The sequence below is a fragment of the Steroidobacter sp. genome, assembly GCF_036402275.1.
Taxonomy (GTDB): domain Bacteria; phylum Pseudomonadota; class Gammaproteobacteria; order Steroidobacterales; family Steroidobacteraceae; genus Steroidobacter.
The window spans coordinates 1-115,343 of sequence record NZ_DASWTF010000037.1 but is presented as its reverse complement, the minus strand read 5'-3'; the positions used below and the strand labels follow the sequence as shown (position 1 = coordinate 115,343).

The window sequence follows — 115,343 nt, the reverse complement described above, 5'->3', positions numbered from 1 at the left end:
ACGACGTGTGTAACACTCGACGTGCGCTCAACGATCTGCCGCGCGAGGGCGGCGAGATCAGCGCTGACGACGATCACTTTGCAGGCGGACTGAGCCAGCATCGACGCGAGTTGCACAGCCGTCAGTCGCGGGTTGAGCGTGTGGCAGACCGCACCCATGCCCATGATCGCGTACCAGGTCTCGACATGCACTTGAGTATTCCAAGCGAGCGTCGCGACACGATCGCCCAGCACGATGCCGAAGTCCCGTAGCATCGCGGAAATGCGCAGACTGCGTGCCTTCAACTCGGCGTAGCTGACACGATCAGCCTTGCCGCCCTCGCGACCTGTGACCACCTGCGCGCGTGGATGCCACTTGGCGGCGTGCTCGAGAAACTTGTCGAGCGTCAGCGCGAACTCTTGCATGGAGCCGTCGATCATTTGCAACGCTCCGCAGCCGGCGGGAGCGGCGGGGACACGATGCCCACATTCCAGTTCCACGACTGCGCGCCGCTCTCGCGGCGTCGACATACCACCTGCTCGTTCAGTTCGAACATTCCAGGCAAGAGATGAGTGGCCGGGCGTGGCGCATCGGCAAATGCCATGTAAGCGCGCGTCGAGCCATACGGTTGCCATGCCGGCTGTCGATCGGCACTGGGCTGCCCGGTGCGCATGAAGCTCGTCCAATAACCCAGCATCGCCTCTGACATCGCCGACTCAGTTGCTGTCGCCGGATTCTTCGGCCAGCGCGGCGGCGTCCGGTCCATCGTGCCGAAGATGTAAGGCAACTCGGCGGCATGGAAACCATGCAGCCCCGCCTGATCCGCGGCTGGATAGCCATGATCGAAGTAATAAAGGAATGAGCCCTGTCCCAGCGCTGTTTGCCGACGCACGAGCCGCTCCGCCGTCCAGCCATACAATGCGTCACGAGGCGTCGCGAGGATGCTTGCCTCCAGATTGTTAGCCGGGTACTGCTTCAGAAAATCATCCGCAAGATCGGAGTAACGGCTGCGAATCGTTGCTTCGTACTTCGCGGCATCCGCTGGCACTGGCGGTGCGAGAAAGCGCAGCGAACGGATTTCACCGCTATTGAAGCCCGCAACGATGGGCACCGGCGCTTGCTCGCCTCGATCGAACACATCGACCAGCTGACGAGGCAGGACGCGCCCATCGATCGTGCCGAGCGGGAAATAGCCCACCTTGGCCGTGCCTTCCATCAGCTTTGCCGCATCGATGGCTCGCAGGCCTGCCAGGTCTGTCGCACCGAGCGCCGTCGCGATCTGGCTGCCGATGGCTTCAGCCGCCTGTTCGCCAAAGCGCGCTTGCTTCAGCTCCGGCGTCGAAATCATGTAAGCGCTCTGTGCGATGGCCTTGTGGAACAGTCCTCGCGCGGCCGGCGAAGCCATCAGATACATCACGCTGAGCGCGCCGGCGGACTCGCCCGCGATCGTCACATTCGAGGGATCGCCGCCGAAGGCTGCGATGTTCTTTTGCACCCAGCGCAGCGCCTCGATCTGGTCGAGCAACCCGTAGTTACCCGAGACTTTGTCCGGCGATTCGGCGCTCAGCAGAGGATGAGCAAGATAGCCGAGCGCACCCAGGCGGTAATTGATCGATACGACGACAACGCCACGTTCGGCCAGCTTCGCGCCGTCGTACATGGCCTCCGCGCTCGAACCCGTCGTCAGCGAGCCGCCATGGATCCAAACCATCACCGGCGCATCGCGAACGCCCTGCTTGGACCAAACATTGAGGAACAGGCAGTCCTCACTCATTTCCCCCAGCTCGGAGGCATAGATGCTGCCAGGTCGCGACTTCGGCTGCATGCAGGAGGCGCCGAACTTCGTCGCATCGCGCACACCGCTCCACGCGGGCACGGCAACTGGCGGTTTCCATCGCATAGGAGGCCGCGCATACGGCAACCCTTTATATACATCCACGGCACCGTGCGACTCTCCCTGGACAGCGCCGCTTGGCGCGCGAACGAGGGGATTTTGGGCTGCGGCAGGAAACGCAATCATAGCAGCGGCGGTCAGCGCCATCGCCCGCAGAACTGACGACATCAATGTTTATCTCCGATCGCGGCCGTTTCGTGCTCGAGCTTACGCGCCAGCACCAGAAACAGAATGACGGCGAGAATGTAAAAAGGCACGAGCGTGTAGAACGCCAACTGCAGCGAGTTGTTCGGATGCGCGACGCGCAGCAGATCGCTGACCGCGCCCAGGTAAGTGGGCCCGAGCCCCAGCCCGATGAGGTTCATCACCAGCAGCAACAACGCGCCTGACAGCACTCTTTCCTGCGGCAGCACTTCTTCCTGCACCAGCGCGACCGCGGGCGACAGATAGAAGTAGTTGAAAAAAGTGGGCCCCACCAGAAACAGCATCGCAAGCGGCCAGGTTGGGGCCCACACGAAACCGACGAAGAATGGAATCGCCAGCGACAGCCCGACCGCAGGCACCAGCGCATACGCCTTTTTGCCTTGCCGCGCGTACCGGTCGATCAAACGGCCGGACACATACATGCCGGCGCTGATTCCGATGCCGATCAGCAGCGCGTAATAAAGCGCGATCTCATTCAACGTCATGCCTTTCTCGCGCATCACAAAGAGCGTGGTGAAATTCAGCGAGGCATACGTGACGAACTGAGTGGCGCCACAGGCAAACGACACGAGCCGCAGCACGGGATGCGAGAAGAACATCAGGATCGTCGCTCGAAAGCCGGCTGACTTCATCGGCGTGGGCGCAGATGTCGGCACGAAATCGAGGCCGCCGCGAACCGGCTCTCGAACGAACAAATACACCATGGCCGCTGCGGCGATCCCGACCGCGCCAAGTACGACGAACGCACTCCGCCAGCTGTAGCTAGCCGCGATCGATGCGCCGAATGCGACGCCGAGCGCCTGCCCTAACGGTGGCCCGAGATTGAACAAACCGAGCGCCGTGCCGCGCGTGCCCGAAGGAAAATAGTCAGAAATGATGGCGTAGGACGGCGGCACACCGCCGGCCTCGCCCACTCCGACCGCCATGCGCGCCGCGACGAGCTGCGGATAGGTCGAAGAGAACCCGCAAGCGACCGTCGCCGCACTCCACAGCGCGCACGCAAACGACAGCACGCGCACTCGATTGGTCCGATCCGCCAGCCAGCCCACCGGGATGGAGATCAGGCAATAGAACAGCGCGAAATACAATCCGCTGATCAGCCCGAGCTGACCGTCGGTCACACCGAGATCGTCCTGGATCGGCTTGGCCAGGATCGACAGCAGCTGCCGATCCAGGAAGTTCAACACATACACGAAGCACAGCATGCCGAGCACGGTCCAGGCTCGTGCGTCGGGCCGCGCGGCTGCGGCGGTCGACAACAGTAGCTCCTAGAAGTCGTAGTTGAGACGCAGACCCACGGTGCGCGGTCGCATGGTGCCGAACCTGCTCGCCAGGAATGCCTCGGGATGGATGTATGTAATCGAATCGTCGTCGAACAGATTCTCGACATACGCGGTGACGGACAGCTGATCCAGGCTCGCGCCCAACGTGACATTCACATTGTTGTAGCTGTCCGTATAACCGTAAGTCGGCAGCACGCGATTCGGCGCACCCGGCACTCGAGGAAACGAGCTTGGGAACGAATCCACATGCTGGAAGGCAACCGCAAGCGAGCCGCGCGTGCTCGCGATGAAATCGAAGTCATATTGCGCGTACGCCGCACCCTGAAACTTCGGTGCGGCCAGGCGTGCATCGGGAACTGCGCCCGAGATCGCGGCCTCTTGAGGCGAAAGTTTCGTGACGTGGGCGCGATTGAACGACCCGCTCAAACCGAGATGGAGGTCAGCAATCGGTATAGCCGTGATTTCGAACTCGAAACCTTTGCTGCGCGCCTCGCCGATATTGGTGGCGAACTGCACCGAATCCGAAACGCGATTCGCCTGGACCTGGATGTCACTCCAGTCGATGACATACGCGGCGACGTTGGTCGTCAGCAGGCCATCGAGCCAGGTGCCCTTGGCGCCGATTTCGTAATTCTGGATTTTGTCGGTGTCCGCGCCGTTCGGAATGACCAGATCGGTTGGGTCTACGACGCTCGCCCGGCCCGCGAAGCCGTTGACGACGGGCGCGCGAAAACCGGTCGAGACCGTTGCGTAAGTGGTGAGCTCTGGAATCGGCTGGAACGATGCGCTGACCTTATAAGACGGTCGACGTCCTTCTGCCTTCACGCCGACCGCCGGCGCGAGTTGCGTGATCGGAAGCGGCCCGGAGACTCCGGCCAACGCGTACGCCAGATACGGGCTGGTATACCCGCCTTCGACGTAAGCGCGAGCATCGACGCTACCGTAGCGCATGCCGGTGGTGATCCAGAAGCGGTCGCTCACGTGATAAGTGAGCTCGCCGAAGCCCGCGATCTCGTGCGAAATAGCGTGGTTGTATTGCCGCTGGTAATACTCGTCCGGCAGGCCGGTGATGCCACGCGCGGCCAGGAACTCGGGCGACGAGCGATAGAAATAATCGACGTCGTGGCGACGATCGAGGTAAAAGCCGCCGATGATCCAGTCGAATTTGCCGTCCGGATCGGACGCGAGCCGCACCTCTTCGACGAACGTGTCCTGATAGCCATTTGCGTCCAGGCCGAAGGCAATCGCTCCATTGAACGTGCCGGCCAGGTCGACGTAGAACTTCTGATCGAACGTGGAGTAAGTCGACGAGCTGGTGAAGTGCGCGCCGGGGAATTGGTACTCGATGGTTGCGTTGTAATTCGTGAGCTTGCCCACGAACAGGTCCGGGCGATCCGAGACCCGCTTGTTACGGCCCAACGATGGGCTGGTGAGCGAAGAATCCTCGGGATTGCTGTCTTCGTGCGAAACCAGCAACCGCACCGACAAATCATCGTTCGGTTTCCACAGCAGGATGGCCCGGCCACCCCAATCGACCAAGGTATTCGCGTTCTTCTCGCCAGTGCCGACGTTCTCGAGGTAACCCTCTTCATTTCTATAGAACCCGACCATGCGCAGGCCGAGTTTGTCGTCGACCAGCGGCACGTTGACCATGGCGTTGTAACGCTGGCGCAGAGCGTCGCCATCCGTCAGTCCGGTGTCCACCATTGCCGAGGCGTCGTAGTTCGCGAGATCCGGGCTCTTGGTCAGAATGCGTAGCGCGCCCGACAGCGAGCCCGATCCGAACAGCGTGCCCTGCGGGCCGCGCAAGAATTCGATGCGCTCGACGTCGTAGAGATTGGGATCGAGCACCGTCGTGTTGCCGATGGTCGAGATGGGCAACTCGTCGATATATACGGCGACCGTGCTCTGCAAATTCGCGCCGTAGCCGTTGGTGGCGATACCGCGCGCGGTGAAATTGTTGAAGTTGGCGCTGGGCTTGTTGAGCACCACGCCCGGCGTTTCGCGCGCCAGCCCTTCATAGCCGACGATGCCCTTGGTCGTCAGATCTTCCTGGGAGAACGCACTGATGCTGAGAGGCACATCCTGCAGTCGTTCGCTGCGACGGGTCGCGGTAACGATGACTTCTTCTAATTGCGCGCCGTCGCCCGTCGATTGTGACATCGCCGCCATGGGCGCGACCAACACAGCGACCGCCGAGGCGGACGCAAGCACACCGGTCCTCATACCTTTCCCCCCTTGCTGAAGACGCCGGTCTTAGCGCCAGCGCGTGGCATCGATAATGCTCGCGGCCACCCCCGCCGTCAATACTCACTCACTCGCGTGTGAATATCTTTGCAAGGACTGACACAGCCCTGCCGGCGCGCGAGTTGCCGACTGCCTCCCACATCGAGGCTCGCTGCTGGGGTACATTGCGCGCCATCTGTTTGATTTCAGGACTGCCGCTTGAGCCGCAAGACCTATCTGACGACGCTGGCCATTGCCTATTCGGTGCTGTGGATCGTCTGCGCCATTGCCCCGCTCCACCGCTCCGACTGGCTGCTCGAAAACGTGCTGACGCTGATCGGCATCGCGGTCCTGGTGGGCACCTATCGCGTGTTCCCGTTGTCCCGCATCTCGTACACCGCGCTGTTCGTGTTCTTGTGCCTGCACACCATCGGCTCGCACTACACCTACGCTGAAGTCCCGTACGAAGAAGCCGCGCGACAGTGGCTCGGCATTTCCATCAACGAGATTTTCGGTTGGGAGCGCAATAACTACGATCGGCTGGTGCACTTCGGCTACGGCCTGCTGCTCGCCTACCCCATTCGAGAAGTCTTTCTGCGCATCGCCAGCGTGCGCGGCTTCTGGGGCTATTTCCTGCCGCTCGATCTCACCATGTCCACTTCGATGCTCTATGAGCTGATCGAATGGGGCGCGGCAGTCATGTTCGGCGGCGAGCTCGGCGCGGCGTTTCTCGGTTCGCAGGGCGATATCTGGGACGCGCAGAAAGACATGGCGCTCGCTTCTTTGGGCGCGTTGATCGCCATGACGGTGACCGCTTGCATCAACGTGAAGTATCAGCGAGATTTCGCACGCGAATGGGCCGACAGCTTCCGTGTTCACGGCCGCGAGCCGCTCGGTGAGGTTGCGCTGGCTCAGATGCGCGGCAAGCTCAAGCTGTGAGGCTATAATTGCCACCCTTCTCAGAGGGAGCTCCATGAACAAACCCATTGCTTCTATTTCATTCGCCGTTATCGCCGCCCTGTCACTCGCCGCGTGCTCGCGTGAGCCCGCCGCTCCTGCCGCCCCAAAGGCTGAACAGGAAACGCCCGCGCCGGTGCAGCCCAGCCAGACCAACGCTCAGAGCTTCAGCATCGGCCAGTTCACTGGCGTCGCGCTGCTCGACGGCGGCCTGGAATTCCCGAACGACAACAAGACTGTCGGCGTCGGCAAGACGCCCGAAGAGGTCGCGCAGGTGCTGAGCGCCAACGGCCTGCCCACGGACAAGATCAGCCTCACCATTCACCCCTTGCTGGTGAAGACCACGGACCGAGTGCTGTTGTTCGACACCGGCGCTGGCGCGAACTTTGGCCCGAGCGCGGGCGGTCTGATGAAGTCAATGGCTGAAGGCGGCATCGACGCCGGCAGCGTCACCGATATTTTCATTTCACATCCGCATGGCGATCATGTCGGCGGTCTCGTGAATGCCGAGGGCGCGCTCGTTTTCCCGAACGCGACGATTCACATCGCGAAGGCGGACTGGGCATTCCTGCAGGGTCTGACCGCCGAAACCGCTGCAAGCGTCGGCCTCGACAAATATGAGGCGGTGGTCGCGGCGATGTCGCCCAAGGTCGCTGCGTTCGAGCCCAACGCGGACCTGCTTCCTGGCGCAGTCAAAGCAGTCGAGATCCGTGGCCACACGCCCGGCCATTCCGGCTTCCTGATCAGCTCGGGCGATAGCTCGCTGCTGTATATCGGCGACTCCATGCATCACTTCGTGGTCTCGGTGCAGAAGCCTGACTGGACCATCGCGTTCGATCGCGATGCTCCGACCGCCGAGAAGAGCCGCATCGAATTGCTCGAGAAGAGCGCAGCCAGCGGCCAGCGCATCTACGCCGTGCATTTCCCGTATCCTGGCCTGGGCAAATTCGAAAAGCGCGCGGAAGGCTTCGTCTGGGTCGCCGAATAATTCAGTGGGTTCGATGAAGGCCGCCAGGAGCTCGATGTTGCTGGCGGCGTTTCCATATTGATTTTCCAGCAAGCCGGGGCTATACGCGAACGTACGCAACCAAAACACATGACCCCGCGTTACGCCGGGATGTTGTAACGCTGACATCCAAGGCGCCCACATGCTGCAGCTGGCCAGAGGTAGCGGAGTCGTTTGTTTCGTTCTGCTCGGCGCCTGTGGCGGTAACGCTCCGCCCGCGCCTCCACCGCCAGAAGTCGAGGTCTTCGTCGCGAAGGCCCAATCTCTCGAAAATATTACCGAGGTGCCAGGTCGCGTGCAGGCCGTGCGCACCGCTCAGGTGCGTGCGCGAGTCGACGGCATCGTGGAGCGACGTCTTTACAACGAAGGCAGCGACGTCAAAGCCGGTCAGACCCTGTTCCTGATCGACCCGCGCGAACTACGCGCCAGCGCCAGCGCCGTGGAAGCAGCACTCACTCGTGCGTTGGCCACGGCGGCCAACGCCAAACAGGATGTCGAACGTTACAAAGGTCTGGTACAGGAACAGGCGATCAGTCAGCAGGAATTCGATGCCGCGATGGCTCGGCTACGCACCGCCGAGGCCGATGTCGCGCAGACACAGGCGCAACTGGAGAGCGCCAAACTAAACCTGAGTTATACCACCGTCACCGCGCCGATCGCGGGTCGCGCCGGTCGCGCACAGGTTACCGAAGGCGCACTGGTCAGCGCATCGGCGGCGACTTTGCTCACGACCATCGAGCAGCTCGATCCGATCTTTGTGAATTTTTCGCAGTCGAGCGCGTACTTATTATCGATCCGCCGTGAGATGGCGGCGGGCACGCTCAAAGTCCCCGAGCTTGGCAAAGTGGCAGTCACGCTCTTGCTGGAAGACGGCACGCCCTACACTCACCCCGGTCATCTCGACTTCCTTGATCTGTCGATCGACCAGGCGACTGGCACGGCGGCCATCCGTGCGGAGTTCCCGAATCCGGAACGCATTCTCTTGCCCGGACAGTTCGTACGTGCGCGGATCGAAGTGGGTGTTCGGCCGCACGGCTTCTCGATTCCTCAGCGTGCCGTACAACTCACGCCCTCGGGAGCAAACGTACTAGTCGTAGATGAAGGTGACACAGTCGCCGCGCGGCCGATCAAACTCGGCACGCAGCAAGGCGATCAATGGGTAGTGCTCGAAGGGCTCGAGAGCGGCGATCGCGTCATCGTCGACGGGCTCCAGAAAGTTCAGCCGGGTGCGCGTGTTCGCATCGCCGCCCCGGCGAACCAGCCGCCCGACAAGTCCGCGCAGCCGACGGAGCGCTGAGGAGTGTCGCCGCGCTTCTTCATCGACCGGCCGATTTTCTCCTGGGTGATCGCGCTTGGGATCCTGCTCGCCGGCATGCTGGCGCTGCGCTCGCTACCCATCGAGCAATACCCCGACATCGCGCCGCCTTCGCTCACTATCGGCGTGACGTATCCCGGCGCCGACGCCGCAACCCTGGAAACAAACGTCACGCAGGTGATCGAGCAGGAGCTCAACGGCGTCGAAGGCTTTCTCTATATGTCTTCGTCCAGCCAGTCGAATGGCAGCGCCTCGATCACGGTGACGTTCTCTTCGGGCACGGACATCGATGTGGCGCAGATGAATGTTCAGAACCGCCTGCGCGCGGTGGAGCAACGGCTGCCCGAGGAAGTGCGTCGTCAAGGCATTCTGGTCCGCGAGGCGTCGTCCAGCTTTCTGATGATCGTGGCGCTCACGTCCAAGAGCGGTGAGACGAATTCGCTCGAGCTGGGCAACTTCGCCGCCACGCGCGTCATCGACGAGCTTCGTCGCGTGCCCGGCGTCGGTGACATTCGCTCGTTTTCGTCCGAGTACGCGATGCGCGTCTGGCTCGATCCGGACCGTCTTACAACGTACAGCTTATCGGCAGCCGAAGTGCTCGCGGCCGTGCAGGAACAAAACACGCAGTCTCCTGGCGGACAGCTCGGCGATCGCCCGCTTGCGCACGCGTCAGAGTTGAATGCGCCGATTCTCACTCAGAATCGGTTCACCACGGCGGAGCAATTCGCTTCCATCATCCTGCGTGCGAACCCGGATGGATCCGCGGTACGCCTCGGCGACGTGGCCCGCGTCGAACTTGGCGCGCAAAGCTATGGGTCCGATCTGGAGCTCGATGGCAAGCCGGCTGCCGGCATGGGCATTCAACTCTCGACTGGCGCCAATGCCCTCGCGACTGCGGAGGGCGTCAAGGCGCGTCTGACGCAGCTTCAACGCAACTTTCCCCAGGACATCAGCTGGGCTGTGCCCTATGACACGACGCCGTTCATCAGCATCTCAGTGGACGAAGTCGTAAAGACGCTGGTCGAGGCGATGGCGCTGGTGTTCCTGGTCATGTTTCTGTTTCTGCAGAACTGGCGCGCGACTTTGATTCCGACCATCGTCGTGCCCATCGCGCTGGCAGGCGCGTGCCTGGGTCTGTGGGTGCTCGGCTTCTCCATCAATGTGCTGACGTTGTTCGGCATGGTGCTGGCGATCGGCATCCTGGTCGATGACGCCATCGTCGTGGTCGAGAACGTCGAACGCATCATGACGGAGGAAGGCTTGCCGCCGTACGAAGCGACGGTCAAGGCCATGACGCAAATCACCTCGGCGATCATCGGCATCACGCTGGTGCTGGTTGCAGTGTTCGTGCCCATGGCGTTTTTTCCTGGCTCCACGGGTGGCATCTATCGCCAGTTCTCGCTCACGCTCGCACTTTCCATCGCGTTCTCAGCCCTGCTCGCCCTCACGCTTACGCCAGCGCTTTGCGCCACTTTGCTCAAGCCGGAGGATGCGCACGGCGGGGAGCAGCATGGGCACGCGAAGAGCCGCGTCGGCAAATGGTTCGAGCGCTTTTTCGACGGATTCAATCATTGGTTCGGCCGAGTGACCGACCGTTATCAAGGCCGGGTGGGCCAGATCCTCGGCCGGCCGCTCCAATTTCTCGCCGTGTTTCTGTTGATGGTGGGACTGACGCTCATCCTGTTCATGCGACTGCCGGGAAGCTTCTTGCCCGCGGAGGATCAGGGTTCGGTCATCACCGTCGTGCAAGCGCCGCCCGGCGCGACGATCACCCGCACCAACGAGGCCATCGATCAGGTTCGCGCGTTCTATCGCGCGCAGCCACAGACACGCAGTATCGTGTTCATTCGCGGCTTCAGCTTCTTCGGGCAGGGCCAGTCGAATGCGATGTCGTTTGTTTCTTTGAAACCGTGGGAAGACCGTCCCGGCGAAGCGAACAACGCGCTGACTCTGGTCGGCAAGGCCAACACGGCGTTGTCGCAAGTGAAACAGGCGATGATCTTCACGTTGAATCCGCCGTCGATCCCGTCGCTCGGCGTCGCAGCGGGATTCACGTTCAAACTGCAGGACCGCGCCGGGCTTGGGCGGGAAGCGTTGCTCAATGCACGCAATCAGATGCTGGTCGCCGCGAGTCAGAGCCCCCTGCTCTCTGCGGTTCGTCCCGAAGGGCAAGCGGACTCGCCGCAGCTGCGAGTCCTCATCGACAGGATCAAAGCGCGGGCGCTGGGACTTTCCATTGCCGACGTGAACGCCACGCTCGCGATTTCGTTTGCTAGCGCGTACGCGAATGACTTCAGCCGCGAAGGACGCATTCTGCGCGTGTTGTTGCAAGCCGATGCGCTCTATCGCATGACGCCGGAGGATATTCTGGCGCTGCGAGTGAGAAACGCGCAGGGAGAGATGGTTCCATTCGGCGCGTTCACGACCACCGAGTGGACCGCCGGCCCGCCACAGATGGAGCGTTACAACGGCTATCCTGCCATGACGATCTCGGGCTCGCCCGCGCCGGGCCGCTCCACCGGCGAGGCCATGAATGAAATGGCGCGCCTCGCCGAACAGTTGCCGGACGGGCTCGATTTCGAATGGACCGGCATCTCGTACGAGGAACAACAGGCCGGCGGACAGGTGGGCGCGCTGCTCGGCTTGTCGCTCATCGTCGTGTTTTTGTTACTGGCGGCGTTGTATGAGAGCTGGTCGGTGCCATTGTCAGTGCTGCTGATCGTGCCACTCGGCGTGTTGGGAGCCGTGCTGTTCACCATGCTGCGCGGCCTGCCGGCGGATGTTTATTTCAACGTCGGGCTGATCGCGATCATCGGTCTGGCGGCGAAGAACGCCATTCTGATCGTCGAGTTCGCGCTGGAAGAAGAAGCTCATGGCAAGACGCCGCTGGACGCGACCATGAATGCGGTCAAGCTGCGGTTGCGGCCCATCGTCATGACTTCGCTCGCGTTCATTCTTGGCATGGTGCCGCTGGTGCTGTCGAGCGGCGCTGGGGCCGCCAGCCGTATCGCGGTCGGCACGGGCGTGATGGGCGGCATGATTGCCGCAACCATCCTCGGCGTGTTCTTCATTCCTCTCTTATATATGAGCGTGCGGCGGTGGATCGCGCGCAGCCCGCGCCGGCCGCCGGCTGCGACGAGAGATATTCCGGAGTCCGCCAATGGGTAGGGTCTCCACTGCCTTTGTGGTCGTCGCCATGAGCTTGCAGCTCGGTGCTTGTCTGGCGCCTCGTCATGTGCGTCCGGAGTTGCCGACGCCGGACCGTTACTCCGAAGGCTATGTGGAGGATTCGGCCGCTGGGGTGCAGCCCACCACGCTTGGGTGGCGGGATTTCTTCGTGGACCCACGGCTCGAGGCTTTGATCTCCACCGCGCTGGCGAACAATCGAGATCTGGTGATCGCGGTGGCGCAGATTGAAGAGGCGCGAGGGCTGTATCGGATTCAGCGCTCGGAGCGGCTGCCTACTATTGTCGTCAGTGCCGACGGGACGCGCACGGGGCTCGGGCCCGAGAGTGCGGCGAGCCAGGGTATCAGCGCGGCGCCTGGCAGCAGCGTGACTTTCGATCGATATTCGGTCGGGGCAGGCGTCGCTTCGTTCGAGCTGGATTTCTGGGGGCGGGTCCGCAATCTTTCTAATGCGGCGCGCGCCGAGTATCTCGCGACTGTCGAGGCCACGAGGTCATTTCAGCTCTCGTTGATTCGCGATGTGGCGTTGGCCTATTTCGCTTTGCTTGAGGCTGAAGAGCGGCTCGATCTGGCGGAAGCGACGGTCGAGAGTCGTCGTGAAGGGCTGCGCATCGCGAAGAAGCGATTGGATGCGGGCGTGACTTCGGCGCTCGATTTTCGCCAGGCCGAGACTTTGCTGACTCAAGCGGAGACCGAATTGGCGGCGTTGCGGTTTACCAAGGCACAGAACGAGAACTTGCTAACGACGTTGGTTGGGCGCGTGATTGCCGAGCCTCTGCCCGCGCCGCTGGCCTTGGCGGAGCAAGCGCGTTTAGAAACATTGGCGGCGGGGCTGCCTTCCGATCTGCTCTCGAATCGCCCCGACATCCTCGGGGCCGAACTTCGCCTGCGCGCCGCGCGTGCGAATGTCGGCGCTGCTCGTGCGGCGTTTTTTCCTTCGATCACGCTGACTGGCAGTTACGGATACTCGTCGACTGAGCTCGATGACCTGGTCGGCAACGATCGTCGCAGCTGGTCCTACGGCCCCACCATCAGCCTGCCCCTATTCGACTTCGGCGCCCGCCGCGGCAACCTCACCGTCGCCGAGGCCCGCGAGAACATCGCCATCGCCGACTACGAACGCACCGTCCAGGTCAGCTTCCAGGAAGTCTCCGACGCCCTCGCCGGCCGCCGCTTCCTCTCCGAACAAGTCCACGCCCAGGAACGCGCCACCGCCGCCCAACGCACCCTCGCCGAGCTCGCCCACCGCCGCTACAACGAAGGCGTCGTCAGCTACATCGAAGTCCTCGACGCCGAACGCAACCTCTTCGCCGCCGAACAAGCCCTCCTCCAGATCCGCCGCTCCGAAGTCTCCAACCTGGTCTCCCTCTACATCGCCCTCGGCGGCGGCCAGATCGAGTCCCGGTAAAGGCCCAGCTGCAAACCTGACTCTGATGCTGGCATAGTCCGGGCATGGCCATCCGAATCACCGTTCGAGACGTTCCCGAGCGAGTCCGAGCTCAGCTCGTCGCGCGGGCAGCGCTCCAAGGCAAATCCCTGCAAGAATATCTACGCGGCGAGTTGGAAAGAATTGCCTCTCGCCCCTCCGTGGACTCCTGGCTACAACAGGTGCGCAGAAGAAAACGCGCTGCCGATTCGCGGATATCGGCTGCAGAAATCCTCAAGCACAGGGATGCCGCCCGATGACTGCCGCGGCAAGCTCGCCGATGACAATCACCAAGTGCGCGTTTCTAACTCCATGAACCATCCAATCCGACTCGGTATTCTCGGCGCTGCGCGCATCGCTGCGGGGTTTGTGGCGGGGGCGAGGTTGTCGCAGCGGGTGGAAGTGGTGGCGGTGGGGAGTCGGGATGCCGCGAAGGCCGCGGAGTTTGCGAGGGCGCATGGGATTGAGAGAGCGCTGAGTTACGAGGAGTTGCTGGGCGCGATGGATATCGACGCGGTTTACATTCCCTTGCCGAACAGCCTGCACGCACCTTGGTCGATTGCAGCCTTGAGAGCTGGCAAGCATGTGCTATGTGAGAAGCCGCTGGCGCTGTCGGAGGCGGAAGCGCTGGAGATGTTCGAGGCGGCGGATGCGGCGAGTGTGGTGCTGCTCGAAGGGTATCCTTATTTGTATCAGCCGATGATGCAGCAGATCGAACGGCTGATCGCCGAGGGCGCCATCGGCGAGATACAAACCATCACGGCAGCCTGCGGATTTACTCTCAACAACCCCAACGACATCCGGCTCGATCCCTCCCTCGGAGGCGGCGCCCTGTTAGATTCCGGTTGCTACCCAGTGAGTTTCATTCGGCAACTCATCGGCAACCGCCCCACCCGCGTGTCGGCAGTCGCCCGTTGGCGCAACGACGTCGATGAAACATTGGCCGCCACGCTCGAATTTGCAAGCGGCGCCATAGCCCAAGTCACCTGCAGTTTCGCCACCGGACTGCACCGCTCCGCCCTCATCGCCGGCAGCGGGGGCATCATAGAAACCGAATTTCAGAACCACACCATCCGTTCGCAAACCCCGAGCTTCCGGCTGCGACGGGGCAGCGACTGGCGCAACCCAACCGAAACCATTCCAGTACCTCGTGAAGACGGCTTCCGCCTGGAGCTCGACGCGTTCGTCGATATGATCGAACATGGCGACAGCGCTGCGCGTCGCGCGGCCAGCATCGACAACGCCTGGACCCTGGCCGAGATTCTCAACATCGCAAGAGGCGTAGCGACCGCCTGAACCCGGATATGTACGCTAATGTATCTGGCGGCCCGTTTCCGTAACAACGCTACAATCAGCCCGGCTTCTGACATCCACCGAATACAAACCTCCCCAAAACTCCTCCCAACGCCGATCCAGGGCGCGTTTCAGGAGGTCCTTCGATGTTCAAGCAGATTGTCGCCGTCTCCCTCTGCCTGTTGGCTTCCGGCTGCAACCACGACGTTGGCGCGGAGCCTGTACCGCCAGCCAGCCATGGCGCCGCCCCGCTTGCGCCGGAGTTCAAAGGCATCACAGGTTGGATCAACAGCAAGCCGCTGACGATGCAGCAGCTGCGCGGCTCGGTGGTGCTGGTGGAGTTCTGGACCCAGGAATGCATCAACTGCATCCGGGTCACGCCGCACGTCAACGAGTGGCATCGCCGCTATCACGACCGGGGCCTGGTGATCGTCGGCGTGCACACGCCGGAGTATGACCACGAGAAGCTCCCGGGCAGCGTGCAAAAAGCGGTGAAGCGCTTCAACATCGAGTATCCCGTCGCGCTCGACGACGAGTACCAGACCTGGAGCGCTTACGACAATCAATTCTGGCCCGCGCAGTACCTGATCGATGCCGAGGGCCGGATCGTGTATCGGCACTACGGCGAAGGCAACTACGCCGAAACGGAAGCGAAGATCAAGCAACTCCTGGCCGCTCGCTGAAATCGTTGCGAGCATGTGTCGGTGCGCCGCCGGCTGAAAACGGCGGCGACATCGACTACGGTGATCGATTACAATGGCCGCCTCTGGACGCAAGTCCAGAGCTCTATGCGCGAATAAACAACCTCATTTCCACGCTTTATTTTCCTGTCCAAGCGGACGCGCGTGCGCGCGCGTTAGAGGTTGCTTATGTCTCCAATCGTCGTAGTACGCGACGTCGCGTATGAGCTCGCCAATGGTCGCGAGCTGTTCAAGAACCTGAGTTTTCCCCTGAGCGCCGTGCGTTCCGCGCTGGTCGGGCCCAATGGCGTCGGCAAGACCACTCTTGCCCGACTGATCGCCGGTGAGCTCGAGCCGACCCACGGCAGCATTCAACGTCACGGTCCCGTCAAAGTATTCGCTCAGCGCCAGCAGCCCCAGGCCATCACGGTTGCCGAGTTCCTCGCCGATCGTCATGAGTGGTCGCTCACACGCGAGCGTCTGCTCGCGAACATCGATCGTCAGGCGCTATGCACGCAGCTGAGCGGCGGCCAATGGACCCGCGTGCGACTTGCACAAGCGCTGGAAGACGGCTTTCTGATTCTCGATGAGCCCACCAACGACCTGGATCGCGACGGCCGCGAGGCGGTGAGGCAGTTTCTACAGGCCCACACCGGCGGTGTGCTGCTGATTTCTCACGACCGCGAATGTCTGGAGCTCTGTGACGACATTCTGGAGCTCTCCAACACCGGCCTGATGAAGTTCGGGGGCAACTGGCACGACTACGTCATCGAGAAGGAACGAGAGCGGACGCGACTCACCTCCGCGCTCGATCAAGCCAAGCGCGAACGCGACGCCGCCATCGAACATCGATTCGAACAACGCGAGCGGCAGGAGAAGCGCAATCGTCGCGGCGTCAAAGCCGCCGCGCGTGGCGACATTCCGAGGATCGTTGCCGGCGGCCGCAAACGCCAGGCGCAAGTGACCAGCGGCAAGCGCGACACGGCCCTGGTCAATCGAGCCGAAGCAGCGGTTCACAAGGCGCGCGAGGCATTGAGTCAGGTCAAAGTCGATCCCGTGATGTACGCCGACTTGCTCGGCCACGAGTTGCCCGCGCAGAAGCTGGTCGCCGAAGCCGATGGCTTCAACATTCGTTTCAACGACTGGATCTTCGCCACCGATGTCGACTTCGCCTGGCGCGGCAATGTGAGAATCGCGCTGAAGGGCGCGAACGGCTCCGGCAAGTCGACGTTACTCAAAGCATTGATGGGCACGCTCTTCGAAACGCGCGGCCACTTGAACCGCGGCAATTTAGTGACGCTTTATCTCGACCAGCGCGGCAGCGTGCTCGACGAAGACGCGAGCGTCCTTGACAACATTCGCGCGGTATCCGCCGACAACGAGAGCGGCATTCGCAACGACCTCGCCCGCTTCCTGTTCGCGGGAGACGCCGTCTTTCAGAAAGTCCGCGACCTGAGCGGCGGCGAGCGAGTCCGCGCCGCCTTGGCGCGCGGCCTGCTGGGCACGCAAAAGCCCGAGCTCATGCTCCTCGACGAGCCCACCAATAATCTCGACCTAGCCAACATCGAGTTCCTGGAAAATGTGGTGGCGCAATTCCACGGCGCGCTGATCGTCGTCTCCCACGACCAGCGCTTCCTGGACAACTGTGGCATCGATGCGGAGTTCGTCTTGTAACGGGCAGCTCAGGCTGCCCGACGTGCGCCAGCGACGCAGCCGACCACACCGACGGCGGTCGCGACCAGGGGCCAGGCGACGCGTTCGTGAAGCAGCGCCGCCGACAATCCGATACCCAGCAGCGGCTGTAATAGCTGTATCTGACCGACGCGGGACGCGCCGCCGATGGCCAGCGCGCGATACCAAAAGAAGAACCCGATCAGCATGGACCACAAGGCCACGTAGCCAAGGCCGAGCCAAGCCGAGGAACGCGCACTCGGCCACTGAGCCGGCCAGGTGAACAAAGCGAGCGCGAGCATGACGGGGGCGGCGACGACCAGCGCCCAGCAAATGACCTGCCAGCCTCCGAGCCGACGAGACAACACCGCGCCTTCCGCATAACCGAGCCCACAGACCACGATGGCCACCACCATCAAGGAGTCACCGACCAGAGCTCCCTCATTGCCGCCATTACTCAAAGCATAGACCGCAAGCAGCGCCGAGCCGGCAGCGGCGAACACCCAGAACGCGGGATGCGGACGCTCTCCTCCACGCGCCACCGCCCACATCGCGGTCGACAGCGGCAACAGTCCGGTGAACAACAAGCCCCGAGCCGCGCTGATCTCAGTGAGCGCAATCGCGCTGAGCAAGGGATACCCAACGACCACCGCAGCCGCCACCACGATCAGCGAACGCAGCTCGGACCGCTCCGGCCGCTCGTTTGCGAAAAAGGCCAGCGCGAGAACGGCGCCAAGCGCCGCCAGCAACGCGCGAGCCGCGGTCAGAAACATGGGCTCGAAGCCGGTGATGGCGGCCCGCGTTGCCGGCAAAGAACCGCTGAAAATCACCACCGCGATGAGGCCCAGTGTGAGCCCTTGATCTCGACTGTTCATGGCCGCGATCTTGTTGGAAGCGGCGGACAATGGCCAAGGACAGTCCAGTACGATATAAGCAAACTGTCATGGTCGAATCAGCCGAACAGTCCGAGCCCACCCTGGTGGGCCAGGTCATGCGGGTCATCCAGACGAGGATCGACCGCCGCCAGTACACGCCCGGATCTCGCATACCTTCAGTGCGCGCCATGGCGGAAACCATGAACGTTTCCAAATCCACGGTGGTGGAAGCTTATGGCCGGCTGGCGGCCGAAGGCGTCGTGCAGCCCAGGCTCGGTTCGGGTTTTTATGTGGCCGCCCCGCTCGCGCCGCTGGATCTGGCGGAGCTCAGTGCGGACACCGATCCCACCGTGGATCCGCTCTGGATGATGCGCCAGGCATTGCGAGCCGACGAAACCAGCGCTCGGCCCGGTTGCGGCTGGCTGCCTGAAAGCTGGATGCCGCACGAGACGATGCGCAAAGCTTTGCGAGCCGCCGCGCGGGACGGCAGCGGAGCGACTCTCTTTGAATATGCACCGACCCAGGGTGCGGACACGCTGCGCTCCTTGATCACGAGAAGGCTGTGGGAACAGGGCGTCGAAGCCACGCCCGAGCAGGTCATGCTGACGGACTCCTGCTCGCAGGCCATCGATCTGGTGTGCCGCTTCCTGCTCGAGCCCGGCGACACCGTCGTCGTCGACGATCCTTGTTACTTCAACTTCATGGCGCTGCTGCGAGCTCACCGCGCCAACGTGGTCAGCGTCCCCTTCACGCCGACCGGCCCCGATCTCGCGGCATTTGCCACCGTGCTGGAGACCCACAAGCCGCGCATCTACATCACCAACTCCGCCGTGCAGAATCCAACCGGTGCGAGCTTGAGCGCCACTGTCGCGCACCGTCTGTTGAAACTCACCGCGCCCCACGGACTGGTCATTGTCGAAGACGACATCTTCGGCGACTTCGAAGAACAACCGGCGCCGCGACTGGCCGCCTTCGACGGGCTGGATCGGGTGATTCGCGTCAGCAGCTTTTCCAAGACGCTGTCGGCCTCCGTCCGCTACGGCTACATCGCAGGCCGCGCCGATTGGATACGAGGGCTCGCGGATCTGCGCATGGTCACAGGCATGGGAATGAGCGCGCTCAACGCGGAGTTGTTGTCCTCCATGCTGGTCGACGGTTCATATCGACGGCACCTGGAGCGCGTGCGCGATCGCCTCGCCCGCCAGCGTCAGACCGTCAAGCTGAAGTTGGCCAAACTGGGCATCATCCCGTGGATCGAACCGACTGGCGGAATGTTTCTATGGTGCCGGCTGCCCGATGGATGTGACGCGGCCGAAGTGGCGCGCAGGGCCTTGGTGGAAAACGTCGTGCTGGCGCCAGGAAACGCCTTCAGCGCGAGCGGCGCGGCCACGAGTTATATGAGATTCAACGTGGCGCAGATGGACGGCGAGCGCGTCTACCAGGTGCTGGCGCGCGCGATGGAGAGTGGCCGGCCAGCGACGCATCTACGAACTGTGCGTCGCTGACCGGCCGATCAATCAGTTCACACGGACCATGGCCATACGTTCGGCCGGCGTGAGCTCCGATTCCAGCACGACCAGGAAGCCGGTCTCGTTCTTGATCATCGCGCTCTGTCCGCTGCGCAGCTTCTGATCGATCTTATCGGGCGTGATGTTCCACATCGCGCCGGTGGCCGGATCCACCGCCAGCATGCCGATCAGGCCGCCGATCAGCAGATTGCCCCAGTACCAGCCCGACATTTTCGGCGTCAGCTGCACTTCGGTGGTCTTGTAGCCGGCCAGTTCCAGCCGCAGCGTGTAGCTCTGGCCCGAGAAATAACCTTGCTTGGGATCGAGCTTCACCGTGCAGGGCGTCTTTTCCACCGCCACCACGTCCATCACGCCGCCGCCGCTCTTACGAATGGAAGCCGTGGCTCCCGGAGGCTGCGTGGCGATGGAAATCGACCGGTCGCCGCCGTGGACGATGGACGCGCATCCTCCCGAGAACAAGCTTGCGCCAACGATGCCCGCTGCCAGCGCGCAGCGAACTGCCTTCGACTCTCTCATGAAATGTCTCCGCCGAGTGTTAACGTCGTATGTTTTCGATCCGTCTCTTCGGCAGCCTGGCCAGTTCCCATCCCTGCCTGCAGCCACCCATGTAATTGCAGATGTTTATAGTGGCGGCCGGCACGCTAGCACCGAGCTCGGGCTCAAACTGTGCGGCGTTTGGCGGCTTCGGCACGAGCCAGCTTCAGGCTGACATAAAACGTCGCTCCCTGACCCGGCGTGGAGTCCGCCCACACCTCGCCGCCCATGCGTTGCACGGCCTTGCGGACCAGCGCCAGGCCGATGCCCGTGCCTTCGTAACCGGCGGCGTGCAGGCGATTGAAGATCTCGAAGATCTTGTCGCGATAGGCCGGGTCGAAGCCGATGCCGTTATCTCGGACCTTCAGCACGTAGCGCCCGGAGTCGAGGCAGGAATCGAACACGATGCGCGGGCGCTGGGCGCCTTTGGAGAACTTCAGCGCATTCTCGAGCAGATTGGTGAGCACGATGCGCAGGCCTTCGCTGTCCGCCAGCACCGGCGTGCGATCCAGATCCACCTGGACCTCCGCGCCCGCCTCCTCGATCGCGTCGGTCATGGTGTCGATCAGCTCCTCGACGAACTCCCGGCAGTCGATCGGCCCGAACCGTTGTTCGCGATGCTCCACCCTGGAATAGTCGAGCAGGTCGTCGATGAGCGCGGACATGCGCATCGCGCCCTGACGCGCCCTCTCGATATAACCGCGCTCCACATCGCTCAATCGCCCGCCCGCGCTTTGTTCCAGTAGCGCGCAGAAGCCGTTGATGGCGCGCAACGGCGCCTTCAAATCGTGCGCCACCGCGTACGCAAAATTTCGTGACTCGCGATAAGCGTCGGACAGCTCGCGCGTACGCTCGCCGACGTGGCCTTCGAGCGTGTCGACGAGCTCGCGATAGCGATGTTCGCTTTCACGCAGGGATTGTTCCAACTCCTTGAAGGGCGTGATGTCGACGATCGAGCCCAGCATTTTCCCCGGTCGGCCGGTGGCCTCGAGCGCGACGCAGCCCCGCGCGAGAAACCAGCGATATTCGCCATCCCGATGCCGCAACCGGTGCTCGACGGAGAACTCTCCCTCCGGCTTGCGCAAGAATCTCTCCAGGTTCCCTATGACCTCCGAGTACTCCTCCGGATGCAGCCGGTTGCTCCATTCTTCGAACCGCTCCGGCAACTCGTGCTCTTCATAGCCGAGCTGACGCTTGTACTCGCGGGAGAAGCGCACCTGGTTCGATGGAATATCCCACTCCCAAAGCCCCACGCCTCCGGCGCGCGCCGTCATTTCGACGTCGCGTTCCAATTCACGTCGCTGGGTATCCACGCCGGTGAGACGTTCCCGTGCACGGGTCAGCGCCTGCTCCGAACTATCGAGCGCCGCTCGCAGCTGCTGCCCTTGCCAGTACAACCAGGCTTCTCTCGAGGCCAGGATCGCCGAAAAAATCACGAGCACGAGCGTTCGCAGCTGGATGGTGCGGGTAGTGAGCTCTTCGGCGAGCAAGGCGGCGGACATGGCCACGCACAGCAGAAGAAACGACGGCACGATCGCCTCCACCCAGCCCTGGCTCTGGCGCATCGGAATGGAATCCTCGCGACCGCGCGAGTCGATCCTGACCTGCGCCTCGGCCGCCAGCTGATGAAGCGCGAAGGCCAGCACCCAACCGATGTTGAAATAACTGAACGCGCCATACTCGTTGACCATGATGCCGCGCGTGTACATGAGCCCGGTGACCGTCTGCACCGCGAGCGACAACGTCAGCAGCGAGTACGACGCCAGCCGGTCGCCCCAGCGATAGGACCACAGGAAATAAATCGCCACGATGAAGGCCAGTGTGATGGTCGTGTTCTCGGTCACGACGATCAGCGAGTCCATGATCGAATGGCGCATTTCGCCCAACGGCCGCGTGAAGGTGGCGATCAGCACGCCGGTGAGCGCGCACAGAATCAGGCCGAGGTTGGCGACGCGCAGCCACGTCATGCGCCGCTCCTCCTGAGTCGCGCGCAACGCGAACAGGCCGAGGATCATGAGCGGACCGAACAGCATGTAGCCGATGTCTGCGTAGCTTGGAAACGGCACCCGAATGCCGAGATACAGCTCGTAGACGTTCCACACCACCTGACCTGCGGTCCACGCGATGCAGGCCAGCGCGAATATCAACCACGCCGCACGGTCCCGTCCTTGCAGTGACAGGGCTGCGCGCATGCTGCTGATCGCCGCCAGCGCGGCGGCGATCATCCATGCGATGTCATTGACGAAGGTCGCTGTCTGGTAGCTGACCAGGTTGGTGTAAACGATCAACGTGTACAGCAGGAGCGCAGCAGCCCACGCTTTCACGAGCGGCTTGGGACCCATTGAGCTGCTGTCGTGTCGTCGGCGTTCGCTCGGCGCGTCTCCCGTGTCGCCAGGGGAGTTGGGCTCGACCGCTACCATCGCTGCCAGATCTGCTACTTGTAATGTCTTTCCACCTAGTCGTGGCGCTATACGGCGGTTCCCTCGCTAGTCGCTGTTCCTTCGCAGTGGGACGAATCGCACGGGCGCCACTACTTTCGTCGTGACTTTGCCCGTGGTGTCTTTCTCCAACACGCGCAGCTGCTGAGTAGCCGCGATTGGCCCGACCGGCACCACCATGCGTCCGCCCGATTTCAGTTGATCGATCAGCGGTTGCGGGACGTGATCGGGCGCCGCCGTGATCATGATGATGTCGAAGGGTGCGTGCTCCGGCCAGCCGGCGTAGCCGTCGCCGGCTCGAACCGTGACGTTGCGGTAACCGAGCTGGTCGAGCGCTTGTTTGGCCCGTTGCGCCAGGGCCGGCTCGATCTCGATCGTATAAACGTGCCGCACGAGCTCGGCGAGCACCGCGGCCTGATAGCCCGAGCCAGTACCTATTTCGAGGACGCGGTCGGATGAATCGGCTTCCGCCAGCTCGGTCATGAGCGCGACGATGTACGGCTGCGAAATGGTTTGACCTTCACCGATCGGCAACGGCGTGTCCCGATAGGCGTTGCGCCTTTCGGCGGCGGGGACGAATTCGTGTCGGGGCACCTTACGCATCGCGGACAGCACGCGCTCATCACGAACGCCTCGGTCAGCGATCTGTCGCATCACCATGTCGACGCGCGCTGCCGTGTACTCGGAAGCAGCGCCCGCGGCACTGGATTCGTGCGCACAAAACAAACAGAACACGATCGCTCCGCAGATCATGTAAGGAGATATCGGCATGACCCTCTCCCGAGGGCGGCATCGGGACGTTGCGGGCTGCTCCGCCCTTGCCTTAGCAACGCGGGACCCCGCCGGATAGGTTCGTAAAGCGGCCCGACATTCGTTGTTCATTGTACTTTTTACAGATACACTTTCGAGCGCGTGCAGTGTCTGCTTACTACATAAACTGGCCTGGGGAGAGCCTCCCCACCCTCGATATCGTGAGGCAAATTTTGAATCCCGCCCGTGACAGCGCGCCGACGCTGCGCGTGCTGATGTTTCCCAAGCACGGCGATAATCCTTATCTGCGCAGCCTGGCGGAACGTCTCGAACGTCGCGGCGTCCAGGTAGAGGATTTCAGTTTCCGACGGGCGCTCGGGCAGCGTTACGACGTCTTCCACATCCATTGGCCCGACCTGCATCTGCACGCCCGCTCCACGTTGCGCACTGTCGTGAAGCACGCGCGGCTCGCGCTGATGTTTGCCCTGCTTCGCTGGCGCAAGACGCGCATCGTATGGACCATACATAACCTCAAGCCGCACGAACGCCATCGACGGGTCGGCGAGCTGTTGTTCCCAATCTGGTTTCCTCGCCTGTGTACCCACGTCATCGCGCTCACCTCGCACGGATTGGAGTCGGCGCGGGCGATGTATCCGGCCTTACGAACCAAAACGGCAGCGGTGATTCCGCACGGACATTATCGCGATGCCTATGGCCAGCCCCTGGGGCGCACCCATTGCCGTGACCAGCTGGGGATCGGACATCGATTTACGTTCGTATTTTTCGGCAACATCCGCCCTTATAAAAATGTGCCGCGCCTGATCGAGGCGTTTCGCGCCCTGCCCTCCCGCGACGTGCAGCTCGTCATCGCTGGCCAGCCGGGCCACATGATGAATATCGAGGAGCTGAAACAACTCGCCGCGGGCGACGACCGCATCCATCTGCGGCTGCAATTCGTGTCCGAGGATCAGGTGCCGCTCTATATCGGTGCGTCCGACGTGGTGGCCCTGCCGTTCGAAAACATTCTCAATTCGGGTAGCGTGTTTCTCGCCCTATCGTTCAACCGCGCGGTGCTGGCGCCACGGCTCGGCTCGCTCCCGGAGATCCAAAGTCACGTCGGCGCCCGTTGGGTGAACCTCTACGACGGTCCGCTGACGACCGAGCATCTGGCGCGAGTGTTGAGCGCCGGAGACGGTGGCGAACACGAAACCGTCGATCTGAGCTATTACGACTGGGATTCGATCGGGCAGCAAACCCTGGACTGCTATCTCACTCGCACCTCGAGGCCGGAGCCCTTGCCCAGCCCGCTGCCCGATACGCCCTGAAAACGGTCGAGCTAGCGCTCGACTCGCAGCCGATTGTGTACCGTCGTCACTCCGCCGCACGACTCGACGACATCTTCAACTCGCCATTTGGTTTGCCGGTCGCGCACGCTGCCGGTCAACGTGACCTCGCCATTGCGCACCTCGACGGAGATCTCGCTGGCGTCGATGTGCGCGTCCTCGGTCAGTCGATCGCAAACCTGTTCGGTCAGGCGCTGATCGGTGCGTGTGTAACCTTTCGGCCCCCGCCCACGAAAGCTTTGTAGATCCGCCCAGCTTTGCCGCCCTTCTCGCAACTCGCCAAACGAGCGCACCTTGCCATAGATGCGGTTGTCGGGATGACGCTCTGGAGCAAAGCGGCCTACAGGATAGCCGGGACGTAACGCGCTCGGCGGCAGCGGCTCCTGCTCGCGACTGTATCCACCGCTGCCGAAATCGCGACGTGAATACTCGTCGCCGGGCCCGTAATAAGCGTCACTGTATTCACTCGTTTCCTGCGGTCGGTACTCTCCTACTTCGACGCCGCGCTCGCCCGCGCGTCCGCCGCGTCCCTTATCGAATACAACATTGCGTGGCATGTCGTTCCTCCTCGATGGCAGTAGCAGATATCAGGCCAACGCGGCGCGGCCGCCGAGGTTTCGCGAGTTCGGGAAACTCTAGTTGCACGCTGTTCGTTGCGGAATCACATTGGTAATCAACCAATACTCACGGGGAGAATTGCCATGCGCTTCATCGGTTTGCTGGCGAGTTTGCTGCTCGTTCTCATTGGAGCTCAGCCGGCGCACGCGATCACCGGGCGGTTCGTGAAGGACTTCGAGCATCCGTTCGTCGGCCTGGCAGTGTTTTACGATGACGAAGGCGAGTTCATCGGGCGTTGTTCGGGCTCGCTGCTCTCGCCCACTTTGTTTCTGACCGCCGGACATTGCATCGAAGGCGCGGACAGCGCGCGCGTCTACTTCCAGCAGGACGCCGGCGCTCACTTCGATCCGGTGACCGAGCTGGATCCGGTCACGGGTTATCCGGAAACCTGCCTCACTCAACCCTGCACCACCTCCAGCGAGTTGATCAGCTACGGCTATCCGGCCGGCTTCCCGAACACTCGCGACGCCGCGCTGCTGATCCTGGACGACCCCATCATATTGAGTGAGTACGGCGTGCTCGCCGCGGCGGGCTCGCTGGATGAGCTCGCGACTCGTCGCGGCCGCCAGGCCATCACTTTCACGGTCAGCGGGTACGGATTGAGCTACATCAACCCGGCCAAAACCGAGTCGTTCCGCGAACGTTTGATGGCGACCTCGCAACTGGTCAATCTGCGCAGCGCCCTGACGGGCGGCTTCAACCTGCAGACGACCAACAACGTGGGCATCGGGGGCGGCACCTGCTTCGGCGACTCCGGCGGCCCGGTGTTCTATGGCGGCACCAGCTCCAACATCATCGTCGGCGTCACTTCCTTCGGCCTGTCCAGCCAGGTCTGCGCCGGCGTCGATTTCGCCTATCGCACCGACCAGGAAGAGCTGATCGAGTTCATTCTCGCCAATGTGCCCGCAGGCGAGTCGGTGACCATCGTCGAGATTTAACTGCGTTCGCAGGCTCCTGACCCGCCGCCCAGGTCGGAACCGACCTGGGCGGTTTCTCATTGCATTGCCATCAGTCCCCGTTCCAGGGCTTCATGGCTCGAGCTTCGCGCACCCTCGCCAATATCCCTGGCGCGCGTCGGACCGCGATGCCCGGCTTCATCGCGCCGTGTCTTGCAACGCTGGCGGACGAAGTTCCATCTCGCGGGCAGTGGTGTCACGAAATCAAGTTCGACGGGTATCGTGTGCAGGCTCATCTCGCGCACGATCGCTGGAAGCTGTTCACACGCCGGGGCTACGACTGGACCGCGCGCTTCGCGGGAATATCTCAGGCACTGCGAGCCATCGGCAGTAAGTCCGCTATTCTGGATGGCGAAGTGATCGTGCAGGCGCCGACGGGCCGCTCTGATTTTCGCCTGCTGCAAGCCGATCTCGCCTCCGGCCGCGCGGACCGGCTCGCCTACTGCGCCTTCGACTTGTTATATCTGGACGGCTACGACCTGCGCGACGCCGCTCTGAAACATCGGCGCAAGCTGCTGCAAGAGCTGCTCGGCAAGCAGCAGCCCCGCCTGTTGTTCAGCGACGCCATCGAATCCAACCCCGACGAGCTGTTACAACTCGTGTGCCGGATGGAGCTGGAAGGCATCGTCAGCAAACAGCTCGACGCGCCCTATCGATCGAAACGCCAGACGACCTGGCTCAAGATCAAATGTCACAACAGCGACGCGTTCCCAATCGTCGCGTTCGTGGAGAAACTCGGCGCGCGGCCGCGCCGGATCGCTTCGTTGTATCTCGGACGGTACGAGCAGGACCGGCTGCTCTATGCCGGTAAGGCGCAGACGGGATTCACCATGCAGGAAATGGTGGATCTGCGTGAGCAGCTCGATCCATACATCAGCGCCAGGTCGCCGCTCTCCGTCGCCGTCAAGAAACCCAAAGCCACCTGGGTAGAACCCGAGCTGCAAGCCGAGATCGAGTTCAGCACGTACACGACGGACGGGCTGTTGCGGGCGCCTGTCTACAAGGGGCTCCGCGACGATCTTGCAGGCACTCAAACTGCGCGCGCACCGAAGCGGGCCATCGCGCGAAGCTCTCAAAAGCAACGCACTGTCCCGCGCGAGAACATACTGCAGTTACTTCCTGATGCCGTGGCTCCCGACGTTGCGGAGCTCACTGAATACTGGACTCGCGTCCACAAGCGCGCGTTGCGCTATCTCGCGCATCGGCCCCTCAAGCTGGTTCGACGCGTAGGCGGGAAAATTTTTTATCACAAGGGCCCGCTCCCTCCCATTCCTGAAGCCGTGCATCAGTTGAAGATCCGCAAGCGCGAAGCCGGCGAAGGCACTCGCGTGTGGGTCGACGACCTGGCCGGCCTGATCGGCCTGGTGGAAATGGACGTGGTCGAAGTGCATCCGTGGAATGCGCAAGTCGACGACATCGAGCACGCCGACGTCATGGTGTTCGATCTCGATCCCGGCCCCGGCGTCGCGTGGAGCTTCGTGGTGGACTCCGCTTTCACACTGCGCGAGCTGCTCGAACAACACGGCTACGAGGACAGCTGGCCCAAGCTGACCGGCGGCAAAGGCATGCATGTGATGACGCCCCTGCACAGTCGCATGACGCACGACGCAGCTCACAAGCAGAGCCGACGTTTGTCGGAATTGCTGATCAGCACCGACCCCGCTCGCTACACCATCACTGCCTCACCGACTGCCCGCAAAGGAAGGCTGTTCGTGGACTATCTGCGCAACGGTCGCGGCACCACCGCAGTGGGTACATTCTCCCCGCGCGCGAAACCCGGATTTCCCATTGCCGCGCCGGTCAGTTGGGCGGATGTGGAGCGCGGCATGCGCCCTGACGAATTCACGACGAGCAAGCCACCGCGCGGACGTTAGAACAAACGTCGCGAGTCTTGTACGAAATCCGCTGAATGTAGTTTCGGCACGGTCGTTCGCTACGAGAGGCGGGAACAGGCGACGCGGTACCTTCGTTTTCCTACAGCCCCCGCCCGCGAGGAAATCCATGCCAAAAGCTCCATCCAAGTCTGCCGCTCCCGCTACTCTCGGCCCGTGGTGGCTCATGGACGGCGACGAAGAATGCCCCGCCTGCGGCCAGCTCTATATTTACGAGCTGGAGTTCCGCTGTCCCGAATGCGACGTGATGAGTTGCATTCATTGCCGGCGGCGTCATTCCGATGGCCGCTGGGTCTGCGTGTCGTGCGCCGAGAACTCGAATCAGGAGGGACGATAATGGCGGCCCGAGCCATCTGGAAAGGCGAAATTCCGCTCGGCAAGCAGCACGTCGGGGTGAAGTTCTATTCGGCGATCGAAGATCGCAGCGTGCATTTTCATCTGCTGCACGAAAAGGATCGCGCGCCGGTGGAACAGCACATCGTTCGCAAAGACACCGGCGAGGACGTGCCCAGGGAAGAAATGCGTAAGGCGTACGCGGTCGGCCCCAACACTGCCGTCATTCTCCAACCGGACGAAATCGAAAAGCTCGTGCCGCCGGAGTCGCGCCAGATCGAGGTGCTGAGATTCGTGCCGCCCGATGCACTGGGCGATCAGTGGTATGAGCGTCCCTACTATCTCGGGCCGGACGGCGATGAAGATGCGTACTTCGCCTTTGGCGAAGCGTTATCTCGCAAGGAAGTCATCGGCATCTCGCGCTGGGTCATGCGCAAGAAACGTTATCTCGGCGCCATCAGCGTCGTCGACGGTTATTTGATCATGACGACCCTGCGTCGCGCCGAACAGGTCCTGAGCTTCTCCGGCATCGAGCCGGCGAAGTCAGCGACTCCGCAAGCCAACGAGTTCAAGCTCGCGGAGCAGTTGGTGAAATCCATCGAGGCGGATTTCGATCCGCAACAGTGGCAGAACGAATATCGCGAGCGTCTGTGCAAGCTCATCGAAGCGAAGGCCCGCGGCGAGAAGATCAAACCCGTGCGCGCGAAGAAGAAACGCGCCGAGGGCAGCCTCGCCGACAGCCTGAAAGCCAGCCTCGCCGCCGCCAAGGAGAAGAAAGTTGCCTAGGAGCAAACGCAAGCGCGAACCCGAAGCGCAGGAAGAGCAGGAACGCGGCGGCGCCAGCGTGCGCTCGCTCTGGTCCGGCACGATTACCTTCGGCCTGGTCAGCATTCCGGTGGATCTGCTGACCGCCGTCCGTCCGCGCCAGACCGCGATGAAGCTGGTCGATACCGAAGGTCATGCGCTCGGGCGCGAATATCATTGTTCCAAGGAGGAGAAGCGGCTCGACTACGACGACCTGGTGCGGGGCTACGAGACGGATGACGGCAAAATGGTCGTGATCACGGACGAAGAGTTCGAATCCGTCGCGCCGGAAATGTCGGCCGACATCGAATTGCGCAGCTTCGTGCCACTGGAGCAGATTCCGGCGCTTTACTTCCAGAAGCCCTACTTCCTCGCGCCGGCCGGGAAATCCGCGAAGGCGTATGTGCTGCTGGCCGCGACTATGGAGCGCACCGGGCGCGTCGCCATCGGCAGCTTCGTCATGCGCGGTCACGAATATCTCGTCGCCATCGTTCCAGACAACGGCGTGCTACGCGCGGACACACTGCGTTATGCCGATGAGATTCGCACGCCGGAGACGATCGGTCTGCCCAAGCGCGGCAAGGTGGCCGCGGCGAAAGCGACTCAATTCTCCAAAGCCATCGAGGATCTCACCCATAAAGAGATCAAGGTCTCCGAGCTCGAGGACCGCGAAGCGAAAGAACTGCAGGCGCTGGTCGAGTCCAAACAAGAAGACCGCGACGATGTGATTCATCCCAAGGGCGCCGAAGCCGCCGAGGACACGGAAGCTGGCGAAGGCGCGAAGATCATTGATCTCATGGAAGTGCTGCGAAAGAGCCTGTCCAAGAACGCCGTCGTGACGACCGCCGGCGGCGGCGAGCCGATCAACCTCGCAGAACGGCGCGCTCAGCGCGACGCTCGCGCCGGCGCGGCCAAGAAAAAATCGGCTGCTAAAGCTAAACGGAAAGCGCCGCGCAAGAAGGCACGGCGCGGATAACGGGCCGCTGCACTATCTGCGGCCCGATCACCGCCGCCGGCGGCACGTCCGCCGGCGGCGCTTTCAAAATTGCCGTAAAAGTCCGAGGCCCTGATGGAGAAATCAGTGCTCAATCACGCACCGGCTCTCCAGTGGCTGCGCGCAGCACACGCTTCTCCGCTCGTCTACGCCCGACCATCGCACCCACGATCGCTGCCGCAAGCGATATCACCATGGCGGCAAACGTCGTCCATGCGGTCTTGGTCGCAGTGTCTTGCGCGCGCTCTGCCATGGCTGGCAGTTGCTGACGAGCGCGTTCCATCAAGTCCCGGGTGCCCTCGCGAACTTCGATCGCGGCCTGCTCTGGATTGTTCCGACTGGCCTCCACGCGCTGGGCCAGGCTGCTCAATCTCGAACGCACCTCTTGCTCCGGCATGCCGGTCGCGCCCGCGATGGTTCGGGCGATCTGTGGATCGTTCAGCCGCGCGAGCATTCGATCCACATCGCCGGACGACAGATCTTCGACGCCGGCAACAGAACTAATGGTCTGCGTGACGCCGCCAAACACATTCGAGATGCCGCCGGCCACGAGCCGCACTCCGCTGCTCGCGAGCCACAGGACGATCAGAAAGCTCAGCACCCAGACCAACGCGCCTTCGAATGCGCCCGCGGCTTTGTCGAACACCAGGCCCAGGCGTGTGGCGGCCATGCCGCCGACGAATAACGCGATCAACAGCGATAGCGCGGACCAGATCGCGGCGCCTGTGCCGATCGCTTCAGCGTTGCCCTCTCCGGGATCCGCAGCGGAAATTCCAACGGCGATGCCGAGCGTCGTCAGGAACAACAACGTTCCCATGACCGTCAGCACACCGGCCCAGATGCCACCCCAGGACAGACGAAATCCCTCCAGCGGGACCTCGACGTGCTCATTGACTACAGTAGCCATATCTCACTCCCGCCTAATGACGTTGCACAAATGCATTCGTGCAATGAGCCGTCGACGGACTAGTTCCTCGAAGCGTCTGCTAAATGCGACGCGTGGAGCCAATCGTCAGCGGACTTCCGGGGCAGTGTGGGATTTGCTGGCGGGGCGTGTCAGCCTGTCCTCGCGTGTGGCCACGCCAGGATCTCGGGATGATCTTTCGAATCCTCGGCGTCGATATAAACCCGTGGCGCGCGGCGCACCGAGCACAGCAACTCGTAGGGGCTGCGGCCGGAAGCGCGTCCGACGGCGGCGACCGGAATGTTTCGTCCCCACAACTCGACCGTGCTGCCAAGGCCGGCCTCGGGGAGCGATGTGAGATCCACAGTCAGCATGTCCATCGACACCCGACCGATCAGTGTCGTCGCGCGACCATCGACAGCCACCGGCGTACCGTTGATCGCAGTTTGCGGATAACCGTCGGCATAGCCGGCACACACGAGTCCCACTCGCGTGCGCTTCGACGCGACGAAGGTAGCGCCGTATCCGAGCGACTCGCCCGCTTCGAGCGTGCGAATTGCAAAGACGCTGCTCTCGAACGTCATGGCGGGTTGCAGCTCCGGCACATCGACGCCGTGAGTCGTCGCTCCGTACAACATCAGTCCCGGTCGTGCCCAATCGCGGCGTGCGGCTGGCGACGTGAGCAAGCCCGCCGAGTTGGACAAGCTACGCTCGCCTTCCAGCGTCGCTGTCGCGCGGTCGAACAATTCGATCTGATGAGCGGTCATCGGCTCGCCGGGTTCGTCGGCGCGCGCGAAGTGCGTCATCAGCGTGATCGAGCTGACCTTTCCGGTGCTCAACAGCCGCTCGTGCGCACGAACCGCATCGGCGCTCTTGAAGCCGGCGCGGCTCATGCCCGTATCGATCTTCAACCAGACATTGAAACGCGCCGTGGTCGGGGCTTCCTGCAGCAGGCGAATCTGCTCGTCGTGATGAACGACCAGCCACACATCGAGCTGCTGGGCGAGTTTCATCTCGCCCACGTTGAAAACGCCTTCCAGCACCAGGATGGGATTGCGCACTCCGCCTTCGCGCAACGTCCGGGCCTCATCGAGGAACGCGACTGCGAAGCCGTCGACGACCGATGCAAGTGCGCGAGCGCAGGCGACTGACCCGTGGCCATAAGCGTCGGCTTTGACCACCGCCAACGCACGACCGCCGTGCACGCCACGCGCGTAAAGATAATTCGCGCGCACCGCCGCCACATCGATACGAACCCGAGTAGGACGCGTCACGCTGCATCCTCTCCGTGTACCAGCGGCTGACGGGAAGTGTTCGCCTTCTGGTAACGAGATACATCGAGACCGTCCGTGCGAATCTCCGGTCGATAGCCGGTGACCTGATCCGCGATGAGCCGGCCGGAGCCGCACGCCATCGTCCAGCCGAGGGTGCCGTGACCGGTGTTGATGAACAGATTGCGATATTCGCTGCCGCCCACGATGGGCGTGCTATCCGGGGTCATGGGCCGCAGGCCCGACCAGAACTGCGCCTGATTCAGCGCGCCCGCACCAGGGAACAGATCGTTCACCACCAGCTCGAGCGTCTTGCGACGTTGTGGCAGCAAACGTTTGTCGAAACCGGACAGTTCGGCCATGCCGCCCACACGAATGCGATTGTCGAAGCGCGTGACCGCCACTTTGTAAGTCTCATCCAGCACGGTCGAGACCGGAGCCGCTGCATCGCTCACGACGGGCAAGGTCAGCGAGTAACCTTTCACCGGATACACCGGCAGGTCGATGCCGAGCGGCAATGCCAATGCGCGCGAGTAGCTTCCGCACGCGAGCACGAACGCGTCGGCCGTGAGTTGTTCGTCGCCGAGGCGCGCGCTGACGATGCGACCGCCGCGCGCTTCGAAGCCGCTGACTTCACGATTCAGTCGGAAGGTCACGCCCGCCTGCGACGCTGCATGAGCCAGTCGCTGCGTGAACAGATGGCAGTCGCCCGTTTCATCGTTCGGCAATCGCAGACCGCCAGTCAACTTGCCATGCACCCGTCCGAGCGCAGGCTCCGCCGATGCGAGCTGGCGTGCGTCGAGCAGTTCGTAAGGCACGTTGCAACGTTCGAGCACGGCGATGTCTTGACGGGCCGCTTCGAACTGCTGCTTGGTTCGGAACAACTGCAGCGTGCCGCCGGTCCGCTGCTCGTATTGAATGCCGGTGTCGGCGCGCAGTGCTCGCAGACAGTCACGGCTGTATTCGGCGAGACGGAGCATGCGCTCCTTGTTGATGGCGTAGCGCTCGGGCGAGCAGTTCATGAGCATTTCCGCCATCCACTTGAGCTGGTGGAGGCTGCCGTCCGGTCGGATCGACAGCGGCGCATGCTTCTGGAACATCCAGCGCAAGGCTTTCATAGGAATGCCGGGCGCGGCCCAGGGCGTCGAGTATCCCGGCGAGACCTGGCCCGCGTTCGCGTAGCTCGTCTCGGAGGCGACGGCGCTTTGACGATCGACCAGCGTGACCTGCGCTCCCCTGCGTGCCAGATACCAGGCGCTGCAGACGCCGATGACGCCACCACCCACTACGACCACATGCATGAACACTTCACCCCTGAACCGTTCGACGGGGTCATTGTAGGGAGAGGCCGGCAGTGACTTTCTTCGAAGAGTTGCGTTTGGCAGCGGTTTCCCCTGCCATGCCCTGGGCCGGAGCGTTTCGGCCAGTGAAAATCACTGCCCGTGACGGAAGTCTCAGTCGATAACGCTGGCAACCGCGGGTGTCAGCCCTTAGCCTATGCGCCGGCTCCATTGCACATATCGCAAGCCTTCATGCAGCAGCTGGATCGCATCGACCGCAAGATTCTGGACGTCCTCCAACGCGACGGCCGGATTTCCATCACCGACCTCGCCGAACAAGTGGGCCTGTCCGCCACCCCCTGCGCCGACCGCGTGCGCCGGTTGGAACGCACCGGCGCCATCACCGGCTACCACGCTCGCGTGTCGCCGAAGGCGCTGGGCCGGAACCTGCTGGTGTTCCTCGAGATCAAGCTGGCGGCGAAATCGGACGAGGTGTTCGAGAAGATCAAAAGCGAGCTGCAGCGGCTCCCCGACGTGATGGAGTGCCACCTGGTCTCGGGCGACTTCGATTACCTGATCAAGGCCCGCATCCCGGACATGCAGGACTATCGCGCCCTGCTCGGCGACATCCTGCAACGTCTCCCCGCCTCCGCCCAGTCCCGCAGCTACGTGGTGATGGAGGAGATCAAGGAGACGTTGTATCTGCCGACCTGAGCGCGCTCGCCAGCGTTTTAGTAATTCACACCGGACGTGATGACGTTGTAGGCAACGGCCACCCAGAGGCTTACTGCCATCGCCAAACACATCGACACAGCCCAGGCTTTCGCGAACCAGCGTTGTTGACCACGCAGCGTGCGCACCGCATGCCGGGCGCTTGCGACGATGCCGCCGAAAACGACGATGATCGACAGTGCATGCAGTGTCCAAAGCCAGCCATCGAGTTTCGCAGAAAGGTTGGCGAGATCCGATATCATGTTTCCAATCGTCGCCGCCCACGCGAACCACATGAGCACGGTCGCGATCGAGGCGATTCGCAGCCAGCGATGCGCCTTCGCATCTTCAGCCGCTCGCGTATTCGGCACACCGAAATGTCGACGCGCCAGCGCACTCGCCGGCCACGCAATCGCTGTTGCGAGCATCAAGATCAAGGCCGCGAGGAACGTGGGGCGTAGCCAACTGCCCTTCCAGGCCGGCGGCCGCTCGAACGTCATGAAGGGAGAGACTTCGTCGAAGGAGAAACGAGTGACCGCGCCGTCACGCACTTCGGCCGACAACAACCGTTCGCTGCCGTCCAGCTGCCACACGAACGTATCGACCTCGCGCCAGCGGCGCGGCTCGCCCGAGCCATTGCGAATCATCGATACGCCGATGGTGCCGTCGCCAAAGTCAACGACCTCGATCCCGCCTGCAAGAGTGAGCAAGCTCATGAAGCTCGACTCGGAACGACGCGAGCTCGAGTAGGACCCCGCGATGAGCTGTGCATGCTCGCGCGCCGTGTGCCCATCGATACCCGGCCCGGCACGCCAACCCGGCACAGGCAAGTAGCGGTCTGCAAATTTTTCGAACAGCTCGATGCGTGTGTCGATCGCCGCGATGCCTTTCCCCATGCTGTTGAACCCGACGAACAGGCCGACGCCGTCGTCGATGTACAGCCGCAAATCGCTGTGGAACCACTGCGTGTCGCCGCCATGCGCGATGACACGCCGTCCCTTGTAGTTCGCTTCCCAGAAACCCAGGAGCATGCGATCCAGTCGCGGCAAAACGGTCAGCGGTGTGGAATGCATTTGTGCGGCCGTTTGCGGCTGAAGTATCGCGACATCCCCCAGGCGACCCTGCTGGAGATGCGCGACCATGAACTTTGCGAGGTCGCTGGCCGGCGTCGACAACGCGCCCGCCGGCGCGAGCGCGATAATCTCGAACGGCTGCTCGGGTGTTGAAGCCGTGCGATAGCCCTTCGCCATCCTGCTTCGAAGAACCTCGGGCAGCGGCTGCTGAAAAGTGGAATCGGTCATGCCCAGCGGATCGAGCACATGCGTCTGCAGGTACTCGTTGAAAGGCACGCCGGACACTCGCTGCACGATGTAACCCGCGAGCGCCGTTCCGTAGTTCGAGTAAGCAGGCGTCGTGCCAGGCGCGAAGATGCGTTCCGGTATCCAGTCTTTCAGCAGCTCTTCGAACGGACGCGCATTGACGGGATCGTAGGTCAGCGCGTCCTTCGCCTGCTCTTCGAAGCCCGGCGTGTGAGTCATCAGGTCACGCACCGTGATGGGCTTGCCCTCGCGCTCCGGGATGTGGAAGTCGAGATACGAATTCACATCCGCATCGAGCGTGACCTCACCCCGCTCGACCAGTTGCATGAGCGCCGTCCAGGTAAACAACTTGGATACCGAGCCCACACGCAGCAGCGTGCGCTCGGGGTCCATGGGTTCGCGCTTAGCGACATCGCTGTAGCCGTACCCTCGTCGAGTGAGGACGGTGCCGTCCTTAACCACCAGCACGACCGCGCCCGCGATATCCCCTTGCTGAAGCGCGAATGGCATGAAGCCGTCGAGCCACGCATCGACATCGGGTTTGGTCAACGCGGGAGGAGCGGCATCCGCAAGCGCCGTCGTTTGCCCGGCGCACAGCAGGACCGCCGCGCAGGCGGCCCCTCGCAACAAAGCAAACACGGTCAGAAGCTCACGTCGACGCTGAGGCCGAGCGTCCTTGGCTGCAATATGCTGACGTTGGCCGGGCCGCCCGCGACCGAAGTGCCGGTCAGCGACGAGAGTTGGGCGCGCTCGTTGCCGACGTTCTTGCAATAGAGCTGGACACGCGCGCCGCCGAGTGTCACGCCAGTTCGAACATCGAACGCCGCGTAGTCCGGCAGCTCGTACTGTGGCATGCCCATCGCCTGATCGAAGCTCGCAGTACGTTCGGCCACATAGCGCAGGGTCGTGCCGGCGAACGCCTCGTAGCTGCCCAATCCGAAACGATAGTCGGCCGACAGCGCCGCGGTGAACTCCGGTGCATCGGGCAACGACTCGCCCTTCACGCCGCCCAGATCCGGCGCGTCCTCGGTCAACTCGGCGTTGGTGTAGCCGAAGGCTCCGACGATGGTCAGGTCCGCCATCGGCAACGCAGTCACGGTCAGTTCCGCGCCCTGGCTTCTCGCCTTCGCCGCGTTGGCGATCAAACCGAGGCCATTGCGGATCGCGGTGATCTGCATGTCGTCCCATTCGATGTGATAAATCGCCAGATCGGCGTTGACGCGACGATCGGGGCCCGAGACCTTGATGCCCGCTTCATAACTGGTGAGCTTGTCGGAATCGAACGTCGGGTCCGCCAGGGGCCGACCATCCAAACCGTTCAACACCGCGTTCGGGCCGCCCGGCCGATAACCCGTCGCGAAGCGCAGGTACGGCATGACGTTGTCGCTGACGCGATAACGAACGTTCGCGAGATAGGTGAGCACGCTGTCGCTGGACCGGCGCTCCGGCACGACGCCGATCAGCAATCCGGAGCCGAGCTGCGCCTGCCCTTGCGAGTTATGTGCGTAACGCACGCCGCCGGTCAGGTCGAGCTTGTCGGTGAGGTGAAACGTGAGATTGCCGAAGCCGGCGTACTCTTCGTAGCGGCTCGGAAGGTCTGCAGTGAGCAAGTTCACTGGCGACAGCGCGCCACTCGGATCGTAGGGCAGCAGCTTCTGCAACTGGGAGCTGTCTTCGTCCGTGTAGAACGCGCCGACCAGCCAATCCACCACCGACCCGGTTGCAGATAATCGTATCTCCTGCGTGAACTTGTCCGTATCCGCATTCCTAATCAAACCGATCGCGCTGAACACGCCCGGGCCGCCGAACGCCGGCACATACAGCGCCGAGAAATCCGTGATCGCATCGCTGCGTACGGTCTGATAGCTGCTGATCGAGGTCAGCGTCGCGAAGTCGAACGCGTATTTCACGGTGGCGCTGGCCAACCGGAAGCTTTGCTCGAACGGCTCGGCCAACACACGACGTTGTTCGAGCTCGCCATCGATGGGCCGTCCCGACAGCCGGCCGAAGTCCGCCGCGATCGAACCGTCACGCTCCACCTCCTGCGCGAACGCCACCAGACGCACCGACAGCCGGTCGTTCGGCGTCACTAGGAAATCGACGCGGCCGCCGTACATATCGGCCTGGTCCACGTCGTCCTCATCGAGCGCGAGATTGTCGATGTAGCCGCCGTTGTGCGTGTAGAACCCACCCAAGCGCAGCGCTGCCTTGTCCTCGACCAACGGCACGTTGACCGCGCTCGACGCGTCGTAGCCGACGCCGCCGTCCTCCGTGCTCGAAACATTCGCTCGCATCGTTCCGCTGAAGGCGCTGGTGTTGGGAACGTTGGTCACGTACTTCAATAATCCGCCCATGGTGCTAGCGCCGTACAGCGTGCCTTGCGGGCCGCGCAGAATTTCGATGCGGCTCATGTCGAACAAGCCGACATCGAGCGCCAGCTGCGCACTGTTCGTGAATGCCGTGCTCGATCCATACGGCACGTCGTCGACATAGATACCCACGGTCGGCGACACGTTGTAGCCACTAGTGATGCCGCGCAGATTGACCTGCGTCTGCCCCACGCCGCTGCTGGTGAAATTCAGGCTCGGCACCGTGTTGGCGAAATCCACGAACTGCGTAGCGCCGAGCGCCTGCAGCTCGCGCCCCGACATCGCCGTGATCGACATGGGAATGTCGCGCAAACGTTCTTCGACCTTCTGCGCGGTGACGATGATCTCTTCGAGGCCGATTCCGGCCTCCGTCGGTCCTGCAGCCGCACTCGGCGCGACACTCTGTTCGACTTGAGCCAGCCGCAACGTCTGCTCGGCGCGTGCGATTTCAACCTGTCCCGGCCCGGGCGTTGCCGCGCCAGTCTTCTGCGACAGGTCTTGCGGAGAAACGACGATGTACGCGCGCTCGTTCAACGGCCGATAAGTCAGTCCGCTCGGTCCGAGCAGCTCTCGCAACGCCTGGTCCATCGAGTACGCGCCATTCAAGGGACCCACGATTGCGTCGCCCTGCACCGCGTCGCTGAAACGCATGATCTGCAAGCCGGTCTGTTGCGCCAGATCCTTGAGCGCCACATCCAGTGTCTGTCTTGGGATGTGCAGATTGTGTCGCACGATGGCCGCATTCGATTCCGCGGCCATGGAAATACTCACCAACCCGAGACACGCTGCCGTCGCCGCCACGCCGATGCGCATGATCGCTCTCCCCGCTGTTATAAAACTCGAATGAGTGGGCGGGCAGAAGACTGGGTGAGCGATCGTTTCCTCCCCCCTTCTCGTCTGAAGCGGGCGGCAAATGTTTTCAATGCACCGCTGGATCATCGGCGCGCGTCGATGACGATGCCGTCATCGGTTTGCGTGACGCTGATATTCGCGCCGCCCTGGCGTATGAAAGCCAGCAACGTTTCCGTGTCGGTGGCTTCGAACACGCCGCTGACCTTGCGCGTGGCGAGCTCGCTGTCGTTGATCGTGAGTTGAGTTCGGTTGTAACGATTGAACTCGCCCACTACGTCGGCGAGCGTGTCGTTCTCGAAGACAAGTTGACCTTCGGCCCAGGCCAGGGCACGTGCGGTGTCCACGGCGCGAACGGGATTCACGACGCCGGAGCTCGGGACCGTCACTTGTTGGCCGGCAGTCAGGAAGACTTCCGCCGAGAGCGTCTTCCCATCTCGTGTTCCAGCACTGTCTGCCATTCGTTGTTCGAGGACCGCGGCGCTTTTCCCTCGGGCGACTGCTACTTTGCCTTCAGCAACGGTGACAACCACCCCTCGCTTGCCGTTCTCCACGCCGAACGCGGTGCCGACGGCGCGCACGGACGTATGGTCGGCACTCACCAAGAAGGGGCGTTGAGGATTCTTGCTCACGCGGAACAGCGCCCGCCCATGTTCCAAGGTGACTCGACGCAGGTTGTCTTCGAACTTCACTCGCAGCTTCGTTTCGGGCTCCAGTTGCACGACTGTGCCATCGTCGAGCATGACTTGCCGCCGCTCGGCGAGCTCGGTCTCGATGACCTGCCCTCGCATGCCGATGGCGAGCCATGCGCCCAGGATGGCCACGAAGCAGGCGGATGCGGCCATGACCCAGAGGCTGACCGGGGAACGTGGCGGAGCCTCATTGTCTTCAGAAGCATCTTCCAGCTCGCGAAGGGGCACGACGTTGTGCGGCTCGCTGGTAACGTCCGCCTCGACCTCGTTCCACAACTTGAAGCGCTCGAGCGCGTCATGCACTTGCGCGATCCGCAGCAGCTCGGCGACATGCAGGGGCGACTCACGCAGCCATTGCGTGAACGATTCGCGATCGGTCTTGGAGATCTCCGCCGGCCGCTGCAGGCTGAGGCGGTTCCACCACTGAGTCGCCTCATGCGTGGCGCGTGCGCGCCGTTCATTCGCGTCCATACTGGAGTGCTCTCGTCAGTTCGTCATTGAGCTCGCGCCGCAGCTTGCCGTAGCTCTTCTCGAAGTCACGCCGCACGATCCGAAAGGAGACGCCCAGCTTGGCGGCGATCTCGGCCTGGCTCAGTCCCTCCTCGAAATACAGCTTCAGAATGGCCCGCTCGCGAGGCGACAGCGTGTTCAGCGCCCGCTTGATCTCGAGCTGGGCGACCTCGCAGTCCAGCGTCTCCTCGGGGCGGTCCTCGCTGGCCAGCGACGCGAGCCAGTGCGGCTCGTGCGACTGGCGATTGCTGGCCCGGATGCTCCATTCCGCCGCGACATTGGCGGCCATCTTGAACAAGTACGCCTGGGGGTGCTCGACGATCTGGGCGGCGTCATAGCGGAGCAGACGCAGGAAGACTTCCTGCGCCACATCGTCGAAATCCGCCGGGCGCACGGCGCTCCGGCTGGCCAGGAATCGGCGCAACGGGGTTCGCCAGCGGCGAAACCACTCGATGAGCCGGTTCTCTTGATCGGGATGGGACATGAAACAGCTAACGCCAGGCCGCGTGAATCATACACACGCACTCCAGTGCGTCTAAGACTGGGTCATGCCTGAAATCCTCCCCCTCCCCGGATGAGCCTATTGATTTGACATTGTCTCGGGCGTCAAGCCGCGGGTGCCCGTAGTCGTGGCTTTATCCAGCCCGCGAACTGAGCGCAAGGTCGCGCCGGTGAGGTCCGCGTTCGTCAGGTTCGCATCGGTCAGATCCGTGTCGATCAAGACAGCATTGCGAAGATCCGCGCCCGTGAGATCCGCGCCGGCGAGCACGACGCCGCTGAAATCGGCCCGGTACAACGTCGTCCGCAACAGCTTCGCGCGGCTGAGATCCGAGAAACTGAAGTCCGTGCGCGAGAAGTCCGAATCGGAGAAGTCAGCCTCGATCGCCGTCGCGTTCACCAAGTTGGCCCGCATCAACCCCATCGATTGATTCTTCATGTCGGCGGCCGCGTTCATGCGTATCAGCTTCGCCTTGGTGAGATCCGCCTTGCGCAGATCGCCGATCAGCCGCGCGCCAGTGAGATCCGCGCCGGTCAGGTTCGCCCCCGCCAATTGCGTGGAGAACAACACCGCCTCGCGCAGCGAAGCGCCCGAGAGGTTCGCGCCTTCGAGAAAGCTGACGGTGAGATTGCAGCGATCGAGCGTCGCGCCGACGAGCTTCGCGCCGTTCAACACCGAGGCCGACAGATTCGCGCCTCGAAAGTCGACGCTCGACAAATCCAGCTCACTGAGATTCTTGCCATCGACCGCGGGCCGGGCGCCCTGCTCAGTCTCTTTGATCGTCGCGATCAATTCTTCGCGCGTGAGCTTTGGATACCCTTCCCACTGCGCGCCGAACGCCGCAGCCGCGACGATCGCGCAAGCCAGCACACGCCACCGACCGGCTTTGGACCGATGAGTCATGATCGCGCCTCGCGACTGCCCTGTCGTGCATATACGCCCGGCGCCGGCAACATTCAATTGCGCCTCAACGACCTATCCGGCGCGAAGGAAGCCCGGCTGTGCCGGGCTTCCCTGGCCTGTCTCAGAGGCGATAGATCACGCCGAGCGAAATTCGGTCGATGTCGGTCTCGCCGGTCTCATCCTCGTCGCCGACGTCCTTGAAGCGCTGCCAGTCCAGATTCAACGTCCACTGCTCGCCGATGTTCAAGCCGCCACCCACGCCGAAAAAGAAATCACGCGAATCCGAAGAGCGTCTGTCACTGTCCGCGCCGAATCCGGTCAGGGAGATGGCTTGGGAAATCTCCAGGTTGGTGAACAGCACACCGGCCTGCCCGTGCAACTGGAACATCTCTCCCAACGGAAGCATCCCGATGGCCGCGGCAGTAAAGCCGCTCACCTCGACGTCCGCGCTATAGCTGGCCGTCGTGGAAGGGCTCGGGCCGGGCGGATTCACCGTGCCCGACGCGCGATATTCCGACGCGCCCAAGTCGATATAGCCCGCTTCGAGCGAAAAAAATGGCGAGAGGCGATAGCCGCCGAACAACGACCAGGAAACATCCGTGTCCTCCAGGTCGGAACTGCCGGAGGTCAACGGCGCACCGATCTGGGCAAACACGCCTTCGATGCCTGCGTCGTACTCGGCCCGGTCCAGATCGGCCTGCGCCTGCCCGCCCGTCGCACCGAAATACCATCCGGTCGACTCGTTCGCCGCCATGCTCGGTGCGGCGCTCAGCATCATTCCCACTCCCGCTGCAATCATCCCGCGCTTGATCATTCTGCACTCCAGTGTGTTATTTGTTCCGCTTCGCGACTGCACGTGAAAAGAACCCATGCCTAAACTCGACCCTGCCCCGCTCCTGCTCGCCACTGAATGGTTCAACACGCCCGAGGCGCTAACGCTGAACGACTTGCGCGGCAAGGTCATCGTGATCGAAGCATTTCAGATGTTGTGCGAGGGCTGCGTCTCGCACAGCTTGCCGCAAGCTCGTCGTGTCTTTGAAACGTTCAGCCGTGACGACGTAATTGTCATCGGGCTTCATTGCGTTTTCGAGAATCACACGAGCCAGACCTCGGAGGCGCTCGCGGATTTCCTGCGCGAGCATCGCATTCTCTTCCCCGTGGCCGTGGACACACCGGGTGGTCAGGCGTCCTTGCCGAAGACCATGCAGAGCTACGGAATGCAAGGCACGCCCACGACCGTGTTGATCGACCGACAAGGCCGCCGCCGCGCGCAGCACTTTGGCCCGGTCGAGGATCTGAGGCTGGGCGCGGAGCTCGGGACGCTCCTGGGCGAGCGCGATTCGGCCCGCACCTAGGTCGAAACGTAGACTCGCTCACTTAACAGCCAGGCGTGCGTTGGTTATTGTCCGCGACCGACGAGAGCTTCCGCGGAGAAAGCTGAATGAAGTGTCCAGCCTGCAAGACCCCCGACCTGCGGCCCACCATGATCGAGGCGCTGCTGCCGGCCATGGGCTGCGAGCAGTGCAAGGGCTCGCTGGTCGGCCTGTTGTACTACCGGCATTGGGCCGAGAAGCACAAGCCGGAACAGGAGACGAGCGCGCCGGCCACGGTGACGGAAGTGCCGGCGGATTCAGCGAGCGCCCTGCACTGCCCGAAATGTCATCGCATCATGACCAAGTATCGTCTCAGCGGTAGCGTGAACAACCGCCTCGACGTGTGCACCATCTGCGATGAGGCCTGGCTGGACGGCGGTGAGTGGGAATTGCTCGAACAACTGCAGCTCAGCGACAAGCTGCCCTCCGTGTTCACGGACGCCTGGCAGCGCAAGCTGCGCACGGAAGCGAGCGAGCGTACGCGCCAGGAGATTCTGCGCAAGACGCTCGGCGCAGAGGATGCATCCAAAGTCGAGTCGCTGCGCACCTGGCTGAACGCTCATCCCGCCAAGAGCACCATCCTGACTTATCTATATCGCGACTAGCGAGGGGCCGTCGGCTTCGCCGGCGACTTCAAGTCCTCCAGGGAGAACAGGCGGCTGGCGTTCTCCCAGCGGATCTTGCGCTTTTCTTCTTCGGTGAGCGGCAGGCGCTCCAAAGCGTCCACGCCCTGCTTCAAGGACATCTGCGGAAAGTCGGAGCCGAGCAGCAGGTTGTCGATGCCGACATTGCGCAGGGTCCAGACGAATTCGTCTTCCAATGGCGAATCCGCCAGCAACACCACGGTGCCCGCGATGTCGAAATGGATGTTGTTCTCCATGAGCCCTTTGGCCGTACGCGCCAACGGCAGGATGTTCCAGAAACGGAATTCGAGCGCGCCCAGATGCGTGAACACGAAGTGCGTCTTCGGCGTCGCCAGGGCGAGGTTGAACAGCTTCTGGTTGTCACCCGGCAGAATGTTTGCATTGTCCATCAGCACGACGAAGCCGAGCTCGCCGGCGCGTTTACACAGGGCGAGCACGCGCTCGTCGGCGGCGTCGAATTTCTGAGTGTGAGGATGCAGCTTGATGGCCTTTACGCCGAGCGCGTCCAGTCGCGCCAGCTCCGCGAAAGCGGCTTCGCCATCGTACGGATGCACTGAGGCGATGGGCATCAGCTTGGGATAACGCTTCGAAAGCGCGACCAGATCGTCGTTCTTGGCGCGGGTATGGTCCAGCTTGCCGAGCACCGCCATGTGAATTCCGCCGAAACCCGCCACGTCCTGCCCCGCCGATTGCAGCTGGCCCAGATATTCCTTCACCGATTTCTCGCCCTCCCAGATGTGGACGTGGACGTCGAACACCCGATCCTCTGCGGCCAGAGCCAGGCCCGATATCGAGAGCAACAGCAATCCGTGCAGAATTCGCATGAGCATCGACGGCGTCTCCTTTTGTCTTTGGCAACGAGGCCGGTATTGTATGTGTCGGCCCTCGCACCGGCATGCAGAAAATACCGGCCCTGCCGGAACTTCATCGCTCCGAGGCGAGTTACTTGATCTTGGCCCACTGGCCCGTCCAGTGGCATTACACTCACAGTACGACGCCATGGGACCCAAACAAGGGGACACAGCCACCGCCGAATCGCGGCCCGACAAGGGAACCGTCGCCAACAGTCTTCAGAACAGCGGCACTCATCTGGCGCGCCTGATCGAAGGCATCCGCGATTGCGCCATCTACATGATCGACCCGCGCGGCATCGTCGTGTCGTGGAACCCGGGCGCGGAACGCATCAAGGGCTACACGGCCGACGAAATCGTCGGGCGAAGTTTCACCGATTTTTATACGCCCGAAGACCGCGCCAACGGCGTGCCTGCCCGCGCTTTGTCCGCCGCGGAGCAGACCGGGAAATTTGAAGGCGAAGGCTGGCGCCTCCGAAAAGACGGCACCAAGTTCTGGGCCAGCGTGCTGATCGACGCCCTGCGCACGCCCGAGGGCGAGCTGATCGGTTTCGCCAAGATCACTCGCGACATGACCGAGCGGCGGCTGATGCAGGAACAGCTGCATCAATCGCAAAAGATGGAAGCCATCGGCCAGCTCACCGGCGGCGTCGCGCACGACTTCAACAATCTGCTCACGGTCATTCTCGGCAATCTGGATACCTTGGCGCAGCAGTTGCCCCCCGAGCAGGCGCGCTGGCGTCGCTCAGTCGATCAGGCGTTGCGAGCGGCTGAACGCGCTGCCGGACTCACGCAGCAGTTGCTCGCCTTCGCACGCCGCCAGCCGCTCAAACCCAAACCGGTCGAGCTCAATCGGCTGCTGGCGAGCTGGACCGACATGATTCGCAGGACGCTGCCGGAGAACATCAGCATACGACGCGTGGAAGACGACGCCGCGGGGGTCACCGAGGTCGACGCGAATCAGCTCGAAAGCGCGCTGCTGAATCTCGTCGTGAACGCGCGGGACGCGATGCCCAACGGAGGCACGCTGACCGTCGAAACGGCGATGGCGAGCTTCAGCCCCGGCGATGTGAAGCTGGTGCCGGATATGAACCCCGGCAACTATGCCGTGATCTGCGTGACGGACACGGGCATGGGCATGACGCAGGAAGTGCTGGAGCGCGCCTTCGATCCATTTTTTACGACGAAACCGATCGGCCAGGGCACGGGCCTGGGCTTGAGCCAGGTGTTCGGCTTCGTCAAACAATCCGGCGGCCACATCAAGATCTACAGTCGTCCGGGTCACGGCACCACGATCAAGATGTATCTGCCGCAGGTCGAAGACGGCGACGAGCGGACCTCGCAAAAAGGCGCCGCGGTCGACGTGAGCCAGGCGCGCAAAGAGACCATTCTGGTGGTCGAGGACAACGACGCGGTCCGAAGCTTTACCTGCGATACGTTGCGCGATTTCGGCTTCAACGTGATGGAAGCCGTCGACGCCTCCGAGGCGTTGAAGATTCTCGACCGCAATCGCAACCTCGACCTGTTGTTCACCGATATCGGACTGCCTGGCTTGAACGGCCGCGAGCTCGCGGCCACGGTGCAGCGCCGGTATCCCAAGGTCCGCCTGCTGTTCACGAGCGGCTACGCGCAGATGCCCGCGCCCACCACGTCGACCTCGGTCATGGAAATCCCGCTGCTCTCCAAGCCCTTCACGCGGGCGCAGCTGTACGAACGGATCGCGCAATCGCTCGAAAGCTAGCGGCCGACCGTCGCTCGTCCTGGCATTTGCTACCATTGCGCTCTGACGCGCTGGCAGCCGCTATTTCCATGCAGAGCGAATCGAAACCCATCAATGAAAAACGCGTGGCGCTGGACGATCTCGATCACCAGTTGCTCGCCCTGCTGCGCGCCGACGCCCGGACGGCCACCGCGACGCTGGCCAAAAAGCTGGGAGTTTCTCGCGGCACCATCGCGAATCGCATCGCCCGTCTGGAGGCGAGCGGGGTGATCCTCGGCTATACGGCGCAGGTCCGCTCCGACACCGAACCGAGCGGGATCCGGGCCTGGATGAGCATCGCGGTGGAAGGCGACAAAACGCGCGACGTGGTCAAGCGCCTGCTCGGTGAGCCGTCGGTGCGCTCACTTCACGACACCAACGGCCGCTGGGATCTGCTGGCCGAAGTGCATGCCGCCTCGATCGCCGAGCTCTCCGAAGTGCTGGAGCGCATCCGCAAGATCAAAGGCATCGGCAACACCGAGACCAGCATCCATTTGCAAACGTTCAGATTGACGTAGCCTCAAGCGGCGCGTCGCATGCGCGCCCGCCGCTTGCCCGAGCCCAGCGTGCCCCCGAACAAATCCTTGGGATCGTCGAGATCGGGCACCAGATCGATCTGCCGACGCAGCTCGGGCCGTTCGCCGATCAGCTCGTGCAGGAAACGCAGCGCCGAGTAGTCTTCCAGCGCGAAGCCCACCGAATCGAACAGCGTGACCTCCGCCGCAGAGCCACGGCCCTGATGCACGCCGTTCACCACATCGGCGAACTCGATGACCGGCGAGTCGCTCGACAGCTGCTGGATCTCGCCTTCGATGCGCGACTGCGGCTCGTACTCGACGACGATGCGAACATCCTGTCGCTTGAGAATGTCGACGTGCAGCTCGGTCTTGCCCGGGCAATCGCCGCCGACGGCGTTCAAGTGCATGCCGGGTTCGATCATTTCAGGAGTCACGATGACGGCGTTGCGCTTGTCGGCCGTCACGGTGGTGATGATGTCCGCGCCACGCGCGGCATCCGCTGCGGAGTCAGCACGCACCAACGAAATTCCCCGCAACTCCGGCATGGCGCGAAGGTTCTGTGCCAGTTTGGCAGTCGCCTGCGCGTCGACGTCAAACAAACGCAGCTCGCGAATGCCCAACATGCGATGGAACGCGATGGCCTGAAACTCGCTTTGCGCGCCGTTGCCGATCAACGCCATGGAGCGGCTGTCAGGACGCGCCATCCTTTTCGCGGCCAACGCCGACATGGCAGCGGTGCGAAGCGCCGTCGTGACGGTCAGCTCCGAGAGCAGCAAAGGATATCCCGTCGACACGTCCGCCAGCACGCCGAATGCCGTGACGGTCAGCAGACCCTGGCTGGTGTTCTTGGGGTGACCGTTGACGTACTTGAACGAATACAGCCCGCCATCGCTGATGGGCATCAGCTCGATCACGCCGACCGCCGAGTGGCTGGCGAGCCGCGCCGATTTCTCGAACGCGCTCCAGCGCCGGTAATCCGCTTCGATGTGCGAAGCCAGCCGCTCCATGAATTCGCCCGCGCCGATCTGCTCGATTAGGTGCTGGATATCGGCAATGCCGACGTAGTCGACCATGGTCCCGTCCTCGATATTCGACTTGGGCGCGAGCGCGCCTGGTGCAGACATCGTAGAAGCGGGCAATGTCATTCTGAAGGCGGCAGTTTGAGCGGCGCGCGGGGGTTTCTTGGCGAAATGGCAGCCGTTATTGGCGTTGTGGCAATGAGCGGGTCTAGCCGCCCCGGTCTGGCGCCATGACTCCGCCGATGGCCGCGCCGATCAACAGACTGACGCTGGAGATCAGTGCCCACAGGCCGACCGCCAGCCCACCGAAAAAGCCGAGCACCGGGCGGTCGAACGAAGCCAGCAGTCCCCACAGCGACAAGCCCACGATCACCGATGGCAGGATGGCCGCGCTCACTCCCCGGCCCGCAGAACCGGCCTTATAGCCACCGACCGCGCCGCCGATCAGGCCGTTGACCGCGGGCAAAAAGAACAGCAGCAGGCTGATAACTATCATCCAGAGGGCGCTCACTACGATGGAGCTGTCCTGCGATTGCGCCATGTTTCGACTCCCTTGATTGACACATGCTTCTAACCCTTAAGAGTGTAGTCAGTTCCCGGGGCCGGCCGCCACGCCTCATTAATCATCTTCACTACAGCGCCCCTTGAATTGATAACAACGCGCCCGCGGCCCGCTGGGCAAACGGAACATTTCTATTCGAGGCCGGTTGCCCTAGTGCGTGTGCCCGCACGTCACATCGGGGAGCCTCCAATGATTAGATTACTAACGGCGCTCGTGCTCACCGGCTGCGCACTCGCCTTGTTCCCGAGAATTTCGCAAGCGCAGAACAACGAAGAATACGATTCCATCGGCGAGCTGGCCCTGAGCAATGACACGCTGCAGCTGCGCTATCAGAACGACGGCGACCTGTTCGGCATGGACGACAGCATTCTCTCCGGGGCATTTTTCCTGAGCGAGGAGCGCGACACGGTGTTCAGCGCCGGCGTCGGGTTCCCCACGGGCCTGCCGCTCGGCCCTGTGTCGCTGCACGTCGGGCCGCAGGTCTACGCAGCGCTGCTGAATGATGAGAACGAAGATATCCTGTCGATCGGCGTCGGTGCAGCGGCGCGCTGGGTGGTCCTTTCCAACCTCGGCCTCGGCATCGCCGGCCACGCCTACTACGCGCCGGACATTCTCACGTTCGGCTCGGCGGACAACCTCACCGACCTGATGGCTCGCGTCGAGCTCGGCCTGCAATCGCGAGTGCTGGTCTTCGGCGGCATGCGCTGGTTCGAATTCGACCTCACCGAAGGCGAAGGCGAGCGAACCCTGCAGGAGGAGGTGTTCGTCGGATTCGGCTACCGCTTCTAATGATTTGTCGACCGCTCGGCCTTGGACTGTTCGCGAATCGAGTTGAACTCGGAATCGGGTCGCCATTGCGGCCAGCGTCGCGAGTTGCCCAGATCGTGCGCGATGGTGTGAAACAGCTCGACGTCCTGAGCCGCGCCGCGCAGATCCCATTTCGGATCCCAGGCATCGCAGGTCTGGTGATAGCACTTCATGTAGTCGGCCAACCACTTCTCGCCCGCGGCGCGGCCGCCTTCGCGAATATCCGGCGCGCCACTGATCGCCATCAGCAACAGCACCGGCACACCCTTGCGCGCCAAGGGGAAATGATCGGCGCGATAAAACAAACCTCGCTCTGGCAGCGTCTCGGGAGTGATGGTTCTATCTTGAGCCTTGGCGGCTCGCGCCAGATCGTCTTCCAGGTTGCTCTGCCCTGCTCCGACCAGCAATACGTCGCGCGCCGGGCCGGCCGTCTGCAGAATATCCAGCGTCAGGTTCGCCACCATCTTCGACAACGGATACAGCGGTCGCGCTGCATACGCTTGCGAGCCGACGAGGCCGCGCTCTTCCGCGGTCCACGCGCCGAAAACAAACGTGCGCTTCGGGCGAGGCTCACTCTTGAGCACGCGAGCGAGCTCGATCACGCCAGCCAGGCCCAAGGCATCGTCGTTCGCGCCGGGTCGCACCTTGCGGCCTTGCGCATCCGGCGGGCCCATGCCAAACGCGTCCCAGTGCGCCGCCATCATGATCGTCTCGTCCGGATGCTCGCTGCCCGTGATCTTCGCCAGCACGTTGCGGCTCACCGTTTTCTCGGTGGTAACCGGCACGTCCGCGGTCAGCGTTACACCTTTCAGCTGCACTGGCTTGAAATCGGCGCGACGCGCTTGAGTCCGCAGAGCCGCGAGATCCAGACCGGCGCTACGAAACAGTTCGGCGGCCGCCTGGCCTTCCAACCAACCTTGCAGCCTCAACGCGGACGGCGCTTCGGCGTCTTCCACCAACGCGGAGTTTCCACCGCCCGGCGCAACAACCGTCGACCAACCGTAACCTGCGCCTTCGGTGTCGTGAACGATCAGCGCGGCGATTGCGCCACGCCTCGTCGCTTCCTCGTACTTGTAGGCCCAGCGTCCGTAATACGTCATGCGCCGGTCGCCGAATTTCCCCGCGACAGGCTCGCCCGCCGTCGCTGAAAAATCCGGATCGTTGACCAGGGACACCGCGATCTTGCCTTTGAGATCGACGCCTTTGTAGTCGTCCCATTGACGCTCGGGCGCAGTCACGCCGTAACCGACGAACACCAGCGGCGCGTTCTCGATCGTCGCGGTCCGCGAGTTTCGGATGGTGCTGACGTACACGTCCTTGGTCTGCGTCAACGGGCGCGCTTTTCCATTAATCGTCAGTTGCAACGTGCGCGGCTGTTGGAGCTGAGTTCGCAGCAGCGGCACATCCTGAGTCCAGCCGCCATGCTCGCCGCCTGGTTCCAAGCCCAACCCCTGGAACTTCCTTACGAGATAGTCGATGGTCTTGGTCTCGCCCGCCGTCCCAGGACTGCGCCCCTCGAACTCATCCGACGCGAGGACGCGAACAATCTCGGAAAGACGCTTCGGATCGACGCTCTCCGCCGAAGCGATGCCAGACAGGGTTGTGCCGAACAGGGCCGCGCAAATAACGAGGGTCGTCTTCATGGCGGCGTAGGGTAGCACCCGGCGCCGTTATCCCGCGATCATTCCGCGATCAGAGGATACCCCGCTTCGCGCCACGCCTTCATGCCGCCGTCGAGAGCGACCGCGCCTTTGAAGCCCATCTGTCGCAGCGTGGCGGTTGCGAGCGTCGATACTCGGCCGAACTCGCAGTACACGAGGATGCGCCGCGTGGGATCGGTCAGCTCCTGGTTGACGCGCAGTTCCAGTTGGCCGCGAGGCAAATGCATTGCGCCTCGTATGTGACCTCCCATGAAGGCTTCGCGCTCGCGCACGTCGAGCACGATGAGATCGCAGCGCTCCGACTCGACGCAGGCATTCAGCTCGGCGAGCGACATGAAGGGCACGATGGCCGCCGCTTCGGCAAGCATCTGTGCGACCGTCTTGCCGCCGGTCATGTTGGTGCGCAGAGCCTCGGTGATGTGCGTGGGCATCGTGAGATTGAGGTTCTGCATCATCTCGATGAACGCGCCGCGGTCACGTTGCTGCAAACGAGGATTCTCCGCGAGCTCACGGCCGATGGTGGTGTGGTCCCGGCCTTTGTACTCGTGCGCCGGAAACACTTTGGTCGCCGGGTCGAGCTTCAACACGCCGTCGAACAGGCTGTCGTAGAGCGCGCTCGCATCGCCGCTGGGCAAATCGGTTCGTCCGGTGGCGCCGATGAGCAGGGTGTCTCCTGTGAACACGCGATCTTCCACCGTCAGGCACATCGAATCGCGGGTGTGTCCGGGTGTATGCATCGCCTGCAGCCGCAGCTTGCCGATCACCAGCAGCTCGCCGCTTTGCAGACGCAAGTCCACGAAGGGAGCAGGACTCGATCCGTGCATCACCACCGGCACGTTGAGTTGTCGCGCCAGCTGCTGCGTGGCCGAGAAATGATCGGCATGGGTGTGGGTATCGACCAGATATTTGATACGGAGCCCGTCACGCGCGGCCAGTGCGAGATAACGATCGACCTGACTGAGCTCCGGATCGATCAATGCCGCGGCGCAGGTTTCGTTGCAGCCGATGAGATACGAGCGACAGCCCCCAGTGGCCACGGTTTCGAACAACATGGGATGCTCCCCAACACATCGTTTGCGACACTATAGGCTCATTTCTGTTGCCGGGCCAAGCATCGGTCGTAGCGCTGGTCGACGCGCTTGGCGAACCATTCGGTGGTGAGCTTGCGCGTGATCTTCGGACTTTCCAGCCTGATGTTGGGCACCACCGCGAGCGGCACAGGGCGCTTGAGTCGTTTGTCGGCGAGGGCGAAAACACGTTCGAAAACCGCGCTCTGTCCGAACGCCTCCTCGCGACCCAAGCTCAGATCCCGCCGGATCTCGCGCTCGCTCAGATCGAGCTCGCTACCGAGGCTGCGCACGGCGAGCTCCGTCTTGCTCGCTTGATCCGAGCCGTGAATGATCAGATCGCCATCCAGCGCCAACGAAGTTTTCGTCAGCTTGCTCACGGCGCTCTGAAAGGCGGCATTGCGACTGGCGTAATGGCCCGCGTTGAAGTCGGCGAAACGGAACAGCATGTCGGGATAGTCCACCGGATAGTCGAGCAGGTGCGCGATACCGAAGTACATGCCGCCGCGCCGGGTGAACACTTCGTCGCGCACGCTGCCAGGCATCGGGTACGGATACCGTTTGTCGCGAGCATGCTCTTCGGCATAAGCGATGCTCACCTGCATGGGGCCGCCGGTGCGGACGGGATTGAAGCTGCCGAACAAGCGTTCGCCGAGCGGCACCATGCCGATGAAGTCGGCGAACAGGTCATTCAACTCCTGCTCGGTCTTAACCTTCTCCAGCCGCTCGCGATAGGTCTTCCCATTCGGCGATTCCACGCCCAGCGCCGTGTTCACCATGAACTGAGGGATCTTGTATCGGGATGCTCTGGCATCGATCTCGCGGCGAGCGATGGCCGGCAGCCCCGGCACCGTAGGGTTGACCTGGTACGTGGACTCCTGCTCGGTCACGGCGAGGACCGCGCAAATGTTCTCCGGCGTCGGCCGAATCGACAGCGCCTCGAACGCGGCGAAGATGTCGATGGCCCAGCCCTCCCGATTCTTGGTCGCCGCCGGAATGCGCTTTGCAATCTCCGCCCGCGCTACATCGGGATCGATGGGCGGCTCACGCACTTGCGGAGCTGAACAAGCAGCGAGACAGGCGGCGCATAGGAGCGCGGCCATTTTTCCAAACCAGAGCAAATTTTCAGGGGGGCGGCGGTGGCTATCCGTCATTGCGCTACGTTAGCACGAGCGCGCCTCATTCCTACCAAGCCACGAGCTCCACGCGCCGGTTCTTGGCGCGCCCGTCCTCAGCGGTGTTTGAAGCGACCGGCGAGGCATAACCGACGCCCCATGGTTTGAGGCGCGATGTATCTACGCCATGCGCCGATACGAGCGCCTGCACGACCGACTGCGCGCGTCGACGTGACAAATCGATGTTGTAATCGAAGGCGCCCGCCGTATCCGTGTGGCCGACGACGAGCACTTTCAATGCCGCGTCCTGCTTCATCAGCTTTGCGATCTCGACCAGAGCGGCCTGCGATTCGGGTTTCACATCGGCCTTGCCCGAATCGAAATAGATGCCGTACAGCGCGACGCGCCCGGTCGCCTCGATCTCGCGAGCCATGGCGCCCGCGTCCACCACGACCTGTCCGGTCTGCATGGGTTTGACTTCGATCACATCGAGCAGTGTGAACACGCGATTCTTGTTCGCGCCACCGACGCCATAAGCTGCCGTCGTATAGACGGACACGTACACGTCCCCCGACGGGCGTGACAATCGTGCTCCGAGATATTTCTGATCCTTGCCGCTGAAGTGCATGATGCTCGGCGGATTGAGCGCGTAGCTGAAATCATTGCCGCACGCCTGGTTCTCGCATTGATACACGGATGTGAACCCGCCGCCCTGCAGCGACTGCTGGTAGTTTCGGAACACCTCGAGCGCGCTGCGCCCGTCCGGCGCACGATACTGAATGCGCGTGATCCGGCCTTCGAGCGGCTGCGACGCGGACGCGCCGCTGCGACGATCGCGCACCGGCCCGGTGGGCAAGGTGAAACTGTCGAAATCCTTCGTTTCGTACTTCAGGATCTCCGATCCGGCATAGCGCGACACGATCGGATGGTCCTTGGACCCGGGAACGTCGGATGCGTGCGCGCCGAGTGTCAGCATCACGCCAGCCAGCAGAGCCAAACGCAGATGTTTCATATGAGTTTCGATATCAGTGGACGATGAACAGCGGATCCTGCTGCAACGTCAGCACATAGCCGTTGGTCCCGTCGGAGGCGCTGGTTGGCGTAGCCACGTTCACATTGCCACCGTTCCCACCTGCGCCACCGCTACCACCGCCGCCTCCGCCGCCCACACGGGCGAACGTACTGCTCACCGGCCCAGCTACCACTCCAGCTGCGCCGCCCGTGACATCGACGGTTCCCGAATCTGCCACTGAGGGCGCGGCGAGCACGACTATGCCGCCACCACCGCCCCCGCAGGCGCCGGCGGTCCCGTTCGAGGCAAATCCATCGCCGCCGCGCGCCGATATTTCACCCGAATTGGCGATCGAAGTTCGCGAAGCGAGGATCACGATGCCACCGCCGCCGCCGCCCGCGCCGCCCGCGGCATCCGCATCGATGATGCCGCTGTTCGACAGCGCGCCGTTGACCAGAACTCGCAACAGCCCGCCCCCCGATCCGCCGGTTCCGTTGGAGTTGCCACTGCCTGCGCCGCCTCCGATTCGCAAGCCTGACAGATTGCCGAGGATGTATGGTTTGGCCGCCGCGAATGCGCCGGAGGCGCCGAGCAAGGTTGCCGTAAACGTACCGTCGGCATCGACTGCAGGCATGCTGGGTACATGCACCATATCGCCCGGCTGCGGCGAGTGCATGGCGGGGGTGGTGACCCCCGCCGCGATCAAGTTGATCAGCCCTCCCCTCGTGCCGACCTGGACCAGGATCGAGCCGTTGTTAGTAAACGTGCCGGCACAACGCAAGGTCGTCCCGGCGCTCACGACCAAGGTGGCGCCATTCTGGATGGTGCAGTTGTTGAAGCTCAGATTGGTGGGAGCGGTGACCGACGTCCAATCCACGACGCCCGAGACGACGAGATCGCCCGCACTGCCGTCGCCATACATGAGCTGTCCGACGACGTCGCCGCCCGTGTTTTCGAGCTCGGTGACACGACCTTCGAGAGCCGTGGCCCCACTCTGCAACGTGCCGATACGTGCATGGTTGTCATCCACCGCAGTTTTCACCGCGTTGAAGTTGCCGTTGACTTCGGCAGCTCGCGCGGGCGTGCCCGCGGTGAAGTTGACGAGGCCAATCACTTCGCTGGCAGCCGCCGATTGCAATCCCAGCAGACATGAAATGAGTGATGCGAGAGCGGTTGCGCGCTTCATGAGTTATGTTCCTTTCGAGCCAGAGGTCACGCCCAGTTATTCGAATCCCACACGAGAGTGTCCCAGTGGGTACGGTTGACCGGTGGGTCAGGAGGCGGGTTACTCGTTCTGGAGCCGCCACCGCCGCCTCCGCAGGCGGACAAGCCGATCGACACGGCTCCCAGTAGAACGAGGCGCAAACGCAGGGGCCACGACATACAGACACTCCCATCGCCGGTCGGGCAATGGGCGCGAAGACTAAGAGCGCGCTGCTTACCGATGACTTACAGATCGACCGAACGGCGCAGACGTTCGTGTAGCTCGCGAGATTGTGTGGACGGCTTCACACCGAGCTGCGAGCTCAGCACGCCGCGCAGTCGCTCGAAGGTCGCGAGGGCCTCGCCATGTCGATCGAGCTGCTCGTAACAGAGCATGACTCGGACATAGAGCGCTTCCGCCAACGGATCCGCTTCGATGCCGCGGCGGTAGCAATCGAGCGCGTCCTGCCACTTGCCATTGCCTTCATGGATCCGCCCGAGTTGCTCCACGCCCCGTAGAAACATGGAGCGCAGCCGCTCTCGCATCGGCGCGACCCAAGGCGCGGCCTCCCTGCCGAGGAAGGGACCGGTATATAGACAGAGTGTTGTTTGCAGCGACGACGCCGCTGCGTCCCCGGTTCGAGCGAACTCACGCTCGAAGGCCCACCCATCCACCCACACCTGCTGCGCATTGAGGGTGATGCGCCCGCCTTCGACGAGCACCGCCTGCTCGGACCCGAGCAGTTTGCGAAGTCGATGCAGCGTCGTGTCGAACACTCGATGAGCCGCGTCGCCATCGCTCTCGGGCCAGAGCAACTCGGTGAGTTGTTCTTCAGGCACGCCCCGACCGCCGAGTGCAACCAGAGCGCGCAACAGTTCCAGCGGTTTCTTCTGCGTCTTCGCCCCGAAACGGACTGGCTCATCGTGCACGCGAAGCTCGAACGCGCCCAGCGTCTGGATCCTCACTGGCCAAGGCCACGCCTGCAGGGCCGTCTGATTCGCCGGCGGCGTCAATGCTCCGGCCCGAATGATCGCGCGTACGGTCGTGACCTGAATGTCGTGCTCCAACGCGATCGAGCACAGCTCGGACAGCCAGCGCGGATCCGCCGCGACGAACGACTTGAAGCCGTGCCTCTGCGCCAGCGACAGCGCGCGGCGCAGATGCTTCAGGCACGACGTGTTATCTCGTTTACGCCATGCCGACCATGCGTAACTCAAAGAACATTCGCACTCGAACAGATGACTGCGAATCGCCCGTGCCAGCGGCAATATGTCATCGAGCAGTGTCTGCGCCTCGTCGTCACGCCCGGCTTGCGCCAGCACTCGCACCAGACTCAAGCTGCACACGACGATCGCGAACGGCACCTTGCATTCTTGAGCCAGTCGCACGGCGTGCCGACCGCGCGCTTCGGCTTCTTGCAATCTTCCGCTGAGCAATTCGACAAAGCTCGCTAGATAGGACCAGAGCGCTTCTTCCAAGTGCATGCCTGGCGCTATCAAGCCGCGATATCGCTCGAGGGCGACGCGAGCAGCGTCGAGATCCGCTGAGTGAGCGCAGGCGTAAACCAATCCGGCGCAGATCGCCCGATCCAGCACGTGTACGCCGCTCGACGCGGCAAATGCAGCCGCCTCCTCCGCGACCGCCCGTGCACTGGCTGCTTCACCGTACAACAGCGCGCTGCGCGACTGCATGCTCAGAATATTCAGCCGCGCAAATGGCGAGGCCGTATCGCTGCGGGCGAGACTTCGTGCCGCCTCCATCAGCGTCTCGAATCTCGCCAACTCTCCGACCCAGGGATAGTAAAGAGCGAGCGATGCCAGCGTCATGATGCGCAGACTGGGATCCTCGCCCTGCCGAGCCAAACGCTCAGCCCGCGCCACCCACTTACCGATCGCATCCCATTCCGGAGCGGCGAACACATGCGCGGTGAAGATGGCGTAAGTCGCGCGCTCTTCGACGGCGCGCGATGGGAACTTCGGGAAGTCACGTCTGAGCGCGTCGAACTCCACGATCCATCGTCGCAGCTGCGCGAACTCGCCCCAAAGAAATACAAAGGAGTCGACAACGCCGGCCCACGCAAGATAGCTGCCCTGCGCATCTTCGCCTTTACGAAACGTGCGGAAAGCCGATTCGAAACAAACGCGCGCTGCCATCAGGTCGCGAATGAGCAGACAGACGCCTTTCCAATACTGCAGCCACGGCTCCTTCGCGAGCCGCGAGTCTGGCAGCTGCGCGATGGCACTTTCCAATGCGCCTAGACGACCGGTGGCGGCGAGAGCAGGCGCTTGTTTCAGAATCAACCGTACGACAGCATCGATGTCTCCGGCTTCCAGGTACAGCCACTGCGCATGATCCAGCTGGCCGATGTCTTCGAGAATCGCCGCCGCTGCACTCGAATGCCTGGCCCGCTCGACGTGAGTCCAGCTCCGTGCGCCCTGCTCCCGCAGAAACTCGCGAAACAACGGATGATATTGATAGGTGGACTGGGGCTGACTGTGGCGCTCGGTGAAGTGATGCTGGCTGATCAGGTCTTCGAGAAGCTCGCGAGCCAGTGGCTGTCCGGTCAGACGTTCGGCCATCTGCTCCGTGAATGCAGGAAACAAAGCGGTCAGCAGCAGAAATTCCCGGACCGCCGGCGGACGACGCGCCAGGATCTCGGATGCGAAATAATCGAACAGCGGCTGCGCGCTCGACCAATCGAGCTTACCGTCGTTGCTGCTCTGGTCGGTCCGCGCGCCGCCGAGCAACAGAATCAAGCCGGCCACCCAGCCGTCGCACTGACGATGCAAGCGGGCGACGTTAGCGACGCTACGAAGCGCGGTCTCGCGCGTCATCAATCGCACCAACGCGCGGGATTCTTCCTCTCGCAGCTTGAGTGCATCCCAATCCAGGCATGCCAGACGCCCATTCAACCGCATGCGCGCGAGGCTATTGGGCGGATCGCTGCGACTGATGAAAATCAGCGGCACGAGACCGGACAGTTCTTCCAGGCAGATCCGCAATACCTGATGGAACGGCTCGGCGGCGCCGGCGTCTTGAACGTCGTCGAAGACGATGGCGGTGGCGGAGGCCAAACGTCGGCCGACCTCGCGGAAGAACGAGCGTGCAAATGTTTCGACGTCGGCGAGGTATTCCGGCGTGAGCTGCGGCAGCGGACGGCGGTGACGCGGCGAGGCGTGACGAACGGCCAGGGCAAGATGATGAAAAAAGCTCGGTAGATCCGCGTCGCCCGCATCCACCTGGTACCACAGGCTGCGCAGCCGGCGCTGCTCGAGATAGCAGGCCACGAGCGTGGTCTTGCCCGATCCACCAGGCGCCGCCAGCCAGATGGCGGCACGACGCCGCAGCCGGTCGAGCTCTTTCATGAGCCGGCGTCGCGGGTACACGCCTTCCGAAGCCGGCGGCGTGAACTTCACCAGCATGGCGTCCCGGCCGGCGCTCATGGTCACTTGGCGAAGAGCTGACCGATGTCTTTGAAGGCCTTGAACTCCAGGGCGTTACCGCAGGGGTCGAACAGGAACATGGTGGCCTGCTCGCCGACCTGGCCCTTGAACCGAATGTGCGGCTCGATGACGAACTTCACGCCGAACGATCTGAGCCGCTCGGCCAGCGCTTCCCATTGCGCCCACTCGAGCACCACACCGAAGTGCGGTACCGGCACGTCATGCCCGTCGACTGGATTGGTATGCGCCTGTTCCTGCGAGGCGGTCCTGGGATGCTCGTGGATGACCAGTTGATGCCCGAAGAAATCGAAATCCACCCATTGGGTGCTGGACCGGCCTTCGGCCAGGCCGAACACCTCGCCGTAAAAACGTCGGGCGGCCGGCAGGTCGTGCACTGGAATGGCGAGATGAAACGGTGAAAGGCTCATGGGCTGCTCTATCGAATCCGAAGGCCGCTAGTTCAACAGCTTCAGGTCGACAATCCAAGGCTCGAAGCGTCGGCCGAAGTTGACCGTCGCGGCGAAGCGCGGCTCTCTCTTCTGGTAGTAACCCTCGGGCTCCAGGAAGGGCTCGACGATTTCGCGATACTCATACGGCACGCGGATCGCGTTTACGTCGATTTCATCGACCGCCGCAATCAGCCGCTCCGGCGTTCCCTGGACATAGACGTTGAGCCGGCCGCGAGCCAGCACGTAGTGCTGCCGATCCGGATATCGCGCCCGAAGCGCATCTTCGTCGAGGCCGGCATCGACAACGAACAAGCGCGAGTTCGTTCGCTCTTCGTCATCCAGCCGCTCCCGTGCGGCGCTCAGCTCTTTCTCGCACTCTTGATTGCCGGGATTGATCTGTGCGCACCTCTCCGCCTTCGTCACCGCCTTGCGAGCCCGATCGAGGGACGCCTGGTAGGTGGGACCGTCGTGTTCCAGCACCAGCCACGCACTCCTGGACGGTTGTCTGGACAGACGCTGCGCTTCCTCGTCGTTTTTCAGATTGCCCGAAATTTCGAAGCCAAGCTCCTGCAACTGCGCCGGTTGTAACCAGTGCAGTCCTCGATACCAGGATTCGTCCGAGGCGACGCGCCAGCTGAGATGAAGATCGATACTGCTGTTCTCGTTCGCCGGCCAACTCCAGTTCCGGAGCCCCAACTCGCGCTCGGAGAGCTGGAGCACGGCCTCGGGCTCGCCGCTCCTGTTGTAGGCCACGCCGGCGAGCACGACGGCGTTCGTAACAACGATCAGCGCCACTCCAACGAGCAACGCCCGTGTGCGCGACCATTGAAACTTCACTGGGCACCTCCGGCGACCTGCGTGGCGGTCCGCAGCCGCTTCATGACCAGAATGAACAGAATGGCCGTGAGCGCGATGATCAGGAAGAACACGAACTTGGGCATGAGCTCCCACCACCAGTCGTAAAACTTGGTGTACAGGAAAATGACAAAGAACGTAGTGCCGGTGTTAACCGCTTCGGCGCGATCATGGCGCGCCCCGAGCCAGATGGCCGCGCCACTGACCACGAAGCCGAGGATCTGATACACATGCTCGATGGCTGTCGCCGAGAACGGCAGGTAACTGCCGCGCCCCCAATTGGCGAGCACGAGGATGGGCAGCAGCAGCGTGAGCAAGCCGAACACGCGATAGATGCTCGCGAAGCCGGTGAACCGCTCGTGAGCGATGAACACTGGAACCAGGAGCAGTAGCATGCCCGCTGGGAAGAAGTTTTCAGGGCGCTCGCCGAACTCTAGCCAATACATCCCGCTCCACGTCCCCGTGCGAGCCGCGATGAACGCGGTGATACATAGGATGCCGGCCGCGAGCAGCAGTCGCAGGTCGAACGTATATGCGAGCAGGAAAGCTAGCGCCGCCCAGACCACGAACGCCTTGTCCGAAGGCGTGATGTTGAACATCCCGCCGAGCAGCGACACATTCAGCACGAAGCACGCGAAGGCCACCATCGCCACCAGCTTCGCGAAGTAGCCGCTGTTGTCGCGCTGGCCGACCCAGAACGTCGCCAGCAACGAGCCCAGCGACGCAACGATCAACAGAGTGACCTGCAGCGGGGCGGGAATCAGGCCCCAATACTGGTTGAACAAAAAGAACACACTGGCCGCCAAAGCCAACGCGCCGAGAAACGAAGCGATGCGCATACCGAGAGAGAGCTGCTTGGCCTGACGATCGCGATCGATGTCGAACGCCTGCGCAAAGCCGGCCAGCAGGCCATCGTGATGCCCGGCGACCGCCGCCTGCTGCTCGCTCGAAAGCGCGAGGACGCCGGCCGCTTCCAGCCTCTCGAGTTCCTCCCGAAACACGCGAATCTGATCGGCGCGCAGCTGGGCTTCCGCCTTGGAAAGATGACTCATTGGAATCCATTCGGGATTGCGTGCCGGCAGACTAAACCCGGCCGCGCCACCGTGCAATTTGTGCCTGCGTGCTCCGCTGAGGCCAGAAGACCCCAAACCCCCTCCCGTGCACGGGAGGGGGAAGTGGTTTTTGATGTTTGTGCTCGCCTGCGGCGAGCAAGCGCCAGTCCAGAAGCTCGCTGCGGCGAGCTGGCCGGAATATTCCACGCACGTTGAAGGCGACGTTCGAGGTGACCTCCCTTCTTCCGGCATTGTCGAGAAAGAGGGACCTTTTCGGCAAAGTGCGCCCAGGGACGGGACCCGGCGGCACGCGCGATAGCGCGGGCAAGGGGGTGCACGGTGCCGGAAGGAGGGAGGTCACTTCGGACGGCGCCCGCCACCGACGCCTCTTCTTCTGAAAAGGTCAGAGGTGGGTCTTCCGGTTGGAAGACTTATGTCAACGCCAGTAGCATGCCGGCCCACGCACTCAAAACGATGGAACTGCCGATGGGCCATGTCGTCGAGCTGAATGACACGTTGAAACTCAAGCGGGGCGCCGGATTCCCGGAGAACCTGCGCGTCGGCGGCGTCTATGACTTTTCGATCGCCGGCCGGCGGCTGTACAACCTCAAGCCGACGCGCGTGTTCCTGGTCGAGGAGATCGACGGCAAATGGAACATGGTCGGCCACGCGATGATCCTCCGGCAGACCATCGACGCGGTGGCCGAGCGCACCACCGGGCAGTTCGAAGTGTCGCAGCTGTACCCGCCCGAATACGTCCGGCTCGTCAATCGCTTTGACACGCCGGCGGGCAAAGGGTATGACGTGCCGCCCCTCTAACGTTATCTGCGTCGCTTGAGTCCCTCAGCCTCCTCTTCCCACCGCCCGATCCTCGGCATCGCTTTCAAACTCGCCTCGGTCGTGCTGTTCGCCGGCATGACCTTGTGCGTGAAGATGCTCGGCCACGACGTGCCCACCGGGCAGACCATTTTCGTTCGCGGCCTGATTTCCATGCTGGTCATGGCGTTGATCGCCTGGCAGACCGGCCAGCCGCAGCTACTCAAGACCAGCAACTGGCGCTCGCATGCGCTGCGCTCGTTGTCCGGGACGGTCAGCATGTTCTGCCTGTTCGTGGGCGTCACCATGATTCCCCTGGCCGACGCCACGGCGATCTCGTTCACCGCGCCCATGTTCCTGACCGTGCTCGCCATGGTGTTTCTCGGCGAGCGCATTCACCGCTTTCGTTGGACCGCGCTCGGCATCGGCTTCATCGGCGTGATGATCATGATCGGTCCGCACCTCACGTTGGGCGCGGGCAGCTCATCGGATCAACAAATCGGCGCCTTGATCGCCTTGAGCGCCGCGCTGTTCTCGGCCATCGCGATGACGTTCCTGCGCAAGATGAGCGTGGGTGAGCACGCCGTCACGATCACGTTTTACTTCTCGCTGACGTTTACCGTCTGTTCCGCCCTGACCGCCCTGTTCGGTTGGGTCATTCCGACCTCGACGCAATGGCTGTTGATCGTCCTGGCCGGTCTGTTCGGCGTGTTCGGTCAGCTGCTGATGACTTACTCGTATCGTTACGCGGAAGCGTCCACGATCGCGCCGCTCGACTACAGCAACATGGTGATGGCCATCATCCTGGGCTATTTATTCTTCGACGAAGTACCGTCGCTATCGGTATGGATCGGGGCGCCGCTGGTCGTCGGCGCCGGCCTGATCATTCTGTGGCGCGAGTACTTATTGAAGAAGCGACTGAGCTCGGCGATCCCGGAGACTTGATCTCTCACCTTCCGGGCCGCGACCAGCGCGACGCTCCACGCCCGCCCTTCTGTCGTGCGAACGCAATCGCGCCCAGCGCGAGAACGCCCGCAGTAAGTAAGGTCGCTCCGGCGGCAGCGCCCACCGGAAACGAACGCACTGTGTTGGCCGCGAACTCGCCTGCATAAGGTCTCATCAACTCGACGCGACGCCGAGTCATCTCCATGCCCAACTCGGCCAAACGGTCGCCGAGCAGACGCTCCGCTGCCGGTAGCAGCTTCGTCTCCTCATCCGCCACGTGATGAATGACCAGCCGCATCAGCGCGAAGAACTTCTCGTCGCACGAGGCATCGATGACAGCGCCTTCGCCGCTGGTCATCGCGCGCAACTCGTCGATGATCTTGCGCATCTCCTGGTGCTCCGGCTCACTCTTTTCCAGCACCTCGTCGCCGCTCAGCACGTTGCGCATCGCCGGGTAGAAAATCTCCTCTTCCAGTTGCGCATGCACCTGGATCGCCAGGCACGCATTCCGCACCAGCGCGCGCTTCCTGTTGGGCGGGGTGTCGGCCTTGTAGCGATGGAACAGCGCGAGCACGTGCGAATGATCGATCCGAATCATGGTCGTGATGTTCGGACTGATGCGAGTGGCGACGCTGGTGTTCATGACGCTCTCCGGCAATTTACGTGGCAGCCGCAGGTGCAACGACGGACGCTTCCGGTTGTTCCGCTCGTCGGACGCGGCTGCCACGCTGCCGGTCAATCAAGGCGGCAATAACGTGCCTGTATCGGCGACGGCGAGCCACTTGCCGCGGTGATAGGTGTAGGTGACGCCGGTGAGCGCGCGCTGGTGGTAGCCCACCGAGGGAATGTCGTACGTCGTTTCGTACAGGATGAACGCGGACTTGCATCCGTCGACGACGCGGTACTTCTCCGTCCAGGCCCACACGGCTTCGCGATTCTCGAAGTGCGAGCGCAATGCTTCCATGACAGCGTCGATCCCGTAACGCACCGCGCCGCTCGCGAACACCGTGACAGCGTCCGGATGATGTCCATCTCTGAACGTCTGCGCGTCGTAATCGCGAAACGACTCCATGTCGATTCGTTGCGCCCGCTCGAATTGTCTCGCGCAACCTGCCGCCACGGCCGGCGCATCCAGTTGCTCAGCCGTAGTGGCGTCGCCCATCGCGCCCGCGCTGACGCTGGCCGCGAGAACCCCCATCAATAAACTCTTGCTGGTTTGCATGCTGTACTCCTGTCCAGACCCGGACGATGTTGTACGGCATCGGACCCGACCGGCTCGCACACAAGCCGCTGCTCATCGATACGATCGGCTGACTTTTCGGAACATCACGATGCGCCTGCCGTTTGATTGCATCGACGTTCGATGGCATCGACCGGGAGCACATTCATGAGCATTTTCTCTCGCATCAAAGACGCGATTCTCGGCAACAAAGCCAAGGCCGCGCCGGCGCCTTCGTCGGCTCCCGCCTCGAAACCCGCAGCGACGGCAGCGCCGAAGCCGACGTCCACCGCCTCCTCTTCAACGCCGGCCACCGCCCCCGCCGCGGCAGTGGATGTAGAAGCCGTGTTGCAACAGATGGCGGCGAACCAGAAGCAGCAACTGAACTGGCGCACCTCGATCGTCGATCTCATGAAGCTCGTCGGCCTGGATCCGAGCCTGGAGAACCGGAAGGAACTGGCCCGCGAGCTGGGTTACAAGGGCGATACCAACGATTCCGCCGCCATGAATATCTGGCTGCACAAGCAGGTCATGACTCAGCTGGCGGCGCACGGCGGCAAGGTGCCGCCGGAGCTCAAGGACTGATCTTTGAGATCACGCGGCTCGGCTGAACCTGGGAGCCGCCTTACCTTCGACGCGCGGGGACGATGCTCTCGCCGGTGTTCGCTCGCTCTTGTCATGCGCGCCGTGCATCGAGAAGGCCGAGATGGCCGCGAGCATCTGCTGGGATTGAGCTTGCAGCTCTTGCGCAGCGCCGGTGAGCTCCTCCGCCATGCGTGCATCGTCCTGGGTCATCGAGTCCATCTGCGATACGGCGCTGTTGATCTGCTCGATGCCCTTGGCCTGCTCGCGGCTCGCGGTCTCGATTTCGGAGACGACTTCCGTCACTTTCTTGACCGACTCCACCACTTGTTTCATGGAGCTTTCGGCCTCGCCGGCGAGCTCGCCGCCACGAAGCACCGTCTGCTGAGACGCCTGGATGAGCTCGCGAATCTCGCGAGCAGAGCTCGCCGAGCGTTGGGCAAGCTGCCGAACTTCCTGAGCCACGACTGCAAAGCCGCGCCCCTGATCGCCCGCGCGCGCCGCTTCCACGGCCGCATTCAACGCCAGCAAGTTGGTTTGGAAGGCGATGCCGTCGATGATGCCGACGATTTCGCCGATGCGCTTCGAGGAATCCGAAATTGCATCCATCGTCGCCCGCACATCCGCGACGATGTCGCGACCACGCGTCGTTGCAACGGAAGACTCGCGGCCCAACTGCGCAGCTTGCACGGAGCTTTGGGTATTGCGCGTCACGGCCGCCGTGAGCTCTTCGATCGAGGCCGCTGTTTCCTCCAGGCTCGCGGCATGCTCGTTGGTTCGTCGGGACAGCTCTTCGTTGGCATCGACGACCTGGCCCACTCGCTGCCTCACCTGCTCCGCCGCGAGCAGATTGTCCTTCATCACACCGTCGAGTTTGACTCGCACCTGTTCCAAGGTCTCCGCGACCGCCACGACGCAAGAGACGCCTTCGGCTGGAATTCGAGTGGCCGTGTCACCGCTCAATAAACGGAACGTCGTGCGCTGCAGGCTCAACAATGGCTGCACGACCCTGGCTTGGATGTAGAGCATGTTCGCGGCCGCAATCGCCGCGCCGATGAGATTGAGCAGAGTGACAGGGCCGAAGCCGCTGCTGACATAGCTGATTCCCGCGGCGGTCACGAGTAGCGCGCTCAACGCGCCGACCACTATCCAGGTCCCTGTCCGCAGCGACATGTGAGCGAGCTTGCTATACCAACCCGCGATGGACGTATCGACGAGCCGGCCCTGCTGAACTCGAAGGCTTCCGGAGCGACCTTCGCGAATGGCCGCGTAAGCTCGCTCCGCGACTGTGACTTCGTCGCGCGTGGGCGTGGTTCGCACCGACATGTATCCGACGATGCGTCCCGTGGCGTCCATCATCGGCGTGACGTTCGCGCGCACCCAATAGAAGCCGCCGCTCTTGCGCCGATTCTTCACGATGCCCGTCCAGCTCTTGCCTTGCCGGATCGTGGCCCACAAGTCCGCGAACGCTTCCCTCGGCATATCGGGATGTCGGACCAGGTTCTGCGGCTGACCCAGGCATTCCTCGAGCGAAAATTCGCTGCTCGTCAGGAACGCCGGATTGGCGTAGGTGATGCGACTGTCCGTGTCGGTGTGCGTGATGATCACTTCCCCATCGGGAAGGACGTATTCCGCGTTCGTGACTGGCCCGTTGTTGCGCATCGTTATGGTTCCGAGGGGCGCCGCGTATTCCGCGGCAGTTCGCTAAAGTCCTCGGCACCCCAGGCCAAACCTGAAACAGGGGATTTACTTAAGCGTCTACGCGATGGAGGCGTCGGTACTCGGCCGGGGAGACCCCTACATGCCTCGCGAATGCTCGCCGCAACGTGTCGGCATTCGCAAATCCACAGAGCGCGGCAACTTGCTTCGGCGCAATACCGCCCTGCTCCAGCATGTCGCGAGCTGCAGAGATGCGCGCAGCCTCCACCCAACGCGCCGGCGTCATGCCCACCTCATGTCGAAACAGTCGTGAAAAGTGGCGACTACTCATTCCCATGCGTCGAGCGAGTCGCTCCACCGAGTGATCGGCCGCAGGTTCGGTTGCGATCCACCGCTGCACTTCCTGCAGCGCTGAGCGCCCGACCGGCGCGGCCTTGCCGGCGCGACTGAACTGCAGCTGACCTCCGGGCCGCCGAAAGAACATGACGAGCCTGGCCGCCACATCCATCGCCACCTCGCGCCCCAAATCCTCTTCGACCAGCGCCAATGCCAGATCGAGACCGGCGGTCACACCCGCGGCAGTACGCACCTTCCCGTCACGAACGTGGATGGCGTCGGCGTCGACAGTGAGCGAAGGGAAGCGTCGCGCCAGTTCGTCGGCGACTGCCCAATGCGTCGTGACTCTCTTCTTCTCCAGCAGCCCCGCTTCGGCCAGCACGAATGCACCGGTGCACACGGAGCCGTAACGCCGCGCCGATCGAGCTGCTTTCTTGAGCCACGTGATCGTTCGGTTATCCATTTCGAGCTGTGCCGCGTTGGGCCGCCCCGCGACCAGCACGGTGTGGAGCTGTTTGAGCTCGCCGCGCCCGATCAAATGGTCGGCGACGATGCGAGTACCCGACGAGCTTCGTATCTCACGCTCGGTACTCACCACCAGCAGCTCATAGACGTTCCGCCCCACGCGGAGATTTGCCTCGGCAAACACATCCAGCGGGCCCGAAACGTCGAGCAACTGCACGCCCGGCATCGCCAACATTGCAATTCGCTTCATCGAAATCACCCCAGGGCCGGCTCGAACCGTTCTGTCCGTTTTGGACGTATCGCGACAGTTTGAGCCTTAGAGCCGCGACTATACATTGAAAGCCCCGAACAGAAAGGAGTGAAGCAATGATCGAGATCGATGGTGTGGCAGCGCCTGACACCGCCATGGTGCGAGAGGCGACGGAACTGGTGCGCGACGTGGCCTCGCCGCTGTTGTTCAATCATTCGTCGCGCGTGTACTACTTCGCCGCCCTCGCCGGGCAGCGCCGCGGGCTGACGTTCGACCGCGAGCTGCTCTATGTCGGCGCGATGTTTCATGACCTCGGCCTGACCGCCAAGTACAGCAGCAAGAACGAGCGTTTCGAAGTCGACGGCGCCAACGCCGCGCGTGACTTTCTGCGCCAGCATGGCGTGGGCCAGCACGAGGTCGACACCGTGTGGACTTCCATCGCCTTGCACACGACACCGGGCATTCCCAACCACATGCATCCGGTGATCGCGCTGGTGACCGCAGGTGTGGAAATGGATGTGCTGGGGCTCGCGTACGAGACCTATTCAGATGCCGTGCGCGAACAGGTGGTTCGAGCGTATCCGCGCACGCCCAAGTTCAAGGAAGACATCATTCAGGCGTTTTACGACGGCATCAAGCACAAGCCCGAGACCACGTTCGGCAATGTGAAGGCCGATGTGCTCGCGGACAAAGATCCCCACTTTCATCGGGGCAATTTCTGCTCGGTGATTCGCGGCTCGCGCTGGAGCGGTTGAGAGCGCCCCAGCTCAGCCGCGAGCTTTGCTCCGCGCAACGAATTCGTTCGCGAGCACGGCGGCATCCAGGTAGGCCAACAGCTCGGCTTCAGAGGTTCTCTTACTCAGATAAGCGTCGGCGCCCGCACGCAGCCCTTCGCCCACGTCGAGCACGGTGTCCCGTGTGGAGAGCACTAATACGTAGACTCGTCTGGGATTCGCGGGATTGCGCAGATCGGCGCAGAGCGCGAGGCCGTCGCCATCGGCGAGTCTGCGATCCAGAATCGCGATGGGATGAAAAGTTTGCGCGACGGCCTGCCGCGCCGCCTGAATCGAATCGACCGCGGTGACCGTATATCCAGCGGGCTCGAGGATGGCCTTGACCCATTCCTGCACGAGCGGGTCATCTTCGACCAGCAGCACTTTTTTCTCAGCGTGCGCTGCAGACGGACCTGGAACTGCCATGAAGGCGCATTGTACATAGATCCGCGGTTCTGCCATCGTGACTAACCGGGACGGGCCACTGCGCGCCGGGCCATTGCGACACGGCGCGCCTGTATTTTTAGAAGGTGCTCAGGATGTTGATGAACGGTCCCCGGCTGCGATACGACAGGTCGGTGAGATCGTCGGAGAAGTCCGTGAAGTTATAACCCGCGCCAAGTTTCACATGCGTGTTCAGATGGCGATAGACGGCCGCGAGCATGCCGCTGCGCGAGTCGTGCGCCTCTGCCACGGTCAACTTCCTTCCTTCGAGCACGGCGTCCCATTCGTGCACCAAGTGCAAATCCGCCCGGAAGATCATCAGGTCCGCCCGGCTCGAATACCAGTCGCCGCCGATGCGCGTATCGCGCAACTCGCCGAGTCGCTGCGCGTACTTCGTGCCGAACGACAACCAGGGAAGCACGTCGTAGATGGTGTCGATGGACACGACGTGGCTGCGCTGCGCATAGTCGAGCAAGTCGTCGCTGGCGCTCACCTGGCCCGGTGACGGAAGCGTATAGTAGTAACGATACTGCACCAACGTGTTCCAGCGGTCGCTGCCGATGGGGCGATACGCACCGCCGAGGGCAGCGTCGACGAAATCGCCGTCGTAGAAATTCCCCGCGCTCGCTTCGCTGAACGACAGATTGACCTTGCCGAGCAGTCGCCAGTCCGGCGTCACCTGGAAACCGGCCGTGTTACGCGCCAGCCAGGTTTTGCGTTCGCCGTTCGTGCCCTCTTCGTCACGATACTCGAGGTTGCTCGTGAACTTCACGTCTTCATATTTATAGGCGATGCCGAGGCCGCCAGCCCGACGTTCGAGGTCGCCGGCGAATGGATCGCTGACCGTGCCCACTTCCGCAGTGATGCCATAGGTCCAGCGATCGTTCGGCGCGAGGTCGACACCGAAGGCATTGGTCAGGCTTTCGGGCCCCGCGCCTCGCGCGTTGCGCGCTTCGTCATAAATACTCACTTGATCGCTGAGCTTGGTGCGCGCGCCAAGGACGGTATTGCCAAAGCGGCCGCGGTAAGACGAATCCTGCCGCTCGGTCTCGACGGTGTGCCCAAAGTAAACATTCGCGCGATCGTCGATGCGGTAGTCGCCACTGAGCTTACCGCCGACGCCACCGGTGCCTTCCGAGACTTCCGCGCCAACACGGAACCGATCGGTCAGTTGTTTTTCGGCGCCCAAGCCGCCGCGATTGTTCTCGTCTCGCGTGCCCGTTCGTTCGACAGTGGCCTGCGCGAATCCATACGCCTGCCATGACGACGGCCGGGCGGCGACTTGCGCGGCCAGGTCCGCCGGAACAGCCGAACGCGTAACGTCGAATTCGTTGGTCGGCGCGGCGCTCGTGCCTGGAGCGCGCGTGAGCGGCTCTGCCTCTTCCTTGGGCAAAGGTTTGTAATCGATTCGAACAATGGCGTCGGTGCGCTCGCCGTTCTGCGAAAGCAACGGGCTCGCATTCGCGAACGCGTTCTGGCGATCGTCATGACGGCCGCCGATGCTCACGCTCCAGGTTTCCGTTGTCTGATAGTGAAGCGCGAGCTCCTGCGCCTCGATGCTCTCAGTCCGCGCATCGCGTTGGTCCGTTTTCGCATCGATGGACACGCGCTCGGCGACGGGCAGGCTCACAGCAGCGCCGAGCTGCTCGACCTCCTCTCCACCCACCAACGCGCCCGCCCCGGAAAATCCGGCCTCCCGATTCTGCCAGTACACACTGCCGCGGCCTCGCATGGAGGAGAACTCGGCGAGATCGAACACGCCCTGCGCGCGGAACGCGTCGGCCTTCGCATCAGGCGTGAGGTTCTGGTTGAAGCCAAAACCGCCGTCGATGGAACCGAACTGCGTGCCGACACCCTCGGAGCGCGCCGCTTCCAGATCGAGATAAGTGGCTGGCTTGTAGCGCAGCGTCATATCCAGACCGCCCAGCGTTTGTTTGTCCGCGGACTCGCCCTGCTCGTAGCCGCTCAAGCCCACTCGCACATAATCGTTGATCCACGAGCTGTGCCGCAGACCGTAGACGTTGCTGTCGAGCTCGTTGAGCCCCGGCGCATATTCATAGGTCGCGACCAGATAGACGTAGTTGCCGCTCAGGCTGCCGAGCTGCACGAGCGAATTGCTTTCCGCGATCGAGGACAACGGCGCTCGCAGCAGCACTCGGCCCTGCAGATAGCTCAACTCGTAATCCAGCCCCGGAATGAGCTGCGCACGCTGCAACGTGATGCCGGAGGTCGGATCGCGAACTTCGATCCACAAACGTTCGGAGCCACGAGTGATGTCCTGACGCCGCAAGTAATAGAGCGACCCGCCCGTGCCGCGAAATTCTTCGCGTGAGTTCAGCGTGCCGGGCTCGGCGGCGAATACGTCGTTGGTCACGCGTCGTTCGCCGAACGATGTCGAGCTTTCGGACTTGAAAAGCACATCGGCGCCGTACAGACCGCGGCTGAACTGATTCAATTCCAGCCCGGTCCACGAGGTCTGGAAGTTACCCCAGACCGCGCGCGAATCCTTGTGATCGACACGCACATAGAAGCGACCGTTGGTGGGCGCATCCCACTCGCTGCTGCTGTCGTCGCCGTAGACCGGATAAGCGCGCTCGGCGTCGATGCGTTCGAGCAGATAGCGCGGGTCCTTCGACGCAAAATTACTGAACAGATCCTCGAGCGGCTGCTCGCGAGTATCGGCGCTCGCCGTCACCACCCAGTCGGTATCGATCTTGCCCTTGGCATAAAACGCGCCGCGACCGGTGATCTCCGAGTCGTCCTCGTAACGCATGGTGTCCTGAGTGACCAGCTGCGCGGGACCTGTCGTACTGTTCTTCGCCGCAGTGATCTCGCCGAGCGCGACGTAGAACCAGCTGCTCCCTGCCAGCTCGATATTTCGCGTGTACTTCTCGAACTCGCCGTCCTTGTGCTTGGCTTCGATGAGTACGCTGTGCCGGCCCGACGGCAGCAACTGCCGGATCACAAAGCTGCCCTTGTCGTCGACCGGCACGGATGCGCCCAGCGCTGTGATCGTGGTGCCCTTCTCGACATTGCGGCCACTCACGGTGACGCTGCCGCCAGTCACCGAGATGTTTCGGATCTTTAGAGCGCTCTCGCCGTAACCCGTCAGTCGCTCGCGTTCCGGACGCTCCACATCCGTGGACGGTCGTTCGCGATCGACAATGGTAAGCGGCTTCGGCGCGGTTTCGTCGAAGCGACCCTTCTCATCATAAACACGGAGCACGTACATGCTTTCAGCAGGAATGCTCGCATCTGGCGTCCACGTCAGCGACGAGCCGATCTCCATCGGCACCACCGCCAGCGGCTGCTCGCGCGTATCCTGCGCGGGCAGGAAGAAACGCACTTCGGCCTTGCGAATCCAATGCACGTAGTTGCTGTATGAAATCAGCTCGACCGGCTTGCCGGCGACCACGCTGCTCGGCCAGGCGGTGATGTTCAGCGCCGGTTCGGTCTTCAACGGATCGAACTGGATCTGGATGTCGTTGCGGTTCACGGCGACGTCGACGCAGCGCTGATGGTCCGCCTCGGTGAGATTGTCGATGCCTTCGATCGGACGGCCATCCACCGTGATGCGAAGTGGCGCAGCGCTCAAGGCAGTGCTGGTCGAGCACAGCGAGCGATCCGGATCCACGGGAGCTTTGGCGCTCGCCGGCTTCTCGACGTCGTACCACACCTGCAGTTCGACGCGGCGATTGCGCGCCATGCCTTCCGGTGTCGCATTGGTCGCGACGGGCTGAGTATCGCCCTTGCCGATGATGGTGAATGCGGTCGGATTCAGCGCGAGCTTCATGCGCAGGAACTGCGCCACCTGGTAGGCGCGAGCTTCCGACAGCTTTTGATTGTTCTCGAAGCGCTGACGAGTCGCGGGGCTCAGGCGCTGTGCATCCGCGTGTCCGATAACCAGGATTCGCAGATTGCTACGTGTCCGCAACTTTTCGGCGATGCGCGTCAGGGCTTCGCGCGAGGATGGCAGCAGTTCATCGCGACCCGATTCGAACAACGCACCTTGGTCTGCATCCGAAAGCGTTTGTTCTTCGGTGGCCTGCTCGCGCGGCAGAGTCTCGACCGACTTGCGCATCAGCTCCAGATCGCGAACACGCACGTCGGAATGTCCCGGCAGCCCCTCCAACGGAGTGTTGAACTCCATGTTGGCCGTCGGTGACACCGTGGTGGACGTGCTGCGATCCACAGTCTTGCCACGAATCAGCTCATCGCTCGCCGCATGCGAGCTCGCCATCATCAATACGTTGGCAATCGTCGCCGCCAACAGCATGGAGCGCCCGTTCATGGCTGCACCTCCGTCTCGTCCTCGACGTGCAGCGGATATTCGCGATGCAGCGCCTCCCATTGTTCCCGAATCTGCTCGATCAGCGTCTGCTTGCGACGCTTCACCAGCTTTGGATCCTCGTCGCCGGCATAGCCGACACGCACCACCGACGGCTTGTCGGCGAGCGTCTTTGGCAGCTCCGCCAATCGCTCACGCCACTCGCTGCGCAGCGTCGTCGTGCCGGGCTCGAAGGCAGCATCCGTGATTTCGACCCGAACGACGCGATGAATCGTCGCGCCGAAGTTCAACTTCGTGAGCTTGCCGCGGGTCACGCGGACATCGCGCGGATTCTCGGTCGTCACGCGATAGCCGGAAGGCAGCGTGCGCTCGTCGAGCTTCATGACGAAGTTCGAGCCCCGATATTCGTTCGGAATCGCGGCGCATGCCACGTGGAACCGGCCTTCAGCGTCCGTGGTCACGAGGATGCCGTTCAGTGTCACGACCCGGACGTTCGGCAAGCCGGGCTCGTCCTGATCCTGATAGCCGTTGGCGTTGCGATCGTCGAACACCTTGCCGATCAGATCGGAACAATCGAACACCGGATCCGGCACGATGCGTACGGCCGCGGTCGCGACGTTCGACAGCGTCGGATCCGCGAGGCTCGGATCGATCAGATTGTTCAGGGCGAACGCCTGGTTCACGTACTCGCCTTCGCTCACGCCGGAGCCGACGACCAGCACCAGCTTGAACGTCTTGGTCTCGGTGGGCGCGAAGGTCTGATCGCGCCACGTGAGCTGACGACCGACGCGCTCCGGCTCCAACATCGCGCCGTTGAGCGACGCGGTGCCAGTGCGATACGCGAAGCCCGGCGGCAACAGATCGCGAACATCGACGTTCGTGAGCGTCGCGTTCAACGTATTAGTCACCGTGATCGTGTACGGCACGAGATCGCCTCGGGTCACGTTGACCATCGGCGTGGTCTTCGTCACCACAATCGCGCCCTGCAGGATCGGATCGACCGGCACGTGATTGTTGATCACGTCCGCCGACGTGCCCGGCGTGAGGTTGAAGGCAAAGAAGTACTGAGTCGTGTCCACACCGGCGGCCAGCCCTGCCGAACTGGTTGGGCAGCTCTGCACATTGCCGACGCCAATCGCAGGCGCCGACACAGAGCTCTGCACGAGCGCAGGATCTGGGATCGCGCCAACCTGAAGCACGCCCGGGCACACCGGAATCAGTGTCGACGGACCGGGCATGTAACGGCCCATCGGCGGGGTCACAGTGAGTGAGTAATCACCCGCCGGCGCGCCGGTCAGCAACAGGAACTGATAGAAGCCATCGTCACCAGTGACTTGAGTGACGTTCACCGCGCCACCGAGCAAGTGCACGGCAGGATCGAAGCCCGTGGGGCCCGTCAACGCGACCGTGGCGCCTGCAATTGGCTGGCGGCTCACGCTGTCGTAAACCACACCCATCGGGTCGAGCGGAAGACTCTGCTCGATGAGCTGACTGCCCGGAGGCAGGATGATTCCGCGCAACGTACCGCTGCGTGGATCGGCGCCGCCCGGGTTCGCGCTCGAAACGACGCCCGGAGCCGCGTCGACGCCAATTTCATTGGTCACCGCCTTGCCGTAGACGGCATTGCTGGTCGGCTCGCGGAAGCGAATCTCGTAATTGCTGCCCGATGTGACATTCGAGAATTCGTAGGCGCCGTTGGCATCGGTGCGCACCGACTGCACCAGTAACGTTCCCTGGTACAGCTCGACGATCCAGTCCGCGAGCACGATCTCGCCGGATTCTCGAACGCGATCGTGATCCGCGTCGCGCCACACGTGACCGATGATGCTTGCCGAGTCGCCGCGCTCACCGAACAGATAACCCGTTGCGTCCGTCTGCACGCCGAGCGCAATCGCGCTGATGGCGTCGCCACTGACAGTACCGCCGGCAGTACCTGCTGTATCCGTGCCGTCCTGATAACCGGCCGGCTGAGTTTCGGTCAGTGTGTACGTGCCGCCGACGACATCGTCGAAGCGATACCGACCCTCGCGGTCAGTGGTTGCATTGAGCAGCACAGCGATGCCGCGCGCGTCGGCGCCGGTGAGTTGCAGAGTCACGTCGGCAATGCCGGGCTCGCCCGCATCGATGCTGCCGTTGTTGTTCGCGTCGTTATAAACACGGCCGGCGATGCTGCCGACGGTATCGCCGAAGTCGATGGCCGGCGCGACGCTGCCGGTAATCAACTGAACATTGACGCTGTCGGGTGTGGAACTGCCGTAACCCGCTGGCTGCGTCTCCTCCACCGTGTACTGACCGGCTGGAACGTTCACGAACGAGTAGTTGCCGTCGGTGTCGGTCGTCGTCGTGGCGACGATCGAGCCGCCGCTACGCAACGTTAATGTGACACCCGCGATGCCCACCTCGTTTGCATCGATCGTTCCATCGCGATCGCTGTCGCGCCACACGCGGCCCACTACCGCTTGGCCCATTTCGCCGAAGCTATAGCCGGTCGCAGCCGTGCCGGCCGGCAACGCGATGGCGGAGATCACATCGTTCCCGACAGTGCCACCTGCGCTACCCGCAATATCGATACCGTCGACGTATGCGGCCGGCTGCGTCTCGCTCACGCTGTAAGTACCGCCGAGCAGATCGTCGAATTGGAATGCGCCTGTCGCATCCGTCGTGGCAGCGAGGTTGATGACTGCGCCAGTTGCATCAGTGCCAGTCAACGCGATGGCGACGCCCGCAATCGGCGGTTCGCCGGCATCACGCGCGCCATTGTTGTTCGTGTCCGTCCAGACGAGGCCAGCGAGGCTCGAAGTGGTTTCGCCGAAATTGGCGCTAGCGGAACTGCCGGCGGTCACGGTCACCGATACTGAGTTCGGAGTGCTGCTGCCGTAGCCCGCTGGTTGTGTTTCCTCGATCGTGTAGTTGCCGGCCGGCAGACCCACGAACGTATATGTACCGCTCGCGTCGGTCGTCGTAGTCGCGACGATGGTGTTGGAAATGTCGCGAGCAACGATCACGACGTTGGCGAGCGGGGTCTCGCCACCCTCGCGCGTGCCGTTGGCGTTCACATCCTTGAACACGACACCGCTGATCGTCGAACCGCCTTCGCCGAACAAGTAGCCGGTCGCGTCGGTGTTCACCGCAAGGTTGATGCCGGTGACTACGTCATTGCCAACGCTGCCGCCTGCCGTACCAGCCGCGTCGATGCCGTCCGCGTACGCGGCCGGTTGAGTGGGCTGCGTCAACGTGTAACCAGCGCCCGTGGGCGTCAGCAGGTCGATGAACAAGAACGCGCCGGTCGCATCGGTGCCAACGCTCCGATTGACGGCCGCGCCGCTCATATCCGTGCCGGTCAATGTCACGGTGACGGATGCAATGCCCGCCTCGCCCGCATCGCGCACGCCGTTGCCGTTCAAGTCGATGTAAACAGCGCCTGCCAGCGTCGAGAGCGTATCGGCGAACGAAGCCGTCGCGACGCCGTTGGTGGGAACGACGACTGCAACAGTATCAGGCGACGTTGCCGCCGAGCCGTAGCCATCCGGCTGCGTTTCGATGACTGTGTAGTTGCCTGCAGCGATGCCCGCGATCATGTAACTGCCATCGGCTGCGGTCGTGGTCGTGCCGACGATGGTGTTACCTGCGTCGCGCAGTGTGATCGTGACATTTGCAATCGGCGTGTCGCCGGGCTGCTGCACGCCATCGCGATTGAAGTCGCGGAACACCACGCCGATGACGGCGGAGCCGGATTCGGCAAAGTTATATCCAGTCGCCTGTACGCCGACGGGCAGCGAAATTGCGCTGTACACGTCGTTGCCGACAGTGCCGCCGACATTGCCAGCGCCAAGCGCCTCCAAGCCGTCGCCAAAGAACGCGGGTTGCGTTTCGGTGATCGAGTACGTGCCCGACAACAGATCGTTGAAAACGTACTGGCCCGACGCATTCGTCGCTACGTTCGCGTTGACCGGAGCGCCGAGCGCATCGGTACCAGTGAGCGTGAGGTTCACGCCAGGCAGGCCGGTGTCCTCGACATCCTGCACGCCATCGCTATCGACATCGATGAACACCAGGCCCGCCAGCGAACCGGTGCTCTCACCGAAATCGACGACGGCAGGCGTGCCGACGACGAGCGCGAGCGCCACACTGTTGCTCGCGTTCTCCGGGCCGCTCGAGAATCCCGCGGGCTGAGCCTGTTCGACGGTGTAACTGCCGCCCGGATGGGACCCGAAGCTGTACGTGCCGTCAGCGGCGGTCGTGGTGGTGGCGATAACGGCGTTGAGAGAATCGCGCAACGTCATCGTGACATTCGCGATGCCCGGCTCGGATGCCTCCTTGACGCCATTGCGGCTCGCGTCGCGATACACGATGCCCGAGATCGGCATGCCCAGCTCAGCGAACAAGTAGTCGACGGCCACGGAACCGCTCGTGAGCAGAATCCCGCTGACCCGGTTCAAGCCTTGACTCACCGAGCCGCCCTGCGAGCCACTGGTGATCTGGCCGTTGTCGTACCCGGCCGGTTGCGATTCAGTGAGCGTGTAGCCCGAGGCATTAGGCGCAATCAGATCGTCGAAGGAGAACGCACCAGTCGCGTTCGTGACTGCCATCAGATTCACTGCGGCGCCGGTGGCGTCCGTTCCCGTGAGTGTGAGCGTCACCCCGTTGAGCGCGGTGTCACTCCCGCCATTCGCACCGTTGCCGTCGCGATCGAAGAACACCGTGCCACGCAGGGCAGCCGTCGAGTCACCGAAGTTATGACCGGTGCTGACGCCGCCCGCGGGGATCGTGATCCCGGGAATGTCGTTCGGCGTCGTGCTCGCGAAGCCAGTCGGTTGCGTCTCGGTAACCGTGAAGGTTCCAGCCGGAACGGTGTTGAAGCTGTAGTTGCCAGAAGCGTCGGTCGTCGTATTGAGCGTGAACGCTCCGTTGATCGCGTCCGTCGCGGTCAAAGTGATCGTGACGTTGGCGATGCCCACCTCGCTGCCATCGAGCGTGCCGTTGCGATTGGCGTCGCGATACACGCGGCCGCTGATCGAGCCTGGCCGCTCGCCGAAGTTGTAGCCCGTGCCATTCTGATCGGTGACGTTCAGCGCGACCTGATCGTTGACCGAGATGTCGCCCGCGGGTGTGCCTGCCGTGTGCACGCCGTCGAGGAAAGTCGTCGGCTGCGTCTCGATGATTTGATAGCTGCCCGGCAACACGTTGGTGAACGAGTAGTTGCCGTTCGCATCCGTGTTGCGCACGACGTTAACAGCCGCGCCGCGAACGTCGGTGCCCGTCAGCGTGATCTCCACGCTCTGGAGCCCGCGATCGCCGGTATCGAACACGCCGTCGTTATCGACGTCGGCAAACACTCGGCCAGCCAGCGAGTTGAGCCGCAGCTCGCCGAAGTTGTAGCCGCTGGCGACCTGATCTTTGTCGAGGACGATGTTGGCGATGGTCTGCGAGTTCAGTGCGGCCGAGACGGTGCCGCCGGGCGGATTCGAACCGGTGCCCACGCCCACCGTCTCCAGACCGTCGCTGTAACCGGTCGGCTGCGTCTGCGTAATCGTGTAACCCGCGCCGTTCGATTGCTCGAGGTTGTCGAAGATATAGTTGCCGCTCGCATCCGTCGCCGCGTTACGAGTCACGACGTTGCCGAACACGTCCTGGCCCGTCAGCGTCAGCGCGACCCCGTTGATGCCCGCTTCGCCCGCATCCAGTACCGCGTCGTTGTCGTTGTCGCGATATACCCTGCCGGCGATGCTCGACTTCACCAGGCTCACGGAGCCGGTGTTCGAGTTATTGCTGGAGACCAGGTCGACGCTGAATGTGCTGACCGAGGCGGTGTTGTTGTAACTCGACGGATACGGCGGCGACGGCGGACGACGGATCAGCACGTCGACGGTGATCGTGCGGTTCTGGCCAGCGCCTGCAGGAATGTCACCTAGATTGCACGAGAACTGAGTGATGCCGGTGTTGGAACAGCTGCCGGACGGACTCACGCTCGCGTTGAACGGCATCACCAGTTCCATGTGCGCCGGCAGTGTGTCCGTCAACACGGACTGATAAGCCGTGCCGGGTCCATTGTTGGCCACCACGATCTGCCATTGGAACGTCTGGCCGAATTGCAACGGCGGCGAGCTGATGAGCGCGGTCTTGCTGCTCACCTGCAAGTCCGCTTTGGCGCGCACGGCGGTGGGCTCCGTCGCGTTGTTGTTGCCGGTATTCGGCTCGTTCTCGTTCGAGTCGACCTGGACCGAGTTCTGATAGGTGTCGCCCGTCGAAGCTGGATCGGTCTCGACGCGATAACGCAAATAGCGCACGAACGAGGCGCCCGCTTCCATGTCGCCGACGGCGCAAGTCACGACCTGCGTCGTAGGCCCAATGACAGTGCCAGCGCTGACGTTGCTACAGATCGGCGCGCCAGTACACGACAGCGGGTCCGACGAATCGCAGACGAATGTGACTTGCCGTCCGGCGGGCGGCGCATAGGTGTTGACGAAGTCGACCGAGGTCGCTTCCGACGGGCCTAAATTGCTAACGGAGACTCGATAGGTGATGAGGTTCGTGGCGGGCGCGCCGCCGTCGTAACCCAGCGGATCCGGCGCAATGCCGGCGATACTCGAGACGTCCGAAATATTGGCGATCAGGTCGACCGCGGCGGGCGTGATGCTCAGCGTCGCGTTCTTCGAGTCGTTGCTCGCATCCGAATCGGCCGTGGTGGTCGTGACCGTGGCCGTGTTCGGCAAGTTGCGACCCATCGGAGGCGCGGCCATCCAGATGGGACGCACGGTGACTTGCACCGTCTGCACTTCGTTGGCCGCGAGGCTGCCGATATTGCAAATGATGCGGTGATTGAGCGCGTCGTGCGGGTCGCACGTGCCTTTGGTCGTGCTGATCGAGATCACGTCGTAGCCGGCATCGCCACCGGCAGGATTGAACTGATCCGTGAGCACGACGTTCTGCGCGACCGAAGGCCCGCGATTGCCGAGGGTGATCACATACGTCGCGTTGACGCCTGCTTCGACGGCGGACGGGGTGACGGTCTTGGCCTCGACTTCAACGTCGGCGACGGGGTCGACGGTCGTGTTCACCGAGGACGTGTTGTCGGCGCGGTCCGGATCGCCGACGTTGGTCGAATCGACGGTCGCGGTGTTGGTGAACGCCCCGTCCGCCATCGGGCGCGTCACCGTGATCGTGATGGTCGCGGTTTCAGCGGTGTTCGGTGCGCCAGTGCCGGCGCTTTGGAAACGTAGGACTGGATAGTCGCAAGTGACGACCTGCGCGGCTACGACGCAGCTACCCGTCGAGCCTTTGCTGCCTGTGCCGGCGCTGGCGTTGATAACCGTGGGAGTGCTATCGACCACGGTCGTACGCATCGGAATGACGTCGCGAACCACGACGTTGGTCGAATCCTGCGGACCGTCGTTGGCGATCGTGAGCGTGTAAGTGATCGAGTTGTCCGTTGCGGTCACCGTCGACAGGTTCTGCGCCTTGACGATGCGCAGATCGCCGTGCGCAGAGGTGGAGCTCGAATTCGCGCTCACGCAGTTGTTGGTGTTGTTCGGGTCCGACTGCGCGCCTGCGATCGCGACGCATGCGGTGTTAGTGAGAGAGGTTGGCGCCGATGCAGTCGTGACGAGCGTCAGCTGCGGCGTGGTTTGCCCGACCGACAGCGGGCCAGATCGCGAGCACGTGAAATACGCCGGATCGTCGTTGGTATACAGGCACGACCAACCGTTATTCGAGAACGACGGCGCGCCACCGTACGTCTCGCCCGTGGGCAGCGTATCGGTGATGGTGATCGTGTCGGTCGGGCCAAGCGCGCGTGGACCGTTGTTGGTCGCACGAATGGTCGAGGTGAGCGGCGAGCCGGCGGCCACCGGATTGGGCGACTTGCTCTTCTCGATGGACATGTCGGCGCCATCACGCTGAATCGTGATGTTCACGGTGCCATCGTTGTTGCCGTTGTCCGGATCGGCCGAGGTGGCGCTGGCGTTGGCGGTGTTGCTGGTCGCCAAACCTCCCGGCGGCACGACAGTGTCATCGGGCGCAGTCGCAGTGATCGTGATGTCGTTGCTCGCGCCCACAGGCATGGACGCGCGCGTACATGTGACTAGGCGTGACGACTGATCGACCGAGCACGACCAGTTCGTACCGCTGGCAGCGATGCTGGTGAAACCCGTCGGCAGCGCGTCGACGACGGTCACGTTGACCGCTGGATCAGGACCCGCATTGCGTGGCTGCAACGTGAACGTCGCGGCCTGCCCCGAGATCATCGGCGTCGGCGATGCAAGCTTGGTCAGACTCAGATCGGCGCCGGCGATCACGGTGACCGGGGCGGTGGCCGTGTTGTTGTTGGGCAAGCCGTCGGCGGTGGCGGCGCTCAACGTCGCCGAGTTGGTGATCGTGCCGCTCAGCGAGTTCTGCACGCGACCGACGATGGTGAGCACACTGCTCGCCCCGTTCGCCAGCGAACCGCTGCGATTACAGGTGACCGTGTTGCCGTCGGGCGAGCACGACCAACCCGCACCGGACGAAGAAACATAACTGACGTTGGGCGGCAGCGTGTCGACGATCTGCAGCGTCTGGGAAGGGTCGGGGCCAAGGTTCTGCACGGACAACGTGTAGGTCACGTTGCCGCCCGCGGTCACCGGATCGGGCGCGGCGCCCATCGTGAGCGCAAGATCGGCGCCCGCCATGACAGTGGTGTCCTGATCGATGACGCTCGGAGTTTCGCCAGACGACGTCGACGTGGCCGTCGCAACCGCCGTCAGCGTGGATCCGCCGGGGGCGGTCACGCGGGTGACGATGTCGATGTAAACATCCTGCTCTGGCGCGAATGTTCCGAGCGAACAGGTCACCGTGCCGGATGAATGCGAGCAGCCGCCGTTGTTCGCGGAAAGGAAAGTGACGCCCGTCGGCAATTGGACGCTCAGCCCGACGCCGGTGGCCGGCGTGGTCAGACTGACGTTGCTGACCTGGATCGTGTACGTCAGCTCTCCGGTGGCGGGCGCCGGATCCACCGAGTCTTGCAACGTGAGCGCTTCGATGAGCGGCGTGGCGTGCACTGCCCCCGCCGACAACAGGATCACCATCCCTAGCAGGCGCGTCCCTGCTTTCGACAATGATCCCAACAGTCCCGCTCGTGGCATCCGGGCCAACGGATTGAGCATCTGAAATCCCGTTCGACGTTGAAGACAAGTCGTTATGTCGTACCGGAGGGCTCACACGGAAGTTACGGCACGAACGACGGCGCGTAACGTAATTGAATGCTGCGCAATGTAAGAACTTAAATCCGGGACCGTGATGCGCTTCACCAATGCGACATACCGAGCGTGAAGCTGCTCAAAATTTATCGTCGGCAAAACGTGACGCGCGTCCCCTGAGACGAATGCAGTTGCGCATGCAACATTGCCGCGGCGTTGTGCAATCAGCGGGAGACAGGTGCGCCGATGCTCAGGCGATCGCCCATTGCAGCCTTCAGGGCTTTTCCCATGAGTTTGCCTACACCGCATCCCAACCAAGGATCTTTGTTCCTTGTCCGGCGTTCAGACCATGGCGCAACGGCACGCCGACATGGGGTCAGGGGGGGAACATGCGTACGCAGCATCGGACCACACTGCATTGGGCACTGGCGTTGAGTATTTCTCTGAGTGTCGGATTCGCATACACATCGCACGCCCGGCCGCTGGTGCTCGAAGAACAGGCCAAGCTCACCCTGCCGGATCCCAGCTGGAGCTGTTGCGGCCGGGTGGCCATCGAAGGAAACATTCTCATTGTGACCGCCAGCCGCCCTGGCCCGCCCGAAGAGGGTCCGGGCAGCCTCGAGCAGGCGGCGTTCGCATTCGAGCGAAACGCGGCCGGCCAGTGGCAATACAACACCCTGCTCGTTTCCGACATCCAGAACGAGATCGCGCACGTGACGCCCATCTCGGTCGCAATCGACGGGGCGCTAGCCGCGGTCGCCCTCGGACGCGTGCATTTCTTTCAGCGCACTCCCGCCGGATGGATCAATGTTCCCTCCACGGCCAGCTCCCCGAACAGCACGGATATCGAAGCGAACTCGGGGTTCTTCGTGGTGAGCGAGGGCGGCTGCGGCTACGACGCACGCCTGATCCAACGCCAGTCGGACGGTAGTTACGCCAACGGGCAATACTTCATGGGCGCTGTTCACCCGGACGGCTGCGATGACGAATTCTATGGCAGGGAAGTCGACATCCTCGGCAGCCACCGCGTCGTCGTCGGCGGTCCCGAGGTTTATGTCTTCACCAACACGGACGGCATCTGGAATCGCGTGCTGGTTCCAGCGCCGGTTACGGCGCATGAGTATGGGAACGAAGTCACATTCTTCGCCGATACGTTGCTGGTCAGCGCGCCGCAAACCAAAGGCGGTCCTTATATCTTCCTGCCGCCCTATCAACAGCCCAGCGGCAATCTGCAGCGCCCCGATGCTCTGAACGCCGGACGCATGGGACGGCTGTCGTTGCGGCATGGGACTGCCCTCGTGCCGAGTTACGACGATTCGGAACGCGCTCCGTTCGCCGGCTCCGTCGCCGTCTACACCAGCCCCGACAATCGCAATTTCACCTACTCGGCGAAGCTGGTCACCAGAGAATCGCTACCGGGCACCGTGCTGGGGAGCAGTGACGTGGAGGTATACGAGCGCACAGTGGTCGCCGGCGCGAACGGCGCGGCGTATGTCTATGAGCTTCCCGACGACCTGAGTCAGCCTGCGATCTTCACCGATAACTTCGAGGATGCGAATGCGAGCGACTGGACGCCTATCGCAGGCAGCAGTTTCAGTGTCGTTCTCGAGGGCGGTTCTCTCATGTATCGCCAAGGCAGTACCGCCGGGGCGGCTGGATCCTCGCCCACCGGCATGAATTGGGGGAATCAATCGATCCAGGCCGATATGAAGGCCACAGCTTTCGACGGCGCAGATCGATGGTTCGGACTGACGGCGCGCCAGACCGACGCGGGCAATTACTACTATGTGACCCTGCGAAGCTCGAACTCCGTGCAACTCAGAAAACTCGTGAACGGCGCCATCGTGAATCTCGCGAGCGCGAGCATGCCGGTGACACTGGGACGAACTTATAACGTGCGGCTGGAAGCCATTGGCACGTTGATTCGCGCCTTTGTGGACGGCAAAGAAGTGCTGCGAGCCCGGGATACGTCGCATAGTAGCGGGCGCGCGGGTTTGTATATGTACAAGACGCGGGCCTACTTCGACAACGTGGTTGTGACGCCGAGTCCGCAGACCACCCTGTTCACGGACGTTTTCGACAATCGAGGCATCATCGATCCGTCCTGGCAATTGCAGACTGGCACTTGGGCGTTGGCGAACGACACCTCGGTGGTGCTGGCTCAGACTTCGATCGCCGGTGGCGCGCGAGCAGTCGTCGGCATTCCCACCGAGGATCAGATCCTGCAGGCGCGCGTCAAGCCGACGAGCTTCACGACCACCGGCGAACGCTGGTTCGGTCTGATCACCCGCTTTGTCGACGATCAGAACTACTACTATGTGACTGCTCGCAATAACAACACGGTGTCATTGCGGGGTCTGGTCAATGGCACGGTTCATGTGCTGGACACCGCGCCACTGCAGGTCACGGCCGGAACCTGGTACACGATGCGCATGGAAGCGATCGGCAGTTCGCTGCGACTCTATGTGAACGGTCGCTTGACGCTGGAAGCCGAGGACACCTCGCATCCTCGAGGCATCTACGGGCTCGCGGCGTTCAAGACTGCGGTTCGGTACGATGATGTCAACATACGGCAGCCGTGAGCTGGATCAGGGCGCGGGATAGAGCCCGATGAAGTGATCCAGGATGCAGGCGTGATCCTCGAAGATCTGCGATTCGAGTGAAGGCAGCTGCGCGATAGGAACCCACTTGGCGAGCTTCGCATCGTCGCTGCCGACGACATCGGGAAACTCGGCATCTTTCAGATCGAAGTGAAACGCGTTGGTGATGATCCGGCCTCGCGGTGAGCGCGCGGGATGGTCGAAGACGGCAGAGGATTTCAGCGCGGCGCGTAGTTGCGCAGGATGCGGTTTGTAACCCGTCTCCTCTGCCAGCTCTCGCACGGCTGCGGGATAGAAACGCTCCCACGGATCGACAAATCCGCCGGGCAGCGCCCACAAGCCATGACCGATGGTCCCGCCGCGCTTGATCAACAACACATGACCCTGCGTGGTCACCACCGAGTCCGCGGTGATATAAAAAGGCGCGGTGTATTTCTCACGATACTCCGCCACGGCGCGATGCTCGGCCTGGCATTGGCGATAAGCCGGCAGCTGCGCCCAGGCTTCGAGATAATTACGTACGCCGGGCTCCACGTAGTTGCCAATGACGGTCAGCGCCGCTGACATGCTGGTGCTCTCGAAGTAGATCCGCCGAAGATCGCTGGCGCTGATGTCGAATTGCGGTTCGACTTCATGCACGGTCCAGCCGGGAAAGGCATCGAGGTAGCTCGAAGTGTGATCCTTCTTGAATCCCACCAGAGTGACCTGAGCGCCGCGACCGGCGATGCGCTCCAAGCCGGCGCGCACGGCATCGCACCAACGTTGATCGTCGTAATAGTCACGAACGGGCAGAAACTCGACGCGCTTCCTTTCCTCCGCGGTCAGCACGGCTTCGAACTGCTGCTTGCGCTCCTCACACGTAAACGGATTGTGAGCATCGCGTGCCCGAAACGCAGAACCGATGACGATGAGCACTTTCGGCGCCAGGGCGAGCGCCGCCTGTAACAAGGTGCCATGCCCCCGCTGCAGGATCTGAAATCGGCCAACGATGACGGCGACGTTCGTGCTCATGTGCGATCCTGGACAATGTACTCAGTACTTGGCGGCAATCGGCATCTGCCGGCCGCTGCCGAACGCGCGTGAACGTACGCGCAGGATGGGCGGCGACTGCCGGCGCTTGTACTCGTTGCGTGCAATCATTCGCTTCACTCGCTCGATGGTCGCTTTGCCCTCGCTCGTCGAGCCAGTCTCCAGCATGGCCTTCATCGCGGCCTCGCCTTCTTTCTCCGACAACCGCGAGCCTTCGATGAGGGTTTTCAGAATCGGATCCAATACCTCATACGGCGGCAGGCTGTCCGTGTCCTTCTGGCCGGGCGCCAGTTCGGCCGACGGCGGCTTATCGATGATAGCCACCGGTATCACTTCCCGACCGGCCACTTCGTTGTAGTGTCGCGCCAGCGAGAACACCTCGGTCTTGTATAGATCGCCGATGACGCCCAGGCCGCCATTGGTGTCACCATACAGCGTGCAGTAACCGACGGAAATTTCGCTCTTGTTGCCCGTGGTCAGGAGCAGGTGACCAAAGCGGTTCGAGTACTCCATCAGAATCGTGCCACGGATGCGCGCCTGCAGATTCTCTTTGGACAATCCCGTGAGCGCCTCGCCAAATGCCGTGTGGAATTGCGCGGCGTACAGTTCCACCAACTCTTTGATGGGATGCGTGTACAGCGCGATTCCCAAGTTCTGACACAGCCGTTCCGAGTCCGTCACGCTGCCCGTGCTGGAATACTGCGACGGCATGGTGATCGCAACGACGTTCTTCGGACCGAGCGCCTCCGCGGCGATCGCGAGCGTCAGCGCCGAGTCGATGCCACCAGAGGACCCGACGACCGCCGTGGAAAATCCGCAGCGTCGCGCGTAATCACGCAAGCCCAACACCAGTTGCTGGCGATAGAACTCGTTGGTCGACAGGCCTTTCGCATCGACCGCACTGAGTTCTTTGCCATCGCGTGCCAGAAAAGAACCCCGCGTATGAACCTGCAGAACCATGAGGTCGGGCTGAAAGCGAGCGCCCTCCATCACGATTCCGCGAACGGGATCGACGGCAAAGGAGGATCCGTCATAGATCAGTTGATCGTGCCCGCCCACCTGATTCACATACACCAGCGGCAAGCGGTGCCGCGCACTCGCCTTGGAGAAGATCTCGTGTCGCATTTCGCGGCGGCCGATGCTCGACGGGCTGGCGTTGATCGACACGACCAGGTCTGGCGCCGCATCGGCCAGGCGGTTGAAGGGATTGACGATGTAATCGCGTCCTTCGTCGTTCCAACCGTCCTCGCAGATCATGAAGCCGACACGCACATCTTCGATATCCAGAATCCTGGCCACGTCCGGTCCGGGTTCGAAGTGCCGGCGCTCATCGAAAATGTTGTAGGTGGGCAGCAGTTGCTTGTGATACCGCAACAGGATCTCGCCGTTTTTCAACACCAGCAGCGAATTGAACAGCGGCTTGCCGATACCGGTATTGGGCGTCGGCGCGCCGACCACCCAATGCAAGTCAGGAAGCTCCCGCGTGGCGGCGATCAGGTCTTCGATGCCCTTCGCGAGACGACGCTGAAAGTCTGGATCCTCCAGCAGATCCGCCGGGTAATAAGCCGTGAGTGACAGCTCGGGGAATGCAACGAGTCTTGCGCCTTCGGCCTGTGCGCGCCGGGCGGCGTCGACCATCAGTGAAAGATTGCCATCGATGTCGCCGATGGTGGGATTGATCTGGGCTAGCGCGATAGACAGTGTGGGCATGCTCAAGCAGCCTGTTTGAAGACCTGGCGCAGGTACGCAAGAAACGTTTCATCGCTGCACAACGTCTTGCCCGGCGTGTCGGAGAGTTTCGCGACCGGTTGTCCGTTGCACTCGGTGAGCTTCATCACGATGTTCAACGCTGGCACGCCCGTGTCGTTGGAAAGGTCGGTGCCGATACCGAAGCCACACTGCACCCGGTCCGCGAAATGTTCGTAGAGAGCGAGCGCCTTCGGGATATTGAGTCCGTCGGAGAACACCAGGCGCTTGGTGTGTGGATCCACTCGCAGGCGCTGATAGTGCGCCAGGGCTTTCTCACCCCACACGACCGGATCGCCGGAATCGTGGCGCAGGCCGTCGAAGAGCTTGGCGAAATAGAGATCGAAGTCCGATATGAACGCATCCATCCCGACCACGTCGGTCAAGGCTACGCCAAGATCGCCGCGATACTCCTGAACCCAGGCCTCCAACGCCTCCTTCTGGAAGTTCTTCAACTGCACGCCCACTGCCTGGAAGGTTTGCAGATATTCATGCGCCATGGTGCCGATGGCGGCGAGGCCGTACTTCTTGGCCAGATACACATTCGACGTACCCTTGAAGTATTGCGGCACTTCACGCTGCAGCGTGGCCACCATCTCCTCGTGCCACTCGCGCGAGAATCGGCGCCTCGTACCAAAGTCGAAGAACTGGAAAGGATGCTTGACCGACCGCAAGCCGCTTCCGGCCACCGGCGCGGTGGTGCCATTAGCAAACTGCAACACCGTTGGCGGTGAGACCTCCGCGACCGGAGGTTGCGAGCGAAACTCTCGCAGGATGCGAATCTTTTCGGCGAGTCGCTTACGTCCCTCCTCGAGCGTCTCGGGCGTGGCGTAGCGACGGAAGTACAGCTCGTTCACGATGGACAGCACGAAAATCTCGAAGCCCATGACGTGAATCTGCGGGCCGCGCGCCACGATCTTGAGTGTGTCGCCCTCGGTGCTGACCGTGATGTAGCGCCGCTGAAAATGGAAGATGCGCAGGAAGTCGATGAAGTCACTCTTGAAAAAGGACTTGGTCGACAGATAGTCGAGCTCTTCCTCGGTGTAGTTGAGTGTGCACAGATGATCGAGCTGCGCCTCGACATCCGCCTTCAAGCTCGCGAGCGGATATTGCGGAGAGTTGCGACACACGAAGCTGTAGACCGCCTGATTGGCCGGAAACCGATGCAACATCGGCGACAGCATGGTCAGCTTGTACAGATCGGTGTCGAGCAGCGAGCGAATGATGGGTGTGAACATGGGAGACTCGCCAAAGGCTTAATTCGTGAATAGTTCAGTCAGCGCCCGAGCGCTGCTCATCGTCCGAGCACCGTGCGCCAATGCTCGGTTCTGGAAGGCGGCGGCGTGAGTGTCGAAACCGGTCACTGGGCTCATGCAATCCTCGAGCAGCACCACGCGGCTGATTTCCTCGTCGGAGAATTCCTCGAACAAGTGGTCGAGCGTGGCGGCGACACAGTGACTTGCGGCCTCACCCGCCACGAACAACAGTCCGGAAGTGGGGCGACACTTCTCGATCAGCTGATGATTGGTCTGAGTGCGAGGATCATCCACCGAGGGCACCTCGGCGCGTACGGCGCTGTATTGCTCCGTCAGAGGATTTTGGCCCTTGAGCACTTTGTAAGCCCCGCGTTGCACCTGAAACTCCCACTCGCCGATGGCATCGAGCACAGCGCGGTGGACATTGTGGCCCCAGGCGCCGATCACACAGTGCACGGGCCACACCATCAATTTATACCGACCTTGCGCCTCCAGGGTCTGAAGATACGTCAGGACGGTCGGACGCAAGGAGGAATCGATTGGGGCGTATTCGCCGGCGCCGACCTGCGCATGAGTGATCTGCGTAAATGCCGTGACTGGTAGCCCGTCCCCCCGCTTCCAGAAGGTCGGACGTTCGATGGCGACGCTCGGATGTGAGTCCAGGGTCACGACGACTTCGCCCAACGCGCCTCGGGCCTTTCGGACGAAGCTCGCGAGGTGCTGCATGTCCTCGCCGGCGCCGGGCACGAACAGCGTCCCGTTGGGGTCGCAAAAGTCGTTCTGGGGATCGATGATCAGAAGTGTATGCATGTGTCCTGCTCCAACCGATGCGTCACCTTAACATTCGAGCAGCCGATCGTGACCGTGGACGTGGTGCTGCTGACCCTGCAAGACAACGAGCGGTGCGCCGCCCTGTTGCAGCGACCTCGGCCGCCGCATGCCGGCGAGTGGACGCTGCCAGGCGGATTCGTGCACACGGATACCTACGAGGATGCACTGGCCGCCGCCACCCGTGTTCGGTCCAAGACGCTCTACTCTTCCTTGCCCGTGCACTTGATGCCCCCGACTTTCACGCTGAGCCAGTTGCAGTCAGTGTACGAGGCGTTGCTGCGCACGGAATTGGATAAGCACTGCGGATCGCAATCTGACTCGGTGACCGATAGCAACAATCGGAGCGTCAAACAAGCCAAGAGGGAGTATCGAGACCACTCGGGAGATTTCCCGATCGGACAAGGAGCCAGCTTTGCTGACGACACTGCGTTGCTGCTTCCTGATGGCTGTGGCCACACTCGTCTCCGAGTCCGGCGGGGCGCCTCGGCTATACCATCTCACCGCCGAAACGAGCATGCCACACCTGGAGGAAAACCTCCGATACGCCGTGACACGCACCAAACAATGCCTTAGCCGCGAGAATCTCGCATCCGCCTTCCCGGTTCTTCAACACCCGTCTCTCGCGGGCTGTCGATTACGCGAGCAACGTCAGGATGAAGACACCATCGCCTACGTTCTGCTTTGTGAACGCTCGACTGGAACGACCGGCACGGCAAAGTGGCATGTCGGCGACCGCGTCATCCGCGGCACGCTCGACGTGAAATTAGGAGGTAAGAACATGACGTTTTCTCAACGTGTCACCGGCACCCCGATCGGCGACTGCCCCGCCGCCCGCTGAGCTTGAAGTCCGACTCCCAGCATTGGCACTATGTGCCCATGAGCTAGCGCTGAAATCGGGAGTGGACGCCGATGGATACAGTACTGGTGGCAACCTGGGACGATGGACTGATCGCCATCACGGGCGGGAATTCCAGGCACGAGCTCGAAGGTCAGGTGCGAGGCCTGGCCTCCGACGGCAACGGAGGCGCTCTCGCCGTCGTTGACGGGCGCACGTTACGTCGACGCTTTGCTACTGGCGAGTGGCGCACGATTGCAGAGACCGAGCTCGATCTCTCATGCTGTGTGGCGACTGCCGGCGAGCTCTACGTCGGCACGGATGACGCGCAGATATTGCGGCTGGACGCGAGCGGCAATCTGGTCCGCCTACCTGGATTCGCGGACGTACCGGGACGTGACAGGTGGTACGCGGGAACGGCGCTGATCGACGGCAAGATCGTTGGCCCGCCGCTCGGTATCCGATCCATGACCGCGACCTGCAATGGCCGCGCACTGCTGGCGAACGTACACGTCGGCGGCATTCCACGCTCCATCGACGGCGGCGCGACGTGGCATCCAACCATCGACGTCTCTGAAGACGTCCATGAAGTGCGTGCTCATGACACTCGACCCAACATCGTCATCGCCGCTGCAGCGACCGGATTGTGCATCAGCCTGGACGGCGGCGCGAGCTGGAACGTGGAGCAAGAAGGCTTGCATGCACCCTACTGCTCGGCAGTCGCATTCGCGGCTAACGACGTTCTCGTTTCCGCATCCGAAGATCCTTTCTCTGCACAAGGTGCCATGTATCGCCGCCCGCTCGATCGGCCAGGCCCGCTGCTGCCCGTCGAGGGCGGCCTGCCGAGATGGACTGAAGGCAAAGTCGACACGGCCTGCATCGCGTCCCACGCCTCGATGCTCGCACTCGCCGACACCGGCGGAAATCTCTATTTATCGCAAGACGCCGGCCGCACGTGGTCACGCATCGCCGATCGGCTGGCGATGCCGAGCGGCGTCCTCATCGTATGAGGATCTGATCGCCCCGAGAAAACGCCCCATGGTAACGCCGGAATTCCGGCGCACTGGGTAAACGCATGCTTTTCTTTTTTAGCTCGCGCGCATGATTTTCTCTCACTGGCGCGTCTAACCTTCGGTCCGGCACCCGGACAGCGGCCCTCATTATGGAAAGGACCGCCCTACCCCTCGATCGGAGAGCTTGCGTGAAAAACTTGTTCATGTTGGCGACGGCGCTGACTGTTTCCTCCCTGGCCATGGCTGACGAGCAGCATTGGAGCTACGAGGGCGACGACGGCCCGACGCATTGGGGCGGCTTGTGCAACTCGGGCAAGAATCAGTCGCCGGTGGATTTGCGGGACGCAGTTAGCGCGAAGCTCGCGCCGCTGTCGTTCAAGTATCAGTCCCTCGCCCAGGACGTCTTCAACAACGGCCACACCGTGCAGGTCACCTACGCGCCGGGCAGCGAGCTGACGGTCGATTCGCATCGCTACCAGCTGAAACAATTCCACTTCCACGCGCCGAGCGAAGACCTGCTCAACGGCAAGCGGTTCCCGCTCGAGGCGCACTTCGTACACGCTGACGAGGACGGCAATCTCGCCGTCGTAGCTGTGTTCGTGGAGGAAGGCGCGGCGAACGCCGCGCTGGAGAAGCTCGGCAAAGACCTGCCGGTGCGCGCCGGCGACAAGCATGATCTCGTAGTGAAAGTCGCCGCTGCCGAGCTGATGCCGAAGACGCGCGACTACTATCGCTTCTCCGGCTCGCTCACCACGCCGCCGTGCTCAGAGGGCGTGAATTGGCTGGTGTTGAAGCACCCGATCACCGCCTCCGAAGAGCAGATCGAACACCTGCACGCCGCGATGGGTCACGACAATGCGCGCCCGGTGCAACCACTCAACGCGCGCATCATCGTGAAATAATCAACCGCTGACCTTGGAAGCATCCGGCACGCGATTCGGCCGCAATGCCTGCAGCAGCAGGTAAATGGCGAAGCCAACCGCGTTCCACAGCAGGAACCGCTGGATGGTCAGCGTCGGCAAGCTGAAGAACAAATAGGCGCAGCCAAGGATGGCCAGCGTCCCCACCACCATCGGCGCAGGACAACGGAACACACGCGGCAGCTCGGGCGACGTACGCCGCAACACCATCATCGACGCCGCAGTGGTCACAAACGCCAGCAAGGTGCCGGCATTCGCGAGCTCCGCGATTTCATCGAGCCGGAACAGGCCAGCCGCGGCAGCCACGAAAATACCAGTGACCGCCGTGATCAACACGGGCGTGCCCGTGCGCGGCGAGACTGCGCTCAAACGACGCGGCAGCAAGCCATCGCGCGCCATCACGAAGAAGATGCGGCTCTGGCCATACATCATCACCAGAATCACCGAGGGTAACGCGATCAACGCCGCCAGCCCGATCGCCCAGGCCGCGAACGGATGATTCAAGGTTCTCAACACATAGGCCAGCGGCTCGCCCGAAGCGGCCAGTTCGGTATGGCTGACGGAGGCGACGGCGGAAATCGCCACGAGCATATAAATCAAAGTGCAGACGGCCATCGAGCCGATGATGCCGATTTTCAGATCGCGGCCCGGGTTCTTCGCCTCCTCGGCTGAGGTCGCGACCGCGTCGAAACCATAGAAGGCGAAGAACACGATAGCCGCCGCAGCCATCACGCCTCGGACCTCACCACCCTCCACGTGACTGGCAAATCCGTAAGGCATGAACGGTTGTAAATTTTCACCGTTGAATGCCGGCAGCGCGAGCGCGACGAAGCACGCCAGCGCCGTGAGCTTGATGACCACCAGCAGAATATTGAACGTCGCGCTTTCGCGCGTGCCCATGATGAGCATGCCCGCAATGACCAGCGCGACGAGCACCGCAGGCAAGTTGATGATGCCGCCAGCGTGAGGCCCGCTTAGTATCGCGGCAGGCAACTCGATACCTGCGCTCTGTAGCCAACCTACGAGATACCCCGACCATCCCACTGCGACAGTACTGCACGCGAGGGAATATTCGAGAATCAAACTCCAGCCGACGATCCAGGCGAGCCGTTCGCCGATGGCCATATAGGTATATGTGTACGCGCCGCCCGCCGTAGGCATGAGCGTGGCCACTTCTGCGTAGGCGAGAGCAGCGCATGCACACACTGCCCCGGCGATGGCAAATGCGAGGATCACCGCAGGACCGGCGCGGTCTGCACCGACGCCGGTCAGCGTGTAGATTCCCGTCCCAACAATCGCACCGACGCCCAGGGCGATCAGATGCGGCCAGCTCAGCGTCTTGGCCAAGCGCTTGCCTTCCTCGGCCACCGCCTCGGTTTGCAGCGGTTTACGCACACCGAATATGCCCAAGCTCATCCCCTTCAGTGCTGTTGTGACGATTGCGGCGCCCGGCCGCGGGGTTATGCGGCGCTCGGACGAGTCGCGGCCGCCCGCTCCACCAAAGCAGTGACTTCTTTACGCCGCGCGCCAGACAGCGGCAAGCGAGGCGGACGCACGCGCTCGGAGCCACGGCCCATGATCTGCTCGGCGAGCTTGATCGATTGCACCAGGTCGTGCTCCGCATCCAGATGCAGCAGCGGCATGAACCAGCGATAGATGGCGCGCGCGCGATTCAGATCGTTGCGACGGATCGCTTCCACCAGCTGAATCGATTCCTGCGGGAAGGCGTTCGTCAAACCCGACACCCAACCCACCGCACCGAGCATGAAGCCTTCGAAGGCCACGTCGTCCAGGCCCGCGAGCAGTTTGAAGCGATCGCCGAAGGCGTTGATCAGATCGGTGAAGCGACGCGGATCCGGGGCCGACTCTTTGACGGCGACGATGTTCTTCACGTTGCTCAACGCCTGCAACACGCCCGTCGTAATGTTCACGCGGTACGCCGGCGGATTGTTGTACAACATGATCGGCAGATCGGTCGCCTCGGCCACCGTGCGGAAATGAAAAGTCAGCTCTTCTCCAGTGGGCACATACACCATGGCCGGCAACACCATCAGGCCGTCGGCGCCGGCCTTCTGCGCATCCTTCGCATACGCGACCGCGCGACGTGTGTCGAACTCGGACACGCCGGTCACGACCGGAACGCGGCCCGCGACGGTTTCGACGACGGCGCGTAGCAGGGTGCGCTTTTCATCGCCGTCGAGCGAGTTGTTCTCACCCACCGTGCCCATGGCGATGATGCCGTGCACGCCGTCCTTGATCAGGTTGTCGACCACGCGCTGAGTGTCCGCGACGTCGATCGACAGATCCGGCTTGAATTGGGTGGTTGCCGCCGGATAAACGCCTTGCCAGGTGGGGGTCATGATTCGCCTCGTGGTCGAGCAGGTTACGTATATCGTATATTATCTACTAAGACGCAAAGATAAAACAGAGGTTCCATGCGACGGATCATCGTCATCGGCGGCGGCATCATAGGCTTGAGCACGGCATTGCGCCTGCGCGGGGGGAAATTACAGGTCACTGTGGTCGATCCATTGGACCTGCGACGCGCGGCTTCCTGGGGAAACGCCGGACATATTGCCATCGAGCAGGTCGAGCCGCTCGCCTCCTGGGCCGTGATCCGGTCCGCCCCCAGGCGCTTGTTCAGCGCCGGCGGCGCCTTGGGATTGCCGCTCAACCAGATCGACCGGTGGCTGCCGTTCGCGCTGAAAATGGCGAAGTTTTCATCAACCAATCATGTAACGCGCGGACGCGCCGCTCTCCGCTCGCTCCTCGCAGCATCCATGCCCGCATGGCGCACGTTGGTTGCGAACCTCGGCGCACCGGGCGTGCTGCTCGAAACAGGCCACATCGTCGTGTGGGAATCCGCCGCCACGGCTGCAGCCGGTCTCGCCTCCTGGCGTTCGGTCGACATTGGCACGGCGCGCTTTCACGAATGTAGCCAGGCAGAGCTGCATCAAGTCGCCAACCTCACCAAGCAACCTTTGAGCGGAGGCATTCGCTTCGAGAACACAGGTCAAATCGCCGACCTGCTCAAGCTGAATACCCTGCTCAACGCTTCGCTTCGCGAGCACGGCGTTGAAGTCGTGCAAGGCGCGGCTCGCGCCATCGAACACGGCGGCGCTGGCACCTCCGTGTTGTTGGACGATGGCAAACGTTTGTCCGCCGACATGGTGCTCGTCACTGCCGGCCCTCGTTCGAGCCCGCTGCTGAAGCCCTTCGTCGACGCCATTCCGTTGATCGCGGAGCGCGGCTATCACCTGCAAATGCCTCAGCATCGCTGGCCCGATCTGCCGCCGGTCGTGTTCGAGGACCGCTCGATGATCGTCACTCGCTTCGAATCGGGTCTGCGCGCCGCTAGCTTTGTCGAGTTCGGCAACGTGGACGCGCCGCCCGATCGCCGCAAATGGGATCGATTGAGAAGCCACATCGCCGAGCTCGGCCTGCCTTGCGAGCCCCGCTCCGAATCGGGCTGCGTCGAATGGATGGGCGCGCGCCCGACGCTACCCGATTATTTGCCCGCGATCGGCCGCGTCGCCGACGCTCCAAACATTTTGTACGCATTCGGTCACCAGCATCTCGGCCTGACGCTCGCGGCGGTCACCGCCGAGCTGGTTGGACAGCTGATCTGGAATCAACTGCCCACGGTCGACCTGCGGCCTTTCGATCTCGCACGCTTCTCTGCTTAGGCGCGAATGCCCCAGCAGAATGGATCGGCGGGATCGAGCAACAAGTTCGCTTCCGCCGTGACGAACGCGGTGCCGGTGATTTCCGGCGCAATCTTTCCGGCGGCGCGATCGAGCCAACGATAGCGCGCGGTGAACACGCTGCCGAGCACGCTTTCCTGCGTCCACTCCTCGCCTTCCTGCAAATGGCCGTCAGCCGCCAGGCAAGCGAGTTTGGCGCTCGTGCCCGTGCCACAAGGCGAGCGATCGTAAGCACGCCCCGGACACAACACGAAATTACGGCCGCGAGCGTGCGAGTCCGAATGTGACATCAGCTCCACATGATCCACTTCAGGATAGCCCTGCGCATTGATGGCCTGGCGGATCCGCCAGGAAACATCGGTGAGCTGATCCACGTGACGCAAATCGAGCGGCACGGAAGCCCACTCCACGAGATAAAACCAATTGCCGCCCCACGCCACGTCGCCCGTCACGCGCCCAACGCCCGGAACATCGACGCTCACAGCATGAGCTTTTCTATAACTCGGCACATTCGCGATGGTAACGGCACCGTCCGGGAGCAGTTTGGCTTCGACGACGCCCACCGGCGTATCGATCTTGATATTGCCCGGCTTCAACTTGCCCGCATGCGCGAGCGACACGACCACGCCGATGGTGCCGTGACCGCACATACCGAGATAGCCGACGTTGTTGAAATACAGAACGCCGAAGTCGCAGTCTTCACGATGCGGACGGCAAAGCAACGCACCCACGACCGGGTCGCTGCCGCGCGGCTCGTTCACGATGGCCGAGCGGAAGGCATCGAAGCTGTCTTTGAAGCGTTGCAGGCGCTGGTCGAGCGGCCCGTCGCCGAGATCGGGGCCGCCCTCCATGACCAGACGCGTGGGCTCGCCGCCCGTGTGAGAGTCCAGAACTCGAATACTACGCATGAAAATCCTTGACGACGGCTAACACGTTGTTGAAAAAGTCCTTCCTGGACTTTTTCAACGTCGCTTGCGAAAGGCGTGGCTTTCGCTACGCTCCCGAAATCAAGCACATAAGAATGCGCTTGATTTCGGCGGGCCATCCGTGGCCCGCACGCAAGCTGTTTTTCAACAGCCTGCTCACCGCGATGGCGGATCACGGCGCCGAGAAACTGCGTTCGTCCGCCGCCGGCGGCGGATTCTCGCCACCGTCGGCGATGAACTGAGCCATGCGCTGTTCCAGCACCGGCAGCGGCACCGCGCCGATCGCCAGAATCGCGTCATGGAATTTACGTTGATCGAACTTCGCCCCGAGCGCCTGCTCCGCTTCCTTGCGATGGCGGCGGATCTGCAGCTCGCCGAGCTTATACGCAACCGCCTGGCCCGGCCACGCGATGTAGCGATCGACCTCGGTCGTGATCTCGTGCTCGGACAAGGCGACGTTGTCCCTCATGTAAGCAAGTGCCTGCTCGCGGCTCCAGCCGTAATGATGAATGCCGGTATCGACCACGAGACGTGCGGCGCGCCACATTTCATACACGAGCTGACCGAACTCCTCATACGGCGTTTCGTAAATGCCCATCACGCGGCCCAGCCACTCCGTGTACAGGCCCCAGCCTTCACCGTAGCCCGAGAAGTAAATCTCGTTGCGGAACGCCGGCCGCTTCGGCCCCTCCAACGCGAGCGCTGCCTGGAAGCTGTGACCGGGCGTGCACTCATGCAACGCGAGCGACGGCAATGTGTAGAGCGGACGCGCCGGCAAGTTGTAGGTATTGAACAAGCAGCTTTCAAGACCGCCTCGGCCGCCGGTGTAGATCGGCGCCAGCGCATCGGGCACCGGCAGGATGCCGTGACGGAAGCGCGGCAACGTCCCGATCGTGTCCTTGAGCTTCAGGTCGGCTTTTTTGACGATGTAGGCCGCCGTCTGCAGCAGCTCGCGCGGTGTCTTGGCATAGAACTGCGGATCGGTGCGCAAGAAGGTCATGAACTCCGGCAAGGTTCCCTTGAAGCCGGTGCGGCGCATCGTCTCTTCCATTTCGCCTTTGATGCGCGCGACTTCGCTCAGACCGATCTCATGAATCTGCGGAGCGGTGAGCTTCAGCGTCGTGAACTTCTCGATCATGGCCTGGTAGTACGCCGGGCCGTCGGGGAGCTTCGATGCAGCCAGCGTGGTGCGCGCCTTGACTAGGTATTCCTTACGAATGAAGTCGAGGAGTTTCGTGTACGCAGGAACCGCCTTCTCGGCGATCACCTTGCGCGCCTCGGCTTGCAATTCCGCCTGCTGCTCCTTCGGAATCGACACGGGCATCATCGCGAAGGGGGCATACAACGGATTGGTGTCGTCCGCTTTCAGATAAGGCTCGATGGTGCGATCGCGACCGGTGACAGAGACCTTCGGCACGGAGAAGCCGCGCTTCAATCCGGCGCGCATGTTGGCGATGTGCTCATCGAAATAGCGCGGCACATCGGCGATGCGACCGAGATAACGGCGATACTCGTCCGCCGTGATGAAACCTTCGCGCGGCGTGAAGTTGGTCCAGAAAAACGTATCGGCGTTGAATGGCGCTTCGTAGGTCTTGAAGCGGATGTCGGTGATCTCGTCCTGGAGAATGGTGCGGAACACGCCGGCGTTGATCTTTTCCTCGGCGGAGAGCTGATCGACCGGAATCTGATCGAGCTGCTGCAGCGTCTTGGTCCAGTACTGAAGCCGCGCTTGCTCCGTTGCTGCGTCGACTTTCGGCAGATGGTCGGCCGTCGCGCCCCGCTTCGGATCGCCGGGCTCGCGCGCCATTTCCTTCAGACGCCAATCCCACTCCGCCGTGTACAGCGCTCGCAGGCGTTCGTCGGCGCTCTGGGCAGCGGCGACGTTCGCCCACACGGGCGCGACCAGCAGCAGGGTGACCGCAATGTTTCGGAGCTGACGCATGCGCATTCTCTTTCAGTAATCAGTGAGAGTGGTCCACGGCTTCGATCTTCATCGGGCCGGGGCCAATGTGTCTTTCGGACTTTTCGCGAAGGACCATCTCGCGAACTTCGGCGCGCAATTTGCGGGCGTCGTACATGATGCCGTCCTTCATGACGTAGTCGATGCCGCCGATGCGCTCCACCTGGCCGCTCTCGTCGTTCAACCGCAGCGTGCCGGTGCCGAACAACAGCTTCAGATTTGCGACCGGATTGCCCTTCACGATCACCAGGTCCGCCTTGCGACCGACGCGAATCGTGCCGACAGTGTCCTCGTGGCCGAGCGCTTTCGCGCCGGCTTCGGTGGCGGCGTGAATGACCTCGAGCGAGCTGAAGCCAGCCTCGCGGAGCAACTCCATCTCCTGGATGTAGCCGAAGCCGTAGAGGTTATAGATGTAGCCGCTGTCGCTGCCGACCGTGACTGTGCCGCCGCGGTTCTTGTATTCGTTCACGAAGCGCATCCACAGCTGATAGTTCTCGCGCCACGCCACTTCATGCTCGGTCGTCCACTCGAACCAGTACGAGCCGTGATTCACGCGGCTGGGGCGATACCAGTCCCACAGTGACGGCATCGTGTATTCGTCGTGCCAGGCAGCGCGGCTCATACGCATGAAATCGCGGCTGGTCAGATAGGCGGTGAATGTCGGGCTGAGCACGAACTTTCGTTCGAGCAACTTATCCATCACCTTGTTCCACGAGTCCGAGCCCGGCGCGGCGGATTGTTTCCACAAGCGCCCCGCTTCGCCGAAGCGCATCTGCTCGTCGGTGTTCACATAGTCGGTGGGCCAGCCTTGCACCGAGCGATCGGTGAACATGGCTTCGGGCAAGCCGTACCAATGTTCCATCGAATCCAACCCGTGAGCTGAGGTGTCGAGGACGTTCGCGTAGGCAACCACTTGCTGGGCGTGATGCATGGTCGTGCGCAGGCCGATCTTCTCGGCCTCGTCCAGCGCCGCGAACAGCACGTCCTGCTCGCCGTTGATGAACTTGATGCCATCGGCGCCTCGACGCTTGGCGTCACGAATGGCCTGGCGCGCCGTGTTCACATCGTTCGGCGGGGTCGCGAGGATCTGATGAAACATCGGATAGACATCGATGCGCGGCGCGACGATCTCATTGCGCGCGCTGCGCTGTTTGATGTCCACGAGCCATTCGATGGGACGGTCGCTACCTACATCGCGCACTGACGTGACGCCGTGCCCCAGCCAGAGCTTCAGAATGTAGTCGGAGGGCACATGCTGTTTGTCACCGAGACTATGCAGATGCGTGTGCGTGTCGACGAAACCGGGCAGGACGTAATAGCCCGTCAGATCCATCTCATAATCGCCCGCAGCAGCCCGCAGCTTCGGATCGATCGCCCCCGGCGCGCCAATCGCTTTCAACTCACCGATGCGATCGCCGCTGATCACCACATCGTACGGCCCCTGCGCGGGCGCGCCCGTTCCGTTGACGATGGTCACATTGCGCAGAACGATGCGCTTATGCGGACCGACACCTTCAGTGCGTGCAGGAATAGGATCAGGCACCGTCGCCTTCTGCGGCTCGGCCGCCAGCCCGACCTGACAGGTCCAGCCGACGATTACTGAAAGAGTCGTGAGTGCCGCCGACCTGCTCCGCGCCATCCGAGTCCCCTGCGTAGGTTTAGTATACGAAATACTATCGTGCGGGGATCACATGTCAACCGAAGTAATGAGTGGTCCTTTCGAGTAACCCGGTCCTTGCTGCGCGGTCTGGAGACCGGAGTGGCACTTGTTAGGGGTCCTGGCTCTGCCCAGTCGGGGTCGGCGGGCGGACATGGGGCGGCCGCGCTTCATTTATTTCGACCTGAAGACAGGTCGAAATAAATGGCGAGCCTTGCGCGCCGGAGGGTTCGGCGTCACGGGTGTCAGCTCAGCGTTCCCACGTCACCAGCCGCCGAACCGCAAACCGGCGCGCGGCGGCGGCCGCCAAATGTCCGCCCACCCACCCCGGCCGCGCAGAGCCAGGCCCGTGGTAATTTGAAACGGCGACGGATTTCAGAGTGGTAGCTTGAAACGATCGCGGATTTCAGCAGCGGCACTTCATCTGAAGTAAGAATCATATTCCCTCTCTCCCAACGGAGAGGGGGTTAGGCGGAGAGGGTTTTCTTTAGCGAAAAGAATCGATTCAGCTAAAAGCGCGGCGACTCAGCTCTTCTTCGCCTGAAGTTCCTTGATGTCTTTCAGCACCACCTGCGAGTGGCCCTTCGGATCCACGTCTTCGTAGTGGCGGACGACCTTGCCTTCGGGGTCGATCAAGAAGGTGTCCCGCTTGGCCAATTCCACGGTGCCGAGGAAACGTTTCAATACGCCGTATTCTTTGGCCACGACCTTCTTGTCGTCGGCGAGGATGGGAAACGGCAGGCTGTGTTTTTCTGAAAATTCTTTGTGCGATTCGACGTCGTCGACGCTGACGCCCAGGATCACCGCGCCGGCGTCGCGGAAGGCGAAGACGTTGTCGCGGAACTCGCACGCCTGGGTCGTGCAGCCGGGCGTCTTGTCCTTGGGATAGAAATACAACGCCACCCACTTGCCGCGATAGTTCTTCAGCTCGTGCACCTTGCCGTTCTGGTCCTGCAGTTTGAAGTCGGGCGCGGCGCTGCCCACCGCGGGGCTTTCGGCGGCTTCGGCCTCGGCGGCGATGCTGGCGGCGAGCCAGGTGAAGGTCATGGCCAGGACCCAGGTGCGAACCCAGGAGTGAACATTCAGACGAGTCAAACGAAGTCGATGCATGGCGATCCCCTGAGGTCGGTCCGGCAGGGTGCAGGACGGGATGACGAGGTCCAAGATGACGTTGGGCGGCGACACTGAAACATGTGTCACGAGGCGATCCGGGCCACTATGCCATACTAAACGTCAGCGGCGAGCGCCCGGATCCATTCCACACCGCCGGGAATTTCGCCAACGACTTCGGCACGGATTCATCACCTATGAGCGAGCGCACTCCGACATCCGCGCCTCCGGTCGGACCGCCCAAAGTGGGGCTGGTATTGCCGGGAGGCGGCGCACGGGCCGCCTATCAAGTGGGCGTCCTGCGAGCGCTCGCGGATCTGTTGCCGGCGCGCGCCATCAATCCTTTTCCGGTCGTCACCGGCACCTCGGCGGGCGCTGTGAATGCCACCGCCATCGCGGTCCACGCGGATCGTTTCCGCGTCGCGGTCGGTAACCTGGAGCGCGTCTGGCGCAATTTTCAGGTAGGCCAGGTATTTCGTGCCGACACGGCCAGCATGCTGCGCGCCAGCCTGCATTGGTTTCTCGCGATGATGTCGGGCGGCTGGCTGTTGCCCCCGCCGAAATCGTTGTTCGACAACTCGCCGCTGCGCGAGCTGCTCAAGGAGCAATTCGATTTCAGCCGCATCGCCCGCTCCATCGCCGACGGTCATCTGGACGCCATCGCCATGTCCACCGCCGGTTACGCCAGCACTCGTTCGGTCTCGTTCTTCGAAGCCAAACAGGGCTGCGCGCCGTGGCGGCGCACTCGACGCGCCGGCGAGCCGGTGTCGTTGTCGGTGGAGCATTTGATGGCCAGCGTCGCCGTGCCGTTTCTGTTTCCGCCGGTATTGTTGGGCGACGAGTATTACGGCGACGGCGCGATGCGCGAAGCAAATCCGTTCAGCGCCGCCATTCATCTGGGCGCGCAACGTTTGCTGGTCGTGGGCACGCGCAACGAAACGTCGCCGACCATGGCGGTGCCGCCGCTGTGTCCCACGTTCGGGCAGATCTTCGGATATATGCTCGACTCGTTGTTCACCGACGGCATGTATTCCGATCTGGAGCGGCTGACACAGCTGAATCAGATCGTGGATCGCGTTGGACCCGTGACCGTCAACAATCCAGATGGCGCCGTGCATCTGCGGCGCATCGACATGCTGGTGATTCTGCCGAGCCGCGATCTGTCGGAGATCGCGCGCCATCACGTGGCCTCGTTGCCACGCAGCCTGCGGGTGTTGCTGCGAACCTTGGGCGCGATGAACACCGGCGGCGGCCAGCTGATGAGTTATCTGTTGTTCCAGGACACATACACGCGCGAGCTGATCGCCCTCGGTTATCAGGACGCGATGAAGCGCGCGGACGATCTGATGTCGTTCCTCGCCGGCTACTCGGTCACGTCGACCGGCGCCACCGCCATCCTGCGCCGGATGGACTCACGTAAGGAACAGCGTGCCGAGGCCCAGAAGTGAGGCGAACCCGACCGTATCCGTGACGGTGGTGAGGATCACGCCGCCCGCGAGCGCGGGATCGATGCCCATGCGCTTGAGCACCAGCGGCACACCGACGCCCGCCAATGCGGCCGCAAGCAGATTGATCAGCAGCGCGGCGAAGATGATCACGCCGATGGTCCACTCTTCGAACCAGACGCCCGCCGCCAGCGCCACGACAGTCGCCAGTCCGACGCCGTTCAACAAGCCGACGGATACTTCGCGTATCAGCAGCCAGCGCGCGTTCGCCTGCTCGACCTGACCCAGCGCCAGGCCGCGAATAATCAGCACGAGAGTCTGACTGCCGGCGATGCCGCCCATGCTCGCCACGATCGGCATGAGCACCGCCAGCGCCACAACCTTCTCGATGGTGGCTTCGAACAAGCCCACCACGTTGGCGGCCAGGAAGGCGGTCGCCAGATTCACGCTCAGCCAGACAGCGCGGCGGCGTGCGCTGGTCACGACGCCGGCGAACATATCTTCGTCTTCGCCGAGACCGGCCATGCTCATGACCGAGTGGTCGGCTTCTTCACGGATGACGTCGACCACGTCGTCGACGGTGATACGGCCGAGCAGGCGGCCGTCGCTGGTCACGACGGCGGCGGACACGAGGTCGCGATCTTCGAACAGCTTCGCCACTTCGCGCGCCGGCGTTTCGGGCGGAATGCCTTCGACGCTCGAGTCCATCACTTCGCCGACGGTTTTCTCGGGGTCCTCCGTTAGCAGGCGCGTTATGTCCACGGCCCCACGGTACTTGTCGTGGCGATTGACCACGAACAGCTGGTCGGTGCGCGCCGGCAGCTCGCCACGCATGCGCAGGTAGCGCAGCACCACTTCGAGGGTCACGTCCGCGCGGACGGTGACGGCGTCGAGATTCATCAGACCGCCCGCGCTGTCCTGCTCGAACTGCATGACCGCCGTCAGACGCTCGCGATCCTGCGCGTCCATGGAGTGCAGCACGCGCTCGTTCAGCGTCTCGGGCAGGTCGCCGATCAAGTCGGCGAGGTCGTCCACCTCCATGCCTTCGGTGGCGGCGATCAGCTCCTCGGCGTCCATGCCGCCGATCAGCTCGGCGCGCACTTCCTCGTTGAGCTCGATCAGCACGTCGCCCTCGATCTCCGGATCGACGAACTCCCAGACGATCTCGCGGCGGGCCGGCGGCAGCGACTCGATCAGAGAGGCGATTTCCGCTGGATGCAGGCTATTGATGAGCCGATGCCCATGGCGCAGCGATCCTTGCTCGAGCGCGCTGCGTAGCGCGGCGAGTCGGGTCTGCTTTTGTTCCTGGGCTTCGGTCATGCGCGCGCAGTGTAGCGGCGAGCGGCGCGCACGCGAAGTTAAGTCCGGGCGAATTTTCTGCGCGTGTGGTTATTAGCTGGCGCGGTGGACTCCGACCACCTGATGACGGGCGTGGACCTGCGGAAACTTCGCGGAGAAATGCCGCGCCAGTCGCTCCACCAGATACACCGAGCGATGCTGGCCACCGGTACAGCCGATTGCAATCGTCAGGTAGCTGCGGTTCGTACGCACCAGCTCAGGAATCCAGTGTTCCAGGAAGGCGACGATGTCGTCGAACATCTTGGTGACCTGCGGATGGCGCTCCAGATACTCCACGACTGCCGGATCGCGGCCCGTGAAGCGCGCGAGGCCGGGCTCCCAATAAGGATTCGGCAGGCTGCGCACGTCGAACACGAAGTCGGCGTCGCCGGGCACGCCGTGTCGGAACGCGAACGACTCGAACAGGATGGACATCCGTCCTTCGACGCGGGCGCCGACCCGGTCGCGAATCAGCTCGCGCAACTCGTGCACGCTGGTGCGCGTGGTGTCGATGATCAGATCGGCGGCGTCGGCGATCGGTTCGAGCAGCGACTGCTCCTGACTGATGGCGTCGGCCAGCCCGAGGCCTTCACGACTCAGCGGATGACGGCGGCGCGTCTCGCTGTAACGTTTCAGCAATGCTTCCTGGTCGGCGCGCAGGAACAGCACTTCACATCCGACGCCGCTGCGCTTGAGATCGGCGACCAGTTTCGGCACGGAAGCGATCTCCGCCGGTCGGTTGCGAGCATCGACGCCGACTGCGGTGTAACCGTATGTCGATTCGCGCGAGCGCACCGTGTGCGAGATGAACATTGGCAGCAGACCCGCGGGGATGTTGTCCACGCAGTAATAGTCGAGATCCTCGAGCATGTGCAGCGCCACGCTCTTACCGGATCCAGACAGGCCGCTGACGATGACCAGACGCATAACAGACCAGACGTGCGTTTGCGGTTAACGCTGATGGAGGGGCCGCAGTTGCAGAGACTACAGCGAGCGGCGAGGGGGCGGCAATGAGAGCGCGGGATCGGACGCGGCGGCGCGCGCTGAATGCGCGCCGCCGGCCGAATTTTGTTGCAAATTGTGAACGGTGCGCTGTCGTTTCCTTATGTTTCCGCGCAGTGACCGTTTATGACGGACGGACTTTCTGCGCCTCCAGCGCATGATGGTCGGACAGTTTCTCCTTGTGCTTCTTCACCCTGCGGTCGAGCTTGTCGGCCAGCGCGTCGATGGCCGCGTACATGTCCATGTCGACCGCGTCGGCGTAGACCATGGCGCCGTTCAGCAGGACTTTGGCCTCCGCTTTGTGGCGTTGTTTCTCGACGGTGAGGATGCAGTGAACGTCAATGATGTGGTCGGAATGTCGGACGATGCGGTCCAGCTTCTTTTCGACGTAGCCCTTCATGGAAGTGGTGACATCGACATGGTGACCAGTGACGTTCAGTTGCATGGAAGCCTCCTACAGGTGGAGCGGGGGAACTGCTGGCTATCTCACCGAAACTCTCTTGCGTTCGCTGGACGGAGGTATACCTAGCGCCTCGCGGTATTTAGCAACCGTCCGCCGCGCCACCAGCACACCCTCTTGCGACAGGATGTCGGCGATGCGGCTGTCGGAAAGCGGCTTATCGGGCTCCTCCGCGGCGACCAGCTTGCGGATCTTGGCGCGGATGGCGGTCGAGGACATCTCGGTGCCGTCGCTCGCGGCCACGTGGCTGGAAAAGAAATAACGAAACTCGAACACGCCCCGGTGCGTGTGCATGTACTTGTTGGTGGTGACGCGCGAGATGGTCGACTCGTGCATCTGCACGGCTTCGGCGACGTCCTTCAGGATCATCGGCTGCATGTACTCGTCGCCGTTTTCGAGGAACGCCGACTGACGCTGCACGATGCAGCGGGCCACCTTGAGCAGCGTTTCATTACGGATCTCGAGACTGCGGATCAGCCAGCGGGCCTCCTGCAGCTGAGTCCGTAACATGGCGTGATCCGCGGAACGGCCGATGAGGCCGGCATAACTTTGGTTGACGCGAATGCGCGGCAGGCTCGCGGGATTGATCTCGACCGCCCAGCCGCGCTCGGTCCGGCGGACGAAAACATCCGGCACGATGTACTCGGCCGGCACGGAATGCACGCTCGATCCGGGCCGAGGCTGACAGGCGCGCACCAACACCAGCGCGTATTCCAGTTCTTCTTCGGTCACGCGCAGCTGACGTCTCAGCAGCGCGTACTGCTGTTCGGCGACTTGATCCAGGTAACTGGCGGCGATGGCGAGCGCGGTCTCGCGGCCCGGCGTATCCGGATCCAACTGGCGGAGCTGCAGTTCGATGCATTCGCTGACCGACCGCGCGCCCACGCCCGCGGGGTCCATGGCTTGCACCTGCTTGAGTACGCGCTCCACCTCGGCGGTGGTCGCGACGATCTCGGGTTGTAAATTGCGCGCGATTTCGTCGAGCGGCTCGATGACGTAGCCGTCGTCGTTGATGGCGTCGATGATTGCGGCGCCGATGCGCATCTCGCGCTCGTTGAGCCGAGACATCTCCAGCTGCCAGGTCAGATGTTCCTGCAGCGTCTCGCCGCGGGCGTCGGAGAAATCCTGGGAGTGATCGTCGTCGCCCGACCACGGCGACTCGGCCGGGCCGGTGACCTGCGAATCGCTCCAGTCCTGGTCCTCGACGATGTCGAGCGGCTGCTCGGCCTCGCGCGCCTCGCTCCCCTCGTTATGGTCGCTGTGCTCGCTGGCGGTGCTCGCTTCGGAGCTGGGCGTGGAGGACTCGAACGACGACTCGAACTGAGGCTCGAGCGCCGACTCGCCGGTTTCCAGACTGCCGGACTCGTCCTCGGCCTCCAGCATGACGTTGGTTTCCAACGCCTCGCGGATTTGCGCCTGAAGCTCCAGGACGGGCAGCTGCAATAGGCGGATGGCCTGTTGCAGCTGGGGGGTCATGGTCAGCTGCTGGCCGAGTCGGAGCTGCAGGGCGGGCTTGAGCATTCGTCTCGCTTGTGGGTCTCAACGCGCCGGCGGAACGCCGCCGGCGGGGTCCGGCCGCGGCGCGGGGCGCCTAGAGCCGGAAGTCCTGACCCAAGTACACCTCACGGACCTGCTGGTTTGCAAGGATCTCGTCGGCAGTCCCCTCGGCGATCACGCCGCCCCCGCTGACGATATAGGCCCTGCCACAAATCCCTAGGGTTTCCCGTACGTTATGATCGGTAATCAAGACGCCGATATTGCGTGCGACCAGGTGCCGGATGATGCGCTGGATGTCCAGCACCGAGATCGGATCGACGCCCGCGAACGGCTCGTCCAGCAGCATGAACTCGGGCTCCGCGGCCAGGGCCCGCGCAATCTCGACGCGCCGCCGCTCGCCGCCCGACAGGCTCTGACCGAGGCTGTTGCGGATATGGCCGATGTGCAGCTCGTCGAGCAGCGATTCGAGCAGCGCGTTGCGCTTGTCGTTGGTGAGATTGGGGCGCACTTCCAGGATGGCGCGGATGTTCTGTTCCACCGTGAGCTTGCGGAACACCGATGCTTCCTGTGGCAGATATCCCACGCCCAGCCGCGCGCGCCGATGCACGGGCAGCTTGGAGATGTCCTGGTCGTCGATGAGGATGCGGCCGGCGTCCGTGGGGACCAGCCCGACGATCATGTAGAACGCGGTGGTCTTGCCCGCGCCATTGGGGCCCAGCAGCCCGACCACTTCACCGCTCGACACTTCTAGCGACAGATTTTTGACGACCTGTCGCGAGCGATATTTTTTGGCCAGCCCCTCGACTCGCAGCCGAGTCATGCGCCGCCTTCAGTGGCCAGCTGCGTTTCGGCGCGCGCATTGCCAATAGACTCGCCCTCAATGGCCTCGCCGCGTTCGTTGAACGTCGGCTCGATGATGGCGGCGGCGCCGCCCGGTGTTTTCTGCAAGGTGTTCTGCACTTTGTTCTGGTTCGGACGGATGATGCCGCGGACCCGGTTCGACGAGCCGCCCGGATTGATCTGCACGCGCTCGTCGCGGACGCTGTAGACGACCACGTCGGCGCGAAACTCGTCTTTGCCGTTGCTGAACCACACCTGGTTGGTGAGCTTCACCACGCCGGTGCTGAAGTCATATTCGATCACGCCCGCGCGGCCGCGTACTTCGCGATTCGACTCGGCGCTGATTTGTTCGAAGCGCGCCGGTGAGCCTTCGACGCGCGCGTTCGCGATCTGGCCATTCACGACCGCGGCGGTCGCGAGATTGGATTCCAGTTGCGCTTCGGCGGTGCGGATGTGCACGGCGTCCTCGAAAGTCCAGCGCTGCGTATCGGAGCTCATGTTCCGGCCTTTCGCTGTCTGTGCCTCGATGGAGGAGGCGCCCTGCGTGACGCGCACGTTGCCTGACACGTCGATGGTGTCATTCCGAAAATCGGAGCTGAGCACGTCGGCGCTGTAGACGAAGGTCTCGTCCAGCGTCGGTGCCGTCGCGGCGGCGTCGGCTTGCGCGACGAACAGCAGCGACAGCAGCGCGGCGAGCGCCCGCGGTCTACCGCTGCGGTTGCGGATCGAACTTTCCATTCACTGTCTCCAGCCTTAGCTTTTCGCTGGTCAAATCGGCGCGCAGGCTTTTCACGGTCATCGTGTGCTGCCCGAAGCGCATCTGCACCGGTGAGCGGGTGCTGTATGCGATGTTCTTCTCGGTGTCGATGGCCAACTCGTTGGTGCGCAGGTAGGCGTTCGCTTTGCCTTCCAGCGAGCGCAACTCCACGTCGCCCTCCAGCTGCACCACGCGTGAGTTCGGCGGCACCAGTCCGCTGTTCGCGGTCAGAGCCCACTGCCAATCGTCCGTGCCAAAATAATTGACGCGTACGGATTCCATGGTGATGGCCTCGCCGCGGGCCGGACGGCTCAGCCGCTGCTGGATGCGCCGTGCGATCAATTCGATCCCGGGCGTGCCATCTTCGCGCGTGCGCAGGATCACCGCATCTTTCAAATAGTAGCCGGGCTGCTCGGGCATCTCGTGGTTCGCCATCGGCGTATCGCCGTCGTCGATGAACGCGCCATACCCGATCACGATGGCGGCGAGCGCGGCGGCCAAAGATACCCAGCGCCAGTTCATCCGTGCACCCGCCGGTTGACTTCGATCTGTCGCGTTTCGAGCAGCAAATCGCACACCTCGCGTACTGCGCCCTGGCCCCCGTTGGCCTGAGTGATGAAATGCGCGCGCGACTTCACGCTCGGATGCGCGTCGGCGACGGCAACGGCGAGCCGCGAAGCTTCGAACAGCGACAAGTCCGGTGTGTCGTCACCGACGCTTGCCACTGCTTGCGGTGTGAGATTGAGCATTTCCAGCAACTCACGCAGCGCCGCCAGCTTGTCGTGGACGCCTTGCCGGATCCAGTTCACGCCGAGCTCGCTCATGCGTTTATCGACCGCCTTGGATTGCCGACCCGAAATCACCGCGACCTGCAGCCCCGCATTCAGCACTTGCTTGATGCCCGCGCCGTCCCGCACGTGAAAACATTTCATCTGCTCGCCGCGCGCCGTGAAATACAGGCGCCCGTCGGTCAGCACTCCGTCCACGTCCAGAACCAGCAGGCGTACATCGTTGGCGCGTTCCACCAGGGTATCCATTACATCACCCCGGCGCGTAACAGATCATGAACGTTCAATGCGCCGACCAGCACATGATCGGCGTCCGTCACCAGCAGCTGGGTGATGCGATGCTTTTCCATCAGATGCACGGCTTCGGCTGCCAGCACCCGTGGGGCGATGGTCTTGGGCCGCGCCGTCATCACATCACGCATGCGCACGGCGTTGATATCGATCGGATGGTCCAGCGTGCGCCGCAGATCGCCATCGGTATAGATGCCGAGCAACCGCTGCCCATCGTCGACCACGGCAGTCATGCCGAGGCCCTTGCGACTGATCTCGAGCAGCCCCTCCTTGAGCGAGGTGTCCGGGCTGACCACGGGCAACTGCGCGCCGGTGCGCATCACGTCTTCGACGTGTAACAACAACCTTCGTCCCAGGGTGCCGCCCGGATGCGAACGCGCGAAATCCTGCTCGCTGAAACCGCGAGCCTCGAGCACCGCGACGGCGAGCGCGTCGCCCATGGCGAGCGTCGCCGTGGTGCTGGCGGTCGGCGCGAGGTTATGAGGACAAGCTTCTTCGGCGACGCTCACGTCGAGCAACGCCGTCGCGGCCTTGGCGAGCGTCGACTGTGCTTTGCCGGTCATGGCCACGAGCGGCACGCCGAGCCGCTTGATCACCGGCAGGATGGTCAGCAATTCCGCGGTCTCGCCCGAGTTGGAGATCGCGACGACCACGTCGTCGTGGGTGATCATGCCGATGTCGCCGTGGCTGGCCTCGGCCGGGTGCAGGAAAAACGACGGGGTGCCGGTGCTCGCCAGGGTCGCGGCGATCTTGTTACCGATGTGCCCGGATTTACCCATGCCGGTCACGACCACACGGCCGCGACAGTCGAACAGCAGCTGGCAGGCAGTAACAAATCCACCATCGAGTCGGGCGTCCAGGGCTTGCACCGCAGCGACTTCCGTGGCCAGCACGCGACGGCCGCGCGCGAGCAACTGTTCAGAATCCAGTCGATTGGAAGTCGGTAATGTTCCCATCCCTGAATGATAACGCGGCATGCTGCTCCGCTGGTTCATTTCCTGTCACGACTGCATGTCGTCCCAGGCGTAAATCCACGCGGCGGAGCGGCCCGCGGATCGGATAAGATGGCCGCCCTTTGCATCTTCCAGGTCCATCGATGAATGCCGCCGAGGTTCAAGCGCTGATCCAGACCGGATTGCCTGGCGCGCAGGTGCGCGTCGCATCCGACGACGACACTCATTTCGAGGCCGTGATCGTCGCGCCCCAGTTCGAGGGCCGCCGCATGATCCAGCGTCATCAGCTGGTGTACGCGACGCTCGGACAGCTGATGGGCCGTGAGATCCACGCGCTCAGCATCCAGGCGTTCGCGCCCTCCGAACAAAAGTAACTCATGGATAAACTCCTGATTCAGGGCGGCGCGCCGCTGGAAGGCGAGGTCCGCATCTCCGGCGCGAAGAACGCCGCGTTACCCATCCTGGCCGCGACGTTGCTCGCCGAAGGGCCGGTGTCGGTCGGCAATGTGCCGCATCTCCAAGACGTCACGACCATGATCGAGCTGCTCGGTCGCATGGGCGTGAGCGTCACCATCGACGATCGCATGCGAGTCGAGGTCGATGCGTCCACCACGAATGCGTTCGTCGCGCCGTACGAGCTGGTGCGGACCATGCGCGCGTCCATAGTCGTGTTGGGCCCGCTGCTGGCGCGCTTTGGACACGCCGATGTGTCATTGCCCGGCGGCTGCGCCATCGGCGCGCGTCCGGTGAATATCCACGTCGACGGCCTCCGCGCGATGGGCGCGGATATCCAGATCGAGAATGGCTACATCCGCGCCAAGGCGAATCGCCTCAAGGGCGCGCGCATCGTTTGCGAAACGGTGACTGTGACGGGTACCGAAAATCTGCTGATGGCGGCGACGCTGGCCGACGGTCAGACGGTCATCGAGAACGCCGCGCGCGAGCCGGAAGTGGTCGACCTCGCAAATTTCCTCAGCGCAATGGGCGCGAAGATCCAGGGCGCGGGTACTGACGTGATCACAGTGCAGGGCGTGGAGCGGCTGACCGGCGCGAGCTACGACGTGCTGCCGGATCGCATCGAAACGGGCACGTACCTGGTCGCCGGCGCGATCACCGGCGGGCACGTGAAGATCAAGGGCACGCGGCCGGATCATCTCGACGCGGTGCTGCTGAAGCTGCGTGAAGCGGGTGCGCAGATCGAAGTGGGGGACACCTGGATCGATCTCGACATGCGCGGCCGTCGACCGAAGTCGGTCGATCTTCGCACCGCGCCTTACCCGGCGTTCCCGACGGACATGCAGGCGCAGTTCGCGGCGCTGAATACGGTGGCGGAGGGCGTGGCGGCGGTGACCGAGACGATCTTCGAGAACCGCTTCATGCACATGCTGGAGATGCGGCGGCTCGGTGCGGACATTCGCATCGAAGGCAATACGGCCATCATTCGTGGCGTGCCGCGTCTGACTGCCGCGCCGGTGATGGCGACCGATCTGCGCGCCTCGGCGAGCCTCGTCCTCGCCGCGCTGGTCGCGCAGGGCTCGACGGAGATTCACCGCATCTATCACATCGACCGCGGTTACGAGCGCATCGAAGAAAAGCTCGAACAGATCGGCGCGCAGATAAAGCGCATCGCCTAACGCCGCCGCATTTTGTTTTTCCCGCAGGGAGAAAAAAATATCTGTCCCCTCCCGTACATGGATGCTCCTGCGCGTCCATGCGCCCGCACCATTCGGGCTTCCTGCCCATCACGGGAGGGGGTAGGGGGTGGGTCTTCAGGCCAAATGGAGAAAAACGGCTATCGGGAGCCGCGGGGAGGACGATCTTCGAGAGTGGCTTCGAAGCTCAGGTCCTCGCGGCCGCGGCGGCCGCGAATTTCGAGGACTGAGCCCGGCGCCATCGCGGCCACGCGATTGAGAGCTTCCTGCGCGTTGATGATGGCCTGACCGTTCAAGTGGGTGACGAGGTCATCCATGCGCATGCCCACCTTCGCCGCCGGCCCCTGCGGGTCCACATAGGTGATGCGTAACGCCACGGGCGGATCGATGCCAAGCGCGGCAGCGGCGGTCCTCGGTAATTCTTCGGAAGACACACCGAGCCAGCCTCGACGCACACGACCGTGCTCGATGATCTGATCCATCACCCCGCGCACCATGTTCACGGGAATTGCGAAGCTGATGCCATCGGTGCCGAGCGTCTGCGCGAGCACCGCGGTGTTGATGCCGATGAGCTCGCCATCCGTATTGATCAGCGCGCCGCCCGAGTTACCGAAATTGATGGCGGCGTCGGTTTGAATGAAATCCTCGAAATCCGTGACGCCGAGCCGACCCCGACCCGTCGCGCTCACGATGCCCTGGGTCACGGTCTGGCTGAGACCGAAAGGATTGCCGATAGCGAGTACGACATCGCCTGCGCGCAGTACGTTGGAACGCCCCATCGGCATGACGGGCGGGTTCTCCAGATCGACGCGCAACACTGCTAAATCCGTGTCCGGATCCGTGCCGACGATCGTGGGCGTCGCCACGCGGCCATCCGCGAGTTGCACGCGAATCTGGTCCGCGCCCCGAATGACGTGATCGTTGGTCACGAGATGGCCATCGGTGTCGAGGATGACGCCGGAGCCGAGGCTGCCTTCCACGCGCCGCCTGACTTGGGCCGGATTCTGTCGCAACAGAGGATTGCCGAACGCGGCGTTGGGCACACTCGCGACCACACGGGCCGTGTAAATGTTGACGACCGCAGGTCCGGCGCGGCTGACGGCGTCCGCAAACGATGTGCGTACTTCGCCTTCGCGCGGCGTGAAGGATGCCGGCGTCGCGGGCGAATCCTGCTGGGCGGGCGCGGCTGCGGCGGTGGGGCCTTGCTGGATCGGCCGCGCCAATAGCAGCACGGCTGCGACGGCGAGGCCCACCAGGGTCCATTTCAGCAGGAACAATAGGGTCTGCGGCACGGTGGGCACGAGTGACAGTACCGGTGGTGGCCGGGGGGCGCTTCATAGCGCGCTGATCGATGTGTGTATAATGCGGAATTCCTTGAACGTTTGAAACCTCGCCCCGGGCTCGCAGGCGCCGGTGTGAGGTGCGCGTGCGAAAGATGCCTCGCGGAGATCTTGGATGACGTCAGAAGTTGAGAAGGTGGATGGCGGCCGGCGCCATTTCTTGCTGGTCGCGACCACGGTGACCGGCATTGCCGGCGCCGCGATGACCGCCGTGCCATTCCTGGCCTCCTGGAAACCGAGCGCTCGCGCGCAGGCGCTGGGCGCGCCGGTCGAGCAGGACATCAGTAAGCTCGAACCGGGCGCCGTGGTGAAGGTCAACTGGCGCGGCCAGGCCATCTTCATCGTGCGCCGTTCGCCCGAAATGATGAAGCAGCTCGAGGATCCCGCGCTCGCCGAGCGGCTGCGCGATCCGAAGTCCGAGCAGTCGGAGCAGCCCAAGTACGCACAGAACGACGTTCGCTCGCTCAAGCCTGAGTACCTGGTGCTCGTCGGCGTGTGCACCCATCTCGGTTGCGCGCCGCTGAGCCGCTTCCAACCGGCGGACGCCGAGCTCGGCGCCGACTGGCCCGGCGGTTTCTATTGCCCGTGCCACGGCTCGAAGTTCGATCTGGCCGGCCGCGTCTTCAAGGACGTACCCGCGCCCACCAATCTCAAAGTGCCGCCTTACCGCTTCGTCACTAACGACGTGGTGCAGATCGGCGTCGACGCGGAGGTCGCCTGATGAGCGCCACGATGCAGGAAAAAGGGCGCATGGCGCAGCTGGTCGACTGGATCGACGCGCGCTTCCCCATGACTCGCTTCATGAAGGAACACGCCAGCGAGTACTACGCGCCGAAGAACTTCAACTTCTGGTACTACTTCGGCTCGCTCGCCCTGGTGGTGCTGGTGTTGCAGATCGTCACCGGCATCTTCCTGACGATGAACTACAAGCCCTCGGCCGCGGATGCGTTCGCGTCGGTCGAGTACATCATGCGCGACGTGGAGTGGGGCTGGTTGATCCGCTACATGCACTCCACCGGTGCATCGCTGTTCTTCGTCGTCATCTACCTGCACATGTTCCGGGCGCTGCTCTACGGCTCGTACCACCGACCGCGCGAACTGGTCTGGGTCCTGGGCATGCTGATCTACCTGGTCCTGATGGCCGAGGCCTTCATGGGCTACGTGCTGCCGTGGGGCCAGATGTCGTTCTGGGGCGCCAAGGTGATCATCTCGCTGTTCGGCGCGATCCCGGTCATCGGCAACGGCCTGACCGAATGGATCATGGGCGACTACCTGCCGGGCGACGCCACGCTCAACCGCTTCTTCGCCCTGCACGTGATCGCGCTGCCGCTGGTGCTGTTGCTGCTGGTGACGATCCACATCCTCGCGCTGCACGAGGTGGGTTCAAACAATCCGGACGGCATCGACATCCACGAACGGCTGACGCCGGCCGGAACGCCCGAGGACGGGATTCCGTTCCATCCGTACTACACGGTGGAAGACGTGCTCAGTACCGCGGTGTTCGTCCTGGTCGCCGCCTTCCTGATCTTCTTCACGCCCACGGTCGGCGGCGTGTTCCT

General features: G+C 62.7%; 93 protein-coding genes and 2 pseudogenes (1 of these 95 running past the window's edge). 38 read left to right on the top strand and 57 right to left on the bottom strand.

From position 1 onward, the window contains the following. The 4 genes from VGD45_RS24010 to VGD45_RS23995 all read right to left on the bottom strand — a co-directional run. Nucleotides 1-419 carry the 5' portion of an AMP-binding protein gene (locus VGD45_RS24010; protein WP_331157903.1) on the bottom strand. The gene continues 1,174 nt to the left of window position 1, outside the view, so only the first 419 of its 1,593 coding nucleotides appear in the window; the start codon lies at nucleotides 417-419; the stop codon falls past the left edge of the window. Beyond that, nucleotides 416-2,041: a carboxylesterase/lipase family protein gene (locus VGD45_RS24005; protein ID WP_349263345.1), complete on the bottom strand. Its 1,626-nt coding sequence runs from the start codon at nucleotides 2,039-2,041 to the stop codon at nucleotides 416-418. The genes VGD45_RS24010 and VGD45_RS24005 overlap by 4 nt, the downstream gene beginning before the upstream one ends. Beyond that, entirely contained in the window at nucleotides 2,041-3,282 is a 1,242-nt protein-coding gene (locus tag VGD45_RS24000; protein ID WP_349263350.1) for an MFS transporter, read from the bottom strand. The genes VGD45_RS24005 and VGD45_RS24000 overlap by 1 nt, the downstream gene beginning before the upstream one ends. A 63-nt stretch (nucleotides 3,283-3,345) precedes the next feature. Continuing rightward, nucleotides 3,346-5,586 (bottom strand): TonB-dependent receptor, encoded by a 2,241-nt coding sequence (locus VGD45_RS23995; protein ID WP_331157901.1) that lies wholly within the window; start codon nucleotides 5,584-5,586, stop codon nucleotides 3,346-3,348. 219 nt (nucleotides 5,587-5,805) lie between these two features. On the opposite strand from VGD45_RS23995, the gene VGD45_RS23990 reads away from it, so the two are divergent. From VGD45_RS23990 to VGD45_RS34430, 10 genes and pseudogenes are all read left to right on the top strand, one after another. Next, a complete protein-coding gene (locus VGD45_RS23990) occupies nucleotides 5,806-6,525 on the top strand; it encodes a DUF2238 domain-containing protein (RefSeq protein WP_331157900.1) in 720 nt (239 codons plus the stop codon). A 34-nt stretch (nucleotides 6,526-6,559) separates the two neighbouring features. After that, nucleotides 6,560-7,531, top strand: a complete 972-nt coding sequence (locus VGD45_RS23985) for an MBL fold metallo-hydrolase (RefSeq protein WP_331157899.1) — start codon at nucleotides 6,560-6,562, stop codon at nucleotides 7,529-7,531. 160 nt (nucleotides 7,532-7,691) lie between these two features. Next, the gene (locus tag VGD45_RS23980; RefSeq protein WP_331157898.1) at nucleotides 7,692-8,846 is read left to right on the top strand and encodes an efflux RND transporter periplasmic adaptor subunit; all 1,155 of its coding nucleotides are present in this window, start codon (nucleotides 7,692-7,694) and stop codon (nucleotides 8,844-8,846) included. Between the two features lie 3 nt (nucleotides 8,847-8,849). Next, entirely contained in the window at nucleotides 8,850-12,032 is a 3,183-nt protein-coding gene (locus VGD45_RS23975) for an efflux RND transporter permease subunit (protein WP_331157897.1), read from the top strand. Continuing rightward, nucleotides 12,025-13,458: an efflux transporter outer membrane subunit gene (locus tag VGD45_RS23970; RefSeq protein WP_331157896.1), complete on the top strand. Its 1,434-nt coding sequence runs from the start codon at nucleotides 12,025-12,027 to the stop codon at nucleotides 13,456-13,458. Before VGD45_RS23975 ends, VGD45_RS23970 begins: the two co-directional genes overlap by 8 nt. A 44-nt stretch (nucleotides 13,459-13,502) precedes the next feature. Further along, nucleotides 13,503-13,736 (top strand): FitA-like ribbon-helix-helix domain-containing protein, encoded by a 234-nt coding sequence (locus VGD45_RS34440; RefSeq protein WP_414717603.1) that lies wholly within the window; start codon nucleotides 13,503-13,505, stop codon nucleotides 13,734-13,736. A gap of 52 nt (nucleotides 13,737-13,788) precedes the next feature. Further along, on the top strand, nucleotides 13,789-14,772 hold the full coding sequence (locus VGD45_RS23965; protein WP_331157895.1) for a Gfo/Idh/MocA family oxidoreductase: 984 nt from the start codon (nucleotides 13,789-13,791) through the stop codon (nucleotides 14,770-14,772). 143 nt (nucleotides 14,773-14,915) lie between these two features. Further along, nucleotides 14,916-15,452 (top strand): redoxin domain-containing protein, encoded by a 537-nt coding sequence (locus VGD45_RS23960; RefSeq protein WP_331157894.1) that lies wholly within the window; start codon nucleotides 14,916-14,918, stop codon nucleotides 15,450-15,452. A 282-nt stretch (nucleotides 15,453-15,734) separates the two neighbouring features. Next, a pseudogene (locus VGD45_RS34435) lies at nucleotides 15,735-16,037 on the top strand (ATP-binding cassette domain-containing protein); the annotation flags it as partial. Between the two features lie 147 nt (nucleotides 16,038-16,184). After that, complete coding sequence (locus VGD45_RS34430) at nucleotides 16,185-17,123, top strand: ATP-binding cassette domain-containing protein (RefSeq protein WP_414717605.1); 939 nt, start codon at nucleotides 16,185-16,187, stop codon at nucleotides 17,121-17,123. A gap of 8 nt (nucleotides 17,124-17,131) precedes the next feature. Here the strand turns inward: VGD45_RS34430 and VGD45_RS23950 are convergent, their stop codons facing one another. Continuing rightward, complete coding sequence (locus tag VGD45_RS23950) at nucleotides 17,132-17,995, bottom strand: DMT family transporter (RefSeq protein WP_331157892.1); 864 nt, start codon at nucleotides 17,993-17,995, stop codon at nucleotides 17,132-17,134. 68 nt (nucleotides 17,996-18,063) lie between these two features. On the opposite strand from VGD45_RS23950, the gene VGD45_RS23945 reads away from it, so the two are divergent. Continuing rightward, nucleotides 18,064-19,500: a PLP-dependent aminotransferase family protein gene (locus VGD45_RS23945; protein ID WP_331157891.1), complete on the top strand. Its 1,437-nt coding sequence runs from the start codon at nucleotides 18,064-18,066 to the stop codon at nucleotides 19,498-19,500. Nucleotides 19,501-19,512: 12 nt separating this feature from the next. Here VGD45_RS23945 and VGD45_RS23940 read toward each other — a convergent pair whose 3' ends face one another. The 3 genes from VGD45_RS23940 to VGD45_RS23930 all read right to left on the bottom strand — a co-directional run bounded on the left by VGD45_RS23940 (nucleotide 19,513) and on the right by VGD45_RS23930 (nucleotide 23,267). Next, a complete protein-coding gene (locus tag VGD45_RS23940) occupies nucleotides 19,513-20,040 on the bottom strand; it encodes a hypothetical protein (RefSeq protein WP_331157890.1) in 528 nt (175 codons plus the stop codon). A gap of 143 nt (nucleotides 20,041-20,183) precedes the next feature. Next, complete coding sequence (locus VGD45_RS23935) at nucleotides 20,184-22,382, bottom strand: sensor histidine kinase (protein ID WP_331157889.1); 2,199 nt, start codon at nucleotides 22,380-22,382, stop codon at nucleotides 20,184-20,186. 162 nt (nucleotides 22,383-22,544) lie between these two features. Continuing rightward, on the bottom strand, nucleotides 22,545-23,267 hold the full coding sequence (locus VGD45_RS23930) for a protein-L-isoaspartate(D-aspartate) O-methyltransferase (protein WP_331157888.1): 723 nt from the start codon (nucleotides 23,265-23,267) through the stop codon (nucleotides 22,545-22,547). Nucleotides 23,268-23,479: 212 nt separating this feature from the next. Here VGD45_RS23930 and VGD45_RS23925 point away from each other — a divergent pair, with 212 nt between their 5' ends. Continuing rightward, entirely contained in the window at nucleotides 23,480-24,571 is a 1,092-nt protein-coding gene (locus VGD45_RS23925) for a glycosyltransferase family 4 protein (protein ID WP_331157887.1), read from the top strand. An 11-nt stretch (nucleotides 24,572-24,582) separates the two neighbouring features. Here the strand turns inward: VGD45_RS23925 and VGD45_RS23920 are convergent, their stop codons facing one another. Then, entirely contained in the window at nucleotides 24,583-25,146 is a 564-nt protein-coding gene (locus VGD45_RS23920) for a BON domain-containing protein (RefSeq protein ID WP_331157886.1), read from the bottom strand. A 144-nt stretch (nucleotides 25,147-25,290) separates the two neighbouring features. Here VGD45_RS23920 and VGD45_RS23915 point away from each other — a divergent pair, with 144 nt between their 5' ends. The 5 genes from VGD45_RS23915 to VGD45_RS23895 all read left to right on the top strand — a co-directional run bounded on the left by VGD45_RS23915 (nucleotide 25,291) and on the right by VGD45_RS23895 (nucleotide 30,168). After that, on the top strand, nucleotides 25,291-26,145 hold the full coding sequence (locus tag VGD45_RS23915; protein ID WP_331157885.1) for a trypsin-like serine protease: 855 nt from the start codon (nucleotides 25,291-25,293) through the stop codon (nucleotides 26,143-26,145). Nucleotides 26,146-26,237: 92 nt separating this feature from the next. Next, complete coding sequence (gene ligD / locus VGD45_RS23910; protein WP_331157884.1) at nucleotides 26,238-28,037, top strand: DNA ligase D; 1,800 nt, start codon at nucleotides 26,238-26,240, stop codon at nucleotides 28,035-28,037. Nucleotides 28,038-28,164: 127 nt separating this feature from the next. Continuing rightward, nucleotides 28,165-28,392 (top strand): hypothetical protein, encoded by a 228-nt coding sequence (locus tag VGD45_RS23905; RefSeq protein ID WP_331157883.1) that lies wholly within the window; start codon nucleotides 28,165-28,167, stop codon nucleotides 28,390-28,392. Then, nucleotides 28,392-29,174 carry a Ku protein gene (locus tag VGD45_RS23900; RefSeq protein WP_331157882.1) on the top strand — a complete coding sequence of 261 codons (783 nt, stop codon included), beginning with the start codon at nucleotides 28,392-28,394 and terminating at the stop codon, nucleotides 29,172-29,174. Before VGD45_RS23905 ends, VGD45_RS23900 begins: the two co-directional genes overlap by 1 nt. Next, complete coding sequence (locus tag VGD45_RS23895) at nucleotides 29,167-30,168, top strand: Ku protein (RefSeq protein WP_331157881.1); 1,002 nt, start codon at nucleotides 29,167-29,169, stop codon at nucleotides 30,166-30,168. Before VGD45_RS23900 ends, VGD45_RS23895 begins: the two co-directional genes overlap by 8 nt. A gap of 109 nt (nucleotides 30,169-30,277) precedes the next feature. Here VGD45_RS23895 and VGD45_RS23890 read toward each other — a convergent pair whose 3' ends face one another. From VGD45_RS23890 to VGD45_RS23880, 3 genes are all read right to left on the bottom strand, one after another. Next, on the bottom strand, nucleotides 30,278-31,093 hold the full coding sequence (locus VGD45_RS23890; RefSeq protein WP_331157880.1) for a hypothetical protein: 816 nt from the start codon (nucleotides 31,091-31,093) through the stop codon (nucleotides 30,278-30,280). A gap of 149 nt (nucleotides 31,094-31,242) precedes the next feature. Beyond that, nucleotides 31,243-32,364, bottom strand: a complete 1,122-nt coding sequence (gene alr / locus VGD45_RS23885) for an alanine racemase (RefSeq protein WP_331157879.1) — start codon at nucleotides 32,362-32,364, stop codon at nucleotides 31,243-31,245. Continuing rightward, nucleotides 32,361-33,662 (bottom strand): D-amino acid dehydrogenase, encoded by a 1,302-nt coding sequence (locus VGD45_RS23880; RefSeq protein WP_331157878.1) that lies wholly within the window; start codon nucleotides 33,660-33,662, stop codon nucleotides 32,361-32,363. Before VGD45_RS23880 ends, alr begins: the two co-directional genes overlap by 4 nt. Nucleotides 33,663-33,893: 231 nt before the next feature. Here VGD45_RS23880 and VGD45_RS23875 point away from each other — a divergent pair, with 231 nt between their 5' ends. Next, nucleotides 33,894-34,355 (top strand): AsnC family transcriptional regulator, encoded by a 462-nt coding sequence (locus VGD45_RS23875; protein WP_331157877.1) that lies wholly within the window; start codon nucleotides 33,894-33,896, stop codon nucleotides 34,353-34,355. A 17-nt stretch (nucleotides 34,356-34,372) separates the two neighbouring features. On the opposite strand, the gene VGD45_RS23870 is transcribed toward VGD45_RS23875, so the two are convergent. The 6 genes from VGD45_RS23870 to VGD45_RS23845 form a co-directional block, all read right to left on the bottom strand. Continuing rightward, on the bottom strand, nucleotides 34,373-36,310 hold the full coding sequence (locus VGD45_RS23870; protein ID WP_331157876.1) for a serine hydrolase domain-containing protein: 1,938 nt from the start codon (nucleotides 36,308-36,310) through the stop codon (nucleotides 34,373-34,375). A gap of 2 nt (nucleotides 36,311-36,312) precedes the next feature. Further along, nucleotides 36,313-38,853: a TonB-dependent receptor gene (locus VGD45_RS23865; RefSeq protein WP_331157875.1), complete on the bottom strand. Its 2,541-nt coding sequence runs from the start codon at nucleotides 38,851-38,853 to the stop codon at nucleotides 36,313-36,315. 122 nt (nucleotides 38,854-38,975) lie between these two features. Continuing rightward, complete coding sequence (locus VGD45_RS23860; protein ID WP_331157874.1) at nucleotides 38,976-40,052, bottom strand: FecR family protein; 1,077 nt, start codon at nucleotides 40,050-40,052, stop codon at nucleotides 38,976-38,978. Beyond that, nucleotides 40,039-40,575, bottom strand: coding sequence for a sigma-70 family RNA polymerase sigma factor (locus VGD45_RS23855; RefSeq protein ID WP_331157873.1), 537 nt, complete (start codon nucleotides 40,573-40,575; stop codon nucleotides 40,039-40,041). The genes VGD45_RS23860 and VGD45_RS23855 overlap by 14 nt, the downstream gene beginning before the upstream one ends. Before the next feature lie 96 nt (nucleotides 40,576-40,671). Then, nucleotides 40,672-41,493 (bottom strand): pentapeptide repeat-containing protein, encoded by an 822-nt coding sequence (locus VGD45_RS23850; RefSeq protein ID WP_331157872.1) that lies wholly within the window; start codon nucleotides 41,491-41,493, stop codon nucleotides 40,672-40,674. A 121-nt stretch (nucleotides 41,494-41,614) separates the two neighbouring features. After that, entirely contained in the window at nucleotides 41,615-42,307 is a 693-nt protein-coding gene (locus tag VGD45_RS23845) for an outer membrane beta-barrel protein (protein ID WP_331157871.1), read from the bottom strand. Between the two features lie 55 nt (nucleotides 42,308-42,362). On the opposite strand from VGD45_RS23845, the gene VGD45_RS23840 reads away from it, so the two are divergent. Beyond that, complete coding sequence (locus tag VGD45_RS23840; protein WP_331157870.1) at nucleotides 42,363-42,848, top strand: redoxin domain-containing protein; 486 nt, start codon at nucleotides 42,363-42,365, stop codon at nucleotides 42,846-42,848. Nucleotides 42,849-42,934: 86 nt separating this feature from the next. Continuing rightward, on the top strand, nucleotides 42,935-43,471 hold the full coding sequence (locus VGD45_RS23835; protein ID WP_331157869.1) for a zf-TFIIB domain-containing protein: 537 nt from the start codon (nucleotides 42,935-42,937) through the stop codon (nucleotides 43,469-43,471). On the opposite strand, the gene VGD45_RS23830 is transcribed toward VGD45_RS23835, so the two are convergent. Then, nucleotides 43,468-44,340 (bottom strand): amidohydrolase family protein, encoded by an 873-nt coding sequence (locus VGD45_RS23830; RefSeq protein WP_331157868.1) that lies wholly within the window; start codon nucleotides 44,338-44,340, stop codon nucleotides 43,468-43,470. The two genes, VGD45_RS23835 and VGD45_RS23830, sit on opposite strands and share 4 nt — an antisense overlap. Before the next feature lie 169 nt (nucleotides 44,341-44,509). Here VGD45_RS23830 and VGD45_RS23825 point away from each other — a divergent pair, with 169 nt between their 5' ends. Continuing rightward, a complete protein-coding gene (locus VGD45_RS23825) occupies nucleotides 44,510-46,102 on the top strand; it encodes a PAS domain S-box protein (RefSeq protein WP_331157867.1) in 1,593 nt (530 codons plus the stop codon). 110 nt (nucleotides 46,103-46,212) lie between these two features. Beyond that, the gene (locus VGD45_RS23820; protein WP_349263349.1) at nucleotides 46,213-46,638 is read left to right on the top strand and encodes an Lrp/AsnC family transcriptional regulator; all 426 of its coding nucleotides are present in this window, start codon (nucleotides 46,213-46,215) and stop codon (nucleotides 46,636-46,638) included. Nucleotides 46,639-46,640: 2 nt separating this feature from the next. Here the strand turns inward: VGD45_RS23820 and VGD45_RS23815 are convergent, their stop codons facing one another. Together VGD45_RS23815 and VGD45_RS23810 are read right to left on the bottom strand one after the other, a co-directional pair. Further along, nucleotides 46,641-47,711 carry an ornithine cyclodeaminase gene (locus VGD45_RS23815; RefSeq protein ID WP_349263348.1) on the bottom strand — a complete coding sequence of 357 codons (1,071 nt, stop codon included), beginning with the start codon at nucleotides 47,709-47,711 and terminating at the stop codon, nucleotides 46,641-46,643. A 154-nt stretch (nucleotides 47,712-47,865) separates the two neighbouring features. Next, on the bottom strand, nucleotides 47,866-48,198 hold the full coding sequence (locus VGD45_RS23810; RefSeq protein ID WP_331157864.1) for a hypothetical protein: 333 nt from the start codon (nucleotides 48,196-48,198) through the stop codon (nucleotides 47,866-47,868). A 210-nt stretch (nucleotides 48,199-48,408) separates the two neighbouring features. Between VGD45_RS23810 and VGD45_RS23805 the strand changes: the two genes are divergently transcribed. After that, nucleotides 48,409-49,008 carry a YfaZ family outer membrane protein gene (locus VGD45_RS23805; RefSeq protein ID WP_331157863.1) on the top strand — a complete coding sequence of 200 codons (600 nt, stop codon included), beginning with the start codon at nucleotides 48,409-48,411 and terminating at the stop codon, nucleotides 49,006-49,008. On the opposite strand, the gene VGD45_RS23800 is transcribed toward VGD45_RS23805, so the two are convergent. The 9 genes from VGD45_RS23800 to VGD45_RS23760 all read right to left on the bottom strand — a co-directional run bounded on the left by VGD45_RS23800 (nucleotide 49,005) and on the right by VGD45_RS23760 (nucleotide 60,884). Continuing rightward, nucleotides 49,005-50,669 (bottom strand): M28 family metallopeptidase, encoded by a 1,665-nt coding sequence (locus VGD45_RS23800; protein ID WP_331157862.1) that lies wholly within the window; start codon nucleotides 50,667-50,669, stop codon nucleotides 49,005-49,007. The genes VGD45_RS23805 and VGD45_RS23800 overlap by 4 nt on opposite strands. 38 nt (nucleotides 50,670-50,707) lie before the next feature. Beyond that, a complete protein-coding gene (locus VGD45_RS23795) occupies nucleotides 50,708-51,739 on the bottom strand; it encodes an MBL fold metallo-hydrolase (protein WP_331157861.1) in 1,032 nt (343 codons plus the stop codon). A gap of 38 nt (nucleotides 51,740-51,777) precedes the next feature. Beyond that, nucleotides 51,778-52,857 carry a DUF1615 domain-containing protein gene (locus VGD45_RS23790; protein WP_331157860.1) on the bottom strand — a complete coding sequence of 360 codons (1,080 nt, stop codon included), beginning with the start codon at nucleotides 52,855-52,857 and terminating at the stop codon, nucleotides 51,778-51,780. 82 nt (nucleotides 52,858-52,939) lie between these two features. Beyond that, nucleotides 52,940-53,881, bottom strand: coding sequence for a DUF4892 domain-containing protein (locus tag VGD45_RS23785; protein WP_331157859.1), 942 nt, complete (start codon nucleotides 53,879-53,881; stop codon nucleotides 52,940-52,942). A 13-nt stretch (nucleotides 53,882-53,894) separates the two neighbouring features. Further along, on the bottom strand, nucleotides 53,895-55,067 hold the full coding sequence (locus VGD45_RS23780) for a hypothetical protein (protein WP_331157858.1): 1,173 nt from the start codon (nucleotides 55,065-55,067) through the stop codon (nucleotides 53,895-53,897). A gap of 263 nt (nucleotides 55,068-55,330) precedes the next feature. Beyond that, complete coding sequence (locus VGD45_RS23775; protein ID WP_331157857.1) at nucleotides 55,331-58,528, bottom strand: BTAD domain-containing putative transcriptional regulator; 3,198 nt, start codon at nucleotides 58,526-58,528, stop codon at nucleotides 55,331-55,333. Between the two features lie 2 nt (nucleotides 58,529-58,530). Continuing rightward, nucleotides 58,531-58,956 (bottom strand): VOC family protein, encoded by a 426-nt coding sequence (locus VGD45_RS23770; RefSeq protein ID WP_331157856.1) that lies wholly within the window; start codon nucleotides 58,954-58,956, stop codon nucleotides 58,531-58,533. 27 nt (nucleotides 58,957-58,983) lie between these two features. Further along, nucleotides 58,984-59,814: a DUF4824 family protein gene (locus VGD45_RS23765; protein WP_331157855.1), complete on the bottom strand. Its 831-nt coding sequence runs from the start codon at nucleotides 59,812-59,814 to the stop codon at nucleotides 58,984-58,986. Further along, complete coding sequence (locus VGD45_RS23760) at nucleotides 59,811-60,884, bottom strand: DUF2157 domain-containing protein (RefSeq protein WP_331157854.1); 1,074 nt, start codon at nucleotides 60,882-60,884, stop codon at nucleotides 59,811-59,813. Before VGD45_RS23760 ends, VGD45_RS23765 begins: the two co-directional genes overlap by 4 nt. A gap of 474 nt (nucleotides 60,885-61,358) precedes the next feature. On the opposite strand from VGD45_RS23760, the gene VGD45_RS23755 reads away from it, so the two are divergent. Together VGD45_RS23755 and VGD45_RS23750 are read left to right on the top strand one after the other, a co-directional pair. Further along, nucleotides 61,359-61,703 (top strand): hypothetical protein, encoded by a 345-nt coding sequence (locus tag VGD45_RS23755; RefSeq protein WP_331157853.1) that lies wholly within the window; start codon nucleotides 61,359-61,361, stop codon nucleotides 61,701-61,703. A gap of 15 nt (nucleotides 61,704-61,718) precedes the next feature. Next, nucleotides 61,719-62,645 carry a DMT family transporter gene (locus tag VGD45_RS23750; protein ID WP_331157852.1) on the top strand — a complete coding sequence of 309 codons (927 nt, stop codon included), beginning with the start codon at nucleotides 61,719-61,721 and terminating at the stop codon, nucleotides 62,643-62,645. A 4-nt stretch (nucleotides 62,646-62,649) separates the two neighbouring features. Here the strand turns inward: VGD45_RS23750 and VGD45_RS23745 are convergent, their stop codons facing one another. Both VGD45_RS23745 and VGD45_RS23740 read right to left on the bottom strand, forming a co-directional pair. Continuing rightward, on the bottom strand, nucleotides 62,650-63,288 hold the full coding sequence (locus tag VGD45_RS23745; protein ID WP_331157851.1) for a hemerythrin domain-containing protein: 639 nt from the start codon (nucleotides 63,286-63,288) through the stop codon (nucleotides 62,650-62,652). Nucleotides 63,289-63,384: 96 nt separating this feature from the next. Further along, a complete protein-coding gene (locus VGD45_RS23740; RefSeq protein ID WP_331157850.1) occupies nucleotides 63,385-63,867 on the bottom strand; it encodes a nuclear transport factor 2 family protein in 483 nt (160 codons plus the stop codon). A gap of 165 nt (nucleotides 63,868-64,032) precedes the next feature. Here VGD45_RS23740 and VGD45_RS23735 point away from each other — a divergent pair, with 165 nt between their 5' ends. Beyond that, entirely contained in the window at nucleotides 64,033-64,449 is a 417-nt protein-coding gene (locus VGD45_RS23735; RefSeq protein ID WP_331157849.1) for a DUF3597 domain-containing protein, read from the top strand. A gap of 9 nt (nucleotides 64,450-64,458) precedes the next feature. On the opposite strand, the gene VGD45_RS23730 is transcribed toward VGD45_RS23735, so the two are convergent. Together VGD45_RS23730 and VGD45_RS23725 are read right to left on the bottom strand one after the other, a co-directional pair. Continuing rightward, nucleotides 64,459-66,108 carry a methyl-accepting chemotaxis protein gene (locus VGD45_RS23730; protein WP_331157848.1) on the bottom strand — a complete coding sequence of 550 codons (1,650 nt, stop codon included), beginning with the start codon at nucleotides 66,106-66,108 and terminating at the stop codon, nucleotides 64,459-64,461. Between the two features lie 88 nt (nucleotides 66,109-66,196). Then, nucleotides 66,197-67,156 (bottom strand): GlxA family transcriptional regulator, encoded by a 960-nt coding sequence (locus tag VGD45_RS23725; RefSeq protein ID WP_331157847.1) that lies wholly within the window; start codon nucleotides 67,154-67,156, stop codon nucleotides 66,197-66,199. A gap of 116 nt (nucleotides 67,157-67,272) precedes the next feature. On the opposite strand from VGD45_RS23725, the gene VGD45_RS23720 reads away from it, so the two are divergent. Further along, a complete protein-coding gene (locus VGD45_RS23720) occupies nucleotides 67,273-67,911 on the top strand; it encodes an HD domain-containing protein (RefSeq protein ID WP_331157846.1) in 639 nt (212 codons plus the stop codon). Nucleotides 67,912-67,923: 12 nt separating this feature from the next. Here the strand turns inward: VGD45_RS23720 and VGD45_RS23715 are convergent, their stop codons facing one another. The 3 genes from VGD45_RS23715 to VGD45_RS23705 all read right to left on the bottom strand — a co-directional run bounded on the left by VGD45_RS23715 (nucleotide 67,924) and on the right by VGD45_RS23705 (nucleotide 81,801). Next, nucleotides 67,924-68,355 carry a response regulator transcription factor gene (locus VGD45_RS23715; RefSeq protein ID WP_331157845.1) on the bottom strand — a complete coding sequence of 144 codons (432 nt, stop codon included), beginning with the start codon at nucleotides 68,353-68,355 and terminating at the stop codon, nucleotides 67,924-67,926. 97 nt (nucleotides 68,356-68,452) lie between these two features. Beyond that, nucleotides 68,453-72,664, bottom strand: a complete 4,212-nt coding sequence (locus tag VGD45_RS23710) for an OmpA family protein (RefSeq protein WP_331157844.1) — start codon at nucleotides 72,662-72,664, stop codon at nucleotides 68,453-68,455. Next, complete coding sequence (locus VGD45_RS23705) at nucleotides 72,661-81,801, bottom strand: SdrD B-like domain-containing protein (protein WP_331157843.1); 9,141 nt, start codon at nucleotides 81,799-81,801, stop codon at nucleotides 72,661-72,663. Before VGD45_RS23705 ends, VGD45_RS23710 begins: the two co-directional genes overlap by 4 nt. 422 nt (nucleotides 81,802-82,223) lie before the next feature. Here VGD45_RS23705 and VGD45_RS23700 point away from each other — a divergent pair, with 422 nt between their 5' ends. After that, the gene (locus VGD45_RS23700; RefSeq protein WP_331157842.1) at nucleotides 82,224-84,416 is read left to right on the top strand and encodes a hypothetical protein; all 2,193 of its coding nucleotides are present in this window, start codon (nucleotides 82,224-82,226) and stop codon (nucleotides 84,414-84,416) included. Between the two features lie 6 nt (nucleotides 84,417-84,422). On the opposite strand, the gene VGD45_RS23695 is transcribed toward VGD45_RS23700, so the two are convergent. From VGD45_RS23695 to VGD45_RS23680, 4 genes are read right to left on the bottom strand one after another with little or no spacing between them, the layout of a single operon-like run. Next, the gene (locus tag VGD45_RS23695; RefSeq protein WP_331157841.1) at nucleotides 84,423-85,445 is read right to left on the bottom strand and encodes an NUDIX domain-containing protein; all 1,023 of its coding nucleotides are present in this window, start codon (nucleotides 85,443-85,445) and stop codon (nucleotides 84,423-84,425) included. Nucleotides 85,446-85,466: 21 nt separating this feature from the next. After that, entirely contained in the window at nucleotides 85,467-87,173 is a 1,707-nt protein-coding gene (locus VGD45_RS23690) for an NAD+ synthase (RefSeq protein WP_331157840.1), read from the bottom strand. A gap of 2 nt (nucleotides 87,174-87,175) precedes the next feature. Continuing rightward, nucleotides 87,176-88,447: a nicotinate phosphoribosyltransferase gene (gene pncB, locus VGD45_RS23685; protein WP_331157839.1), complete on the bottom strand. Its 1,272-nt coding sequence runs from the start codon at nucleotides 88,445-88,447 to the stop codon at nucleotides 87,176-87,178. A gap of 18 nt (nucleotides 88,448-88,465) precedes the next feature. After that, on the bottom strand, nucleotides 88,466-89,275 hold the full coding sequence (locus tag VGD45_RS23680) for a hypothetical protein (RefSeq protein WP_331157838.1): 810 nt from the start codon (nucleotides 89,273-89,275) through the stop codon (nucleotides 88,466-88,468). Between VGD45_RS23680 and VGD45_RS34425 the strand changes: the two are divergent. From VGD45_RS34425 to VGD45_RS23665, 4 genes and pseudogenes are all read left to right on the top strand, one after another. Next, nucleotides 89,270-89,581: pseudogene (locus tag VGD45_RS34425) on the top strand (NrtR DNA-binding winged helix domain-containing protein); the annotation flags it as partial. The gene VGD45_RS23680 and the pseudogene VGD45_RS34425 overlap by 6 nt on opposite strands. Nucleotides 89,582-89,708: 127 nt before the next feature. Continuing rightward, entirely contained in the window at nucleotides 89,709-90,134 is a 426-nt protein-coding gene (locus tag VGD45_RS23675; protein ID WP_331157837.1) for a DUF3617 family protein, read from the top strand. A gap of 71 nt (nucleotides 90,135-90,205) precedes the next feature. After that, nucleotides 90,206-91,141 carry a hypothetical protein gene (locus tag VGD45_RS23670; RefSeq protein WP_331157836.1) on the top strand — a complete coding sequence of 312 codons (936 nt, stop codon included), beginning with the start codon at nucleotides 90,206-90,208 and terminating at the stop codon, nucleotides 91,139-91,141. A 206-nt stretch (nucleotides 91,142-91,347) separates the two neighbouring features. Then, nucleotides 91,348-92,046, top strand: a complete 699-nt coding sequence (locus VGD45_RS23665) for a carbonic anhydrase (RefSeq protein WP_414717604.1) — start codon at nucleotides 91,348-91,350, stop codon at nucleotides 92,044-92,046. Here VGD45_RS23665 and VGD45_RS23660 read toward each other — a convergent pair whose 3' ends face one another. Then, nucleotides 92,047-93,480, bottom strand: a complete 1,434-nt coding sequence (locus tag VGD45_RS23660; protein ID WP_331157834.1) for an amino acid permease — start codon at nucleotides 93,478-93,480, stop codon at nucleotides 92,047-92,049. A gap of 44 nt (nucleotides 93,481-93,524) precedes the next feature. After that, complete coding sequence (locus tag VGD45_RS23655; protein ID WP_331157833.1) at nucleotides 93,525-94,424, bottom strand: dihydrodipicolinate synthase family protein; 900 nt, start codon at nucleotides 94,422-94,424, stop codon at nucleotides 93,525-93,527. A gap of 75 nt (nucleotides 94,425-94,499) precedes the next feature. On the opposite strand from VGD45_RS23655, the gene VGD45_RS23650 reads away from it, so the two are divergent. Further along, nucleotides 94,500-95,750 (top strand): FAD-dependent oxidoreductase, encoded by a 1,251-nt coding sequence (locus VGD45_RS23650; protein WP_331157832.1) that lies wholly within the window; start codon nucleotides 94,500-94,502, stop codon nucleotides 95,748-95,750. Here VGD45_RS23650 and VGD45_RS23645 read toward each other — a convergent pair. From VGD45_RS23645 to VGD45_RS23630, 4 genes are all read right to left on the bottom strand, one after another. After that, the gene (locus VGD45_RS23645) at nucleotides 95,747-96,676 is read right to left on the bottom strand and encodes a proline racemase family protein (protein WP_331157831.1); all 930 of its coding nucleotides are present in this window, start codon (nucleotides 96,674-96,676) and stop codon (nucleotides 95,747-95,749) included. The genes VGD45_RS23650 and VGD45_RS23645 overlap by 4 nt on opposite strands. A 190-nt stretch (nucleotides 96,677-96,866) precedes the next feature. Next, the gene (locus VGD45_RS23640) at nucleotides 96,867-98,636 is read right to left on the bottom strand and encodes a DUF885 domain-containing protein (RefSeq protein ID WP_331157830.1); all 1,770 of its coding nucleotides are present in this window, start codon (nucleotides 98,634-98,636) and stop codon (nucleotides 96,867-96,869) included. A gap of 19 nt (nucleotides 98,637-98,655) precedes the next feature. After that, nucleotides 98,656-100,293: an amidohydrolase family protein gene (locus VGD45_RS23635; RefSeq protein WP_331157829.1), complete on the bottom strand. Its 1,638-nt coding sequence runs from the start codon at nucleotides 100,291-100,293 to the stop codon at nucleotides 98,656-98,658. Nucleotides 100,294-100,836: 543 nt separating this feature from the next. Further along, on the bottom strand, nucleotides 100,837-101,421 hold the full coding sequence (locus VGD45_RS23630) for a peroxiredoxin (RefSeq protein WP_331157828.1): 585 nt from the start codon (nucleotides 101,419-101,421) through the stop codon (nucleotides 100,837-100,839). Nucleotides 101,422-101,618: 197 nt separating this feature from the next. On the opposite strand from VGD45_RS23630, the gene VGD45_RS23625 reads away from it, so the two are divergent. Then, entirely contained in the window at nucleotides 101,619-102,869 is a 1,251-nt protein-coding gene (locus VGD45_RS23625) for a patatin-like phospholipase family protein (protein WP_331157827.1), read from the top strand. Here VGD45_RS23625 and mgtE read toward each other — a convergent pair. From mgtE to VGD45_RS23580, 9 genes are all read right to left on the bottom strand, one after another. Then, the gene (gene mgtE / locus VGD45_RS23620) at nucleotides 102,834-104,186 is read right to left on the bottom strand and encodes a magnesium transporter (protein WP_331157826.1); all 1,353 of its coding nucleotides are present in this window, start codon (nucleotides 104,184-104,186) and stop codon (nucleotides 102,834-102,836) included. The genes VGD45_RS23625 and mgtE overlap by 36 nt on opposite strands. Nucleotides 104,187-104,258: 72 nt before the next feature. Continuing rightward, nucleotides 104,259-105,131: an RNase adapter RapZ gene (rapZ, locus tag VGD45_RS23615; RefSeq protein WP_331157825.1), complete on the bottom strand. Its 873-nt coding sequence runs from the start codon at nucleotides 105,129-105,131 to the stop codon at nucleotides 104,259-104,261. A 199-nt stretch (nucleotides 105,132-105,330) separates the two neighbouring features. Beyond that, nucleotides 105,331-105,651: a ribosome hibernation-promoting factor, HPF/YfiA family gene (hpf, locus tag VGD45_RS23610; RefSeq protein ID WP_331157824.1), complete on the bottom strand. Its 321-nt coding sequence runs from the start codon at nucleotides 105,649-105,651 to the stop codon at nucleotides 105,331-105,333. Between the two features lie 36 nt (nucleotides 105,652-105,687). Continuing rightward, nucleotides 105,688-107,187, bottom strand: coding sequence for an RNA polymerase factor sigma-54 (locus tag VGD45_RS23605; protein WP_331157823.1), 1,500 nt, complete (start codon nucleotides 107,185-107,187; stop codon nucleotides 105,688-105,690). Nucleotides 107,188-107,257: 70 nt separating this feature from the next. After that, complete coding sequence (lptB, locus tag VGD45_RS23600) at nucleotides 107,258-107,983, bottom strand: LPS export ABC transporter ATP-binding protein (RefSeq protein ID WP_331157822.1); 726 nt, start codon at nucleotides 107,981-107,983, stop codon at nucleotides 107,258-107,260. After that, nucleotides 107,980-108,741 carry an LptA/OstA family protein gene (locus tag VGD45_RS23595; RefSeq protein WP_331157821.1) on the bottom strand — a complete coding sequence of 254 codons (762 nt, stop codon included), beginning with the start codon at nucleotides 108,739-108,741 and terminating at the stop codon, nucleotides 107,980-107,982. The genes lptB and VGD45_RS23595 overlap by 4 nt, the downstream gene beginning before the upstream one ends. Next, nucleotides 108,710-109,282 carry an LPS export ABC transporter periplasmic protein LptC gene (gene lptC / locus VGD45_RS23590; protein ID WP_331157820.1) on the bottom strand — a complete coding sequence of 191 codons (573 nt, stop codon included), beginning with the start codon at nucleotides 109,280-109,282 and terminating at the stop codon, nucleotides 108,710-108,712. The genes VGD45_RS23595 and lptC overlap by 32 nt, the downstream gene beginning before the upstream one ends. Next, the gene (kdsC, locus tag VGD45_RS23585; protein WP_331157819.1) at nucleotides 109,279-109,797 is read right to left on the bottom strand and encodes a 3-deoxy-manno-octulosonate-8-phosphatase KdsC; all 519 of its coding nucleotides are present in this window, start codon (nucleotides 109,795-109,797) and stop codon (nucleotides 109,279-109,281) included. Before kdsC ends, lptC begins: the two co-directional genes overlap by 4 nt. After that, on the bottom strand, nucleotides 109,797-110,816 hold the full coding sequence (locus tag VGD45_RS23580) for a KpsF/GutQ family sugar-phosphate isomerase (protein ID WP_331157818.1): 1,020 nt from the start codon (nucleotides 110,814-110,816) through the stop codon (nucleotides 109,797-109,799). Before VGD45_RS23580 ends, kdsC begins: the two co-directional genes overlap by 1 nt. Before the next feature lie 119 nt (nucleotides 110,817-110,935). On the opposite strand from VGD45_RS23580, the gene VGD45_RS23575 reads away from it, so the two are divergent. Both VGD45_RS23575 and murA read left to right on the top strand, forming a co-directional pair. Further along, nucleotides 110,936-111,166 (top strand): BolA family protein, encoded by a 231-nt coding sequence (locus VGD45_RS23575; RefSeq protein ID WP_116810387.1) that lies wholly within the window; start codon nucleotides 110,936-110,938, stop codon nucleotides 111,164-111,166. Between the two features lie 3 nt (nucleotides 111,167-111,169). Further along, nucleotides 111,170-112,426, top strand: coding sequence for a UDP-N-acetylglucosamine 1-carboxyvinyltransferase (gene murA / locus VGD45_RS23570; RefSeq protein WP_331157817.1), 1,257 nt, complete (start codon nucleotides 111,170-111,172; stop codon nucleotides 112,424-112,426). A gap of 158 nt (nucleotides 112,427-112,584) precedes the next feature. On the opposite strand, the gene VGD45_RS23565 is transcribed toward murA, so the two are convergent. After that, nucleotides 112,585-113,736, bottom strand: a complete 1,152-nt coding sequence (locus VGD45_RS23565) for a S1C family serine protease (RefSeq protein ID WP_331157816.1) — start codon at nucleotides 113,734-113,736, stop codon at nucleotides 112,585-112,587. 163 nt (nucleotides 113,737-113,899) lie between these two features. Between VGD45_RS23565 and petA the strand changes: the two genes are divergently transcribed. Together petA and VGD45_RS23555 are read left to right on the top strand one after the other, a co-directional pair. Then, a complete protein-coding gene (gene petA / locus VGD45_RS23560; protein ID WP_331157815.1) occupies nucleotides 113,900-114,505 on the top strand; it encodes a ubiquinol-cytochrome c reductase iron-sulfur subunit in 606 nt (201 codons plus the stop codon). Between the two features lie 29 nt (nucleotides 114,506-114,534). Then, on the top strand, nucleotides 114,535-115,343 hold an 809-nt coding region (locus VGD45_RS23555), incomplete at its 3' end, for a cytochrome bc complex cytochrome b subunit (RefSeq protein WP_349263347.1).

Coding starts and splice junctions, on each gene's coding strand:
- VGD45_RS24005 (WP_349263345.1), bottom strand. CDS start 2,041: ATGTCGTCAGTTCTGCGGGCGATGGCGCTGACCGCCGCTGCTATGATT.
- VGD45_RS24000 (WP_349263350.1), bottom strand. CDS start 3,282: ATGCTGTGCTTCGTGTATGTGTTGAACTTCCTGGATCGGCAGCTGCTG.
- VGD45_RS23995 (WP_331157901.1), bottom strand. CDS start 5,586: ATGAGGACCGGTGTGCTTGCGTCCGCCTCGGCGGTCGCTGTGTTGGTC.
- VGD45_RS23985 (WP_331157899.1), top strand. CDS start 6,560: ATGAACAAACCCATTGCTTCTATTTCATTCGCCGTTATCGCCGCCCTG.
- VGD45_RS23980 (WP_331157898.1), top strand. CDS start 7,692: ATGCTGCAGCTGGCCAGAGGTAGCGGAGTCGTTTGTTTCGTTCTGCTC.
- VGD45_RS23970 (WP_331157896.1), top strand. CDS start 12,025: ATGGGTAGGGTCTCCACTGCCTTTGTGGTCGTCGCCATGAGCTTGCAG.
- VGD45_RS34440 (WP_414717603.1), top strand. CDS start 13,503: ATGGCCATCCGAATCACCGTTCGAGACGTTCCCGAGCGAGTCCGAGCT.
- VGD45_RS23965 (WP_331157895.1), top strand. CDS start 13,789: ATGAACCATCCAATCCGACTCGGTATTCTCGGCGCTGCGCGCATCGCT.
- VGD45_RS23960 (WP_331157894.1), top strand. CDS start 14,916: ATGTTCAAGCAGATTGTCGCCGTCTCCCTCTGCCTGTTGGCTTCCGGC.
- VGD45_RS34430 (WP_414717605.1), top strand. CDS start 16,185: ATGAAGTTCGGGGGCAACTGGCACGACTACGTCATCGAGAAGGAACGA.
- VGD45_RS23950 (WP_331157892.1), bottom strand. CDS start 17,995: ATGAACAGTCGAGATCAAGGGCTCACACTGGGCCTCATCGCGGTGGTG.
- VGD45_RS23945 (WP_331157891.1), top strand. CDS start 18,064: ATGGTCGAATCAGCCGAACAGTCCGAGCCCACCCTGGTGGGCCAGGTC.
- VGD45_RS23940 (WP_331157890.1), bottom strand. CDS start 20,040: ATGAGAGAGTCGAAGGCAGTTCGCTGCGCGCTGGCAGCGGGCATCGTT.
- VGD45_RS23930 (WP_331157888.1), bottom strand. CDS start 23,267: ATGCCGATATCTCCTTACATGATCTGCGGAGCGATCGTGTTCTGTTTG.
- VGD45_RS23920 (WP_331157886.1), bottom strand. CDS start 25,146: ATGCCACGCAATGTTGTATTCGATAAGGGACGCGGCGGACGCGCGGGC.
- VGD45_RS23915 (WP_331157885.1), top strand. CDS start 25,291: ATGCGCTTCATCGGTTTGCTGGCGAGTTTGCTGCTCGTTCTCATTGGA.
- ligD (WP_331157884.1), top strand. CDS start 26,238: ATGGCTCGAGCTTCGCGCACCCTCGCCAATATCCCTGGCGCGCGTCGG.
- VGD45_RS23905 (WP_331157883.1), top strand. CDS start 28,165: ATGCCAAAAGCTCCATCCAAGTCTGCCGCTCCCGCTACTCTCGGCCCG.
- VGD45_RS23900 (WP_331157882.1), top strand. CDS start 28,392: ATGGCGGCCCGAGCCATCTGGAAAGGCGAAATTCCGCTCGGCAAGCAG.
- VGD45_RS23890 (WP_331157880.1), bottom strand. CDS start 31,093: ATGGCTACTGTAGTCAATGAGCACGTCGAGGTCCCGCTGGAGGGATTT.
- VGD45_RS23880 (WP_331157878.1), bottom strand. CDS start 33,662: ATGCATGTGGTCGTAGTGGGTGGTGGCGTCATCGGCGTCTGCAGCGCC.
- VGD45_RS23875 (WP_331157877.1), top strand. CDS start 33,894: ATGCAGCAGCTGGATCGCATCGACCGCAAGATTCTGGACGTCCTCCAA.
- VGD45_RS23865 (WP_331157875.1), bottom strand. CDS start 38,853: ATGCGCATCGGCGTGGCGGCGACGGCAGCGTGTCTCGGGTTGGTGAGT.
- VGD45_RS23860 (WP_331157874.1), bottom strand. CDS start 40,052: ATGGACGCGAATGAACGGCGCGCACGCGCCACGCATGAGGCGACTCAG.
- VGD45_RS23855 (WP_331157873.1), bottom strand. CDS start 40,575: ATGTCCCATCCCGATCAAGAGAACCGGCTCATCGAGTGGTTTCGCCGC.
- VGD45_RS23850 (WP_331157872.1), bottom strand. CDS start 41,493: ATGACTCATCGGTCCAAAGCCGGTCGGTGGCGTGTGCTGGCTTGCGCG.
- VGD45_RS23845 (WP_331157871.1), bottom strand. CDS start 42,307: ATGATCAAGCGCGGGATGATTGCAGCGGGAGTGGGAATGATGCTGAGC.
- VGD45_RS23840 (WP_331157870.1), top strand. CDS start 42,363: ATGCCTAAACTCGACCCTGCCCCGCTCCTGCTCGCCACTGAATGGTTC.
- VGD45_RS23835 (WP_331157869.1), top strand. CDS start 42,935: ATGAAGTGTCCAGCCTGCAAGACCCCCGACCTGCGGCCCACCATGATC.
- VGD45_RS23830 (WP_331157868.1), bottom strand. CDS start 44,340: ATGCTCATGCGAATTCTGCACGGATTGCTGTTGCTCTCGATATCGGGC.
- VGD45_RS23825 (WP_331157867.1), top strand. CDS start 44,510: ATGGGACCCAAACAAGGGGACACAGCCACCGCCGAATCGCGGCCCGAC.
- VGD45_RS23815 (WP_349263348.1), bottom strand. CDS start 47,711: ATGGTCGACTACGTCGGCATTGCCGATATCCAGCACCTAATCGAGCAG.
- VGD45_RS23810 (WP_331157864.1), bottom strand. CDS start 48,198: ATGGCGCAATCGCAGGACAGCTCCATCGTAGTGAGCGCCCTCTGGATG.
- VGD45_RS23805 (WP_331157863.1), top strand. CDS start 48,409: ATGATTAGATTACTAACGGCGCTCGTGCTCACCGGCTGCGCACTCGCC.
- VGD45_RS23800 (WP_331157862.1), bottom strand. CDS start 50,669: ATGAAGACGACCCTCGTTATTTGCGCGGCCCTGTTCGGCACAACCCTG.
- VGD45_RS23795 (WP_331157861.1), bottom strand. CDS start 51,739: ATGTTGTTCGAAACCGTGGCCACTGGGGGCTGTCGCTCGTATCTCATC.
- VGD45_RS23790 (WP_331157860.1), bottom strand. CDS start 52,857: ATGGCCGCGCTCCTATGCGCCGCCTGTCTCGCTGCTTGTTCAGCTCCG.
- VGD45_RS23785 (WP_331157859.1), bottom strand. CDS start 53,881: ATGAAACATCTGCGTTTGGCTCTGCTGGCTGGCGTGATGCTGACACTC.
- VGD45_RS23780 (WP_331157858.1), bottom strand. CDS start 55,067: ATGAAGCGCGCAACCGCTCTCGCATCACTCATTTCATGTCTGCTGGGA.
- VGD45_RS23775 (WP_331157857.1), bottom strand. CDS start 58,528: ATGAGCGCCGGCCGGGACGCCATGCTGGTGAAGTTCACGCCGCCGGCT.
- VGD45_RS23770 (WP_331157856.1), bottom strand. CDS start 58,956: ATGAGCCTTTCACCGTTTCATCTCGCCATTCCAGTGCACGACCTGCCG.
- VGD45_RS23760 (WP_331157854.1), bottom strand. CDS start 60,884: ATGAGTCATCTTTCCAAGGCGGAAGCCCAGCTGCGCGCCGATCAGATT.
- VGD45_RS23755 (WP_331157853.1), top strand. CDS start 61,359: ATGGAACTGCCGATGGGCCATGTCGTCGAGCTGAATGACACGTTGAAA.
- VGD45_RS23745 (WP_331157851.1), bottom strand. CDS start 63,288: ATGAACACCAGCGTCGCCACTCGCATCAGTCCGAACATCACGACCATG.
- VGD45_RS23740 (WP_331157850.1), bottom strand. CDS start 63,867: ATGCAAACCAGCAAGAGTTTATTGATGGGGGTTCTCGCGGCCAGCGTC.
- VGD45_RS23735 (WP_331157849.1), top strand. CDS start 64,033: ATGAGCATTTTCTCTCGCATCAAAGACGCGATTCTCGGCAACAAAGCC.
- VGD45_RS23730 (WP_331157848.1), bottom strand. CDS start 66,108: ATGCGCAACAACGGGCCAGTCACGAACGCGGAATACGTCCTTCCCGAT.
- VGD45_RS23725 (WP_331157847.1), bottom strand. CDS start 67,156: ATGAAGCGAATTGCAATGTTGGCGATGCCGGGCGTGCAGTTGCTCGAC.
- VGD45_RS23720 (WP_331157846.1), top strand. CDS start 67,273: ATGATCGAGATCGATGGTGTGGCAGCGCCTGACACCGCCATGGTGCGA.
- VGD45_RS23715 (WP_331157845.1), bottom strand. CDS start 68,355: ATGGCAGTTCCAGGTCCGTCTGCAGCGCACGCTGAGAAAAAAGTGCTG.
- VGD45_RS23710 (WP_331157844.1), bottom strand. CDS start 72,664: ATGAACGGGCGCTCCATGCTGTTGGCGGCGACGATTGCCAACGTATTG.
- VGD45_RS23705 (WP_331157843.1), bottom strand. CDS start 81,801: ATGCTCAATCCGTTGGCCCGGATGCCACGAGCGGGACTGTTGGGATCA.
- VGD45_RS23700 (WP_331157842.1), top strand. CDS start 82,224: ATGCGTACGCAGCATCGGACCACACTGCATTGGGCACTGGCGTTGAGT.
- VGD45_RS23695 (WP_331157841.1), bottom strand. CDS start 85,445: ATGAGCACGAACGTCGCCGTCATCGTTGGCCGATTTCAGATCCTGCAG.
- VGD45_RS23690 (WP_331157840.1), bottom strand. CDS start 87,173: ATGCCCACACTGTCTATCGCGCTAGCCCAGATCAATCCCACCATCGGC.
- pncB (WP_331157839.1), bottom strand. CDS start 88,447: ATGTTCACACCCATCATTCGCTCGCTGCTCGACACCGATCTGTACAAG.
- VGD45_RS23680 (WP_331157838.1), bottom strand. CDS start 89,275: ATGCATACACTTCTGATCATCGATCCCCAGAACGACTTTTGCGACCCC.
- VGD45_RS23670 (WP_331157836.1), top strand. CDS start 90,206: ATGGATACAGTACTGGTGGCAACCTGGGACGATGGACTGATCGCCATC.
- VGD45_RS23665 (WP_414717604.1), top strand. CDS start 91,348: ATGTTGGCGACGGCGCTGACTGTTTCCTCCCTGGCCATGGCTGACGAG.
- VGD45_RS23660 (WP_331157834.1), bottom strand. CDS start 93,480: ATGAGCTTGGGCATATTCGGTGTGCGTAAACCGCTGCAAACCGAGGCG.
- VGD45_RS23655 (WP_331157833.1), bottom strand. CDS start 94,424: ATGACCCCCACCTGGCAAGGCGTTTATCCGGCGGCAACCACCCAATTC.
- VGD45_RS23650 (WP_331157832.1), top strand. CDS start 94,500: ATGCGACGGATCATCGTCATCGGCGGCGGCATCATAGGCTTGAGCACG.
- VGD45_RS23645 (WP_331157831.1), bottom strand. CDS start 96,676: ATGCGTAGTATTCGAGTTCTGGACTCTCACACGGGCGGCGAGCCCACG.
- VGD45_RS23640 (WP_331157830.1), bottom strand. CDS start 98,636: ATGCGTCAGCTCCGAAACATTGCGGTCACCCTGCTGCTGGTCGCGCCC.
- VGD45_RS23635 (WP_331157829.1), bottom strand. CDS start 100,293: ATGGCGCGGAGCAGGTCGGCGGCACTCACGACTCTTTCAGTAATCGTC.
- VGD45_RS23630 (WP_331157828.1), bottom strand. CDS start 101,421: ATGCATCGACTTCGTTTGACTCGTCTGAATGTTCACTCCTGGGTTCGC.
- VGD45_RS23625 (WP_331157827.1), top strand. CDS start 101,619: ATGAGCGAGCGCACTCCGACATCCGCGCCTCCGGTCGGACCGCCCAAA.
- mgtE (WP_331157826.1), bottom strand. CDS start 104,186: ATGACCGAAGCCCAGGAACAAAAGCAGACCCGACTCGCCGCGCTACGC.
- rapZ (WP_331157825.1), bottom strand. CDS start 105,131: ATGCGTCTGGTCATCGTCAGCGGCCTGTCTGGATCCGGTAAGAGCGTG.
- hpf (WP_331157824.1), bottom strand. CDS start 105,651: ATGCAACTGAACGTCACTGGTCACCATGTCGATGTCACCACTTCCATG.
- VGD45_RS23605 (WP_331157823.1), bottom strand. CDS start 107,187: ATGCTCAAGCCCGCCCTGCAGCTCCGACTCGGCCAGCAGCTGACCATG.
- lptB (WP_331157822.1), bottom strand. CDS start 107,983: ATGACTCGGCTGCGAGTCGAGGGGCTGGCCAAAAAATATCGCTCGCGA.
- VGD45_RS23595 (WP_331157821.1), bottom strand. CDS start 108,741: ATGGAAAGTTCGATCCGCAACCGCAGCGGTAGACCGCGGGCGCTCGCC.
- lptC (WP_331157820.1), bottom strand. CDS start 109,282: ATGAACTGGCGCTGGGTATCTTTGGCCGCCGCGCTCGCCGCCATCGTG.
- kdsC (WP_331157819.1), bottom strand. CDS start 109,797: ATGGATACCCTGGTGGAACGCGCCAACGATGTACGCCTGCTGGTTCTG.
- VGD45_RS23580 (WP_331157818.1), bottom strand. CDS start 110,816: ATGCCGCGTTATCATTCAGGGATGGGAACATTACCGACTTCCAATCGA.
- VGD45_RS23575 (WP_116810387.1), top strand. CDS start 110,936: ATGAATGCCGCCGAGGTTCAAGCGCTGATCCAGACCGGATTGCCTGGC.
- murA (WP_331157817.1), top strand. CDS start 111,170: ATGGATAAACTCCTGATTCAGGGCGGCGCGCCGCTGGAAGGCGAGGTC.
- petA (WP_331157815.1), top strand. CDS start 113,900: ATGACGTCAGAAGTTGAGAAGGTGGATGGCGGCCGGCGCCATTTCTTG.